This window comes from Agrobacterium sp. 5Ca50 (assembly GCF_055381905.1).
The window spans coordinates 3502501-3615970 of the sequence record NZ_AP026438.1; the positions used below are offsets into that span (position 1 = coordinate 3502501).

At 54.9% G+C, this 113470-nt stretch carries 106 protein-coding genes, 1 tRNA gene, 2 rRNA genes and 4 pseudogenes (2 of these 113 running past the window's edge); 66 read left to right on the top strand and 47 right to left on the bottom strand.

Annotated elements, in window-relative coordinates:
* The 3 genes from ACZ5FM_RS16775 to ACZ5FM_RS16785 form a co-directional block, all read left to right on the top strand.
* Nucleotides 1-1044: ribosomal RNA gene (locus ACZ5FM_RS16775) — 23S ribosomal RNA — on the top strand; it begins 1757 nt to the left of the window's first position.
* Between the two features lie 95 nt (nucleotides 1045-1139).
* Nucleotides 1140-1254, top strand: a 5S ribosomal RNA gene (gene rrf / locus ACZ5FM_RS16780).
* 375 nt (nucleotides 1255-1629) lie between these two features.
* Nucleotides 1630-1706, top strand: a tRNA-Met gene (locus ACZ5FM_RS16785).
* 340 nt (nucleotides 1707-2046) lie between these two features.
* Here the strand turns inward: ACZ5FM_RS16785 and ACZ5FM_RS16790 are convergent.
* From ACZ5FM_RS16790 to ACZ5FM_RS16805, 4 genes and pseudogenes are all read right to left on the bottom strand, one after another.
* Nucleotides 2047-2271 (bottom strand): annotated as a pseudogene (locus ACZ5FM_RS16790) (LysR family transcriptional regulator); the annotation flags it as partial.
* A gap of 798 nt (nucleotides 2272-3069) precedes the next feature.
* On the bottom strand, nucleotides 3070-4632 hold the full coding sequence (guaA, locus tag ACZ5FM_RS16795; RefSeq protein WP_464039281.1) for a glutamine-hydrolyzing GMP synthase: 1563 nt from the start codon (nucleotides 4630-4632) through the stop codon (nucleotides 3070-3072).
* 82 nt (nucleotides 4633-4714) lie between these two features.
* A complete protein-coding gene (locus tag ACZ5FM_RS16800; RefSeq protein WP_464039282.1) occupies nucleotides 4715-5353 on the bottom strand; it encodes a 5'-methylthioadenosine/S-adenosylhomocysteine nucleosidase in 639 nt (212 codons plus the stop codon).
* Between the two features lie 299 nt (nucleotides 5354-5652).
* The gene (locus ACZ5FM_RS16805) at nucleotides 5653-5820 is read right to left on the bottom strand and encodes a hypothetical protein (RefSeq protein WP_192486587.1); all 168 of its coding nucleotides are present in this window, start codon (nucleotides 5818-5820) and stop codon (nucleotides 5653-5655) included.
* Between the two features lie 182 nt (nucleotides 5821-6002).
* Between ACZ5FM_RS16805 and ACZ5FM_RS16810 the strand changes: the two are divergent.
* The 3 genes and pseudogenes from ACZ5FM_RS16810 to ACZ5FM_RS16820 all read left to right on the top strand — a co-directional run bounded on the left by ACZ5FM_RS16810 (nucleotide 6003) and on the right by ACZ5FM_RS16820 (nucleotide 8237).
* Nucleotides 6003-6349, top strand: a pseudogene (locus ACZ5FM_RS16810) (ArsC family reductase).
* An 11-nt stretch (nucleotides 6350-6360) separates the two neighbouring features.
* Nucleotides 6361-6837 carry a Cys-tRNA(Pro) deacylase gene (gene ybaK, locus ACZ5FM_RS16815; protein ID WP_464039283.1) on the top strand — a complete coding sequence of 159 codons (477 nt, stop codon included), beginning with the start codon at nucleotides 6361-6363 and terminating at the stop codon, nucleotides 6835-6837.
* 152 nt (nucleotides 6838-6989) lie between these two features.
* The gene (locus ACZ5FM_RS16820; RefSeq protein ID WP_464039284.1) at nucleotides 6990-8237 is read left to right on the top strand and encodes an aminopeptidase; all 1248 of its coding nucleotides are present in this window, start codon (nucleotides 6990-6992) and stop codon (nucleotides 8235-8237) included.
* Between the two features lie 3 nt (nucleotides 8238-8240).
* Here ACZ5FM_RS16820 and ACZ5FM_RS16825 read toward each other — a convergent pair whose 3' ends face one another.
* Complete coding sequence (locus ACZ5FM_RS16825; RefSeq protein WP_464039285.1) at nucleotides 8241-9104, bottom strand: EamA family transporter; 864 nt, start codon at nucleotides 9102-9104, stop codon at nucleotides 8241-8243.
* 542 nt (nucleotides 9105-9646) lie between these two features.
* On the opposite strand from ACZ5FM_RS16825, the gene ACZ5FM_RS16830 reads away from it, so the two are divergent.
* Nucleotides 9647-10354, top strand: coding sequence for a FadR/GntR family transcriptional regulator (locus tag ACZ5FM_RS16830; protein ID WP_250983267.1), 708 nt, complete (start codon nucleotides 9647-9649; stop codon nucleotides 10352-10354).
* A gap of 61 nt (nucleotides 10355-10415) precedes the next feature.
* A complete protein-coding gene (locus ACZ5FM_RS16835; RefSeq protein WP_192486594.1) occupies nucleotides 10416-11618 on the top strand; it encodes a mandelate racemase/muconate lactonizing enzyme family protein in 1203 nt (400 codons plus the stop codon).
* Nucleotides 11619-11667: 49 nt separating this feature from the next.
* Here the strand turns inward: ACZ5FM_RS16835 and xseA are convergent, their stop codons facing one another.
* Nucleotides 11668-13269 (bottom strand): exodeoxyribonuclease VII large subunit, encoded by a 1602-nt coding sequence (gene xseA / locus ACZ5FM_RS16840; RefSeq protein ID WP_464039286.1) that lies wholly within the window; start codon nucleotides 13267-13269, stop codon nucleotides 11668-11670.
* A gap of 189 nt (nucleotides 13270-13458) precedes the next feature.
* Here xseA and ACZ5FM_RS16845 point away from each other — a divergent pair, with 189 nt between their 5' ends.
* Nucleotides 13459-13689, top strand: a complete 231-nt coding sequence (locus tag ACZ5FM_RS16845; protein ID WP_250983269.1) for a hypothetical protein — start codon at nucleotides 13459-13461, stop codon at nucleotides 13687-13689.
* 29 nt (nucleotides 13690-13718) lie between these two features.
* On the opposite strand, the gene ACZ5FM_RS16850 is transcribed toward ACZ5FM_RS16845, so the two are convergent.
* Complete coding sequence (locus ACZ5FM_RS16850; RefSeq protein WP_464039287.1) at nucleotides 13719-15563, bottom strand: hypothetical protein; 1845 nt, start codon at nucleotides 15561-15563, stop codon at nucleotides 13719-13721.
* Between the two features lie 123 nt (nucleotides 15564-15686).
* On the opposite strand from ACZ5FM_RS16850, the gene ACZ5FM_RS16855 reads away from it, so the two are divergent.
* Both ACZ5FM_RS16855 and ACZ5FM_RS16860 read left to right on the top strand, forming a co-directional pair.
* Nucleotides 15687-16691, top strand: a complete 1005-nt coding sequence (locus ACZ5FM_RS16855) for a glycosyltransferase (protein WP_250983271.1) — start codon at nucleotides 15687-15689, stop codon at nucleotides 16689-16691.
* On the top strand, nucleotides 16688-17074 hold the full coding sequence (locus tag ACZ5FM_RS16860) for a GtrA family protein (protein ID WP_250983272.1): 387 nt from the start codon (nucleotides 16688-16690) through the stop codon (nucleotides 17072-17074). The genes ACZ5FM_RS16855 and ACZ5FM_RS16860 overlap by 4 nt, the downstream gene beginning before the upstream one ends.
* Nucleotides 17075-17099: 25 nt before the next feature.
* On the opposite strand, the gene ACZ5FM_RS16865 is transcribed toward ACZ5FM_RS16860, so the two are convergent.
* Entirely contained in the window at nucleotides 17100-18086 is a 987-nt protein-coding gene (locus ACZ5FM_RS16865; protein WP_250983273.1) for a Gfo/Idh/MocA family protein, read from the bottom strand.
* A gap of 184 nt (nucleotides 18087-18270) precedes the next feature.
* Here ACZ5FM_RS16865 and ACZ5FM_RS16870 point away from each other — a divergent pair, with 184 nt between their 5' ends.
* The 4 genes from ACZ5FM_RS16870 (at nucleotide 18271) to ACZ5FM_RS16885 (ending at nucleotide 21347) form a co-directional block, all read left to right on the top strand.
* The gene (locus ACZ5FM_RS16870) at nucleotides 18271-18831 is read left to right on the top strand and encodes an isochorismatase family protein (RefSeq protein ID WP_464039288.1); all 561 of its coding nucleotides are present in this window, start codon (nucleotides 18271-18273) and stop codon (nucleotides 18829-18831) included.
* Complete coding sequence (locus ACZ5FM_RS16875; protein ID WP_250983677.1) at nucleotides 18831-19835, top strand: GlxA family transcriptional regulator; 1005 nt, start codon at nucleotides 18831-18833, stop codon at nucleotides 19833-19835. The genes ACZ5FM_RS16870 and ACZ5FM_RS16875 overlap by 1 nt, the downstream gene beginning before the upstream one ends.
* A 118-nt stretch (nucleotides 19836-19953) precedes the next feature.
* A complete protein-coding gene (locus ACZ5FM_RS16880) occupies nucleotides 19954-20904 on the top strand; it encodes an aldo/keto reductase (protein WP_464039289.1) in 951 nt (316 codons plus the stop codon).
* Nucleotides 20904-21347, top strand: a complete 444-nt coding sequence (locus tag ACZ5FM_RS16885) for a GNAT family N-acetyltransferase (RefSeq protein ID WP_250983276.1) — start codon at nucleotides 20904-20906, stop codon at nucleotides 21345-21347. The genes ACZ5FM_RS16880 and ACZ5FM_RS16885 overlap by 1 nt, the downstream gene beginning before the upstream one ends.
* On the opposite strand, the gene ACZ5FM_RS16890 is transcribed toward ACZ5FM_RS16885, so the two are convergent.
* On the bottom strand, nucleotides 21348-22238 hold the full coding sequence (locus ACZ5FM_RS16890) for a LysR family transcriptional regulator (RefSeq protein ID WP_312946765.1): 891 nt from the start codon (nucleotides 22236-22238) through the stop codon (nucleotides 21348-21350).
* A 115-nt stretch (nucleotides 22239-22353) separates the two neighbouring features.
* On the opposite strand from ACZ5FM_RS16890, the gene ACZ5FM_RS16895 reads away from it, so the two are divergent.
* Nucleotides 22354-23355 carry an aldo/keto reductase gene (locus ACZ5FM_RS16895; protein WP_464039290.1) on the top strand — a complete coding sequence of 334 codons (1002 nt, stop codon included), beginning with the start codon at nucleotides 22354-22356 and terminating at the stop codon, nucleotides 23353-23355.
* 9 nt (nucleotides 23356-23364) lie between these two features.
* On the opposite strand, the gene ACZ5FM_RS16900 is transcribed toward ACZ5FM_RS16895, so the two are convergent.
* Nucleotides 23365-24114 (bottom strand): helix-turn-helix domain-containing protein, encoded by a 750-nt coding sequence (locus ACZ5FM_RS16900; protein WP_464040489.1) that lies wholly within the window; start codon nucleotides 24112-24114, stop codon nucleotides 23365-23367.
* A 280-nt stretch (nucleotides 24115-24394) separates the two neighbouring features.
* On the opposite strand from ACZ5FM_RS16900, the gene ACZ5FM_RS16905 reads away from it, so the two are divergent.
* Nucleotides 24395-25288 (top strand): DMT family transporter, encoded by an 894-nt coding sequence (locus ACZ5FM_RS16905; protein WP_464039291.1) that lies wholly within the window; start codon nucleotides 24395-24397, stop codon nucleotides 25286-25288.
* Nucleotides 25289-25367: 79 nt separating this feature from the next.
* Here the strand turns inward: ACZ5FM_RS16905 and pheT are convergent, their stop codons facing one another.
* The 6 genes from pheT to infC form a co-directional block, all read right to left on the bottom strand.
* Nucleotides 25368-27791 (bottom strand): phenylalanine--tRNA ligase subunit beta, encoded by a 2424-nt coding sequence (gene pheT / locus ACZ5FM_RS16910; protein WP_464039293.1) that lies wholly within the window; start codon nucleotides 27789-27791, stop codon nucleotides 25368-25370.
* Between the two features lie 12 nt (nucleotides 27792-27803).
* The gene (gene pheS, locus ACZ5FM_RS16915; protein ID WP_464039294.1) at nucleotides 27804-28886 is read right to left on the bottom strand and encodes a phenylalanine--tRNA ligase subunit alpha; all 1083 of its coding nucleotides are present in this window, start codon (nucleotides 28884-28886) and stop codon (nucleotides 27804-27806) included.
* Entirely contained in the window at nucleotides 28879-29757 is an 879-nt protein-coding gene (locus tag ACZ5FM_RS16920) for a serine/threonine protein phosphatase (RefSeq protein WP_464039295.1), read from the bottom strand. Before ACZ5FM_RS16920 ends, pheS begins: the two co-directional genes overlap by 8 nt.
* A 226-nt stretch (nucleotides 29758-29983) precedes the next feature.
* Nucleotides 29984-30388, bottom strand: a complete 405-nt coding sequence (rplT, locus tag ACZ5FM_RS16925) for a 50S ribosomal protein L20 (protein ID WP_192486609.1) — start codon at nucleotides 30386-30388, stop codon at nucleotides 29984-29986.
* A 40-nt stretch (nucleotides 30389-30428) separates the two neighbouring features.
* Entirely contained in the window at nucleotides 30429-30632 is a 204-nt protein-coding gene (gene rpmI, locus ACZ5FM_RS16930; protein ID WP_192486610.1) for a 50S ribosomal protein L35, read from the bottom strand.
* Nucleotides 30633-30791: 159 nt separating this feature from the next.
* Nucleotides 30792-31328, bottom strand: coding sequence for a translation initiation factor IF-3 (gene infC / locus ACZ5FM_RS16935; RefSeq protein ID WP_250983679.1), 537 nt, complete (start codon nucleotides 31326-31328; stop codon nucleotides 30792-30794).
* 181 nt (nucleotides 31329-31509) lie between these two features.
* Here infC and ACZ5FM_RS16940 point away from each other — a divergent pair, with 181 nt between their 5' ends.
* Entirely contained in the window at nucleotides 31510-32322 is an 813-nt protein-coding gene (locus ACZ5FM_RS16940) for an alpha/beta hydrolase (protein WP_312946751.1), read from the top strand.
* Between the two features lie 97 nt (nucleotides 32323-32419).
* A complete protein-coding gene (locus ACZ5FM_RS16945; protein ID WP_464039297.1) occupies nucleotides 32420-33034 on the top strand; it encodes a transglutaminase-like cysteine peptidase in 615 nt (204 codons plus the stop codon).
* 36 nt (nucleotides 33035-33070) lie between these two features.
* Here ACZ5FM_RS16945 and ACZ5FM_RS16950 read toward each other — a convergent pair whose 3' ends face one another.
* Nucleotides 33071-33664, bottom strand: a complete 594-nt coding sequence (locus ACZ5FM_RS16950) for a TetR/AcrR family transcriptional regulator (RefSeq protein ID WP_464039298.1) — start codon at nucleotides 33662-33664, stop codon at nucleotides 33071-33073.
* 205 nt (nucleotides 33665-33869) lie between these two features.
* Here ACZ5FM_RS16950 and ACZ5FM_RS16955 point away from each other — a divergent pair, with 205 nt between their 5' ends.
* A complete protein-coding gene (locus ACZ5FM_RS16955; protein ID WP_464039299.1) occupies nucleotides 33870-34268 on the top strand; it encodes a RidA family protein in 399 nt (132 codons plus the stop codon).
* Between the two features lie 247 nt (nucleotides 34269-34515).
* Nucleotides 34516-36141 (top strand): ABC-F family ATP-binding cassette domain-containing protein, encoded by a 1626-nt coding sequence (locus ACZ5FM_RS16960; protein ID WP_464039300.1) that lies wholly within the window; start codon nucleotides 34516-34518, stop codon nucleotides 36139-36141.
* Here ACZ5FM_RS16960 and mbfA read toward each other — a convergent pair.
* Complete coding sequence (gene mbfA / locus ACZ5FM_RS16965; RefSeq protein WP_464039301.1) at nucleotides 36081-37064, bottom strand: iron exporter MbfA; 984 nt, start codon at nucleotides 37062-37064, stop codon at nucleotides 36081-36083. The genes ACZ5FM_RS16960 and mbfA overlap by 61 nt on opposite strands.
* Nucleotides 37065-37214: 150 nt before the next feature.
* On the opposite strand from mbfA, the gene ACZ5FM_RS16970 reads away from it, so the two are divergent.
* The gene (locus ACZ5FM_RS16970; protein WP_464040490.1) at nucleotides 37215-37682 is read left to right on the top strand and encodes a group III truncated hemoglobin; all 468 of its coding nucleotides are present in this window, start codon (nucleotides 37215-37217) and stop codon (nucleotides 37680-37682) included.
* A gap of 55 nt (nucleotides 37683-37737) precedes the next feature.
* On the opposite strand, the gene ACZ5FM_RS16975 is transcribed toward ACZ5FM_RS16970, so the two are convergent.
* On the bottom strand, nucleotides 37738-40131 hold the full coding sequence (locus tag ACZ5FM_RS16975) for a phosphoketolase family protein (RefSeq protein WP_464039302.1): 2394 nt from the start codon (nucleotides 40129-40131) through the stop codon (nucleotides 37738-37740).
* 416 nt (nucleotides 40132-40547) lie between these two features.
* Here ACZ5FM_RS16975 and ACZ5FM_RS16980 point away from each other — a divergent pair, with 416 nt between their 5' ends.
* Nucleotides 40548-41651, top strand: a complete 1104-nt coding sequence (locus ACZ5FM_RS16980; protein ID WP_464039303.1) for a TRAP transporter substrate-binding protein — start codon at nucleotides 40548-40550, stop codon at nucleotides 41649-41651.
* Here the strand turns inward: ACZ5FM_RS16980 and ACZ5FM_RS16985 are convergent.
* Nucleotides 41615-42740 (bottom strand): annotated as a pseudogene (locus tag ACZ5FM_RS16985) (helix-turn-helix domain-containing protein). The gene ACZ5FM_RS16980 and the pseudogene ACZ5FM_RS16985 sit on opposite strands and share 37 nt — an antisense overlap.
* 183 nt (nucleotides 42741-42923) lie before the next feature.
* Here ACZ5FM_RS16985 and ACZ5FM_RS16990 point away from each other — a divergent pair.
* On the top strand, nucleotides 42924-43997 hold the full coding sequence (locus ACZ5FM_RS16990) for an alpha/beta hydrolase family protein (protein ID WP_464039304.1): 1074 nt from the start codon (nucleotides 42924-42926) through the stop codon (nucleotides 43995-43997).
* A gap of 44 nt (nucleotides 43998-44041) precedes the next feature.
* On the opposite strand, the gene ACZ5FM_RS16995 is transcribed toward ACZ5FM_RS16990, so the two are convergent.
* The 3 genes from ACZ5FM_RS16995 to ACZ5FM_RS17005 form a co-directional block, all read right to left on the bottom strand.
* A complete protein-coding gene (locus ACZ5FM_RS16995) occupies nucleotides 44042-44560 on the bottom strand; it encodes a GNAT family N-acetyltransferase (protein WP_464039305.1) in 519 nt (172 codons plus the stop codon).
* A 71-nt stretch (nucleotides 44561-44631) separates the two neighbouring features.
* Entirely contained in the window at nucleotides 44632-45201 is a 570-nt protein-coding gene (locus ACZ5FM_RS17000; RefSeq protein ID WP_312946851.1) for a helix-turn-helix domain-containing protein, read from the bottom strand.
* A 111-nt stretch (nucleotides 45202-45312) separates the two neighbouring features.
* Nucleotides 45313-45714 carry a ketosteroid isomerase-related protein gene (locus tag ACZ5FM_RS17005; protein WP_250983291.1) on the bottom strand — a complete coding sequence of 134 codons (402 nt, stop codon included), beginning with the start codon at nucleotides 45712-45714 and terminating at the stop codon, nucleotides 45313-45315.
* A 108-nt stretch (nucleotides 45715-45822) separates the two neighbouring features.
* On the opposite strand from ACZ5FM_RS17005, the gene ACZ5FM_RS17010 reads away from it, so the two are divergent.
* From ACZ5FM_RS17010 to lepA, 3 genes are all read left to right on the top strand, one after another.
* On the top strand, nucleotides 45823-46422 hold the full coding sequence (locus ACZ5FM_RS17010; protein WP_312946727.1) for a GNAT family N-acetyltransferase: 600 nt from the start codon (nucleotides 45823-45825) through the stop codon (nucleotides 46420-46422).
* Between the two features lie 3 nt (nucleotides 46423-46425).
* Entirely contained in the window at nucleotides 46426-47295 is an 870-nt protein-coding gene (locus ACZ5FM_RS17015; RefSeq protein WP_312946724.1) for a carbon-nitrogen hydrolase family protein, read from the top strand.
* Between the two features lie 61 nt (nucleotides 47296-47356).
* Nucleotides 47357-49195, top strand: coding sequence for a translation elongation factor 4 (lepA, locus tag ACZ5FM_RS17020; protein ID WP_250983681.1), 1839 nt, complete (start codon nucleotides 47357-47359; stop codon nucleotides 49193-49195).
* A gap of 135 nt (nucleotides 49196-49330) precedes the next feature.
* Here the strand turns inward: lepA and ACZ5FM_RS17025 are convergent, their stop codons facing one another.
* From ACZ5FM_RS17025 to ACZ5FM_RS17040, 4 genes are all read right to left on the bottom strand, one after another.
* Nucleotides 49331-49684: a hypothetical protein gene (locus tag ACZ5FM_RS17025; RefSeq protein WP_192486625.1), complete on the bottom strand. Its 354-nt coding sequence runs from the start codon at nucleotides 49682-49684 to the stop codon at nucleotides 49331-49333.
* 151 nt (nucleotides 49685-49835) lie between these two features.
* On the bottom strand, nucleotides 49836-50900 hold the full coding sequence (locus tag ACZ5FM_RS17030) for a glycoside hydrolase family 25 protein (protein ID WP_259147953.1): 1065 nt from the start codon (nucleotides 50898-50900) through the stop codon (nucleotides 49836-49838).
* Nucleotides 50901-51274: 374 nt separating this feature from the next.
* Nucleotides 51275-52030, bottom strand: coding sequence for a type 1 glutamine amidotransferase (locus tag ACZ5FM_RS17035; RefSeq protein ID WP_312946721.1), 756 nt, complete (start codon nucleotides 52028-52030; stop codon nucleotides 51275-51277).
* A 121-nt stretch (nucleotides 52031-52151) separates the two neighbouring features.
* Nucleotides 52152-52601 (bottom strand): DoxX family protein, encoded by a 450-nt coding sequence (locus tag ACZ5FM_RS17040; protein WP_312946718.1) that lies wholly within the window; start codon nucleotides 52599-52601, stop codon nucleotides 52152-52154.
* Between the two features lie 130 nt (nucleotides 52602-52731).
* Between ACZ5FM_RS17040 and ACZ5FM_RS17045 the strand changes: the two genes are divergently transcribed.
* Nucleotides 52732-53043, top strand: coding sequence for an Rdx family protein (locus tag ACZ5FM_RS17045; RefSeq protein ID WP_312946716.1), 312 nt, complete (start codon nucleotides 52732-52734; stop codon nucleotides 53041-53043).
* A 6-nt stretch (nucleotides 53044-53049) separates the two neighbouring features.
* Here the strand turns inward: ACZ5FM_RS17045 and hemW are convergent, their stop codons facing one another.
* From hemW to rph, 3 genes are read right to left on the bottom strand one after another with little or no spacing between them, the layout of a single operon-like run.
* On the bottom strand, nucleotides 53050-54255 hold the full coding sequence (gene hemW / locus ACZ5FM_RS17050; protein WP_464040491.1) for a radical SAM family heme chaperone HemW: 1206 nt from the start codon (nucleotides 54253-54255) through the stop codon (nucleotides 53050-53052).
* On the bottom strand, nucleotides 54255-54899 hold the full coding sequence (gene rdgB, locus ACZ5FM_RS17055; RefSeq protein ID WP_259147949.1) for an RdgB/HAM1 family non-canonical purine NTP pyrophosphatase: 645 nt from the start codon (nucleotides 54897-54899) through the stop codon (nucleotides 54255-54257). The genes hemW and rdgB overlap by 1 nt, the downstream gene beginning before the upstream one ends.
* Before the next feature lie 14 nt (nucleotides 54900-54913).
* Entirely contained in the window at nucleotides 54914-55630 is a 717-nt protein-coding gene (gene rph / locus ACZ5FM_RS17060) for a ribonuclease PH (RefSeq protein ID WP_192486631.1), read from the bottom strand.
* Between the two features lie 186 nt (nucleotides 55631-55816).
* Here rph and hrcA point away from each other — a divergent pair, with 186 nt between their 5' ends.
* Both hrcA and grpE read left to right on the top strand, forming a co-directional pair.
* Nucleotides 55817-56908 (top strand): heat-inducible transcriptional repressor HrcA, encoded by a 1092-nt coding sequence (gene hrcA / locus ACZ5FM_RS17065; RefSeq protein WP_464040492.1) that lies wholly within the window; start codon nucleotides 55817-55819, stop codon nucleotides 56906-56908.
* Nucleotides 56909-57027: 119 nt separating this feature from the next.
* On the top strand, nucleotides 57028-57678 hold the full coding sequence (grpE, locus tag ACZ5FM_RS17070; RefSeq protein ID WP_192486632.1) for a nucleotide exchange factor GrpE: 651 nt from the start codon (nucleotides 57028-57030) through the stop codon (nucleotides 57676-57678).
* A 60-nt stretch (nucleotides 57679-57738) separates the two neighbouring features.
* Here grpE and ACZ5FM_RS17075 read toward each other — a convergent pair whose 3' ends face one another.
* From ACZ5FM_RS17075 to lptC, 7 genes are all read right to left on the bottom strand, one after another.
* The gene (locus tag ACZ5FM_RS17075; protein ID WP_464039306.1) at nucleotides 57739-58884 is read right to left on the bottom strand and encodes a dienelactone hydrolase family protein; all 1146 of its coding nucleotides are present in this window, start codon (nucleotides 58882-58884) and stop codon (nucleotides 57739-57741) included.
* Nucleotides 58885-59017: 133 nt separating this feature from the next.
* Entirely contained in the window at nucleotides 59018-59479 is a 462-nt protein-coding gene (gene ptsN, locus ACZ5FM_RS17080) for a PTS IIA-like nitrogen regulatory protein PtsN (protein ID WP_192487797.1), read from the bottom strand.
* Between the two features lie 72 nt (nucleotides 59480-59551).
* Nucleotides 59552-60127, bottom strand: a complete 576-nt coding sequence (hpf, locus tag ACZ5FM_RS17085; protein WP_192486634.1) for a ribosome hibernation-promoting factor, HPF/YfiA family — start codon at nucleotides 60125-60127, stop codon at nucleotides 59552-59554.
* 250 nt (nucleotides 60128-60377) lie between these two features.
* Nucleotides 60378-61913: an RNA polymerase factor sigma-54 gene (gene rpoN / locus ACZ5FM_RS17090; protein ID WP_464039307.1), complete on the bottom strand. Its 1536-nt coding sequence runs from the start codon at nucleotides 61911-61913 to the stop codon at nucleotides 60378-60380.
* A 154-nt stretch (nucleotides 61914-62067) separates the two neighbouring features.
* Entirely contained in the window at nucleotides 62068-62853 is a 786-nt protein-coding gene (gene lptB, locus ACZ5FM_RS17095) for an LPS export ABC transporter ATP-binding protein (protein WP_192487798.1), read from the bottom strand.
* Between the two features lie 33 nt (nucleotides 62854-62886).
* Nucleotides 62887-63450 carry an LptA/OstA family protein gene (locus tag ACZ5FM_RS17100; RefSeq protein ID WP_192486636.1) on the bottom strand — a complete coding sequence of 188 codons (564 nt, stop codon included), beginning with the start codon at nucleotides 63448-63450 and terminating at the stop codon, nucleotides 62887-62889.
* A gap of 12 nt (nucleotides 63451-63462) precedes the next feature.
* Nucleotides 63463-64128 carry an LPS export ABC transporter periplasmic protein LptC gene (lptC, locus tag ACZ5FM_RS17105; protein ID WP_192486637.1) on the bottom strand — a complete coding sequence of 222 codons (666 nt, stop codon included), beginning with the start codon at nucleotides 64126-64128 and terminating at the stop codon, nucleotides 63463-63465.
* Between the two features lie 249 nt (nucleotides 64129-64377).
* On the opposite strand from lptC, the gene sppA reads away from it, so the two are divergent.
* The 19 genes from sppA to olsA all read left to right on the top strand — a co-directional run bounded on the left by sppA (nucleotide 64378) and on the right by olsA (nucleotide 84925).
* A complete protein-coding gene (sppA, locus tag ACZ5FM_RS17110; RefSeq protein ID WP_275640362.1) occupies nucleotides 64378-65331 on the top strand; it encodes a signal peptide peptidase SppA in 954 nt (317 codons plus the stop codon).
* A 26-nt stretch (nucleotides 65332-65357) separates the two neighbouring features.
* Complete coding sequence (locus ACZ5FM_RS17115; protein ID WP_192486639.1) at nucleotides 65358-65669, top strand: integration host factor subunit beta; 312 nt, start codon at nucleotides 65358-65360, stop codon at nucleotides 65667-65669.
* A gap of 70 nt (nucleotides 65670-65739) precedes the next feature.
* The gene (locus ACZ5FM_RS17120) at nucleotides 65740-66087 is read left to right on the top strand and encodes a DUF1049 domain-containing protein (protein WP_192486640.1); all 348 of its coding nucleotides are present in this window, start codon (nucleotides 65740-65742) and stop codon (nucleotides 66085-66087) included.
* 128 nt (nucleotides 66088-66215) lie between these two features.
* The gene (locus ACZ5FM_RS17125; RefSeq protein ID WP_464039308.1) at nucleotides 66216-67373 is read left to right on the top strand and encodes a class I SAM-dependent methyltransferase; all 1158 of its coding nucleotides are present in this window, start codon (nucleotides 66216-66218) and stop codon (nucleotides 67371-67373) included.
* Nucleotides 67370-68230, top strand: coding sequence for a TrmH family RNA methyltransferase (locus tag ACZ5FM_RS17130; protein WP_464039309.1), 861 nt, complete (start codon nucleotides 67370-67372; stop codon nucleotides 68228-68230). The genes ACZ5FM_RS17125 and ACZ5FM_RS17130 overlap by 4 nt, the downstream gene beginning before the upstream one ends.
* A complete protein-coding gene (gene lspA / locus ACZ5FM_RS17135) occupies nucleotides 68230-68730 on the top strand; it encodes a signal peptidase II (RefSeq protein ID WP_464039310.1) in 501 nt (166 codons plus the stop codon). Before ACZ5FM_RS17130 ends, lspA begins: the two co-directional genes overlap by 1 nt.
* Nucleotides 68731-68785: 55 nt before the next feature.
* A complete protein-coding gene (locus ACZ5FM_RS17140; protein WP_464039311.1) occupies nucleotides 68786-71032 on the top strand; it encodes a hybrid sensor histidine kinase/response regulator in 2247 nt (748 codons plus the stop codon).
* Between the two features lie 134 nt (nucleotides 71033-71166).
* Nucleotides 71167-72048, top strand: a complete 882-nt coding sequence (gene olsB, locus ACZ5FM_RS17145) for a l-ornithine N(alpha)-acyltransferase (protein ID WP_464039312.1) — start codon at nucleotides 71167-71169, stop codon at nucleotides 72046-72048.
* Between the two features lie 214 nt (nucleotides 72049-72262).
* Nucleotides 72263-74914 carry a DNA mismatch repair protein MutS gene (mutS, locus tag ACZ5FM_RS17150; protein ID WP_464040493.1) on the top strand — a complete coding sequence of 884 codons (2652 nt, stop codon included), beginning with the start codon at nucleotides 72263-72265 and terminating at the stop codon, nucleotides 74912-74914.
* A gap of 97 nt (nucleotides 74915-75011) precedes the next feature.
* Nucleotides 75012-77834 carry a [protein-PII] uridylyltransferase gene (locus tag ACZ5FM_RS17155; RefSeq protein ID WP_464039313.1) on the top strand — a complete coding sequence of 941 codons (2823 nt, stop codon included), beginning with the start codon at nucleotides 75012-75014 and terminating at the stop codon, nucleotides 77832-77834.
* Nucleotides 77831-79423: a murein biosynthesis integral membrane protein MurJ gene (gene murJ / locus ACZ5FM_RS17160; RefSeq protein ID WP_464039314.1), complete on the top strand. Its 1593-nt coding sequence runs from the start codon at nucleotides 77831-77833 to the stop codon at nucleotides 79421-79423. The genes ACZ5FM_RS17155 and murJ overlap by 4 nt, the downstream gene beginning before the upstream one ends.
* On the top strand, nucleotides 79420-79839 hold the full coding sequence (locus tag ACZ5FM_RS17165) for a VOC family protein (RefSeq protein ID WP_464039316.1): 420 nt from the start codon (nucleotides 79420-79422) through the stop codon (nucleotides 79837-79839). Before murJ ends, ACZ5FM_RS17165 begins: the two co-directional genes overlap by 4 nt.
* An 80-nt stretch (nucleotides 79840-79919) precedes the next feature.
* Nucleotides 79920-80984: a tryptophan--tRNA ligase gene (gene trpS, locus ACZ5FM_RS17170; RefSeq protein ID WP_259147938.1), complete on the top strand. Its 1065-nt coding sequence runs from the start codon at nucleotides 79920-79922 to the stop codon at nucleotides 80982-80984.
* A 123-nt stretch (nucleotides 80985-81107) separates the two neighbouring features.
* Nucleotides 81108-81599: a universal stress protein gene (locus ACZ5FM_RS17175; protein ID WP_192486650.1), complete on the top strand. Its 492-nt coding sequence runs from the start codon at nucleotides 81108-81110 to the stop codon at nucleotides 81597-81599.
* Between the two features lie 225 nt (nucleotides 81600-81824).
* Entirely contained in the window at nucleotides 81825-82388 is a 564-nt protein-coding gene (locus ACZ5FM_RS17180) for a NifU family protein (protein ID WP_192486651.1), read from the top strand.
* A 17-nt stretch (nucleotides 82389-82405) separates the two neighbouring features.
* Nucleotides 82406-83074: a tRNA (adenosine(37)-N6)-threonylcarbamoyltransferase complex dimerization subunit type 1 TsaB gene (gene tsaB, locus ACZ5FM_RS17185; RefSeq protein WP_464039317.1), complete on the top strand. Its 669-nt coding sequence runs from the start codon at nucleotides 82406-82408 to the stop codon at nucleotides 83072-83074.
* Nucleotides 83075-83114: 40 nt separating this feature from the next.
* Complete coding sequence (rimI, locus tag ACZ5FM_RS17190) at nucleotides 83115-83609, top strand: ribosomal protein S18-alanine N-acetyltransferase (protein WP_192486653.1); 495 nt, start codon at nucleotides 83115-83117, stop codon at nucleotides 83607-83609.
* 72 nt (nucleotides 83610-83681) lie between these two features.
* Nucleotides 83682-84110, top strand: a complete 429-nt coding sequence (locus ACZ5FM_RS17195) for a Fur family transcriptional regulator (protein ID WP_250983312.1) — start codon at nucleotides 83682-83684, stop codon at nucleotides 84108-84110.
* 23 nt (nucleotides 84111-84133) lie between these two features.
* Nucleotides 84134-84925: a lyso-ornithine lipid O-acyltransferase gene (olsA, locus tag ACZ5FM_RS17200; protein ID WP_464040494.1), complete on the top strand. Its 792-nt coding sequence runs from the start codon at nucleotides 84134-84136 to the stop codon at nucleotides 84923-84925.
* Nucleotides 84926-84928: 3 nt separating this feature from the next.
* On the opposite strand, the gene ACZ5FM_RS17205 is transcribed toward olsA, so the two are convergent.
* Nucleotides 84929-86053, bottom strand: coding sequence for a helix-turn-helix transcriptional regulator (locus ACZ5FM_RS17205; protein ID WP_464039318.1), 1125 nt, complete (start codon nucleotides 86051-86053; stop codon nucleotides 84929-84931).
* Between the two features lie 222 nt (nucleotides 86054-86275).
* On the opposite strand from ACZ5FM_RS17205, the gene miaB reads away from it, so the two are divergent.
* From miaB to trmB, 8 genes are all read left to right on the top strand, one after another.
* Entirely contained in the window at nucleotides 86276-87679 is a 1404-nt protein-coding gene (miaB, locus tag ACZ5FM_RS17210) for a tRNA (N6-isopentenyl adenosine(37)-C2)-methylthiotransferase MiaB (protein ID WP_464039320.1), read from the top strand.
* Nucleotides 87680-87717: 38 nt separating this feature from the next.
* Nucleotides 87718-88773: a PhoH family protein gene (locus ACZ5FM_RS17215; RefSeq protein WP_250983315.1), complete on the top strand. Its 1056-nt coding sequence runs from the start codon at nucleotides 87718-87720 to the stop codon at nucleotides 88771-88773.
* A 30-nt stretch (nucleotides 88774-88803) separates the two neighbouring features.
* Nucleotides 88804-89313, top strand: coding sequence for an rRNA maturation RNase YbeY (ybeY, locus tag ACZ5FM_RS17220; protein WP_259147929.1), 510 nt, complete (start codon nucleotides 88804-88806; stop codon nucleotides 89311-89313).
* A gap of 15 nt (nucleotides 89314-89328) precedes the next feature.
* The gene (locus tag ACZ5FM_RS17225) at nucleotides 89329-90462 is read left to right on the top strand and encodes a hemolysin family protein (protein ID WP_259147927.1); all 1134 of its coding nucleotides are present in this window, start codon (nucleotides 89329-89331) and stop codon (nucleotides 90460-90462) included.
* A gap of 339 nt (nucleotides 90463-90801) precedes the next feature.
* Entirely contained in the window at nucleotides 90802-92391 is a 1590-nt protein-coding gene (lnt, locus tag ACZ5FM_RS17230) for an apolipoprotein N-acyltransferase (RefSeq protein WP_464039321.1), read from the top strand.
* A gap of 244 nt (nucleotides 92392-92635) precedes the next feature.
* Nucleotides 92636-93052 (top strand): helix-turn-helix domain-containing protein, encoded by a 417-nt coding sequence (locus ACZ5FM_RS17235; protein WP_192486661.1) that lies wholly within the window; start codon nucleotides 92636-92638, stop codon nucleotides 93050-93052.
* Nucleotides 93053-93257: 205 nt separating this feature from the next.
* Nucleotides 93258-94496 (top strand): methionine adenosyltransferase, encoded by a 1239-nt coding sequence (metK, locus tag ACZ5FM_RS17240; protein ID WP_275640375.1) that lies wholly within the window; start codon nucleotides 93258-93260, stop codon nucleotides 94494-94496.
* Nucleotides 94497-94504: 8 nt separating this feature from the next.
* A complete protein-coding gene (trmB, locus tag ACZ5FM_RS17245; protein WP_464039322.1) occupies nucleotides 94505-95209 on the top strand; it encodes a tRNA (guanosine(46)-N7)-methyltransferase TrmB in 705 nt (234 codons plus the stop codon).
* Nucleotides 95210-95295: 86 nt separating this feature from the next.
* Here the strand turns inward: trmB and ACZ5FM_RS17250 are convergent, their stop codons facing one another.
* Together ACZ5FM_RS17250 and ACZ5FM_RS17255 are read right to left on the bottom strand one after the other, a co-directional pair.
* On the bottom strand, nucleotides 95296-96195 hold the full coding sequence (locus ACZ5FM_RS17250; RefSeq protein WP_464039323.1) for a ribokinase: 900 nt from the start codon (nucleotides 96193-96195) through the stop codon (nucleotides 95296-95298).
* Between the two features lie 46 nt (nucleotides 96196-96241).
* Nucleotides 96242-97432, bottom strand: a complete 1191-nt coding sequence (locus ACZ5FM_RS17255; RefSeq protein WP_250983321.1) for a DNA recombination protein RmuC — start codon at nucleotides 97430-97432, stop codon at nucleotides 96242-96244.
* A 195-nt stretch (nucleotides 97433-97627) separates the two neighbouring features.
* Between ACZ5FM_RS17255 and ACZ5FM_RS17260 the strand changes: the two genes are divergently transcribed.
* From ACZ5FM_RS17260 to truA, 4 genes are all read left to right on the top strand, one after another.
* Nucleotides 97628-99136 (top strand): globin-coupled sensor protein, encoded by a 1509-nt coding sequence (locus tag ACZ5FM_RS17260; RefSeq protein ID WP_259147914.1) that lies wholly within the window; start codon nucleotides 97628-97630, stop codon nucleotides 99134-99136.
* Between the two features lie 95 nt (nucleotides 99137-99231).
* Nucleotides 99232-99744: a peptide deformylase gene (gene def / locus ACZ5FM_RS17265; protein ID WP_250983323.1), complete on the top strand. Its 513-nt coding sequence runs from the start codon at nucleotides 99232-99234 to the stop codon at nucleotides 99742-99744.
* Nucleotides 99745-99810: 66 nt separating this feature from the next.
* Nucleotides 99811-100746: a methionyl-tRNA formyltransferase gene (gene fmt, locus ACZ5FM_RS17270; RefSeq protein WP_464039326.1), complete on the top strand. Its 936-nt coding sequence runs from the start codon at nucleotides 99811-99813 to the stop codon at nucleotides 100744-100746.
* The gene (truA, locus tag ACZ5FM_RS17275) at nucleotides 100746-101552 is read left to right on the top strand and encodes a tRNA pseudouridine(38-40) synthase TruA (RefSeq protein ID WP_464039328.1); all 807 of its coding nucleotides are present in this window, start codon (nucleotides 100746-100748) and stop codon (nucleotides 101550-101552) included. Before fmt ends, truA begins: the two co-directional genes overlap by 1 nt.
* 29 nt (nucleotides 101553-101581) lie before the next feature.
* Here truA and ACZ5FM_RS17280 read toward each other — a convergent pair whose 3' ends face one another.
* Genes ACZ5FM_RS17280 through dapD form a run of 3 tightly spaced genes read right to left on the bottom strand, consistent with a single transcriptional unit; the run spans nucleotide 101582 to nucleotide 104228 of the window.
* Nucleotides 101582-102178 carry a hypothetical protein gene (locus tag ACZ5FM_RS17280; protein ID WP_259147908.1) on the bottom strand — a complete coding sequence of 199 codons (597 nt, stop codon included), beginning with the start codon at nucleotides 102176-102178 and terminating at the stop codon, nucleotides 101582-101584.
* A complete protein-coding gene (gene dapE / locus ACZ5FM_RS17285; RefSeq protein ID WP_464039329.1) occupies nucleotides 102165-103358 on the bottom strand; it encodes a succinyl-diaminopimelate desuccinylase in 1194 nt (397 codons plus the stop codon). Before dapE ends, ACZ5FM_RS17280 begins: the two co-directional genes overlap by 14 nt.
* A gap of 15 nt (nucleotides 103359-103373) precedes the next feature.
* Complete coding sequence (gene dapD / locus ACZ5FM_RS17290; protein ID WP_192486672.1) at nucleotides 103374-104228, bottom strand: 2,3,4,5-tetrahydropyridine-2,6-dicarboxylate N-succinyltransferase; 855 nt, start codon at nucleotides 104226-104228, stop codon at nucleotides 103374-103376.
* Nucleotides 104229-104455: 227 nt separating this feature from the next.
* Between dapD and ACZ5FM_RS17295 the strand changes: the two genes are divergently transcribed.
* Together ACZ5FM_RS17295 and ACZ5FM_RS17300 are read left to right on the top strand one after the other, a co-directional pair.
* Complete coding sequence (locus ACZ5FM_RS17295; RefSeq protein ID WP_275640383.1) at nucleotides 104456-105325, top strand: LOG family protein; 870 nt, start codon at nucleotides 104456-104458, stop codon at nucleotides 105323-105325.
* 254 nt (nucleotides 105326-105579) lie between these two features.
* On the top strand, nucleotides 105580-107913 hold the full coding sequence (locus ACZ5FM_RS17300; protein ID WP_464040495.1) for a methyl-accepting chemotaxis protein: 2334 nt from the start codon (nucleotides 105580-105582) through the stop codon (nucleotides 107911-107913).
* Between the two features lie 99 nt (nucleotides 107914-108012).
* Here ACZ5FM_RS17300 and ACZ5FM_RS17305 read toward each other — a convergent pair whose 3' ends face one another.
* Entirely contained in the window at nucleotides 108013-108954 is a 942-nt protein-coding gene (locus ACZ5FM_RS17305; protein ID WP_250983329.1) for a nucleoside hydrolase, read from the bottom strand.
* A gap of 191 nt (nucleotides 108955-109145) precedes the next feature.
* Between ACZ5FM_RS17305 and ACZ5FM_RS17310 the strand changes: the two genes are divergently transcribed.
* Entirely contained in the window at nucleotides 109146-109571 is a 426-nt protein-coding gene (locus ACZ5FM_RS17310; RefSeq protein ID WP_259147898.1) for an Hsp20 family protein, read from the top strand.
* 130 nt (nucleotides 109572-109701) lie between these two features.
* Nucleotides 109702-109959 (top strand): BQ00720 family protein, encoded by a 258-nt coding sequence (locus ACZ5FM_RS17315; RefSeq protein WP_464039330.1) that lies wholly within the window; start codon nucleotides 109702-109704, stop codon nucleotides 109957-109959.
* 97 nt (nucleotides 109960-110056) lie between these two features.
* Here the strand turns inward: ACZ5FM_RS17315 and ACZ5FM_RS17320 are convergent.
* Nucleotides 110057-110652: pseudogene (locus tag ACZ5FM_RS17320) on the bottom strand (EF-hand domain-containing protein).
* A gap of 123 nt (nucleotides 110653-110775) precedes the next feature.
* Nucleotides 110776-111501: a pyrimidine 5'-nucleotidase gene (locus ACZ5FM_RS17325; RefSeq protein ID WP_192486679.1), complete on the bottom strand. Its 726-nt coding sequence runs from the start codon at nucleotides 111499-111501 to the stop codon at nucleotides 110776-110778.
* A 208-nt stretch (nucleotides 111502-111709) separates the two neighbouring features.
* Between ACZ5FM_RS17325 and ACZ5FM_RS17330 the strand changes: the two genes are divergently transcribed.
* A complete protein-coding gene (locus ACZ5FM_RS17330; RefSeq protein ID WP_464040496.1) occupies nucleotides 111710-112612 on the top strand; it encodes an EamA family transporter in 903 nt (300 codons plus the stop codon).
* Nucleotides 112613-112681: 69 nt separating this feature from the next.
* Here the strand turns inward: ACZ5FM_RS17330 and argB are convergent, their stop codons facing one another.
* Nucleotides 112682-113470 carry the 3' portion of an acetylglutamate kinase gene (gene argB, locus ACZ5FM_RS17335; RefSeq protein WP_192486680.1) on the bottom strand. 96 nt of this gene lie beyond the right edge of the window, so 789 of the gene's 885 nt are visible here — the last part of the coding sequence; its start codon lies beyond the right edge, outside the window — the gene reads right to left on this strand; it ends in the stop codon at nucleotides 112682-112684.

The window sequence follows — 113470 nt, forward strand, 5'->3', positions numbered from 1 at the left end:
CCCGGTGCTGGAAGGTTAAAGGGAGGGGTGCAAGCTCTGAACTGAAGCCCCAGTAAACGGCGGCCGTAACTATAACGGTCCTAAGGTAGCGAAATTCCTTGTCGGGTAAGTTCCGACCTGCACGAATGGCGTAACGACTTCCCCGCTGTCTCCAACATAGACTCAGTGAAATTGAATTCCCCGTGAAGATGCGGGGTTCCTGCGGTCAGACGGAAAGACCCCGTGCACCTTTACTATAGCTTTACACTGGCATTCGCCAAGGCATGTGTAGGATAGGTGGTAGGCTTTGAAGCAGGGACGCCAGTTCTTGTGGAGCCATCCTTGAAATACCACCCTTATCTTCGTGGATGTCTAACCGCGGTCCGTTATCCGGATCCGGGACAGTGTATGGTGGGTAGTTTGACTGGGGCGGTCGCCTCCGAAAGAGTAACGGAGGCGCGCGATGGTTAGCTCAGACCGGTCGGAAATCGGTCGTCGAGTGCAATGGCATAAGCTAGCCTGACTGCGAGACTGACAAGTCGAGCAGAGACGAAAGTCGGTCATAGTGATCCGGTGGTCCCGTGTGGAAGGGCCATCGCTCAACGGATAAAAGGTACGCCGGGGATAACAGGCTGATGACCCCCAAGAGTCCATATCGACGGGGTTGTTTGGCACCTCGATGTCGACTCATCGCATCCTGGGGCTGGAGCAGGTCCCAAGGGTATGGCTGTTCGCCATTTAAAGCGGTACGTGAGTTGGGTTCAGAACGTCGTGAGACAGTTCGGTCCCTATCTGCCGTGGGTGTAGGAATATTGACAGGATCTGTCCCTAGTACGAGAGGACCGGGATGGACGTATCTCTGGTGGATCTGTTGTCCTGCCAAGGGCATAGCAGAGTAGCTATATACGGAATGGATAACCGCTGAAGGCATCTAAGCGGGAAACCAACCTGAAAACGAGTATTCCCTATCAGAGCCGTGGAAGACGACCACGTTGATAGGACGGGTGTGGAAGTACAGTAATGTATGAAGCTTACCGTTACTAATAGCTCGATCGACTTCTTCGTTCTCATTGTTCATGTCCATCAAGACGTGTTAAATTAAAGTGAGCTTCAAGCTCTCCAGCTTCTCGAAAACAACGTAAGTTGTTGCGTTTTGCCGACCTGGTGGTTATTGCGGGGCGGCTGCACCCGTTCCCATTCCGAACACGGCCGTGAAACGCCCCAGCGCCAATGGTACTTCGTCTTAAGACGCGGGAGAGTAGGTCGCTGCCAGGTCTGCTAAACGCAACTCAAAGCTTACAAAACATCTTCTCATCACAAAAAGGGCCTCGATGCCCAACACGAGGCCGCTATCAAAGCGGCCTTTTGCGTTTAAGGCCAATTCTTGGACTCATGCCGTCCCGCATTCCGAAAAGCTAACTCTTTGAGGGCTGATAGATCGGGAAAACTGGCAAGTTCAGGAAACGCGAGACAAATTGCAACGCAATTTGCTCGGCACAGATCCGTCAATCGCTAGAGCGATCGACGTCGTCGCGACAAATCCTCTGGATTTGCGCTGGTTCGGACAAACTGCCATGCAGTTTACCGAGTACGGACAAACTGTTTTACAGTTTGCCGAGGGGTATTTTGCCTTTGGCAAAAACCTGGTAACGCGGGGTGGAGCAGCCCGGTAGCTCGTCAGGCTCATAACCTGAAGGCCGCAGGTTCAAATCCTGCCCCCGCAACCAATAAAACAAGCCCGCAGCAAGCGGGCTTTTTTGTTGCTAACGCGTCGAGGAGTTAACGCCTCCTCAGGGGCCCGCAAGGAGGCACAGCCGACGCAACGGGACAGAAAAATCCTAAATCCTGCCCCGCAACCAAATCACCAAAACATCCCCCAAAAAATCAAAATCTCAAAGCTAAAAGAAACCGCAGACCATTGCCGGCACCTACGCGCCCGCGAAAATAACCCTGCTCAAAGCACAACGACCAAGGCACACCAAAGCTGCCCAATGCGAAAGTCAAAGCCACGAAAAACCGCCGGCGACAAAACGCTCAATAACCAATGGTAGACGTCCCACCAGAAAATCATGGCCACGCTCGCACAACATGCTCGCTCAGAAAATCCAAATAGGCGCGTACCCGGCCAGACAATGGTCCCGAACCACCATAGACCCACCAGATAACCTCGGCATCACGTGGATTATAATCGTCCAGAACAGACACAAGTCTGCCCGCCTCAATATCCTCCTCCACATGAAAACCGCCAACACGCCCCAAGCCTAAACCATCAAGGCACAATCGCCGCATCGCCTTGACGAAATCATTGAAGGCACGCAGCGGAGACCGAACAACACGACGGCCGGCGCCGAAAGTCGGCGTAATGTGCTGCACCACTTCTTATGATCAGCCCGGCGCGAAAGGCAGGGCGGAATAGAGCTGATCGATCGACTTGCTTGCACCTCAGAGGGCGACAATGACCGCAATGTAAGCGCCGCCTCTCAACCAGGTCGCAGAATAACTCTGCGCGCGCGGCCTCCGGAGGCGAACTGGAAGGCGCAAACCTACGTCACGGGGCAAACCTCAATCACCTAAAAGCAAAAGTCGGACGGGCCACAGAGGCATAGGAACCGCTGCGCAACGAGCCAGCTCCTATGTCATAGTGGACGAACGAAACGCTCAGAGAGAGGCGTACAAATCGCAATGAAGCAAAAGCAGAAAGCAGGCGGCCAGCGTATCAGAATAGGTCCCGGTTTAATGGGGTAAAAAAAAATACAGCCGGAATCTAAAAGGCGGGAGCCACCTGCTTTGAAAAAGCACCGTTTGAAGATGGCAAGGAACGACACTTCAAAGAAGAAGTGTCGACTGGAGTGAATAGGGTGAGCCGAAAAAAAGGCGTCGAGCAACACGAAGTTAAAGAAAAATCTCCAGCGAAAAGAGAATAGGCGAGGAGAATGCGGCAGCACTAGACGGCCGGATTTCACTTCTGCTCCCGACAAGCCCATTCAGGAAAAATGCCCCCAGCGCCGGCCAGAGAAAAGCCGCCGATGGATATCTCCAGCGGCGGCCCTCAGTTACTTGGTTCAAGAAGCATCTGTCAAAAGACGAGCCTTATTCCCACTCGATCGTGCCAGGTGGCTTCGAAGTCACATCATAAACCACGCGATTGATGCCGCGGACTTCGTTGATTATACGTGTCGCGGCACGGCCAAGGAATTCCATATCGTAGTGATAGAAATCGGCTGTCATACCATCTACGGAGGTTACAGCGCGTAGGGCGCAGACAAATTCGTATGTGCGGCCATCGCCCATGACGCCAACGGTTTGAACCGGCAGCAAAACGGCAAACGCCTGCCAGATAGCATCGTAAAGGCCAGCCTTGCGGATTTCATCCAAATAGATGGCATCAGCTTCGCGCAGGATTTCGAGCTTCTCGCGGGTAATACCGCCCGGGCAACGAATGGCAAGACCAGGGCCTGGGAAAGGATGGCGGCCGATAAAGCTGTCCGGCAAGCCAAGTTCACGGCCGAGCACACGCACTTCGTCCTTGAACAGTTCGCGCAGCGGCTCAACCAACTGCATGTTCATACGCTCAGGCAGACCGCCGACATTGTGGTGCGACTTGATGGTCACGGATGGGCCGCCGGTAAAGGAGACGCTTTCGATAACGTCAGGGTAAAGAGTGCCCTGGCCGAGGAAATCGGCGCCGCCAAGTTTCTTGGCCTCATCCTCAAAGGTCTCAATGAACAGGCGACCAATAATCTTGCGCTTGGTCTCAGGATCGCTGACTCCTTCGAGCTCGCCGATAAAGCGATCAACAGCGTCAACGTGAATGAGATGCAGGTTGTAGTGTTCCTTGAACATGGCAACCACATTGGCTGCCTCGTCCTTGCGCATCAGGCCATGATCCACGAGGATACAGGTGAGCTGGTCACCAACGGCTTCATGGATGAGCAGCGCTGCGACAGAGCTGTCTACGCCGCCAGAGAGGGCACAGATAACACGCTTGTCGCCAACCTGGTCACGGATAGCCTGAACAGCTTTGGCACGGTAAGCCGACATCGACCAGTCGCCCTTGATGCCCGCAACCTTGTGAACAAAGTTGGAAATCAGTTTAGCGCCATCGGGCGTGTGCACGACTTCCGGGTGGAACTGAACGGCGTAATATTTCTTCTTTTCGTTGGCGATGAATGCAAACGGCGCATTGGATGAGGTAGCAACCACCTCAAAACCGTCTGGCAGAGCCGTTACGCGATCACCATGGCTCATCCACACCTGATGGCGAGAGCCAACAGACCAGACGCCGTCAAACAGGGCGCAGTCCTTGTCGATCTCGAGGAAGGCACGACCGAATTCGCGGTGATGCCCGCTTTCGACTTTGCCACCGAGCTGCATACACATGGTCTGCTGACCATAGCAGATACCAAAAACTGGAACGCCGCTATCGAACAGAACTGGTGCAGCGCGTGGGCTACCGTCTTCCAGTGTCGAGGCTGGGCTGCCGGAAAGGATAACCGCCTTGGGCTGCAGACGTTTGAAACCGTCCTCAGCTGATTGGAAGGGAACGATTTCGCAATACACGCCGGCTTCACGGACACGGCGCGCAATGAGCTGCGTGACCTGGCTACCGAAATCGATGATGAGAAGGCTGTCGGGATGTGCTGTGTTTTCCATGGCGAGCCTTTAAAGAAATCCGGCAGATTAGGCAACTGTCAGATGACCCCAAACAGCAGAATTTCTGCGGTGAGGCAATGGTTCAAAGGGCAATCTGGCCCTGTTCAACCGCTGATGTCAGTCGATCAATGGCCAGCGCCAGCTTCTCATCGATGATATCAAGATATTCCGTCCAGTCATCGACGTGGTGAAGCTCTGCCTTGCCATCGGAAATTCCCCGCAAACCTACCATTGGAATGCCAAAATACTGGCAGGCGCGCAACACGGCAAAACTCTCCATCTCCACCATATCCGCGTCGATCGTGTCATAGGCGGAACCGGATACGATGTTGCCTCCGGTCGATAGTCGAGCACCCTCAATTCCGGGAATGAAAAACGGCAGCTTTACTTCCGCCGGAAGGTCGAGAAATGGCGTGCGGCCCTTCTCAAAGCCCAAGGGGGATGCGTCCATGTCGCGGTAGGAAATGGATGTTGCCTGGTAAACACCTGTTTGCTCCAAACTGCGCGAGCCGGCAGAGCCAAGTGAAACAACAAGGTCAGGCAGCTCACCTTTGGTCTTGAGCAGAGACAGGGCGGCGGTCAGGGACACAGCAGCTTCGACCGGTCCAACGCCAATCATCAGTGGCGATATTCTTGCTTTGAGGTGTGGACCGTACTCCGCTTCTGCTGCCATGGCAAAAAGGATTGATTTCCCGGTAATATCAAGAAGTTGAAAATCCATAAGACTATACCTTTCGACGTGCTGAAAGGTCTTTTTTTAGCCGATGAATATGACGATGCCTAGCGCATGGTTTAGGCGCGGCGTATGACGGCGGCCTCATGCGATCCAAGTATATCGTTAACGAAAAATTTATACGGGAAATAAAGTGAAAATATATATCATTATATTTTCACTGCGTCACCTTGCGTGGTTTTAAGCAATATGGTGAGGATTCAAGTGTTTTTCAGGCTATACGCGCCGAATTTTTCTCAACAGGGCGAGACAGGTGTCCCGCCACGCAACAGGCTGTAAACTCGGAATTAAAGCTGCACCTTATCGAAAGCAGCAGCATCGATACCAAGGGCTTCAAGGTCGGATTGGGCTGGCTTGCGGTGAGCGCGAACAGCGGCAGAAACCGATGCAGCGGCACCAAAAATAGCGATCGTCTGGCCAATGAAATTACGCGAATTCTTTGCGATATTACGCATTTTACTCTCCGTTTTCTTGTACGCCCTAATAATGGTGCTTGAAGAGACTGTTTACAACCGATGATATAGCAGGCAAGCCATGCAGAAATGTTTGATCTCGCGCAAAAGCTGCTCGGGAAATTTGCACAGTCGCTAGAATTTGTTATGGATTGCATCTGTTTGATCAAGAATACGGGAAGCCGATGACAGTCACCATTTATGGCATCAAGAATTGCGACACGATGAAAAAGGCCCGCACGTGGCTGGAAGTGCACAACATCGATTATCGTTTTCACGACTACAAGGCGGAAGGCATTGACCGTGCGCACCTTGAAAACTGGTGTGGCAAGGCGGAATGGGAAACGGTGCTAAATCGCGCCGGCACGACCTTCAGAAGGCTGGACGATGCATCTAAGGCTGATTTGTCGAGAGATAAGGCGCCCTCATGCTCGAACAACCCTCGATGATCAAACGTCCGGTGCTCGAAAAGGACGGAACCGTAACAGTCGGTTTTAAGCCTGAAATTTACGAGCGCCTGTTTTCCGCTTGAAGTGAGAAATAATGTCCAAGACCACGCGAGCGACTAAGGCTCTCAGCCAGAACAAGATCACGTTTTCGACCGTCACCTATGACTATGACCCCGGGGCGGATCGCATCGGTCTGCAGGCGGCAGAGGCGATCGGTGAGCCTCCGCATCGCGTTCTCAAGACATTGATGGCTGAATTGGACGGCAAACCTCTATGCGTCGTAGTTCCGTCAGATAAGGAAGTCAGCATGAAAAAGCTGGCATTGGCCTTTGGTGGCAAGTCGGCCCAGATGATGAAGCCTGCGGAAGCGGAGCGCATCACCGGTTACCACGTCGGGGGTATCAGCCCGTTTGGACAGAAAAAGAAAGTGCCAACAGCAGTTGAGCAGCAGGCGATGACTGAGGCGTATGTCTACATCAATGGTGGTCAGCGTGGCCTTCAGGTGCGCCTGTCGCCACAAGATGCTGTCACAACACTCAATGCCATTGTCGCCCCGATTGTCGCGGAATAGTTATTCTCAAGACAGGGTGGTGTTGCGGGTCGACGGAGAGAGGTGATTGTTCGCCGCCTGAAATTTATCACGTTCATGGTTCCCAAGTCGGGCCGCAGGCTCTAAGAATCCAGCCCTGCGTTCCGTTCTGGTAACAAAGTTCGAGGTAAATCATGACACTCTCATCTTCGTCATCCATTGATCCTGTCAAACTTGAAAAGCTGGCCGAAGTGGCCGTCAAGGTGGGTCTGCAATTGCAGAAGGATCAGGATCTGGTCATCACGGCGCCGCTCGCTGCCCTGCCTCTGGTTCGGTTTTTGACCAAGCACGCCTATCTGGCTGGCAGCGGATTGGTGACGACATTCTATTCGGATGAGGAAACCACGCTGGCGCGCTATCGCCATGCCAGCGATGGCAATTTCGACAGAGCGTCCGGCTGGCTGTACGAAGGCATGGCAAAAGCCTATGCAAACGGCGCTGCACGCCTGGCTATTTCCGGCGACAATCCAATGCTGCTTTCGGCGGAAGATCCGGCAAAGGTTGCTCGCGCCAACAAGGCCAACTCCATGGCTTACAAACCTGCTTTGGAGAAGATTTCCAATTTTGATATCAACTGGAACATCATTTCCTACCCCAACCCTTCTTGGGCCAAGTTGGTATTTCCCGATGTGCCGGAAGACGAGGCGGTCAAGAAACTGGCCAATGCGATATTTGCGGCCTCGCGTGTTGACGTGGCTGATCCAGTCGCTGCGTGGGTTCAGCACAATGCCAACCTTGCCAAGCGTTCAAAGTGGTTGAATGGCGAACGTTTCGCCAGCCTGCACTTTACCGGCCCCGGTACGGATGTGACGATCGGCCTTGCTGATGGCCATGAATGGCACGGCGGTGCATCGACGGCAAAAAATGGCGTGACCTGCAATCCGAATATTCCGACCGAAGAAGTGTTCACCACACCGCATGCGCTGCGGGTCGATGGTTATGTCTCGAGTACCAAACCTTTGTCGCATCAGGGCACCTTGATCGACAACATCCAGGTGAAGTTTGAGGCTGGCCGTATCGTAGAGGCCAAGGCAAGCAAGGGTGAAGAGGTCCTGAACAAGGTACTGGATACAGACGAAGGTGCTCGCCGGTTGGGCGAGGTGGCGCTGGTGCCACATTCTTCGCCGATCTCGGCCAGCGGCATTCTGTTCTACAACACGCTGTTTGATGAAAATGCATCCTGCCACATTGCCCTTGGCCAATGCTATTCAAAGTGCTTCCTTGATGGTGCCTCGCTCAGCCAGGAGCAGATCAAGGCCCAAGGCGGGAATTCAAGCCTTATTCACATCGACTGGATGATCGGTTCCGACAAGGTCGATATCGATGGTGTTCGCGCAGACGGGACGAAGGTGCCCGTCATGCGCAAGGGCGAATGGGCCTGATCTTTATCGGGGCATCTGGCTGCGCTGACTTAACCAGACGCTGCCCAGCACCATTATGAAGCCGACAATTTGGACTGGCGCTAGGCTTTGACCAAGCGCCAGCCAGCCGAGCAATGTTGCGACCAGTGGGCTAAGAAAGCCAAGAGAAGCAGCGGCTGACGGTTCAATACGGGAGAGCCCGCGGAACCAGAGCAGATAGGTGAATGCTGCACCTATCAGGCCGAGATAGGCAATACCCAGAATATTTGCTGTGCTGGGCGTCGGCAGGGCTGGCTCCAGCAGCAGCGCCACTGGTACAAGCAAAATTCCACCGGCGGTCAATTGCCACGCTGTAAAGGTTAGACTGGAAACTGCCGGTTGCCAGCGACGCGTCAGAACCGTGCCAAACGCCATCGATACCGCACCTGCGATACCCGCAGCGACACCGATGGGATCAAGTGCGGCCTGAGGTGTCAAAACCAGCAGTGCCACGCCCGCTATGCCGATTAGGCCAGCAACAATCGCAAGAAAACGGATTGGCGTGCCAAGGAAGACGCGTGAAAGGGCAATTACGATCAAAGGCTGAACTGCGCCAACTGTAGCGGCGACACCGCCGGGCAATCGGTATGCTGAGACAAATAGCATGGCCCAGAAGAACGAGAAGTTGAGGCTTCCGAGAAGGAAGCTGCGCCCCCACCAGATACCGTTTGGCAGTTTTCTCACCAGCAACATTAAAAGCAGGCCAGCGGGGAGGGCGCGCAACATAGCAACTGTTGATGGGTAGCCGTGCGGCAAGAACGACGTGGTGACAAAATAGGTGCTACCCCAGATCGCTGGGGCAATGGCCGTCGCTGCAACATCGGTTGTGTATCGGAAATTTCGCATCATAAAACAATCTCTACATCAAGATAAATCAGGATTGATGTATTTTGTCTTGATGTCAAGATAATATTGGTGGCCAGTCACTTTGGAGTTTGGGCGGGGATGCTGAATGCTGGCCAAATGCGAACGCCTGACCGCGTTCGCAGAGCGCTGGCAGTGTAGCGGCTGAATTGACCTGAGCCACCTTCTGAGAAATCTGTATCTCTGCTGCATTCAGTCAGTTGCATTTAGCGTTGTCGAGGTAAGGTGGCCGAGGAAGAAAACTGATTGTGTCGTCCTGATCGTCGATTTGCTGGATCGGCGATATGACCGTGCGCTTGAACACGACAAGAACCTGCAACGGTCGTCCTGTGAGTTCGAGCAAGGCTAGACAATCTGGTTTTGCCGCCGATAGTGCATTGGGAATCCTGCTACTCGGCAATTCACTGCATAATTTTTTCCTAAATTAGGCTGCGATTTGGCGAATTATGCCGTAACGTGACCTTGCACATATCAACGAACTCTTGTACGCAATAATCCATAAACCTGTAGTACAGGTTGGAGGAGAAATGTTTACAGAGGTTTCGCAGGACCTTGGCCTTGTCAGTGGTGCTATCAGCGCCATCACCCGCCATATCAGAGAAAATGAATTGGCTCCGGGTGAAAAATTGCCAAGCGAAATGACGCTGTCGCAGCAGCTTGGTGTGTCGCGCACGGTTGTGCGTGAGGCATTCCGGTCGCTCTCCGCCATGCGGCTGATTGATATGAGTCCCGGCAAGCGTGCAACAGTTGCCACGCTTGATCATGGTGCAATGTCGCTGATGTTCGAACATGGCATTCATACCGAACAGATCACTATTCAGCAGATCTACGATGTTCGTCGTACCATAGAGGTGCGGACGGTTACGCTGGCTGCGCTACGCCGCACCGACAGCGAGGCGCTGGACATTCTGCACCATGCCAACCAGATGGAAGTCGATTTTGGCCACAATGAAAAGGTCATGGAACACGACCTCGCCTTCCATCTTGCCGTTGCAAAAGCCTCTAAAAATCCGGTGTTTGAGCTCATTCTGGGTGCGTTCCAGAATGTCACACGCCAGACATGGCCGATTGGCTGGAAAAGCCGCACATCGGACGAACAACGCCATGCGGCAGGCCAACTTCATATTGCCATCGGGCAGGCCATTGCCGCAGGTGATCCGCAAATCGCCGCGACATTGATGGCGAAACATTTCGACGAGAGCGTGCACGCACTCATCGCAGCAGGAATAGCATAATCTGTCTTATGTGGTTCAGGAGCAGCTGATTTTCCCTGAACCGCTTTCCAGGAGGAAATCCATGAAAATTACGAAACTTGAAACCGTCCGCGTCGCGGAACGGGCAAACCTTCTATGGGTATTGGTTCACACGGACGAAGGCATAACCGGTCTGGGTGAAACCTTCTACGGCGCTGAGACCGTTGAAGCCTATGTGCATGAATATATTGCACCACGAGTGATTGGGCGTAATCCTCTGGAGATCGACCTGTTGGCGCAGGATCTGGTGGGTTACCTCGGTTTCCGGTCTTCCGGTGCCGAAGTACGCGGAAACTCGGCTTTTGACATCGCGCTCTGGGATATTTTCGGCAAGGTGACAAACCAGCCGATTGCCCAGCTCCTTGGTGGTTTCAGCCGCAAGGAAATCCGGACCTACAACACCTGTGCAGGCACGGAATATATCAAAAAGGCGACCGGTCAGCAGACCGGCAATTACGGCCTGTCCGGCGGCAAGGAATATGACGATCTCAACGGCTTCCTGCACAATGCCGATGAGCTTGCGCATTCACTGCTGGAAGAAGGCATCACAGCCATGAAAATCTGGCCGTTTGACGCGGCCGCCGAAAAGACCCGTGGTCAGTATATCTCGATGCCGGATCTGAAAAGCGCACTGGTACCGTTTGAGAAAATCCGCAAGGCCGTTGGCGACAAAATGGACATCATGGTGGAGTTCCACTCCATGTGGCAACTTCTGCCCGCCATGCAGATTGCCAAGGCACTGGAGCCCTACAACACCTTCTGGCACGAAGACCCGATCAAAATGGACAGCCTGTCCAGCCTCGCACGTTACGCTGCCGTATCGCCGGCACCAATTTCGGCGTCTGAAACGCTCGGCTCTCGTTGGGCGTTCCGTGACCTTCTGGAAACCGGTGCCGCTGGCGTGATGATGCTGGATATCAGCTGGTGCGGTGGTATTTCAGAAGCCCGCAAGATCGCTTCCATGGCTGAAGCCTGGCACCTGCCGGTCGCGCCGCATGACTGCACCGGTCCGGTTGTGCTGTGCGCTTCTACCCACCTCTCGCTCAATGCGCCAAACGCATTGGTTCAAGAAAGTGTCCGTGCCTTCTACAAGACTTGGTACCGCGATCTGGTGACGGCGTTGCCTGAAGTGAAAAACGGCATGATCACTGTGCCACCCGGTGCCGGCCTCGGCATGGAACTGCACCCGGATCTCGAAAAGGCCTTCACCGTCAGCCGTCGTTTCTCGGATGCCAATTCGATCTAAACCGATCATTCATCGCGCAAAGTTGCCAGCCAGCTTTGCGCGATGACCTTTAGAACAGACTGCCCTGATCCGTCGGGGTGGATGATGCTGGCTTTGCTGGCTTCTTTTTAGGCGCCGACGTCTCCGTTGGAGATGCAGCCCCGGTCTCATCCGTGGTAACGGCTGACACACGACCATCGGCAAATTCCATTGACACAAACATGCCGCTGCTTACGGCTTCGGCGCGCGTTAATGTACGGTTTTCCTCATCGCGGATGACAGCATAACCGCGTTTCAGAACATTTTTATAAGACAGAGATTGTAGAATACGCTCATGTGCCGCCAGTCCTGAGCGGTTCTGTGCCATGCGGTGCAGAACCGCTGTATCGGCGCGCCGCGAAATACCCGTAACCCGTTCTTTTTGGCGTTCAACTTGCCCCAGCAGCCGCACAGGCAAGGTGCGTAGGGCGGAATCAAACGACGATACGCGAGCGGTAGCCTGCAACAGCCGACGTTCAACAATCCGATCAGACCGCTGCATACGCTCAGTAAGCGCCTGACGCTGCACTTGCAGGCGGTGAACCAGCATGTCCAACCGCAGGCCCGAGGCGATGCGTTCAAAGGCGCGTCGCTTGTTCAGCGTATTCAACTCAAGCCCGCGACCAAGTCCACTGGCAGCCTCGTCAAAACGACGACGGGGCAGGGCCAGAAGCTGGTCTAGCGAAGGCAATGCACGAACCAGCGCCCGCAGACCCTGGCGACGATTGTCCATTTGCCGTGTCGTTGAACCAGCAAGTCGTGCAGCAAGTCCAGCAAGCTGCGTTTGCAAATCTGCACGAACAGGAACCGCCATTTCGGCAGCACCGGTTGGTGTTGGTGCACGCACATCGGCTGCGTGGTCTATTAGCGTCCAGTCGGTTTCGTGGCCAACGGCAGATATCAGCGGAATATCGCTGTCAGCGGCTGCACGAACCACAATTTCGTCGTTGAAGCTCCATAGGTCTTCAAGGCTGCCGCCGCCGCGCGCAACGATCAGGACATCCGGTCTGGCAATAGCGCTGCCGGGGGCGATCGCATTAAAGCCCCTGATGGCATTTGCAATTTCCTCTCCCGAACCGTCACCTTGCACTTTCACCGGCCATACAATGACGTGAACCGGAAAACGATCGGCAATACGGTGAAGGATGTCGCGAATAACTGCTCCGGTGGGCGAAGTTACGACGCCTATAACCCTGGGCATGAACGGCAGCAGTTGTTTTCGCCCCTGATCAAACAGCCCTTCGGCAGCAAGCCGGCGGCGACGTTCTTCCAGAAGCGCCATCAACGCACCGGCGCCGGCCGGTTCCAGGTTTTCGATAACGATCTGGTACTTGGACGAGCCAGGGAATGTGGTGATCTTGCCCGTGGCAATCACTTCCATGCCTTCTTCCGGCCGGAACTTCAGCTTGCTGAAACTGCCTTTCCAGATCACTGCATCGATCCGCGCCTTGTCGTCCTTCAAGGAGAAGTACGCATGGCCCGAAGAATGTGGCCCACGATAACCGGAAATCTCACCGCGCACCCGCACATGATCAAACGCCGTCTCAACCGTCCGCTTGATGGAACCGGATAGTTCCGAAACGGAAAACTCGGTGAGATTGCTGCCAGAATCGCTCTCGAAAAAATTGCTCATTCCCGTTTCTAGCCAATGATGACCGGTTTGTGAACGTTTATGGAGAGATTGTAACGTGACGATTAATGACGGTGAAACCATAACCCTACAAAGGGCTGAAACCTGCTTGCTTCCATGACCTATCGCAATGTTTCTTTAGGATATGCGGGCCATTTTGAGGTCAGTTAAAGTCGCACAGGAGGCGGACAAATGATCTTCTTAACCGCCATGGTTTTGGGCATGACAGCCGTTATGCTTCGCTCGGCATTTTGCATCATCCTCATCTGTTTGATGATCGGTGGCACCTTCGCAGCTGCAGCTTTTGTCTCAGCCGGTCCTGTCGCCTTCTTGCCGTTGGTGATCGCTGTTGCCGGATACAATACCGGTATCATCAGCCTGCTTTGCGGCATGCTGCTGGTTCACAGACTGCGCGCCGCCTAACACTCAAGTCATCACCCAACAGGTCCGCCTCAGGGGCGAACCGTGTAAAGCTGCAGGCTGGACGTTTCATCCTTGGGCAGAGCCTCCAGATAATCCGGGACAACACCACGCGCCAGCGACGCGTACAGCCCATCCGGTGCCGCTTCGACAAGATTTTTCGTGCCTATATCACTGGGGCAGAAGGCAAGAATGCCAACATCTGCACCACGCAGGAAAGCCTCTGCTTCCGTGGGCGATGACAGGCCGATATGGATTTCTGCCAGCATGCCACCCTGATTGCGGTGATAAGGTGCGCTGAGCACCCTGTGATCGGTAAATCGAAGGATAGGTGCGCCGCTATCGACAGGGGCCGCGACAACGGTAGCTGGCAGGTGTGCCAATTGCGCGAAATCGCCTCTGCTCACGCAGGCTGTGTTACCTCCGACGTCAGCAACTGTGCGACCGCTAATCATATTCCACCCGGTAATCGACCAAGAGGCCGCCAGAGCCCAGATCAGCGGCGTGGAAATGGCAAACAGCAGAAGATAGCCGAAGCTTGCACTAGAAGACTGTTTTTGCATTGCTGCTTCGCGCAGGTTCGCAATCGTAACCGCGAGAACGGGGATGGAAATCAGATTTGCGAAAACTGCGACGCGAAGCTGAATCAATGAAATTACCCAGCAGATCAGAATCAGGAGAAACAGCACGGCGTGAGGAAGGGCCTTGTGACCGCTGGTGATTTGGTAAAGGCAGAGCCCCATAGCCAGTAAGCCCGGCGCATAAAATGCACCAAGTCCCTCCGGCTCGATCCGTGCCTGCGCGATGACACTGCGTGCCTCACCCACATTGTTGAGCCATAATTTGACCAGCAGCGGATCGAGGTTTGCAAGTGGGCTTTGCAGGCACTGCGGTGCCAGCACCGATGCTGTGCTGAGAATGGCAACGCCATTGATCGTCAGAAGTGCGAAGCGTTTTGTCCTGGAAAGAGCTGAGGCGGCGCTGGCGGAAAGGAAAAGTAGTGTTCCACCGATTGCGGACAGCCCGTAAAAGCCGAGAGAAAGGCTGTCGCAGGTTACCAGTGAATAGGATGACGATGGAACGGTTAGAAAGAACAGGGCTGATATCGTGAGCGTCAGGGAAAGGCCGAACGCCTTGGCAGCAGCGCGGAATGCTTCGCCAATGATGGCCCACGACAAGGCCACCGCAAGAGCCGTTGCTGCAATCAGCGGCGTTGTTTCTGCACCAATTGCGATGGCAAAGGCGGCACAAGCACCGGCCACCGCGTAGTTTGAGGCTCGAAATTTGGGGTCAAGCAGCATGGCGACAATCACCATCGTCAGCACAAGCTGCACATTGTGATGGTCAATCGCACCGGGATAGAAGCGACTGCTGCCGAAGGCGAGCAGGGCGGCCATCAGCAGGCTGATATGCATGGTGGCTTCTCCACCCATGCGACGACCGGCAAGAGCCGTTGCTGCAAAAAGCGGAAAAAGCAGCGAAAGTGGCCAGACAGCAAGTGCGACCCTCTCCGCACCTTCAGGCGATAGGAACAGGCCAAAAAAGCTGATCAAGGCGGCGATGGGCACATCGATGACGCGCGACCAGTGCATCAGCGTTCCGCCGGTGAGGCCAAGCCTATATTGCATCAGGTCAAACCATCCCTGACCGGCAAGCAGGTCGCGTACTTCCACCAGACGCATTGTGTCGTCATTATCGAGGCCGACATAATCCGTTGCCGTGAACAGGTTACCGAAGAAAATAATACCGGCCGTGATCAGGAAATAGGCCAGCACAATAAGCCAGAAACGCCCATTGGAGAGAGTGCTGCCGTTTGCCTCTGTCAGGTTGGACCTGCATGTTTCCCTCGAAAGTCCCGGCAGGGTCTCGTCTGTCATGCTGTTATTTTCCGTATGTGTTTACTAGTCTCTTCAACCTAGATTTAACCTTCTCAAGAAATAGTAAAACGGGCTGGTTCTTGTTCTCCGGCTGAAGATTTTCTGTTGTATTGAGTAGAAATCATGACCTTTGCGCCCAGCAGCGATGTAACCGTGGCCGTGTTATTGCCGTGCTATAATGAAGCGGCAACGATTGCCGGTGTCGTGAGAGGTTTTCGCGAGGCTCTGCCAAGTGCCCGCATCGTGGTCTATGACAACAACTCCACTGATGGGACGGCCCTGCAGGCTATGTTGGCGGGCGCGGAAGTTCTGCGTGAGCGCCGTCAGGGCAAAGGTCACGTCGTGCGCCGCATGTTCGCAGACATCGAAGCCGATATCTACGTTATGGCGGATGGAGACGGCACTTATTCTCCAGCAGATGCCGAAGAACTGATCCGCACATTGCTGACGGAACGCGCCGATATGGTCGTGGGTACACGACGTGGCGTCACGGCTGATGCGGGACGTCAGGGCCACGCTGCTGGCAATCGTATGTTCAATATCCTGTATCGCAGTATCTTTGGCACCGATTTTACCGATATTTTCTCCGGCTACCGGGCGTTTTCTCGACGTTTCGTAAAAAGCTTTCCGGCGGTGTCGGCAGGCTTTGAAATTGAAACCGAAATGTCGGTGCATGCATCGCGTCTCAAGTTACCGGTATGTGAGCTGGAGCTGGATTACGGTCGCCGCCCGGAAGGATCGCACTCCAAACTTTCCACCTATAAGGACGGTCTGCGCATTCTATGGATGTTCGCCATGCTGATGAAGGAGACCCGGCCTTTCGCGTTCTTCTCGATGACAAGCGCGGTAACGCTGTCGATCAGCATGGCCTTTATGACGCCGGTTCTGGCGGAGTATTTCGCCACAGGTCTGGTCTCGAAAATGCCGACCTGGGTTCTCTCCATGGCTCTGCTGATGATTTCGTTCCTGATATTTACAGCCGGTCTGGTTCTCGATTCCGTTGCGCGCTCGCGTAATGAACAGCTGCGCATCCATTATCTGAATCAGAAACAAATATCGTCCAAAGCCCTTGCCGAAACACCTGTCCCGCGCCAGAACGGCAACGACAAGGATGTGAGGGTGGCGTGAAAAAACTTTTCTGGTTTGTGATAGCGGGCGGCTCGGGTTTTGCCGTGGATGCCGGCGTAACGCTGTTGCTGATCGCCTACACGCCAGCTGGTCCCTTCATCGCCCGTATTTTTGCGATTGCCACCGCCATGCTGTTCACTTGGCTGGTCAATCGCCATGTCACCTTTGGCAAGTCGGATCGCCGTGTTTTGCATGAGGGCTTTTTATATGCCTTTGTTGGCATCGTCGCGGCCCTGATCAATTACGGCATTTACGCTCTTCTTTTGCTGCGCAATCCCGACCTGCAACCGTTCATCGCGCTGTTTCTGTCATCGCTGTCGGCAATGGCATTCAGCTACTTCGGTTACTCACGGTTCGTCTTTCGTCGCCGCGAAGGTGGCTGATTGCGCTAAAGGACACGGAAACGGCCTACACCGTTTCCCAACCATCCTTGTCAGCCGCGCGATAAATCGCATCGATAAAACGCTGGCTGTTTTTAGAGCTTTCGAGCGACACGACGTCTGCATCGCCGCCCTTTGCGGCCGCCGCAAAGGCTTCAATTTCGCATCGGTATTGGCGGCTGTCCTGAAAACGGAAAATCTGTGACAGGCCATGGCTCTGGTTGGTCAACTCGACCTCCTCGGCGCCGTAACGGTCGGCATTGAAGGGTGATTTTACCTCAATGAAACCTTCGGTGCCGTGGAACACCATGACCTGGCGGTTGGCCATCTGTGTCGAGACATAAAAGCTCAGTTCAAAATCACCGAAGTCAGCTTTGACGCTGGAATAGATATCGGTTCCGAAAACCGGGTCACGCTCCACCACGGCCTGCACGCGCTTCGGCTCCTTGCCGGTCGCGAAACGGGTGGTGATGGTGGGGTATACGCCGATATCGGGAAGGGCGCCGCCACCAAGTTCCGGAATATTGCGCATATTGCCCGGATCGCGATTGAAATAGCTAAATGCGCCCTGCACATGTTTCAGCGTGCCAATCGCGCCAGAGGAGAGCAGTTCGCGCACTTTCAGCCATACAGGAGCGTAGGTCACCATATAGGCTTCCGACACTAGCACCTTGTTGCGATCACGCGCGGCAATCAGGTTGTCGACCTCATCGGCCTTCAGGGCAATCGGCTTTTCGCACAATACATGTTTGCCAGCGTCAGCAGCCTTGATCGTCCATTCAACATGCTGGGAAGTGGGCAAAGGAATGTAGACGGCATCGATGACGTCGGAGGCCAGCATTTCCTCGTAGGAACCAAAGGCGTGTGGCACCGAAAAGCGGTCTGCCAATTGACGTGCTTTGGCAAGATCGCGGCTGGCAATCGCTGTGACAACGGCATTTTCCGCATCTTGAATGGCAGGAATAACCAGATCCCGGCCGATTTTCGCTGTCGACAGAATTCCAAAACGTAGCATGCTCATCTCCCTAGAATGTGGACAGCACCTTAGCATGCCATGATAGACAAGCAACCGAAGACGAAAGACCGGATATGTTGATCGCATTGATGGCTGGATATGTCCTGCATTTGGCGTGTAGCCGCCTTTTTACTTTTATAGAAATGCGAAAAACTGTATCCATTGAAAACTGGAGATACAGAAAATGTCCGATGAGAAAACAGCGCTTTTGGTGATCGATGTGCAGGAATCGTTCCGGCACACACCGTATTTCGAGGAAAGCGGTCTGAATACCTATCTTTCGGCACAGCAGAAACTGATCGATGGTGCAGACACTGCTGGTATTCCGGTCGTCCAGATTTTTCACGTTGACGGTGACCACGCATTTTCCGAAGAAAACGGATTTGTTCGCACGCTTGATGGCATTGAGATCAACCCCGCCGTGACGTTTCGCAAAAACCGCCATTCGGCATTTGTCGGCACGCAGCTTGACGCTTGGCTGAAAGAAAATCGCATCACGCGATTGATCGTTTCGGGTATTCGCACTGAGCAATGCTGCGAAACGACAACCCGCCATGGCTCCGATATTGGTTACAGCGTGGACTACGTAACCGAGGCAACGCTAACCTTCCCCATGACACATGCTTCCGGTGAAGTTTTTTCGCCCGAGCAGATTGCCAAACGCACCGAGTTGGTCCTCGCCGGACGTTTTGCGCGTATCGCCACGGTCGATGACGCTTTGGTAGGAACGAAAGCAACAGCATGATGAACACAAGCGGCGGCGCTTCAAAAACAATTATTTCTGTCTTTGTGGTTCTGCCGCCGCAAACTCTGCTGCTGGACGTCGCTGGCCCACTGGAGGTGCTGCGTTATGCCAATCAACAGCAAAACCACATTCATTTTGATTGCCATTTCATCGCGTCAGGCGAAACACAGTCCACCACCATTGGCCTGACCTTGGCGGGGCTTGAGACTCTGCCGAACGAGTTGCCTGATAATGCCATGGTGCTGATTTCAGGCAGTTCTTCTGTCACGCCGCCCGGTGCCGGTTCAGACAGTGATATCAGCCGGGAAAGGCGTGCTTTGGCCGATTGGCTGCGCAGCACCGTCAGAGACGATACCGTCATTATTTCCATCTGCTCCGGTGCATTGATCGCAGCGCAAGCTGGACTGTTCGACAAACACCAATGCACCACCCATACCGACTGTATAAGTGAATTGCGCCGTGTAGCACCTCTGGCGCAGGTGTTGGAAAACCGGCTGTTTGTCGAGGATGGTAAACGTTTCTCAAGTGCGGGAATTTCGACCGGCATCGATCTGCTGCTGCATATCGTGTCGGGTCTGACGACCCCCGTGGTCGCGGCGCGCATCGCGCAAACCATGGTCGTCTATCTCCGCCGCAGCGGTCACGATCCGCAGATTTCACCTTGGCTGAGCGGTCGCAACCATATTCATCCGTCAATCCATAAGGCGCAGGATGCCATTATGTCCGCACCCGCCGAAGAGTGGTCTTTACCGCAACTGGCGGGACGTTCTGGTCTCAGCCAGCGGCATCTCTCGCGGCTGTTTCGCGAACATACCGGCATGAGCGTGGTGGACTATGTCAACCTGATGCGGGTAAATCTGGCGCGCGATCTGATCAGCAATTCGCGACTGGACATGGAGAGCGTGGCGGAACGCTCCGGTTTTGCCTCGACACGTCATCTTCGCCGTGTGTGGTCTGAACATAATTCCCACTCACCCAGTCATTACCGTTCGCATCTGTCGTGAGATGTGACCGCAGCGATTCATCACGCGGGCAGGCAGTATCCCATCAGGGAAATTCAATGGTTATGTCTCCGCAGGATTGCTAGTTTGGCAAAAGCAGTTTTGAAAAGGAGTATTTGACGTGGAAAAACGCGCCCTTGGCCGCACCGGCCTATCCATCGCACCCATTGTTTTCGGTGGTAACGTGTTTGGCTGGACTGCCGACGAAAAGACCTCTTTCCAGCTTCTGGATGCTTTTTTTGACGCGGGTTTTAATGCCATCGACACGGCAGATGTCTATTCCGCCTGGGTTCCCGGCCATCAGGGTGGTGAGTCAGAAGCAATCATCGGCAACTGGTTGAAACAGAGTTCGGTAAAACGCGAAGATGCTGTCATCGTCACCAAAGTCGGCTTCGATAATAATGAGCGCAAGACAGGTCTGAGCGCCAAGTGGATAAACGAGGCTGTCGATGCATCGCTCAAGCGCCTGCAGACCGATTACATCGACCTTTATCTGGCCCACAAGCCGGATGAGGATGTACCGCTTGAGGAAACGCTTGGCGCATTTGCGCGGCTGAAAGAGCAGGGCAAGATCCGCGCAATCGGTTGCTCGAACTATAGTGCCGAACAGCTTCAGGCATCGCTGGATGTTGCTGCACGCAACAACCTGCCGCGTTACGATGTGCTGCAGCCGGAATATAACCTCTATAACCGTGCCGATTTTGAAGGCCCGCTGGCCGACCTCTGCGTGAAGGAAGATATCGGCGTCATCAACTATTACAGCCTTGCCGCTGGCTTCCTGACCGGGAAATACCGCGCCAAGGTCGATACGGAAGGTGCTGCACGCTCGTATCGGGTAGAAGGTTACGTCAATGACCGCGGACTGGCTGTCCTCGGTGCGATGGACACAGTGGCTGCCGAAACCGGTGCAAAGCTGGCAGATATCGCTCTTGCATGGTTGCTGCGCAAAAAGGCTGTGACAGCACCGATAGCCAGCGCCACAAGCCTGTCGCAGCTGGAGAGTTTCAAGCGGGCAACGGACCTGAAACTGACAGACGACATGATGACGCTTCTCGATAAGACAGGTGCATAATGAGCCTGCAAATTCGTGATGCCCAGCCACAGGATCAGGCCGACTGGCTAAAACTGTGGCGCGATTATCTCGCCTTTTACAATGTTGATCTTGCTGAAGAGGTAACGGCTCATACTTGGGCCCGGGTGATGGACCCGGTCTCTCGTCTGTCCATGCGTCTGGCGGTCCTGGATGGGCAGACGGTGGGATTTGCCATTCACCATTTTCATGACTCCACCTGGGTTAAGGCCCCGGATTGTTACCTGGAAGACCTGTTCATCGATGAGACCATTCGTGGCAAGGGTATCGGCCGCGCCCTGATTGATGATCTGATTGCCATCAGCAAGGAAAAGGGCTGGTCACGCCTCTATTGGCACACCGATGAAAACAATCAGCGCGCTCGCAAGCTTTATGACAGCTATGTCGAAAGCGATGGCCATATCCGCTACCGCCTCAAGTTCTGATCAGCCCTTGAAGCGGAAAAAATCGACGAAGGCCCTCAGCGCCGGCCGCATCTGCCGGCGCGAGGGGTAATAGATATAAAAACCGTCAAACGGTGCACACCAGTCCTCCAGCACACGCACCAAACGGCCAGCCCTTATGTGGTCTTCGACCCGTTGTTCGAACACGAAAGCAAGACCTGCACCGTCAATTGCCGCACGGCAAATGAGGTTTTGGTCCGAAAGGATCAGTTGCCCCTGCACATCAACGACCAGCGGTTTTCCGTCCTTTTCCAGCTCCCATCGATAAATCCGCCCACTTGAAAAACGACGGCTTATGCAGCGATGTTGCATCAGTTCGCGGGGATGTTGGGGAGCTGGATGTTGCTCGAAATAACCAGGTGACGCGACAATCGCGCCGCGCCACGGGCCACTGGCACGAACGGCAATCATGTCTGCTTCCAGATTTTCGCCCAGCCGGAATCCGGCATCAAAACCCTTGGCGACAATATCCTCAAAGCTGTCATGGGTGGCGACTTCAAGGGAAATGTCGGGATAAAGCTCCAGAAACTCGCTTAGCCGCGGCATCAGCAATTCTTCTGCTGCAAGGCGCGGCAAGGTCACGCGCAACGGTCCGGCCGGGCGACCACCCTGTTCGGCAAGCGTGCTGATGACTGTGTCTATATCGCTCAAGGCTGGTGCCAGTGTTTCAAGAAGCCGCCGGCCTTCTTCGGTCGGTGAAACGCTGCGGGTGGTGCGGTGAAGCAGCCGCAGGCCAAGGCTAGCCTCCAGTGCAGAGACCGCATGGCTGACCGCGGATGGCGCAATGCCCAGTTCAGCGGCCGCCTTGCGGAAGCTTTTTTCTTCTGCGACGGTGGCCAGAACGGCCAGTTGTGAAAGCTGAACACGATTCATTGTTCTATTATTTAGAACAACCCACGCGATTTTGCAGCGATTATTTTTATCCGCGCATCGTCATATGGTGTGTCTGTTCCTCAAAAAATATTTCCTTCCTGAAAGGACGGACAAAATGAAAAACAGAACTCTCGGAGAAGATCTTTCTGTCTCGGCGCTTGGCCTTGGCTGCATGGGCATGACCCACGCCTACAGTCCCTCAACAGATCACAGTGGTTCGATTGCCACGTTGCACCGGGCGGTGGAGCTTGGTGTCACCTTTTTCGATACGGCGGAAGTTTACGGTCCCTACGACAATGAAATCCTTGTCGGAAAGGCGCTGCAGCCCTACCGCGACAAGGTGGTGATTGCCACCAAGTTCGGTTTCAAGATCGATACCAGCAAACCGGCCGGCCGGATGATGGGGGGCACCGACAGCCGCCCTGAAAATGTCCACGCCGTGGCCGAAGCCTCTCTGAAACGTCTGGGCGTTGATGTCATCGACCTGTTTTACCAGCACCGTGTCGACCCCAATGTGCCGATTGAAGAGACGGTGGGCGCTATGGCTGAGCTGGTGAAGCAGGGTAAGGTCAAATATCTCGGTCTCTCTGAAGCCAGTGCCGATACCATCCGCAAGGCGCATGCCGAACATCCGATCACGGCATTGCAAAGCGAATATTCGCTCTGGACACGCGATGTCGAAGAAAATGGCGTGCTGGACACCTGCCGCGAGCTTGGTATCGGTTTTGTGCCGTTCAGCCCGCTTGGTCGTGGTGTACTGACCGGAGCGCTGAAAAAGCTGGATGGCCTGTCGGATAATGATTTCCGTCGTTCGCTTCCGCGTTTTCAGGCGGAGAATTTCGATGCCAACCTGGCGCTGGTTACACTGCTGGAAGAGATGGCAGAACAAAAGGGTGTAACAGCCGGTCAACTGGCTCTGGCCTGGGTCCTCGCGCAGGGTGATTTTATCGTGCCAATCCCCGGAACCACCAAGATTGCCAATCTGGAAAAGAACATTGCTGCGGCAGACGTTGTGTTGACCAAGGAAGAGGTCAAGGAGCTTGGCGATATGCTGTCTCCGGCAAAAGTTGCAGGCGGTCGTTATCCGCAGCAACTGGCTTCGATGGCAAGCCGCTGACAGGCGGCCTCAGGCGTGAGTGAGGACACCCTGGCGGTAGGCTGAAGGCGTGGTGCCGACAAGGGACTTGAACACCCGTGTCAAATGGCTCTGGCTGCTGAAACCACAGGCGGACGCGATCTGAGCAATCGGATCGCGTCCTGCCAAAAGCACTTTGGCCTGGGCGATGCGTCTGTGCATCACCCAGACATGTGGGGAAACCCCACAGCTGGCATGAAACATGCGCTGCAGATGAAATTCGCTGAGGCCGGCAATCCCTGCCAGATCATGCAGGGCCAGCGTCTGACCAAGATTGGCATCGATATAATCAATCAGCCGTCGCCGTACCGCTGGCGTCAGGCCACCCTTGATCGAAGGGAACTGCTTTCCGCCGTAACGCGGATCGGTAAACAGTTGAGTCAATGCGCTGGTCACGGCGGCATCTGCGGCCATCCTATCACTTTGCCGGGTTGCCTCTGCAATGCGCTGCAAAGCCTTTGCCATTTCAGGCGCATTGTCGAAGGTTGCCTCGGGCAACACCATCAATCTGGCGTCCTGATCAAACATTTCCGTATAGAAACGGCGCAGGTCGTCATCCTCTACGTAGAGATGCACAAACTCGAAGGTATCAGTGATTTCCCATTCCGACGAGGCGCCTTGCGGCATGACACACAAGGCCCCCGGCCAACCGTTCACACCGCCATTGTCCAACCGCCGCGTGCCGGTGCCGCCTTGCAGGTAAAGGCTGAATGTGTGTCCGTCAGTCCGCTCATATTTCATGCGGTCATGCGCATTGCGCCAGATTGCTGCCGAGCGCCCAAACGAAAGATCGATCGCACCAACCACATCTGCGGAAGGCGACGCCTTGAGAAAACTGAAAACGGATTGCGGTTGAGCCTGCATGATGAACCCTGACGATGAGGCCATTCTACCGAATAGTTTGGGTCCTGTCACAATCTACGCAACGGTTCAGGTAAGCCGAGATCATTTCACCGCAAGAATATGCAAGAATGCGGTTCACTGGCGGCGCATATCTTTCTCGCAATACCGCGAGGACCAAATGGCCAACATCATTCTATTTATTTCCACCGTCTTGATCTGGGGCACCACCTGGATCGCAATTGCCATGCAGGTCGGGCCGGTGCCGGTCCTGGTTTCGGTCTTTTACCGCTTTGCCACCGCAGCAGTTCTGTTTCTCATCGTCCTGATAGTGATGGGAAAACTGAAAATTCCGGCACTGAAAAATCAGCCCTTTATTCTGGCGCAGGCATTTTGCCTGTTCAGCCTCAACTTCATCTGTTTCTACAATGCCGCAAGCTACGTGCCATCGGGCCTGATCTCGGTGATCTTTTCGCTGGCGACGATCTACAACGCCATTAATGCTCGGCTGTTTTTCGGCGATGCGATTACCGGGCGCACGCTGGTGGCGGCCGCTCTTGGCGCATCGGGTCTGGTGTTGCTGTTTGGGCCTGACATCATCATCCACTACAATGTCGACACGTGGAAAGGTGTCAGCCTGTCGGCGCTCGGCACGCTGTTCTTTTCCCTCGGCAACATGGTGTCACGCCGCAACAGCGCGGCTGGCATTACACCGGCTACCTCTAATGCCTGGGGCATGACCTATGGGGCAATCATTCTGTTGGGTTTGATTGCGGTCACTGGAACGCCGGTCGTTGCGCCGCCCGACACCCGTTACCTGCTGGCCATGCTCTATCTCGCTGCCATTGGTTCCGTCGTTGGCTTTACCACCTATCTGATGCTGGTCGCGCGCATCGGATCGTCGCGGGCCGCTTATGCCACCGTGCTGTTTCCAGTGGTCGCGCTGTCGCTTTCGACGCTTTATGAAGGGTATCAGTGGACTTTGCTTGGCGGCATTGGCCTGCTGCTGACGCTGGCCGGCAATGTGGTGATCTTTGCAAAACAACCTGCACCCCGAAAAACGGTGGCGGCTTGAAACGTCTGCCGCAACAACAGCCAACCAAAACAAAAAGGCCCGCTTTCGCGGGCCTTGATCGTTTAAAATCAATGCTGTCTCAGGCGCGCAGCACGCCGCCGGTTGTCTTTTCGACATTGCCGACGATCTTGGCAGTCAGCGCTTCGAAATCCTCATCCGTCAGGGTCTTGTCGACCGGCTGGATCTGAACTTCGATTGCGATGGACTTTTTGTTCTCGCCAAGGGATGCACCTTCGAAAACATCGAACACGTTCACACCAGTCACCAGCTTGCGGTCGGCACTTGTTGCAGCCTTGATGATCGCACCGGCTTCCACCGACTTGTCGACCACAAAAGCAAAGTCGCGCTTAACAGCCTGAAATGGCGAAAGTTCAAGCGCCGGCTTCGTGCGGGTGGCCTTCTTCTTAGGCTCTGCCATGGCATCGAGATAAATCTCGAAACCGGCATAGACGCCCGCCACGTCGAGTTCACCGAGTGTTTTCGGATGGAATTCACCGAAATACCCAAGCACAATCTTCGGCCCCATCTTGATGGTGCCGGAACGGCCCGGATGGTACCAGTCCGGTCCACCGGCCTCGATCTGGACATTGGACATTGGCAATCCACAAGCTTCAATCACGGCCAGTGCATCGGCCTTTGCGTCATAGACGTCTACCGGCTTGCCGCCGGCCTTCGATGCGTTGGACCACATGCGGCCAGCGCCGGAAAGCGATGCTGTGCCGCGACGAACGCCGCCAGCAACACGACGCTGACCTTCCGGCGTGTCGTTTTCATAGGTGCCGGACACTTCGAAGATGGCAACGTCGCCATGACCCTTGTCGGCATTACGCTGAGCGGCGGTCAACAGACCTGGCAGCAGCGAAGGCCGCATATCGGACATGTCGGCCGCAATCGGGTTGGCAAGCTTCAGGGCAGGCGATCCGCCACCAAACAGCTTGGCCTGTGCTTCCGGAATGAACGACCATGTCACGGCTTCGAGCATGCCACGGCTGGCCAATGCGCGGCGCGCGGTGCGCGTGCGAATTTGCAGCGTCGTCAGGATACGGCCGTTGACGGCACCAAGGCTTTCCAGTGGCTGTGGCTTGATGTTGTCCACGCCATGGATACGCATGACCTCTTCAACCAGATCGGCTTTGCCTTCCACGTCTGGACGCCATGATGGAACTGAAACACTAACGCGCTCACCCGAACCTTCAATGCCAAAACCAAGCCCCTTGAGGATCTCAAGGCTTTCTTGCGTCGAAACGTCGAGACCGGTAAGGCGCTTGACCTCAGACAGCGGGAAGTCAACGAACTTGGGTTCAAAACCCTTGTAACCAACGATCTTGGCTTCACCCGCTGTGCCTCCGCACAGTTCCAAAACCAGTTCCGTGGTGCGCTCAAGGCCCGGAACCATATATTCCGGGTCGACACCGCGTTCGAAACGATAACGGGCATCGGTGATGATGCCGTGTGTACGACCGGTCTTGGCTATGTTGATCGGGTCCCACAGAGCCGATTCAATCAGCACGTCTGTAGTGTTCTCATCGCAGCCGGAATGTTCGCCGCCCATGATGCCACCGATGGATTCCAGACCATTGTCATCAGCGATGACAATGTTGGCGGGACCAAGCTTGTATTCTCGCTGGTCAAGCGCCAGGATAGTTTCACCTTCCTGAGCGCGACGGACCACCAGATTACCCTTGACCTTTGCAGCGTCAAACACGTGCATCGGACGGCCCTGATCGAAAGTCATGTAGTTGGTGATATCAACCAGCGCGTTGATCGGGCGCAGGCCAATCGCCATCAGGCGCTGCTGCATCCATTTTGGGCTGGGGCCATTTTTCACGCCACGGACGATGCGTAGGGAGAAGCCGGGGCAAAGGGCCGCGTCTTCCAGATCCAGCTTTACGTCGACCGGTGTCAGGCCCTCGACCTTGAAAGCCGGTGCCGGTTTTGTCTTCAGCGTGCCAAGGCCGGATGCGGCCAGATCGCGGGCAATACCGTAGATCGACGTGCAGTCCGGACGGTTTGGCGTCAGGTTGATTTCGATAACCGGGTCATCAAGACCGGCATAGGCTGCGAAGGATGTGCCGATTGGCGCATCTTCCGGTAGATCGATAATACCATTATGGTCGTCGGAGATGTTGAGTTCCTTTTCGGAGCACATCATGCCGTGGCTATCCACGCCGCGAATTTTGCCAACCGAAAGGGTCACATCGATACCCGGAACATAGGTGCCTGGACGTGCCAGTGCACCGACAAGACCGGCGCGCGCGTTTGGTGCACCGCAGACGATCTGAACCGGCTTGCCGTCATCGGAATCAACGCTCAATACCTTGAGGCGGTCTGCCTCTGGGTGTTTTTCAGCCGTCAGAACCTTGGCAATAACGAAGGGCTTGTAGGCCGCCTTGTCATCCACGTCTTCAACCTCAAGACCGATGGCTGTCAGGCGTTCGCAGATTTCATCAAGCGTGGCATCGGTTTCAAGATGCTCTTTCAGCCAGGAGAGTGTGAATTTCATCGTCTTTTCTCCTTACTGGCTCAAGCCGCCGAACAGGGTCGGGATGTCGAGAGGGCGGAAGCCATAGTGGTTCATCCAGCGAACGTCGGCGTTGAAGAAGTCACGCAGATCAGGCATGCCGTATTTCAGCATGGCAATGCGGTCGAGACCCATACCCCAGGCAAAGCCCTGATATTCGTCCGGATCCAGTCCGCCTGCCCGCAGTACATTGGGATGTACCATGCCGCAGCCGAGGATTTCCATCCAGTCCGTGCCTTCGCCGAACTTGACGATCGGGCCGGAGCGGTCGCACTGGATATCCACCTCGAAAGACGGCTCCGTGAACGGGAAGAATGACGGGCGGAAGCGCATCACAACGCTGTCGACTTCGAAGAAGGTCTTGCAGAACTCTTCCAAAATCCAGCGCAGATTGCTGACATTTGCCTTTTTGTCGATCACCAGGCCTTCGACCTGATGAAACATCGGCGAATGGGTGGCGTCAGAGTCCTGACGGTAGGTCTTGCCCGGAATGACGATGCGGATCGGCGGCTTTTGGGCCTCCATCGTACGCACCTGGACTGGCGAGGTATGCGTGCGCAGAACCTTGCGCTCGCCCTTGTCATTGGCAGGCAGGAAAAAGGTGTCGTGCATTTCGCGGGCCGGGTGGCCTTCCGGGAAATTCAGAGCCGTGAAGTTGTAATAGTCGGTTTCGATATCCGGACCTTCGGCAATCGAGAAACCCATATCGGCAAAAATCGCGGTGATCTCATCAACGATCTGGCTGATCGGATGGATGCGGCCGCGCTCGGCAGGGGACTGACGAACAGGCAGGCTGACATCGACTGTTTCAGCTTTCAGGCGGGCCGTGATGGCTGCATCTTTTAGTTCGCTCTTGCGTGCAGTGATAAAGTCGGTGACTTCATTCTTCAGCTGGTTGATGGCCGCGCCGCGTGTCTGGCGCTCTTCCGGTGTCATTGTGCCCAAGGTTTTGAGAAGTTCGGAAACCGAACCCTTCTTGCCCAGCGCCGAAACACGCACAGCTTCAATGCTTGCCTCATCACCGGCTGCGGCGATCTCCGACATCAATTGCGATTTCAAAGTATCAAGTTCAGTCATCTTTTCCTGCCTCGCCGGGATATGTTCCAGCGGCTTGCGGTTTCACAGCATTCTTCAGATAGTCGGTCGCCATGATAAAGCGTCGCAGATCACTACCCATCCGCACGCGCCCGATCAACCGGGCAAGCGGTAAAAATCGCGCAAGAACGGTCACCAGACGCTGCAATTCTTGAACGGTGGCGGCAGGGGCCTGCTTCCGCCACAGGCGGAAGGCTTCATCACAGGTTTTTTGTTGTTCGACGGAGCGGGTCGCAACGATCAGAAACAGCAGCCACAAATCGCGGGCCTGCGCAGATTCAAGCGGCATGACAGCTTCCGGCTCTTCTTCGAAATCCATGAAGCCGATGCGGCCGTCACGCAGGAAGAAATCGCGCACATGTGGGCGTCCATGGCACAGACCGGCGGCATGCAGTGCGCCAAGCGCTTCTGTTGCCTTGACCAACAGTGCGTCATTTTCTGCCGGAGAGGCGTTTTTCAAACCCTTGAGCATGACCTCGACGGTCGGGCCGACATCACCAAGAGCAATCGCGGTATCGGACGCATAGACAATCTCTGCAACAGGAAAGCCCTTTTCGGCAAAACGCTCCATCCGACGGATTTCCCGCGCCATCATGGCGGCAGGTTTGAGCAGTGGTGACGGCTTGAGGAACGAATAGGGCAGGAGCTTTGCCAGGAAAGCCTGCAGCGAAATCCACCAGGAGGAATTCTCCGTTCCCTGACGTTTGATCCAGACAGCACCGCTGTCAAGCTCAAGCCGCTGGATGCGCCGGTCACTGGCCAGCAGTGCCTGCATAAGGGCGGCAATATCCGTATCTTTCAGCGTGACGCGGAACCCACGTTTTTTCGTGTCTGTATCCGTTGCATTTAACATAAGCCTCCGATCGTCGCGTTATGCTGGCGATCCTCCCTGTTTCATGTGCAGAGCGGCGAGAGATGAACTGGATTAAGTTCCGTCGCTCCAAGCTGTCATTGGGCATCAGATCGAGAACCGCTGGGCGTTTTCGGTCCGATGCTCCGGACGCATGTCATCGAAATAAAAAACCCGCGCCGGATGAACCGGCGCGGGTTTAATAAGAACGAAGATGTTCAGCGCCGTATTAGTTTACAGCAGCTTCAAACTCGTTTTTCGTACCGGCTTCCTTGAGGTACTCGAGAGCCTTCTTGGAAGCGTCTACGAGTGCGCCGAACGTTGCCGGCTCATGGATTGCCAGGTCAGACAGAACCTTGCGGTCAACTTCGATGCCAGCCTTGTTCAGGCCGTCGATGAAGCGGCCGTAGGTCAGGCCGGATTCACGTACAGCAGCGTTGATGCGCTGGATCCAGAGAGCGCGGAAGTTGCGCTTCTTGACGCGGCGGTCACGTGTTGCATACTGTCTGGACTTGTCGACAGCAGCCTTAGCTGTACGGATGGTATTCTTGCGACGACCGTAAAAGCCCTTAGCGGCCTTGAGTGTCTTGGTGTGCTTGGCGCGGGAAGTAACGCCACGTTTTACGCGAGCCATATCATGATCTCCTTAAAGTGTCCAAATACGCGGAAAAGTCTTAGAGACCGTTCGGCAGATAGTTCTTGACGACTTTCTTGCCGTCAGGCTCGGCGAGAACCATGGTTCCGCGCGCGTCGCGAATGAACTTATTGGAACGCTTGATCATGCCGTGGCGCTTGCCAGCAGCGGCTGCAACGACTTTGCCGGTTGCGGTGATTTTGAACCGCTTCTTGGCAGCCGATTTAGTCTTCATCTTGGGCATTTTGCTACTCCGTTTTTTGTATCGAAACTGGCGGATGAGGCCTTGTTTCAAGCTATTCTGGAACGGCCTCGGCATGCCCTGCCGGACCGTTCGGACGCGCGCTTATAACCGCAGTCGGCCAAAAGCGCAACTCTTTATAAAAAGCCCTGTCAGGCTTTATTATTTGGGGGCGAGAACCATCATCATCTGACGGCCTTCGAGTTTCGGCTCGGCTTCCACCTTGGCAATCGCCAATGTGTCTTCCTTAACCTGCAAAAGAAGCTTCATGCCGAGTTCCTGGTGCGCCATTTCACGGCCACGGAACTTCAAGGTCACTTTCACCTTGTCGCCTTCTTCGAAGAAACGGCTGATAGCCTTCATCTTCACCTCATAGTCATGGGTGTCGATGTTGGGGCGCATCTTGATTTCTTTGACTTCGACAATCTTCTGCTTCTTGCGAGCTTCAGCGGCCTTTTTCTGGGTCGAGTACTTCAGTTTGCCGAGATCGAGAATCTTGCATACCGGCGGTTCGGCGTTCGGCGAAATCTCAACGAGATCGAGACCGGCCTCCTCTGCCAGTTTCAGGGCCTGATCCGTCGGCATCGGGCCGAGGTTTGTGCCTTCTTCATTGATGAGCTGAACGCGGGGAACCCGAATTTCCCGGTTGGAGCGCGGGCCCTCCTTGACGGGGGCATCGGCTTTGAAAGGTCTGCGAATGGTCGTATTCTCCTGAACTGTTTTCCGGATTGGCTGCGGCAATGACCTCCTGCCGAAGCAAATGGCGGAAATGTCGTGATTGCCGTGGCGAAGTCAATAGCATAAGTGCTGGAAAAAATCACCACTTGTCGCGGTTTTTGCGAATCTGCTCTACAAGACGTCAAAATCGAGGAGTGCAGGCATGCAAAACAGCGAAAATCCGGTTCAATACATCACTGTCGGTAACGATGATGATGCGCGCAATATAGGAATGATTGTTCGTCCTGCCAAGGCTGGTGCGACGGGTCCGACCCTTTTGTGGCTGGGTGGCTATCGTTCAGACATGTCCGGAACCAAAGCTGTCGAGCTTGACCGTTTTGCAAGTGAACATGGATTGGCCTGCATTCGGTTCGATTATTCCGGTCATGGCGTTTCCGGCGGGGATTTCACCAAGGGCACCATTTCGCGCTGGCTGGATGAGACGCTGGCCGTAATCGCAGATCAGAAACCGAAAAGCATCATTGCCATCGGTTCATCGATGGGCGGCTGGATCGCGTTGCGCCTGGTGCAGGAATTAAAGAAGCTCAAGACAGCAACGATAGACGGTCTGGTTTTGATCGCCCCGGCGCCGGATTTTACAGCCGAACTGATCGAGCCAAACCTGTCGGATGCAGAAAAAGCCTCGCTTGCAGAGCGTGGTTATTTCGAGGAGCCTTCCGAATACAGCCCTGAACCAAATATCTTTACCCGCGCGCTGATTGAGGATGGCCGCGAAAACCGGGTGCTCAAGGGCATGATCGAAACCGGTTGCCCGGTGCATATTCTGCAGGGTGGACAAGATCCTGATGTGCCTTACACCCATGCTCTAAGGTTGATGCAGTTTCTGCCGGCCGATGATGTGGTTTTGACCATGATACAGGATGGCGACCACCGGCTTTCACGCCCGCAGGATATCGAGCGTATGCTGCAGGCGGTAAAAGACATGGCGTTTTCGGCAAAACCGCAACGGTCTTAACCATATTCAACATCTCTCTGCCTTCAGCAATCGCTAATGATTGACTCAAAGCCGTCCCTCATTTTAACGTTTTGTTAAGAATGTAAGGGACGGTTTCATGATGAAAGCACCGCTGGCGCGTGCGCTGTTGATAGCAGCTGTCGCGGGATTATTCTCTGCGGCTTCCGTGCAGGCGGAAAACAAGGGCAGCCTGTCTATGGTGACAGGCGGTGTCACCTCGCAGCCAATTGGCCATTATGAGTTCTGTCAGAAATACGCAGCCGAGTGCAATGTGCGCAGCAAACTGACAGCTCCGCCACGTGTGACCGAATATGGCTGGAAGCTGGTGCACGAGATCAATGCGTCGGTCAACAACAGCATCATCGCCATGACAGATCAGGAAATCTATGGTCGCGATGAGGTCTGGGAATATCCGACCACGGCCGGTGACTGCGAAGATTATGTTCTTTTGAAAAGAAAGATGCTGATCGAGAACGGATTTTCCGTGTCCGACCTTCTGATCACCGTCGTTCGCAAGCCTGATGGCGAAGGACACGCTGTACTGACATTGCGCACCACTGAAGGTGACTTCATTCTCGACAACCTGTCGGATGAGGTAAAACTCTGGACAGACACACAATACACATACCTGAAGCGCCAGGCCTCGTTTAACTCTGGCCGTTGGGTTTCCATCGAAGATGGTCGCGACGTTCTGGTTGGTGCTCTGCGATAACTATCTCGAGTGAAGCCTGCCTGTGCAGGCTTCAGTTTATGTGTCGGCCAGCAATCCCGAGGCCAGATTCTGGAAAGCATCGACAGCTCTTGGAAATGCCTCTTCCGGATTTTGAGCGGCGGCAATCCACAGTGCTGAGTTCAGCACAGCGCCATTCAGCAGCCATGTCGCAGCCTTTGCATCGACTTTTTTCAGTGTTCCATCGTCAATCAGGCCCTGAACGGTTTTTTCAATCCGTTGCAGGCAAGCCGTCTGGTTGGGCCAATTTGCGGGGTCACCCAGAACCGCCGGACCATCCAGCAGCATGATGCGCTGGATTTCAGGCTCCAGGGCCATTTCGATATAAGCGTTACTTTCAGCGAGCAATGCGAGCCAGGGCGTCGCTGCACCCTCCTGCACGACGCGCAACCGTGCCAGCATCTCACCATCAATCTGATCGATGACGGCCCATAGAAGGCCCTTTTTGTCACCAAAATTGTGATAGAGCGCGCCACGGGTCAAACCGGCTTCGGCCGTCAGGTCGTCCATGGACGCGGCGGCATAACCCTTTGTTGCGAAAGCTTTTCGCGCTGCAGTGATAAGCTTGGCGCGGGTTTCTTCAACCATCTGGGCACGTGTTTTCGCAGCCATTCGGCTCTCCTGAAATTAACATACGGTCCGTATGCGTATTGACATACGCGATGTATGTTAACATATATTGGCATACGGGCCGTATATCAATGCTGCGTCCCGCTCACTAAGCAATGAAAAATCAACTCATTTATCCAAGAACGCCACTGCGTAAGGCAGACCCGCGTTCTGGAATTGGACGAGTGCGTTTTAAAAGGAGCACACAATGACCAAACGCGATGCTATTTTCCCTGCCAGCAGGCAAGAACTCTGTGAAATCAACGGTTACTCCGCAGCAATCCGATCCGGTGATCTGCTGTTTGTGTCCGGCCAGGTCGGCAGCCGTGAAGATGGATCTCCAGAACCGGATTTCGAAAAGCAGGTGCAGCTAGCTTTCGACAATCTCAAAGCGGTCCTGAAAGCAGCAAACAGCAGCTTTGATGATATTGTCGATGTCACGACATTTCACACCGACCCTGCCAACCAGTTCGAGGTGGTGATGGCAGCCAAAAACAAGGCATTTTCGGAAAAGCCATATCCGAACTGGACCGCTGTCGGTGTGAACTGGCTGGCCGGTTTCGACTTCGAAATCAAGGTCATTGCCCGCATTCCGCAATCGAACTGATTGTTTGTTCCCGGTGAAGCACGTGGGGTATTTGCGTGCTTTACCGGCCCATGCCCACCCGCCTTCATCACTAACAGCGACGGGATTTGTGCGGTAAGACTTGGCACACAAACCATTTTTCTTGAAGCCAAGGAAACTGGATCCTATTATATGGTCCAGTTTTAATGCTTACAGGATGTGTGCAACATGGATTTCAACCCAGCAACAACAGTCACAAATTTTGTTGTTCACGGGAAAGTCCTTGTTCATGTCAACTTCGATAACACTCTCCAATCTAAGCTGGTCGACGCCTGAGGGGCGCCCGCTTTTTTCCCACCTTACGCTTGCTTTCGAGGCAGAACGGACCGGCCTTGTCGGCCGCAACGGCGTCGGTAAATCGACACTTCTGAAACTGATAACCGGTGCACTGCAGCCGCTGGCGGGTGATATCTCGGTCTCTGGCAGCGTTGGCGCCATGAAGCAGATTGTGCAGATCGCAGCTGATGAAACCGTTGCGGATCTGTTTGGCGTGTCTGGTGCTCTCACCATTCTTCGCCGTGCTGAAAATGGCGAAGCGACAATGGAAGAACTGGCGGATGCCGATTGGACGCTGGAAGATCGCATGCGCGCGTCGCTTGATCTTCTGGGCCTTGCTGTCACGGCTGAAACCCTGCTTTCCAGCTTGTCCGGTGGGCAACGAACCCGTGCCGGCCTTGCGGCACTGATCTTCACGCAACCTGACTTTATCGTTCTGGACGAGCCTACCAACAACCTGGATCGTGAAGGTCGCCAAGCGGTCATCGATTTTGTGTCGACATGGCGCGGCGGTGTACTTGTCGTCAGCCATGACCGTGAATTGCTGGATACGATGGATTGCATCGTGGAATTGACGTCGCTTGGCGCAAATCGTTACGGTGGCAACTGGAGCGATTATCGTGAAGCCAAAGCCTTGGAGCTTGCCGCTATCGAGCAGGATATGTCCGAGGCCGAAAAGCAGCTTAACGACATTGCACGCAAAGCGCAGGCGAGATCAGAAGCCAAGGCACGCAAGGATAGCACGGGTAAGCAGAAAGCCGCCAAGGGTGATCAGCCACGTATCTTGCTTGGCGCCATGAAAGGGCGAAGCGAAAGTACCAGTGGAGGCTATGCGCGATTGACCGAGCGCCGCCAGACTGAAGCTACAGCAGCACTGGAAACGGCACGACGTCGTAGGGAAATCCTCCAGCCATTGGTGGTAACACTGGCGTCAACCGGTCTGCCAGCCAGCAAAATGGTCCTGCAGATGGAAAACGTCACAGCAGGCTATCAGCCTGAAGCACCCGTTCTGCGCGATGTCAGTTTTACCATCACCGGACCGGAGCGTATTGCCATCACAGGCAAAAATGGTGCGGGAAAATCTACCCTTCTGTCATTGGTTACAGGTGCGCTGAAACCGTGGGCCGGTCAGGTGCGTGTGTTCACCCCCTGGGCCATGCTCGACCAACAGGTCAGCCTGATGGATAGCGCGACCTCAATTCTTGATAACTTCCGCCGGCTGAACCCGAATTCCGATGACAATCAATGCAGGGCCGCACTGGCGAGATTCATGTTCCGTGCCGACGCTGCCCTGCAGATTGCCGGAAGTCTCAGTGGCGGTCAGCTTTTGCGGGCAGGGCTTGCCTGCACACTGGGTGGTTCATCGCCGCCACCCGTGCTGGTGTTGGATGAGCCGACGAACCATCTGGATGTGGAGGCGATCGAAGCCCTGGAAGCGGGATTGCGCGCCTATGACGGCGCGCTGCTGGTCGTCAGCCATGACGAGGTGTTTCTGGAGGCAATCGGTATAAACCGTTATCAGCCATTGCCGATGATTATACCGGCTGCCAACACCAGCGATCCACCCAGCACCACCTGAAAGACTGCCCGCATGAATGGCGTTTCCATAAAGCGGTTCTGGATGAAGGCAATTGCCCACAGTTCAACAAAGACCACGACGGCCGCTATGGCGGTGGCCGTCCAGAAATGTGGAATGAGATAGGGTAATGCGTGGCCAAGGCCGCCAACGGCGGTCATGATACCCGAGGCAAGGCCGCGTTTGAGCGGTGATCCTCGTCCGGAAAGTTTGCCATCATCATGGGCCGCTTCGGTAAAGCCCATGGAGATGCCGGCACCGACCGAGGCGGAAAGGCCAATGAGGAAGGTTTGCCAGGTATCCTGCGTGGCAAAGGCCGCCGCGAAAATCGGCGCAAGTGTCGAAACCGAACCATCCATCAAACCGGCAAGGCCAGGCTGCACATAGGTCAGCAGAAACTGGCGTTTTGCAGTTTCTTTTTCGGTCTCATCAACGCCGTCGGCCAGATGTTTGTTTTCCAGCATCTCGGCAATGTCCTGGTGTCCACGTTCCGCATCTGCCAGATCGCCAAGCAGTTTGCGGGTATCGGCGTCGGACACGCGGGCGACCGCCTGGTCATAAAAATTCGCCGCCTGCTGTTCCATGAGCTCGGCCTGCAGGCGGATTTTCTCAAGCGACAGGTTCTTGATCAGCCAGTCCGGTTTGCGGTCATAAAAACCGCTGACATGCTCACGGCGAATAAGCGGTATATTGTCGCCAAACCGGTGTATGTGCATGTCGATCAGCATATTGCGGTGCGTCTGCTCAACCTCGGCCATGTCGTCGAAAATTTTGGCTGATGCCGAGTAATCCTGCCTCAGAATGCTGGCATAGGCGCGGTAGATCCGGGCGTCGTCCTCTTCACTCGCAATGGCCAGTGCCAATATCTCCTGTTCGCTTAGCGAAGAAAAATCACGTTTTGAAGAGGCAAACAGCGAGCGCAACATGGGAATGTCCTAGTTTAGAATTATTCTAAATATATTCAATGTCGCGCTGGGAAGCAAGGGATGCAAAAGGTCGCATTGCGAAAATTGCCCATGAAGACCATATGAGGCTGGCAGAAAGACATGAGTGCAGAAAGAACCGCCGGAACCAGCATGAGAGATGATCTACAGGCAAGAGCCGCCCACAACGCTGGAATTCAGCGCCGTGCCGAGGATGAGATGGCGCGGATGGGGATCGATGCGGCTTTTATCGATCATCTCGTAGAGACCTTTTACGGTCGTGTTCTCGCTCACCCGGAGCTGGGGCCGGTGTTTGATGGCAGGCTGCACGGCCGCTGGCCTGAACATATGGCCAAGATGAAGAGTTTCTGGTCGGCCATCGCATTCAAGAATGGTGGTTATGCGGGAAAACCGGTGCAGGCGCATGTTGGTGTACAGGGCATGACGTCCGGTCTGTTTCCGCAATGGCTGGCGCTCTTTTCGGAAACGCTGAGTGACATCGCCCCCAGCCGTGAAGCACATGACTGGTTCATGGCAACGGCCGAGCGTATCGCCCGCAGCCTGACATTGTCACTGTTTTACAATCCGGCACTGGATGATCCTGCGATAAAACGGACCTGACAGGGCAAGGGGGGCACGCCCCTCGGCAGGGCGCGCCCAATCGGTTATTTTCTGACTATGGTTTGGGATAAGGCCATTTCCAGTTCTGGATTTCCGGCATGTCCTCGCCATGTTCACACACAAACATCTTGTGCTGCATCAGCTTTTCATGAAGCGCGGTCACGACATCTGCGGCCTTTTCCTTGAGAACCGGCAACCGGTTGATCGCCTCGATTGCCAGGTGATAGCGGTCCAGCTCATTCATCACGGCCATATCAAACGGAGTTGTGGTCGTTCCCTCTTCAATAAAACCACGCACGTGGAAGTTCGGGTGATTGGTGCGCTTATAGACCAGCCGGTGAATGAGATAGGGGTAGCCGTGATAGGCAAAGATCACCGGCCGATCTGTGGTGAATATCCGATCGAATTGCTCGTCGGATATGCCGTGCGGATGATGTTGCGGTGACTGCAGTGTCATCAGATCCACCACATTCACCACGCGAATGCGCAGGTGTGGCAATGCTTGCCTCAACAGATCAACCGCCGCCAGTGTTTCCATGGTCGGCACATCGCCGGCGCAAGCCATCACCACATCTGGTTCCAGCCCGTCCTCGGTGCCAGCCCATTCCCATGTGCCAAGCCCTGCTTCGCAATGACGCTCGGCCTCTTCCATGGCCAACCACTGCGGGGCAGGCTGTTTGCCCGCCACGATCACGTTCACCCGGTCCCATGTTTTCAGGCAATGGTCGCCAACCCACAGAAGGGTATTGGCATCCGGTGGCAGATAGACCCGCACAATCTCCGAGCTTTTGTTGGCAACAAGATCAACGAAGCCCGGATCCTGGTGGGAGAACCCATTATGATCCTGCCGCCAGACATGCGACGTCAGCAGATAATTGAGTGACGAAACCGGTTTTCTCCATTCCAGTTCACGCGAAACCTTCAGCCATTTTGCATGCTGATTGAACATGGAATCGACAATATGGATAAAGGCTTCGTAGCAAGAGAATAAACCGTGTCGGCCGGTGAGCAAATATCCTTCCAGCCACCCTTGGCACTGGTGTTCGCTCAATACCTCCATCACCCGGCCTTGCGGGGCGAGATTGTCGTCGGTTTCCAGCGTCTGCGCCATCCACACGCGGTCGGTGGCCTCAAACACACTGCCCAAACGGTTTGACGCCGTTTCGTCTGGCCCGAAGATACGAAAGTTCTTCTCACTTTCATTTAGCCGGATAACATCTCGCAGATAATCGCCGAGAACCTTGGTCGCTTGCCCCTCGGTTGCACCGGGTGTGGTGACGGAAACGGCATAGGTCCGGAAATCCGGCGTATGCAATTCCTTGCGCAATAATCCGCCATTGGCATGTGGGTTGGCGCCCATGCGTCGCTCACCCTGCGGTGCCAGCGCTTTCAGTTCCTCTTTCAGGGTGCCGTTTGTGTCAAACAGATCCTCCGGATTGTAGCTCCTCAACCAATCTTCAAGGATCTTGCGGTGCCCGGCATCCTGCCGGCAATTGGCCACCGGCACCTGATGCGAACGCCAATGGCCTTCGACGATCTTGCCGTCCACCATCTTGGGTCCGGTCCAGCCCTTGGGCGAACGCAGGATGATCATCGGCCAACGCGGACGCTCGGACGCGTCTTTTTGCGCCTTCTGTTTGATTGTCTTGATGCGATCGAAAATGACATCCAGCGTTGCCGCCATTTGCTGGTGCATGGCTTCCGGCTCATGCCCCTCGACAAAAAACGGCTCATAGCCATAGCCGGTAAACAGATGTGTCAGCTCTTCGTCGGGTAGGCGTGCCAGCACGGTCGGATTGGCAATTTTATAGCCATTCAGATGCAGGATTGGCAGCACGGTCCCATCAATTGCCGGGTTCAGGAACTTGTTGGAATGCCACGCGGTTGCCAGTGGTCCGGTTTCGGCCTCGCCGTCCCCCACCACGCAGGCAACGACCAGATCAGGATTGTCGAAGGCCGCACCATAGGCATGTACCAGCGCGTAACCCAACTCGCCGCCTTCATGGATCGAACCCGGTGTTTCCGGTGCCGCGTGGCTGGGAATGCCGCCAGGGAACGAGAACTGTTTGAACAGCTTCAGCATCCCGGCTTCATCCTCAGTAATTCCAGGATAGATTTCCGAATAGATCCCTTCGAGATAGGTGCTGGCTATCATGCCTGGCCCGCCGTGGCCCGGACCGCAGATATAGATGACGTTGCTGTCGCGCGCTTTGATGATCCGATTGAGATGAGCATAGATGAAATTGAGACCGGGGGTGGTGCCCCAGTGTCCCAGCAGGCGTGGTTTGACGTGTTCTGCGCGTAGAGGCTCTTTCAAAAGGGGATTGCCGAGAAGGTAAATCTGCCCGACGGACAGATAGTTAGCGGCGCGCCAGTAGCGATCGATCAGCGAAAGCTCATCTGCCGTCAATGTTTTTTCACCGGATACTGCTTTTGTTGCCTGCGTCATACGTGCTCCTCACTCTGGTGATGTTTTGGAGAGTTACGCACCGGTTGTGCGCAACAAAACGCTCCAGAAAATTCACTGCGACGCACCAGACTGGCCCCAAAAATCGAAACCCAATTTGTGGACTGGTGCAGTTCCATGCGTAGAAGATACTGGTTGGACCGGCTTCTCCTTGACGCAAGTCAAGTGGTGTTGCGGTTTGTCTATGATTAGCGACCGAAGGCTACAATCATATGGCGTAGTCTTGCAATCCTCGGCTGTCAAAATGCTGCCCGCGCAAGATTCGGAAAACCAGGGCCGCCTTTTGCGAAAGGATCGATTTTCCCACTTGAAGCAATCAAGAAGAAATGATTAGTAAACTGTGGGAGGCGTACCCGGCGGTTCGCCTTATGAAACTCTTCATAACAAGGCAAACCAACATGGATCGCAGATCTTTTATCCGCAATGCAGGCGCGGTTGGCGCCGGTGTCACGGCAACTGCATTGGCCGCTCCGGCCATCGCTCAAGAAAACCCGAAAATCACGTGGCGCATGACCTCATCCTTTACCAAGGGTCTGGATATTCTGTTTGGCGCGGGCCAGATTGTGGCTGACCATGTGAAGGAAGCAACCGGCGGTAACTTTACCATCCAACACTTTGCCGGCGGCGAGATCGTTCCAGCTTTGCAGGCTGCTGATGCGGTGACGGCCGGTACGGTCGAAATGGCGCATACCTGCTCCTATTATTACGTGGGCAAGGACCCGACCTTCGCGCTTGGCACGTCGGTTCCGTTCGGTCTCAATGCGCGCCAGACAAACGCTTGGTTCAATCAGGCTGGCGGTAATGAACTGCTGAACGAATTCCTAGCCCAGCACAACATTTACTCTATCCTGCTCGGCAACACCGGCGCGCAGATGGGTGGCTGGTTCCGCAAGGAGATCAACACCATCGATGATCTCAAGGGTCTTAAAATGCGTATCGCCGGTCTGACCGGTCAGGTCATGCAGAAGGTAGGCGTCACGCCGCAGCAGATCGCGGGCGGTGACGTTTACGCAGCGCTTGAAAAGGGCACGATCGACGCGACCGAATTCGTTGGGCCGTATGACGACCAGAAGCTCGGCTTCTACAAGGTCGCCAAGTATTATTACTACCCTGCCTGGTGGGAGGGCGGCCCGGCTGTTCATGCTTTCGTCAATCTCGAAAAGTTCAACGGCCTACCCGAAAACTACAAGCGCATCTTGAAGGACGCCTGCGCGGCCGGAAGCGCCAGCATGCTGGAGCGTTACGACGCGCGCAATCCGAAGGCATTGAAGGAACTGGTGGCACAGGGTGCCGTCCTGCGCCCGTTCAGTCAGGAAATCCTCGATGTTTGCCACAAGGCAGCACTGGAGACCTACGCTGAAATCTCTGCATCCAACCCAGCCTTCAAGAAGATCTATGACAGCCAGCAGGCTTTCAAGAAGGACGCCTATCTCTGGGCGCAGATCGCTGAATACACCTACGACACCTACATGATGATCCAGCAGCGCAACGGCACGCTGTAATCATCGACGGTAATTGTTATGCGGTCACCCGGTTTGGTCCGGGTGACCGTTTTTGTGGGTGGAGACCAGCTTCCACACCTCACGTTCGCGCCATGCTACTGGGCTCAGGCCAGTTATGCGGCGAAACTCGCGATTGAAGTTGGATTTGGTCTGGAAACCGGCATCCAGCATGATCGAGGTCACCGATTGCTCGGTTTCTTCCAAAAGACGGCAGGCTTCCCGGATACGCAGCTGATTGACGTATTGCGATACGTTCATATTGGCAGACCGGTTTATGGCATTGGAAATCTGTCGGCTGGGTAGGCCAAGTCGGCGCGACAGCCGTGTGAGATTGAGATTCTCATCGCGGTACAGCCTGTCCTTTTGCATGATATGCTCCAGCCGCTCCATCACTTCACGGTCTTCAGTCGAAGGTGGAATAGGCGTGTCGCTGAGCGCCTCTGTGCCAGCCTCCGGCTCGACCTTGCTGCCTTCTGCAACCGACGCCGTCAGACCGATCAAGAAAAGGCCTAGAAGATTGGCATTGCTGACGATGGCGGCGACATTGGCACCGCGTGTCCACTCGAAGTCCAGCAGCACTAGAAAGTCGAAGCAGGCAGACAGGCACAGCGCGCCCGCGGCGATGTAAAGCGCGCGGTGGGCAGGCACTACACTCGCAAAACGCGCCTCGTCCAAACCATCAGGGCCTGAACGACCCAATGCGATAATGGCAACCGCATAGCCGACGAACAGAGTAATCAGCGCAAAGTCGATCGCCAGCGGATAGACGAGCATCAGCAACAGAATGATCAGCGGAGAAACGACAATACCGGTCAGGGTAAAATTGCGGGTGGCAGGTTGGTCATTCATCAGGCTGCGGAAGCTGGCATAGACAAGGGGCGGCAGGCATCCGGCAATAATAGGCAAAACATAACGCACGTCCTCGACACCGTAACCCCAGCGCACTCCGACGGAAATCGATTGCAGCACACAAAGGCCGATCAGCGCCAGAAATGGCCGGTTCGCTTTTTTTTCACGGGCCCTGAACAATGTGATCAGGGTGAGACCGAGCAACAGGGCAACGACAAAGGGCAGGGGAATAAACAGCACGTTAAAGGCCTTGACGAACGAAGTTTATGCGCGAAGTGCAGCAGATGAGCCGATTGCTCCGGTTGAGTATTCAATGAATGGACCAGATCGCGTTCCGGTACGACCTTGATCATGATTAAGGACGCTAAATATCTGATTTTTGCCAGCATGAGCCATCGTTCATCCAACTCAACGAGGTTTTTCATGCGGTTTCAACTTCCCATCGCTGCCCTTTTTATGGCCTGCACGGCTGGCTCGGGTGCCTTTTCTGCAGAGCAGGTCGGTGTGCGCGACATCAATGTTTTTTCCCCACAGCGTAACAGCAATCTCGAGGTGACGGTGTGGTACCCGTCAGCGGGGGACGGCGAAAAAACACTGGTTAGCGATAACCGAATTTTTGAAGGTTCACAGGCTTTCAAGGATGCCACCATCAAAACTGGCCAGTTTCCGCTCGTCCTGTTGTCTCATGGCTCAGGTTCGAGAGTTGAAGGCATGGCATGGATTGCGGTGAAACTGGCTGAGGCAGGTTTCATCGTGGCTGGCACCAACCATCCCGGCACCACGAGCGGTTATTCTACACCACAGGACACACCAAAAATCTGGGAGCGTACGCAAGACCTCTCAAACCTAGTCACAAGCTTGACCACCGACAAGGCCTGGGTGTCTTCCATCAGCCAGAGCAGTGTAGGTGTCTTGGGTTTTTCGCTGGGTGGTGCGGCGGCCATGGAAATTTCCGGTTTGCGTGCCGATCTTGAGTCCTTTGTGCGTTATTGTGAAGACCATTCAGACATGATGGATTGCCGCTGGTTTGCCGGTGGGCGCGGTTATGTGAATGACGAAGCGGTATCCGTGCCGAAGCTTGATTTGCGCACCGTCGACAAGGGACGGTTTGAGCAATCCAACAGGGACCCGCGCACAAAGGCGGCGGTTCTTGTTGATCCCGCTCTGGCAACGGTCATCCAGCCCGAAAGCATCAAGGACGTGACGATCCCACTGACCTTCATCAATCTCGGCGATGAGGGCAAGGTTCCGGTTGCCGTCAAAGCGGATGAGTTGTCGCATCAGATCTCCTCGGCAAATTATGTTCGGCTCGGCGGTGCCGACCATTTCAGCTTTCTGCCGGTTTGCAAAAAGGACGCCAATGCTTTTCTTGAATCCATTGGTGAGTTGGACCCCATTTGCAGCGATGCCGGTCTGCGGGACCGTGCTGAAATTCATCAGGAACTCATTAAAACCATTGTCGATAGCTTCACCCGCACCCTGAAAAACGGCCATTGAACCAAATGTCAGTAAAACAAAACGCCGGGAAACCCGGCGTTTTATCACGCGATGCGTTTGTAAAAGATCGTCGTGCTGCAATACCGGCCATCGGGGAACAGAGCGTAATCGGGGATAACGCCTACCCGTTGCCAGCCGAACCGTGGATAGATTGCTTCAGCATCGCTACCGGTTGCCGTATCAAGAACGAGAAGCGTGCGCCCGCGTTTGGCAGCTTCTGCTTCCACCGCATCCATCAGCAGACGAGAAAGTCCTTGTCCGCGTTGCGAACGATGAATGAGCAGTTTCATCAGGTCACCACGATGCGGCTGGTTCGGTTTGGATGCCAGACCGATCTGAACGGTTCCGACAACAACGCCGTCAACCTCCGCGACGACATGGATGATATCACCGGTATCGACGCCGGCAGCCACATTCCGCCAGAAGTCTGCCCCGTCTCGCGGAGTGAAGGGCAGCATGAAACCAACCGATGCCCCGTCATTGACGCAGTCCGACAAAACCTCGCACAGGTCAGGCAGGGCGTTTAATGTATCTGCTGCATTTAGAATTCGGATCGTTGCCATAGGTCCTGCCGGTAAACGTAAATCGATGAGGGACTGTCGTTGAGAAATTTGTGCTGTGTTTTATCGGCGCGTCAGCGGGCTCGCCGGTCCAAAACGACGCAGTAGCGGGCGGGCTGCTCACCCGGATTGTGAAAAACGTGGCCTTCGCCAACCGGCATGAACAGGCAATCGCCCGGCGCAAGGAGATAGACGTCCTGTTGTGTCGTCATTTCCAGCGTGCCTTGCAGCAGCCAGACATGTTGGGTCATGCCATGCGAAGCAGAGTGCGGTGGAAAACTGACTTTTGCGCCAGCCGGAAACTCCACCTCAACAATATCGACATCCGAGCCGACGCGCGGCGGTGAAATGGCGCGGCGTACATATCCGGTTTCCGGATCCTGCCAGATTTTCTGTTCTGCCTTGCGGACAATTGGAGTGACTGTCTCGTCTTCAGCAAAAAAGCCTGACAGCGAAAGGCCAAGTGCGGCGCAAATCCGGGCCAGGAGCGAGGCGGTAGGGCTCGCCTCGCCGCGTTCAATACGCGAGATCATCGCCCGGCTGACGCCCGAAGCAAGACTGAGCTGGTCGAGCGTCATATCGTTTTCAGCACGCAACGTGCGGACCCGCTCGCCAATCGATTTTTCGAGAATGTCGTTTTCCATGTCCATGATCAGAGATTTGCATTCTCTTATAATGGAGTCAACGGGTATTATAGTGGAATATTCGAAAAGTGACGAACCTGCGTGAAAGCAGGTTCGTTGTTTTTGATAGTCTTATGCGCCGACCTGAGCGATCCAGTCATTCAGATTATAGTAGTTTGTTACCCGGCTAACTTTGCCGTCCTTTAATTCAAAAAAGGCACCCGCTGGAAGCACGTATTTCTGTCCATTGGCCTCTGGAAGACCTTCATCGGTCACCAGATATTCACCGTTGACGACAAATTCTGCAGACGCGCGCTTGCCGTCTTCGCTGGCCATAATCACCATGTCGGTCAGGGTTTCCTTGTAGCAACGGTTCATGTGATCCATGAACTTCGCAAATACCGCCTTGCCGGTCTGGCGCTCACCCTGATTGATGTCGTGAACCACGTTTTCGTCGAGCAGGGCCAGGAAAGCATCCATGTCCTGACGGTTGAAAGCATCGTAATAGGCGTGGATGGTGGCGGCTGCTGTCATCTTTATCTCCATCGGTCTGCAACACAACTTGGCTCACTTTGGTCGTCACGATATAACCGGGCGCAACCAAGGTGAAAATGCTGTATATCGGAAAGTATCTCAACTGACATGAAAGCACTCGAAATCAAATCCGCATCCGGTGCCGATATTGTACCTTATTTTGATGACCTCGCCCGCTTGCGTATCGGTGTTTTCCGGGAATTCCCATATCTGTATGACGGCACGATCGAGCATGAGCGGGAATATCTGGCCACCTATGCCAATTCGCAAGGTGCCGTTGTGGTGCTGGCACTGGATGACGGCAAAATAGTTGGCATGTCGACGGGAATTCCAATGGTGTCAGAAACCGATGAGGTGAAAAAACCTTTCATCGCAGCTGGTTATAATCCTGCTCGGATCTTTTATTTCGGTGAGAGCGTGCTTCTGCCACAATATCGCGGGCAGGGCGCTGGTGTTCGGTTTTTTGAAGAACGAGAGGCGCAGGCAAAACGGGTTGGCGGTTTTGACTATTGCACCTTCTGTGCGGTGGAACGTCCTGTGGATCATCCAAGACGGCCCGCAGACTACAAACCACTCAACAGTTTCTGGGAAAATCGCGGTTACGTCCACAAGCCGGAACTGAGCACCACATTCACCTGGCAGGATTTGGATGAGACGGCAAAAAGCCCAAAAACCCTTTCCTTCTGGATGCGAAAGATCGAGGCGTAATTCATGACCAGACTTGCCGCTTGCCAATACGCCATTGAACTCATCGAAAGCTGGGAAGATTACGTTGCACATTTAAGCGCTTTGGTACGACAAGCGGCAGAGACCGGTACCGAACTTGCGCTTTTGCCGGAATATTCCGCGCTGACACTGACTGGCCTGCTGCCGGCTGATGTCCGCTCCGATCTGCACAAGTCCATCGATGCGCTGCAGCCCCTGCTGCCGGCTTGGCTGGAATTGTGTGAAGAACTGGCGCGCAGTCATGGCATCGTGTTTCAGCCGGGCAGTGCGCCGGTCAAGGACCCAGATGGCAAATATCGCAACCGTGCCTGGCTGTTTGGACCGGACGGGCTGATCGGGTATCAGGACAAGCAGATCATGACCCGGTTTGAGCGGGAAAAATGGAACATTGCCGCCGGTGTCGAGGGGCTAAAAGCCTTTGATACAGCGGTTGGCAAACTCGGCATCCTGATTTGTTACGATAACGAATTCCCGATGCTTGGACGCAAGCTGGCGGAGCTGGGCGTAGAGCTAGTTCTGGCACCCAGCTGCACTGACACGCTGGCGGGTGCATTCCGGGTGCGCATCGGCGCGCAGGCCCGTGCGCTGGAAAATCAGTATGCCGTATTGTCCTCCCCAACAGCGGGTGAGGCACCTTGGTCACCAGCGGTTGATGAAAATCGTGGCCGCGCGGCTCTCTACGTTCCCTCTGACTACGGCATGCCGCCTTCGGGCATTGTGGCAGAAAGCGAAAGCGACAATGTAGTCGATAGCCATTGGCTGATCACCGACATCGATCTCGGCGCCGTCGCAAAACTGCGAACCGAGGGGCAGGTGGCCACCCGCCGTGACTGGCCGGAGCAATTTGACGTATGAAAGGTCCATATTTAGTGGCCTTTTAACGAATTCCCACTTTTCGACTATCGAAGCCCCTGCTATAGCCCGGGGCATGAGCACAAATCCGAACCGCATCCCGCTTGACCATATCCGCAACTTCTCGATCGTTGCCCATATCGACCATGGCAAATCGACATTGGCCGACCGGTTGATCCAGTCGACCGGTGGTCTTGCCGAACGCGATATGTCCGAGCAGGTGCTCGACAATATGGATATCGAGCGCGAACGCGGCATTACCATTAAGGCCCAGACCGTGCGTCTGCACTATAAGGCCAACAACGGTGAGACCTATGTTCTCAATCTAATCGACACCCCCGGCCACGTCGACTTTGCCTATGAAGTCTCGCGCTCTCTGTCTGCCTGCGAAGGCTCGCTACTGGTGGTGGATGCATCGCAGGGCGTAGAAGCCCAGACGCTGGCCAACGTCTATCAGGCGATCGATAACAACCACGAGCTCGTTACCGTTCTGAACAAGATCGATCTGCCCGCTGCCGAGCCGGATCGCATCAAGGAACAGATCGAGGAAGTCATTGGCATTGATGCTAGCCAAGCCGTTCTCATTTCGGCCAAGACCGGCCTTGGTATTCCAGACGTGCTGGAAGCCATCGTCCATCAGCTGCCTCCACCGAAGAGTGAGCTTGGTGAAAAGGGCCCGCTGAAGGCGCTTCTCGTCGATAGCTGGTACGACACCTATCTCGGCGTCATGGTTCTGGTGCGCGTGCTCGATGGCGTTTTGAGCAAGGGTCAAACCATCCGCATGATGGGCACGGATGCAAAATATCAGGTGGAGCGCGTCGGCGTTCTCACACCCAAGATGGTCGCTGTCGATAGCCTCGGCCCGGGCGAAATCGGTTTCATCACCGGCTCGATCAAGGAAGTGGCGGATACGCGCGTTGGCGATACCATCACTGAAGATAAGCGCCCGACTGAAAAGGCACTTCCGGGCTTCAAACCCGCGCAGCCAGTGGTTTTCTGCGGCCTGTTCCCCGTCGATGCGGCAGATTTCGAAGACCTGCGTGCCGCCATGGGCAAGTTGCGCCTCAACGATGCGTCGTTCTCGTTTGAAATGGAATCGTCCGCCGCTCTCGGTTTCGGTTTCCGCTGCGGTTTCCTTGGTCTTCTGCACCTTGAAATTATTCAGGAGCGCCTCGAACGTGAGTTCGATCTCGATCTGATCGCGACTGCACCTTCGGTGGTCTACCAGTTGACGATGACCGATGGCTCCGAGCGCGAGCTGCACAACCCGGCTGATATGCCGGATGTGGTGAAGATTGCCGAAATTCGTGAACCATGGATCAAGGCGACCATTCTGACGCCGGACGATTATCTTGGTGGCATTTTGAAGCTCTGTCAGGATCGCCGCGGCGTCCAGACCGAACTCACCTATGTCGGTAAGCGTGCGATGATTACCTATGAATTGCCGCTGAACGAAGTTGTGTTCGACTTCTACGACCGCTTGAAATCCATCTCCAAGGGATATGCGTCCTTCGATTACCATCTGGATGGTTATCGTGAAGGCAACCTCGTCAAGATGTCGATCATGGTCAATGGCGAACCGGTGGATGCGCTTTCTATGCTGGTGCACCGTACCGCTGCCGAAAAGCGCGGTCGCGACATGTGCGAAAAGCTGAAGGATCTTATCCCTCGCCACATGTTCAAGATCCCGATCCAGGCGGCTATTGGCGGAAACGTCATCGCCCGTGAAACGATTTCAGCCATGCGCAAGGACGTGACAGCCAAGTGCTATGGTGGTGACGCCACCCGTAAGCGCAAACTTCTGGACAAGCAGAAGGAAGGCAAAAAGCGCATGCGTCAGTTCGGCAAGGTTGATATTCCGCAGGAAGCGTTCATTGCTGCCCTGAAGATGAGCGACGACTAAGCGTTACACATTAAAATCCACAATAAAAAAGGGAGGCGAACGCCTCCCTTTTTTGTTCCGAATAGACAGTCTGTAAAAAGAAAACTGCCCGCCTCGAAAGACGGACAGCTCTCGCTCCTCCCGGTAACCGTTAGGTTATGGGGTGGTCGATGTGCCACCACCCGTTGCTGGGGCAGCAGGCGCAGCATTGTTGGCTGGCGGCTCAGCTGGCGTTGTTGGTGCCATAGGCTGAACTGCGGGAGCCTGCTCCGTTGCGGCTGGCGGTGTGGTCGTTGACGATGTTGTTGTTGGGTCCGTTGTTGGACCACCCATCTGCGACCAGATAAAGACACCCGCCAGAATGAGCACAATCAGAGCGCCGAACGGAACCCAAGATGATGATGAGCGTGCTGGCGGTGCCAGATTTGGATCAATATGCGGTGGCACATTTGGATTCAAATCCGGCCGTGGGCGAAGTTCAGGATTTCTGTCATTTGGATCATACGTCATGTTACTTCCTCCTTCTGGATCAAGAACGCGTGATCGGCAAAAGAGTTCCAGTTGCGGTCAACAAGGGTTAAAAACATGAGGAACGTTGGCCATAAATGACAAAAGCGCCGGGGCTATCCACGGCGCTTTTAGGTCTATCTTAATAGTAACCCTAGCGGCTGGCGGTGCGAGCCGGACCGGATCTGGCGACCCAGCGATGCCAGTCTTCGATGCTGCCGTTGAACACATTCAGATCGATCTTGCCGGACACGCCTTGTGACAGGCCCGAACCGGAATACTGCCAGAACACCCACTTGCGGCCCGGATAAACCTTGGAAGGATGCTGGGCAACGGCACGAAGCCAGAATGGATAGTTGAGGAATTCGCCGGACAGGTGATCCTTGTAGAAGTCAGGTGCGGTGTAGATAACCGGACGCTGGCCGTAATGGCGTTCCAGCATGTCCATAAACACCTGCATCTTTTCCAGAACCTTGGCGCGTGGAAGACGCATCTTGCAGCTGGACTCACCGTTGTATTCAACGTCAATCACCGGCGGCAGGGCATCCGGGTCCCGCGGCACGTTGCGAATGAACCATTCGGCCTGATGGCTGGCCGGGCGGCACCAGTAGAAGAAGTGGTAAGCACCGCGACGAATACCGGCTTCCTTGGCCAGCCTCCAATTGGTCTTGAACATCGGGTCAAGATGGTCGCCGCCATCGGTTGCTTTGATATAGGCAAAGTTTGCGCCTTGTGTGCGCAGCTTTTGCCAATCGATATTGGCCTGCCAGCGCGAAACGTCGACGCCGTGCACGGCGTAATGATTAGGCGTAACCTTGCCGAAATTGATCGGCTTAGCGTCACGGAACTGGCGGCTATAGATCCGAGAGCGTACCTGTGGGCCTGCCATGATCGCCGGGCTTGCTGCCATCGCCATCGTGACCGGGCGCTGGTCGGGAACCGGCATGCCAACGTTTGGCGCGACAACGGAAAATGCCTGAGGTTCTTCCGGCACGGGACCGCCCCATGCCAGCAGTTCCTGATGCTCATTAGAGCCGGAGGCCTGTGCGGCGCCAACTGTCGCCGAAGGAATGGGGCCGGATGTCGGAGTTACAGAGCTGGTGACTTCTCTGGACGGAGAGGAAACACCTGTCATGATGCTCTCTGGCCCAGAACTGGATGTACAGCCGGACAGTGTCAGGCAGGCAAGGAGCAATGCTGGCACAACAGATGAACGCATGGGAATCCGTACTCAAAACAAAACAGAAAATACGAGAAAAGCCTCCTCGCTAACGTTCTGCTAGGATTAAAGAACAATTATCAAGAAAGATTAAATTGCGTCCGACCAGAATGTGTTTATGGCCGTAAAACGGCTATTTTCCGAGGTTTCGGCGCTGCATTCAGCGGAAACCGAACTTGCCAACCATGATGATCTGTTAGGAAATGTGGCGAGACCACATGGTAAAAATCCATTCATTTTTAGAGACTTGAAATTCAGGCCCGCGAAATGTGGCAGGATTGATGAATGTGGGTAAACGCCGTTAAGGCCTTGTCAACCACACGCAAAGCTTGCTGAAAAAATGACAATAAGGCCGGAACCGCGGTTTTTGAGCGTTACGAGCCGGCGAGAACCGGTTGCTGATCCTGCTTTTGCGTGGTGTTGTCATTCTGCTCGATCAGCTTTACCCAGGCGCGGGCCAGGGCAAGTCCCGCCACGTCAGCCTGTGTACCGTTTTGTGCCTTCTGGTCGGCATAACCGGCCAGCCAGCCCGGTGAAATCGTTTCAATGCTGTCGGCAAAATTGCTGCGCCAACCCTCAACCACCGAGGTGTCTGCCTCGAAGTGAAACTGGGTACCGTAGGAGGCGCGGCCAATCCGGAAAGCCTGGTTGATTGCTGCGCCATTGGAGGCTAGCCGCACCGCATCCTGTGGCAATGTAAAGCTGTCATAGTGCCACTGGAAAATACGGAAGTTATCGCCAACACTGGAAAACACTGGATCCCGTCGGCCTTCTTCGTTGACCTCTATATTTTCCCAGCCAAATTCACGCGTCACCTTCAGCAGGTTTTCGCCGCCATGGGCACGCGCCAACAACTGGCTGCCGAGACAGATACCGAGAACCGGCTTATCCGCTTCGGTAAAGTCACGCATCAATTTAGCAAGTCTGGGCAGGTAGGGATATTTTTCGTCGTCCACGGCGCTTTGTTCCCCGCCGAACACCACAAGCGCATCGTGACTGTCTGCATTGTCAGGCACAGCCTCACCAAGATAAACGCTGATCACGTCAAGCTCGGCGTTAACCTCGGCCAGGGCGGCGCCCACTTGTCCGTGGGGTGTACCTGCCATGTTCTCAATGATTGCGACGCGCATGAAGTCTACCTGTAAGCAAATTTAGCGCGCTAAATTGACCATGCGACTGGTCGCTTGACAAGACCAAAGGCAGCACTGGCCGCCTTTGGTCGGGGCTATTTTTCTGTTTTCGTCAGAAAGATCAGAACACTTTTTTCAGCTTGGCATCCACGGAGTGGCAGTTGCCGCCACGCACTGCAAAGAACAGGAAGATAGCTGCCCACAGGATCGACTTCTCACTGCCCGCCAAGCCCTCGGCTTTGACGATGCCGTGGAAGTAAACGGTCACAAGCAAAACGATAGTTGCGGCAAAAGCCGCAGGACGCGTGAAAAGACCGATGGCGATCAGAATGCCGCCGAAAAACTCTGTCGCTGCCAGTAAGGGTGACCAGAACACGCCGGGGTAAAAACCAAGGCTTTCCACCATGCCAACGGCGCGAAAGGGGTCCATGATCTTGCCGTAGCCATGCGTCACAAGAAGAACACCGGCAGCAACACGCAGAATGGTTTCAACGATTTGGTGGGTGCTGTTATAGACGGGTGCGATAGCCGGAACGATGAGACGCTGCGATGATTGAATATTATTCGTCATAAGAAACTCCGTGAATTGAACATGGTGTTTTCTCTAAAGCTGTATGACGTGAAGACAATCAAGCATCGTGTCAAAACATGATTATTTTTGTTAATATTTCCGTGAACGAGATTTGATGATGGAGAAGCCCGTGAACGATACGACCGCCAAGCCCCGTGTTGCCATCGTCTATTGCACACAGTGCAATTGGCTGCTGCGGTCCGGCTGGATGGCGCAGGAATTGCTGCAAACCTTTGGTCAGGACCTCCACGAAGTTGCACTCGTTCCCTCGACCGGTGGCCGTTTTGAGATCACGGTAAATGACACTCTCATCTGGGAGCGCAAGCGAGATGGCGGGTTTCCCGGACCCAAAGATCTCAAGCAGCGTATTCGTGACGTGATCGATCCCGAACGTGATCTTGGCCATACGGATCGCAAGGCCAATGAGGGATTGGATACCTGAACTGCCTTAAGAGGCCAGGTCTGCAACCACGCTGTCGAGGATCAACATGCCTGACGGCGTGCAGCGAATGCGCGAATTGCCGAGACGTTCGACGAAACCATGCTGAATGAGGAAATCTTCGCGGTCCGGGTCCAGTTCGCGACCGGACAGCGACTGCCAGCGGACCAGATCGATCCCTTCGCGTAAGCGCAGGCCCATCAGCAGCAATTCGTCTGCCTGCTCGTCATAACCCAGCATTTCCTGATCGATCATGCCGTGGCCTTGCCGCTCAACCAGTTCAAGCCACGCTTCCGGGTTGCGCTCTGTGACGGTCGCCAGTTTCACCTTGCTTTGCGAAAGGCGTCCGTGCGCGCCGGGACCAATGCCAGCATAGTCACCATAACGCCAATAGGTCAGGTTATGGCGGCTTTCAGCGCCGGGGCGGGCATGATTGGAAACTTCATAGGCCGGCATGCCGTGACGGGCGGTAATCTCCTGCGTTGCCTCGTATAGCACGGCAGAATGCTCCCCATCCGGCACAATCAGTTTTCCGGCCTTGTGCAGCCCGTAAAAGGCTGTGCCTTCTTCGATTGTCAGCTGATAAAGCGACAGATGGTCCACCGCGTAGGAAATGGCTTCGGCCAGTTCTCTTTCCCACTCTTCAACCGTCTGATTGGGGCGGGCATAGATCAGGTCAAACGACATGCGTGGGAAAATCTCGCGCGCCAGCTTGATGGCCTTTAACGCATCCGCGACGTCATGCAGACGTCCCAGAAACTTCAGATCCCGATCGTTGAGAGCCTGAACGCCCATCGACACGCGATTGACGCCCGCGGCCCTGTAGCCGCGGAAGCGTTCAGCCTCGACGCTGGACGGGTTGGCTTCCATAGTGATTTCAATGCCGTCAGGCACATGCCAGTATTTGGCGATGCCATCAAGAATGGCGCCGACGGTCGCAGGCTCCATGAGGGATGGCGTGCCGCCACCCATAAAGATGCTGCTGACGACCTTAGGGCCACCAAGCGTGCGCATGGTCTGCATTTCCTTCAGAAACGCAGCTGTAAAACGCTCCTGATCGACCGGCTTGTGGCGGACATGACTATTGAAATCGCAGTAAGGACATTTGGCCGCGCAAAATGGCCAATGCACATATATTCCGAAACCGGGTTCCCCGGTATCAGGCAATAGAGTAGCACCGGGTGCAGATAGAGTACCGCTCCGGGCGCTGGTCATCATGCTTCGAGGCAGCTTTCAACAAAAAGCTTGAAGGCGCGGGCACGGTGCGAAAGTGCAGTCGCATCGCCTGGCTTCCAGCCATGTTTCTGTTCAGACGGCATTTCACCGAACGTCGTGTCAAAACCTTCCGGCTGGAACACCGGATCGTAACCGAAACCTGCCGTGCCGCGTGGCGGCCACACAACAGTTCCTTCGATCTCGCCACGGAACATTTCCGTGTGACCATCAGGCCAAGCAAGGCACAAAACACTGACGAAGCGGGCGGCACGATCCTTTGGATCCGTCACACCTTTGTCAGCAAGCGCCTTTTCAACCTTTTCCATGGCCATGGCGAAATCGCGCGTACCATCGGCGGTTTCTGCCCAATTGGCGGTGTAAACGCCGGGGGCGCCGTCGAGCGCATCAATCACCAGGCCGGAGTCGTCGGACAAAGCTGGAAGACCGGAAGCCTTTGCCGAGGCCAGCGCCTTGATCGCAGCATTTTCTTCGAAAGTCGTGCCGGTTTCATCCGGCTCTTCGAAGTTCAGTTCTGCCGCCGACTTTGCCGAAAAACCGAAAGGTCCGATCAGTTCGGCGATTTCTGCAATCTTGCCCTTGTTGTGGCTGGCAACGACGATGGTGCGGGTGTCGAGTTTACGCATGTCTTATCCAGATCTCAGGCGATTGCCTGCTTTTGCAGGGAAACCAGTTCAGCGCAGCCTGTCTTGGCAAGACCGAGCAGCGTCAGGAATTCCTGCTCGCTAAACGGTGCGCCTTCGGCAGTCCCCTGGATTTCAACGATACCGCCGGAACCGGTAATGACGAAGTTTGCGTCCGTTTCAGCAGACGAATCTTCAAGATAATCGAGATCGATAACTGGCTGGTTCGCGAAAATACCGCAGGAAATGGCAGCGATATGGTCTTTGAGAACCTTTTCGACCTTCAGCATGTTGCGGCTTTCCATCCACTTCAGGCAGTCATGAAGGGCAATCCATGCGCCGGTAATGGAAGCGGTACGGGTACCGCCGTCTGCCTGAATGACGTCGCAGTCGATGCTGATCTGGCGTTCGCCCAGCGCCTGCAGGTCAACGACAGCGCGCAAGGAACGGCCAATAAGGCGCTGGATTTCCTGTGTGCGTCCACCCTGCTTGCCGGATGCAGCTTCGCGCTTCATGCGTTCATGGGTAGAGCGCGGCAGCATGCCATATTCAGCAGTCACCCAGCCCTTGCCGCTGTTGCGCAGCCATGGTGGGGTCTTTTCTTCAAGGCTCGCAGTGCAAAGTACATGCGTATCGCCAAACTTGACGAGACAGGAGCCCTCGGCGTGCTTGGAAAAATTGCGCTCGAATGAAACCTTGCGCATCTGGTCTGTTTTTCTGCCTGACGGCCGCATGACGGACTCCTCTTGAATTGGTCGGAGCCTTCTAGTGCCTTTCCCAAGCAATTGGAAGGCTCTGGCCCATCTATCCCGGTTTTGCGCCGCAAAACCGATCTTGGGAAGTGGAATTTCCGTTTTGCCGAAGGTCGATCAGTGATTATAGTTGATGGTCTCAGGCAATCGACAGAGATGACGGTCAATATGGGTTTTTCCATTCCGATAGCACAGGATCAATTCGCGTCGCTCGACGAACGTTCGCGCGAAATCTTCCGCCGTATCGTGGAAAGTTATCTCGAGACGGGAGAGCCGCTCGGGTCGCGTAACCTGTCGCGGCTTTTGCCCATGTCGCTTTCACCTGCCTCCGTTCGCAATGTGATGAGCGATCTGGAGGAGCTCGGACTTATTTATTCGCCGCATATCAGTGCGGGCCGCCTGCCGACACATTCGGGCCTAAGGTTTTTTGTCGATGCCTTCATGCAGGTCGGAAACTTGTCTGATGACGAACGCGCCAATATCGATCGGAATATCGCGCCACTGTCCAATCGCGAACAACCCCTGCAGGGAATGATGACGCAGGCCAGCCAGACCCTGTCGGGCATGTCGCGGGGCGCTGGGCTAGTCATAACCACCAAAAACGATGTGGTCATCAAACATGTCGAGTTCATCCGGCTTGAGCCGTTCAAAGCACTCGCCATTCTGGTCGGTGAACACAATCAGGTGGAAAACCGTATCATTGATCTGCCGGCCGGCATCACATCTTCGCAGTTGACGGAGGCTGCCAATTTTATCAATGCCCACTTGTCCGGGCAGACACTGGATGAACTGCGAAGTGAACTGAATGCGCTGAAATTACAGGTGCAGACCGAACTTGGTACATTGGCGCAGGATCTGGTGGAACGTGGTCTGGCCGTTTGGGCCGGCGATAGCGAAGAGGGTAAACCCGGCCGTCTTATTGTTCGGGGACGCTCCAATCTGCTGGAAGGGCTTGGCAGCGAAGAAGATATGGATCGCCTGCGCCTGCTGTTTGACGATCTGGAGCGCAAGGACAATCTGATTGAAATTCTCGACCTGGCTGAAAGCGGGCCGGGGGTACGTATTTTTATCGGGGCGGAAAACAAGTTGTTTTCTCTGTCCGGTTCATCGCTGATCGTCGCGCCTTACCGTGATAATGACAATCGCATTGTTGGTGCTGTTGGCGTTATCGGGCCGACAAGGCTAAACTATTCCCGTATTGTGCCGATGGTCGATTATACGGCACAGTTGATGGGGCGGTTATCGCGAAAACCGCTATAGTTAGCTGCCATATTCCTCAACTGACAGTTCTTTGCGCACCGAATGGCGGCTAAGCCTTGATTTTTGCCCGTCAAACATCGATATCGGGCGCAACATCAAAATTTAATCTGGAGACCGTCATGACCGACGACACGAACAAGACCGGATCTGACGCAAAGCAAGCGGAAACGGCATATGAAGAAACTGTAGCGGACGCTACGGTTGATGAAAATTCCGCGCCTGTCGAAGAAACACCTGATCCTTCCGAGGCGCTAAAGGCGGAAAACAACGACCTGCGCGACAAGTTCCTGCGCCTTGCTGCTGAAATGGACAACCTGCGTCGCCGCACAGAACGCGATGTGAAGGATGCCAAGGCTTATTCGGTGGCTGGTTTTGCCCGCGATATGCTGGCCGTATCGGATAATCTTCGTCGCGCGCTCGAAGCAATTCCTGCCGAGCTGAAGGAAAATGCTGAAGCCGGCATTGCAGGTCTTATCGAAGGCGTTGAAATGACCGAGCGTTCGATGCTTTCGACCCTTGAACGCCACGGTGTCCGCAAGATCGAAGCGGAAGGTGAAAAGTTCGACCCGAACTTCCACCAGGCAATGTTTGAAATTCCAAACCCTGCGGTTCCCAACAATACAGTTGTTCAGGTCGTTCAGGCAGGCTTCACCATTGGTGACCGTGTTCTGCGTCCTGCCATGGTTGGTGTTGCCAAGGGTGGCCCAAAGGGTGAAGCCGCAGCAGGGGCTGAGCCAGGTACTGGCAGCCTGAATGAAAAAGATGCGTGATCTCTGATCACCAGCGTTTGAAACTTTTAAACCCCGGTCATCAACCGGGGTTTTTTAGTGTCAGGATCGGGAGAATCGCCGATCCAGCCAATCAAAGGCGTAGTCCTGCTGCTCGGCCTCGAAAACATGGGCGCCGGGCCAGATTTTGCTGTCCAGACAGTCTGCACGCTGCCATGCAGCCCATACACGCCCCATTTTTTGCAAGGCTTCAGTGACGGAGCTGACGGGAAAAAGCCTGTCTTCCTTGCCGGCAAAGACCAGCATGGGCCGCGGTGCCACAAGGCTTGCAACATCGGGATAATCCAGAAACTGGATAAGGCCCGGATGGGCCATGTGCCAAGCAGAACCACCACGCAGCTGGTTGTTACCCGGCACCATCAGACTCTTTGCTGTGGCCATCCAGTTCACCGCCACCGTCGCGGTGATAGTGTCGGTCAGAGCTGCAGCCTGCCAGGCGCGGAATGCGCCCATGGAAAACCCTGCTGATGCGATCTGTTGTTTGTTGACCTCTGGCATGCTGGCTAAAAACTCTGCGGCGCGGGTGTCCTCAAGCGCCATCAGACCGGCAAGGGAACTCCCCATATTGGCAAAATTGGCCGCCAGCGCCTGCTGTCCATCATACGTCAACGGCCCGCGATCACCCCAGCCGAGTGCGTCGACTGCCAGCACGACATAACCGCGGCGTGCCAACTCGTCACCGGGAAACCTTCCTGAAAAATGTCTATCTGCCCACCCTTGTGCGGAGTGCAGCTTATCTGGACCATCCCAAGGCGAAATTAGTTTTTCTTTGCCGATATCGAATTTGGAACCATGGTCATGGTAGAAAACAGTTGCCGGAAATGGTCCCTTGCCCTGGGGTAACAAGAGCAAGCCAATAACCCGGCTGTCGCGCGTGAGGTTGAACGCAATCTTCCGGGCAATAAAATCACCACGGTCGATTTCATCGACAATTTCGGGATCAAAACCAGTTCTGTCTGGTGTCTGCCAAGTGAGTTCCCAGATCTTTGCTCGAGCTCGAGCCTTCCAGTCCTCGAGATCGCTGACCTCAGGCGTCCATGCCATTGAATAGGTCAGTCGCTGTTTCAGTCGCTCACTGAAAACCGGCAGGTGGTCTCCGGTTACACCGGTCATTTGCACATCAGGCATCTGGTCGAGGTCAAATGAACAGTCATCACCAACGCTGGCCCCACGCTTTTCCGGCTCCATGCATCCTCCGTCATCAGCGCTCACGTCTGATGACGGTTGATTTACCGCATGGAATGAAAAATCGGAATTGATTTTAAGGGGGATTATTAAAGCAGGTCGCTGTTGATAGACTGCTGCACGCCGTCGTGCAGCCTCAAGCGGCGTTGGCCTGCTCTTGGTTCAGGAAGGCATATATTGCCGTGTCCGAATCGGTTGCACGCAGCTTGGCAACTAGATCCTGGTCGCGCAGAACGCGGGCAATGCGTGAGAGGGCTTTCAGGTGGTCAGCACCTGCACCTTCAGGCGCCAGCAGCAAAAACACCAGATCAACAGGCTGGTCGTCCAGCGCCTCGAAATCCACGGGGCTTTCCAGACGTGCAAATACACCGACGATCGATGAAATGCTTTCGAGTTTGCCGTGCGGAATGGCAATGCCATGTCCAACACCGGTGGAACCAAGCCGTTCCCGTTGCAGAATGACGTCAAATACCTCGCGTTCCGGAACACCTGTAATCCGGGATGCCTTTGCAGCAAGTTCCTGGAGAAGCTGTTTCTTGGAATTTACCTTGAGGGCGGGGATAATCGCATCTTGTTGCAGCAGGTCTGCCAATGCCATTTCGTCTTCCTTTGTATCACCGGAGTGATTGGCGGGCGTGGTGACCACGTCCGCCAAACGTATTCCGACTGTTCAACCCTTTATCGCGGCTGCATCAATCCAGCCGATATTACCGTCGTGACGACGATAAACGATATTGAGGTATTCGGTTCCCGGGCTGCGGAAAAGCAGGACCGGTTCGTCTGTCATATCAAGTGCCATCACAGCATTTGCCACAGACATGGTTTTAATCTGTTTCGAGCTTTCCGCGACAATTGTTGGCGCGTAATCGTCCGGCACTTCATCATCTTCATCCGGAACGGCGTCCATAACCGTATAAGGAATTTCCTCGAAGGAAGGGACGTGCCCACCAGCATGGTGGTCTCTCAGTTTGCGCTTGTAGCGTCGAAGCCTCTTTTCGATTCGGGCCGCTGCTGCGTCGAAGCTGCCTTGCGGCTCGTTTGCTTCTCCCGCAGCATGAAGAACCACTCCGGTGTCCAGATGCAGCTTGCAGTCGCACGAAAAATGGGACGTCGATTTCTGAACAGTAACTTGAGCAGAATACCCCCCATCGAAATATTTCGTAACCGCCAAGCCGACCGCATCCTCGATCCTTTGACGGAACGATTCACCTATCTCCATATGCTTACCAGATACACGCACACTCATGGAATTTTCCTTTTTGTAGTGATTTGCGAATACCAGCTTACGTCAAGCCACGCGCTCATCCAAGCGATTCCAGACCTCTTTGGCCTTGCTGCGGCGTTCTGCCTTTCGATTAAGGGAGTTTGTTCGTCTCGATCATCCCGTAAAGGTGCGCGCTTCTACTCTTGGGGCAATCAGGAGTCAATGCTACCAAAGGCGGCTGGAGGCATATATTTACGGTTCGTTAATGTGCTGTCGGTGGCAAACGGCGCCCTTAGCCCAGTTTTGCAAGGGCTTTCTTCTCCCGCCGGCGCTGCACAGACGAGGGAATGTTCATCGCTTCACGATATTTCGCGACTGTTCTGCGAGCCAATTCGACCCCGCCTTGCTTCAGATTGTCCACAATGTCATCATCGGAGAGAACGGCATCGGGCGTCTCCTGAGAGATCATCACTTTTATGCGATGACGCACAGCTTCGGCCGAATGGCTGTCGCCTCCTTCCACGGCACCAATGGAAACCGTGAAGAAATATTTCAGCTCGAACATGCCGCGCGGTGTCAGCATATATTTTTTTGACGTGACGCGGCTGACGGTCGATTCATGCATTTTGATCGCATCCGCCACGGTCTTGAGATTGAGAGGGCGAAGGTGGTCAACACCATGCATCAGGAACGCATCCTGCTGCCTGACAATTTCGCTGGCAACCTTCATAATTGTCTTGGCGCGTTGGTCGAGGCTTCTTGTCAACCAGTTTGCATTTTGAAGGCATTCGGACAAAAATCCTTCGTCCTCGCCCTTACGGGCGGGCAGGCGCGAAATCTGCGCATAGTAGGACTGATTGACCAGAACGCGCGGCAATGCGTCGGGATTGAGTTCCACAAGCCACGTTCCATCAGGTGTTTCCCGAACGATCACGTCAGGCACGATCGTTTCTGAAACAGAGGCTTCAAAGCCTGAGCCGGGACGCGGGTTGAGTGCACGAATTTCGCCTAGCATGTCGAGGAGGTCTTCCTCATCCACACCGCAGAGCTTTTTCAGGGTTACAAAATCTCGCTTTGCTAGCAGCTCCAGATTGCCGACGAGCGCCTGCATGGCGGGGTCAAACCTGTCTTTTTGTCGAAGCTGTATCGCCAGGCACTCACTTAAAGAACGGGCGAAAATCCCGGGGGGATCGAGCGTTTGCAAGGCGGCAACGATGCGTTCGATATCCTGCGCATCCTTGCCCAGACGCTCGGCTGTCTCGGACACGGTATCGGCGTGGATGTAGCCGGTCTCATCCAACTGATCCACAAGGATTTCGGCAATTACCCGAGAAGTGGCATCCTGCAAAATGAACGGCACTTGCTGGTTGATGTAATCCCGCAAATTGGTTTTTGCCGCGACGAAGTCGTCAAGGTCATAAGCCTCGCCGCTATCATTGCCTGGCATTGATTTCCATTGATCGGCCAGTTCAGGGGCAGCCGCCTTGCGCTGGTTGCCGTCATCCGGAAATACGTTTTCGAAACTGGTATCGAGCTGCTCACCAAGCCCGGTGCTGCGTTCATTGTACCACTCATCCTGATCCGCAACATGTGTGTGTGAAGGCTCGAAATCCGGCTCGGCTACACCAAAACTGTCTTCGGGGGTGTCACTGCTCACGCCTTCATCACCTGCTGCAAATTCAAGCAGCGGGTTCTTTTCGACTTCCTGCGCAATAAATTGTTCCAACTCGCCATAGGTCATCTGAAGCAATTGGATTGATTGCATCAGCTGTGGCGTCATGACGAGCGATTGGCTTTGACGCAGAAAAAGGCTGGCGGATAATGCCATGACGGACGCGAAACTCCCCTTCAACGCCTTCCTGACCGCTTTTTTTAAGGTTGGCGGTGAATGAAATAGCACTTGGCCCAAAAGTTGCTTTTTTATGAGATTTGGTCAAGCACAACAGGAGCGTCTAAAGCAAGATTCTTTCGCGAATGAGCGATTACAGGCTAAAATTATCTCCGAGATAAAGCCTGCGCACATCGGGATTGTTCACGATATCGGTCGCGCGACCGTGGGTGAGAACCTCACCGGCATGAATAATGTAAGCCCGGTCAATCAGTCCAAGCGTCTCACGCACATTGTGATCGGTGATGAGAACGCCAATGCCACGTGCCGTCAAATGTCGCACAAGGTTCTGGATGTCACTCACAGAAATAGGATCGACACCGGCAAATGGTTCGTCGAGCAGCATGAAGGTTGGGTCTGTGGCAAGCGCACGTGCAATTTCAAGACGTCGGCGTTCACCACCCGACAATGCAACTGCCGGCGACTTGCGCAGATGCGCAATGTGGAACTCTTCCAACAGTTCGTTGAGCTTAGTATCGCGTTTCTTGCGATCCTTCTCGTGCACTTCCAGAACGGCAAGAATATTATCCTCGACCGTCAGGCCGCGGAAAATCGAGGCTTCCTGTGGCAGGTAGCCAACGCCAAGGCGGGCGCGGCGGTACATCGGCATTCCCGTCACGTCATTGCCATTGATGGCTATACGCCCGGAATCAACCGGCACAAGGCCAGTGATCATGTAAAAACAGGTTGTCTTGCCCGCACCGTTGGGTCCAAGCAGGCCCACGGCCTCGCCACGGCGCACCACAAGGGAAACCCCATTCACTACCCGGCGGGTGTTGTAGGTTTTCGACAGGCTGTGCGCGATCAGTGTGCCTTCGTAACGGCTTTTATCCCCTGAGAGATTGAGGGGGTTGCCGGGCGTGGCTTTGTCGGAGAACAGGCGAGATAGAGAAGGAATTTTCACGAGCAATTCTTATGGCTGTTTTTTCTGTGATTTCGGGTCGAGCAAAATGCGAACCGGCCCACCACAGCTATCCAGCTTTGCCTGTCCGGTGTTCATAAACACCGTCAGCTTACAGCCGGTGAAAACGTTTTTGCCTTCAGATAGCACCACCTGCTTGCCCGACAGGATAAAGGTCTGGGCTGCCATGTCGAACTCGCCATGATCGGCCGTTGCTTCCTGTGTGCCGGAATTCAGGTACACCGTGTTATCGACGAAAATCTTTTCGATATCGGCATTACCGCTGGTGAGCGACGATCCTTCACCCTTGTAAAGCACGGTCATCTTGCCGGCCTTCAAGGTTGTAGTTCCCTGAACCACTTTCACATTGCCTGTGAAGTAGGCTTTGCGCTCCTGGTCCTGAATTTCCAACTGATCGCTTTCAATGGCAATCGGTTGGTCGTTGGAGAGCTTCAGCCCCTCCATCTGGCTCGTTGTGTTTTGCGCGGAGGCAGTTCCTGCCAGCGTCAAAACCGCAGCCGAGCCGGACAGCAGCGCGAGGATTGGGAAAATCGAACAACGTAAGGATCGTGACATCGGGTCGGGCTTTCAATTTTCAGCTTGTTGTATGGTCGATGCAGCGAGCCGTGCCCGAACCTGCCCCGAAAAAATTATTGTTCTGCCATTATCTGCGATCTGCATGCTTTGTGCAACAATCGAACCATCTTTGGTAGTAATGTCTACCGCTTCACTCGTTTGCATCTTGCCAGCACGCAAATCAACATCTGCAGATTGGAATTTTGCCTTGATGCCGTTGGTCATATTGATCTCGAACGGCGCAGTCATTTGCATCTTGTTGGTGTTGCGGTCAAACACGCCGCCGCTTGCTGTTACCTTAGCCACAATATCGTTCATGGGAACGGCGGCAAGCACATTTTCAAGTGTCATCAAATTTGGGCTGGCAATGTCCTGCAAGGCACGATCGGCGGTCATCGAATAGGCGATACCATCATCATTTCGACCCGCAACAGCCGGTTTTTCCATGACGATCTTGCCGTTTTCAATCGTCGCGCTCTCTACCGATACGTCAGCTGGCCACCAGGCCTTGATCAGCGACACACCAATAAAAACCATGGAAATCAGCAGTGCAGCAGCCGGAAGAATGATTTTCAGCCGGCGAACGCGCGAAGAATGTCGCATAGCAGTGCCATAGGCTGCGCCACCATCGGTGGGCACAGACGCAAGTGCTGGCGATTCGCGTAGCTTGTCGAGCATTCCTTAGATGTCCCGGGTAAAAGCGGACAGGATACCATAAATCCGGGTCGGCCTTTGTGTTTCAACGTTTGTCTTTGGCATGTGCGAAAGGTTCTGCCAATATGGTTTTTTATGCGTGCCATACAAGTAGGGCGTGATTTTTACCGAAAACAGGCTTTTTTATTTGTTTCCCGTGAGCGGCAATATAAAACCGGCTGTAACGCAAATAGTGTTAAGCCTTCGCTAGACCTCATCAAGGGACGTGAAAAAATGGATCGCATGGCAATCGCTGACAGGCGGCAATTACGCCGTAAGTTGACATTCTGGCGTGTTGCAGCGGTACTTCTTCTTATAGCAGCCTGCTTTACCGCATATCGCATGGTTTACACTCCAAGCTCAAAATCCGGCTCGGCGCATGTTGCCCGTGTTGAGATTTCCGGTTTGATTCGTGACGATACGGAACTGCTGGAACGGCTGGACAAGATTGCCAAGAGCGACAATGCCAAGGCGCTTATCGTTTCCATTTCCTCGCCCGGCGGCACGACCTATGGCGGCGAACGCATCTTCAAGGCAATTCGCGCCGTGTCTGACAAGAAGCCGGTTGTCGCTGACGTCCGCACTCTTGCAGCATCTGCTGGTTACATGATCGCCAGTGCCGGTGACGTTATCGTAGCTGGTGAAACATCGATCACCGGTTCCATCGGCGTTATTTTCCAGTATCCACAGGTAGGCCCACTTCTTGATAAGCTCGGCGTGTCCTTGCAGGAAATCAAATCGACGCCGTTGAAGGCAGAGCCGTCACCGTTCCATGAGCCGCCTGAAGAGGCGAAAACCATGATCCGAAGCATGATCATGGATACCTATGACTGGTTTGTTGATCTGGTTGCCGATCGTCGCAAACTGTCCCGCGAGGAGGTTCTGAAACTCGCAGATGGCTCGATCTTTACCGGTCGGCAGGCGCTGGCCGTGAAGCTTGTGGACCGTTTGGGTGGCGATGAAGAGATTCGCGCTTACCTTAAAGAACGTGGTATAGACGAAAATCTGCCGGTCGCTGACTGGCGCGCGCCGTCATCATCCACGCCATTTTCACTTCTCGGGTTGGCAAAAGTTGCCAGAATGCTCGGATATGAGGATTTTCTGCCACTTGCAGGGGCCGCAAGCGAGGCAACCGACAAGTTGTTTCTTGACGGTCTCGTTTCGGTTTGGCAGGTTGAGCCACACTAAAAAGCCAATTCTTTCAGGGGGCAGTCGTGATTAAGTCTGAACTGGTGCAGATTGTTGCTGCGCGTAATCCGCACCTTTATCACCGTGACGTGGAAAACATCGTCAACGCGGTTCTTGACGAAATCACGGATGCTCTGGCGGGTGGAAACCGCGTTGAACTGCGTGGCTTCGGCGCCTTTTCGGTTAAAAACCGTCCTTCTCGTTCCGGACGCAACCCACGTACAGGTGAATCGGTTTTCGTTGAAGAAAAGTGGGTTCCTTTCTTTAAAACCGGCAAGGAACTGCGTGAGCGCCTGAACCCTGGTATGGGCGATGTCGAAGACGACGACGAAGATTGAGTTTGTGAGGATGCCGCTGGGTGGTTTCATCCTTTGCGCATCATGATGAAAAGCATGAACGGAGTACCCCATGTCGAAAAAGATCATCAACCTTCTGGTTCTGGTTCCGCTGGGTATCGTGCTGATCGTCCTGTCCGTTGCCAATCGCCAGTCGGTTACGCTGGCGCTTAATCCGTTCCGGCCGGAAGACAGCGTTTTGTCTTTCTCCGCACCGTTTTTTGTTTTCCTGTTTCTCGCCGTTATTTTCGGTATTCTCGTAGGCTCGGCGGCAACCTGGGTCACACAGGGCAAACATCGCAAGCGTGCGCGTGTTGAGGCGAAGGAAGCCAATCGTTGGCATGCCGAAGCGGACCGCCAGAAGGCTGTCGCCGCCCGCGCAACCGTCGTTCATTCAGACGCCCAGCTGCCAGCCAAGTGAACGCTGGCGCGAATTAACGCCTTTTCTATCGCTGTTTTTCGTGCAATCGCGCTCAGGCCTTTGCCACGCGTCACACTGATGCTATTGGCTTTGGCAAGACAAAATAGCCTGAAATGGGAAAACTTCCGTTGAAGAAAAAAGATAACCGGTCCGGTGGCAAGAACTTTGCCGGACAGGATAAAAAACAATCCCGCCCGGTCCGCCCGGAAAAATCCGCATCCTCCAGGGAGCGCGGGCAAACGCAGCGCCGCCAGGAGGACACTCGGCCTGCCAGACCCGCGGTGTTGTCAAAAGACAAGATTGCTCAAAAGGACGTTGCTGCTGCATCCGCGGCACCCATCCCGCAGCGTAGCCTGATGAACCGCACCGGTGAACGCCCTGTAGAACAGGTGCCGGTCATTCTGGAATCGACCGGTGCCGGTGATTTCCACCTGATCGATAGCGGTAATGGCCTGAAGCTTGAGCAATATGGTGAATACCGTATCGTCAGACCGGAAGCGCAAGCGCTGTGGCGGCCAAATCTTGACCCGCGTGTCTGGGAAAATGTCGACGCTGTCTTTACCGGCGACACCGACGAAGACGGTATGGGACGCTGGCGTTTCCCGAAGGCGGCTCTTGGTGAAACCTGGCCGCTGTCGCTGCTGGGCGTCGATTTTCTCGGACGGTTCACGGCATTTCGCCATGTTGGCGTGTTCCCGGAGCAAATCGTGCATTGGCAGTGGTTGAAACATGCCGTTGAAAATGCAGGCCGTCCGGTCAAGGTTCTGAACCTCTTCGGTTATACCGGCGTTGCCTCCCTTGTTGCCGCCGCTGCTGGCGCAGAAGTAACCCACGTCGATGCGTCAAAAAAGGCGATCAACTGGGCAAAGGAAAACCAGGCACTTGCCGGACTTGAAAAAGCGCCAATCCGCTGGATTTGCGAAGATGCCATGAAGTTCATTCAGCGCGAAGAGCGCCGTGGCAGCACCTACGATATCATTCTGACGGACCCGCCGAAGTTCGGTCGTGGTACCAATGGTGAGGTGTGGCAGCTTTTCGACCACCTGCCGCTGATGCTGGATATCTGCCGTGAAATCCTGTCACCAAAGGCACTGGGCCTTGTTCTCACGGCCTATTCGATCCGCGCCAGTTTCTATTCCACCCATGAGCTGCTGATGGATATTATGCGCGGGGCCGGTGGAACGATTGCGTCTGGCGAACTCGTTATTCGTGAAGCGGGGCTTGATGGCAAAACGCCGGGTCGTGCCCTGTCTACATCCCTATTTAGCCGGTGGGAGCCGAAATGAGTAAGGACTATCAAGCCGGAACACCACGGCGCGTCGGCCAGGTGAAGGAAGTCACCAGCCTGACCAATCCCATCGTCAAGGATATCAAGGCTCTGACCCAGAAAAAAGGCCGCGAAGAGAGCGGTACCTTCATGGCTGAAGGCCTGAAGCTGGTCATCGACGCATTGGAGTTGGGCTGGACAATACGCACGCTGGTCTATGCCAAGGCTGCCAAGGGCAAGCCTCTGGTGGAAAAGGTCGCGACAAAAACCGTTGCGTCAGGCGGACTGGTTCTGGAAGTCAGCGAGAAGGTCATTTCTTCGATCACCCGTCGCGATAATCCACAAATGGTCGTTGGTATCTTCGAGCAGAAATGGCGCCCGCTGCGCGATATTCAGCCATTGGAAAGCCAGACCTTCGTAGCGCTCGACAGAGTGCGCGATCCCGGCAATCTCGGAACGATTATCCGCACCGCTGACGCGGCCGGCGCCTCCGGCGTTATCCTGATTGGCGATTGCACGGATCCGTTTTCGCTGGAAACGGTGCGTGCAACCATGGGCTCCGTGTTTGCTGTTCCTGTTACCAGGGCCAGCGTCGACGAATTCCTGCAATGGAAAAAGCAGTCCGGCGTCAATCTTGTCGCCACGCATCTGGCCGGCTCGGTCGACTACCGAACCATTGCGTACAAGGGCAAGCCGGTTGTGCTGATGATGGGCAACGAACAGTCCGGTCTGCCAGAGGAACTTGCCTCCAAGGCGGATCGTCTTGCGCGTATTCCCCAGCAAGGTAGGGCGGATTCACTCAACCTTGCCGTGGCAACAGCCGTGATGCTTTTTGAAGCGCGGCGACATCTGCTTGATCTGGAGCTGCGCACGTAATGGTAAAAACAGGCATGTTTTCCCGATTGGTCCCGGCTTTGGCGCTCATCGTCTCATTGCTGGTGATCGACCAGATCGTCAAAACACTGGTCGAGCTTTATCTGCCTCTGCAGGAAATGGTGCCTGTTATTCCGATGCTGGCGCTCTACAGGACCTACAATCTGGGCGTTGCATTCTCCATGCTGTCGGACATGGACGGTTGGTTCATCGTGACCATGCGTCTGGTCATTGTGGTTTTTGTCATCTGGATGTGGAAAAAAACGCCCAAGGACCGCAGTTTTGCGCATCTGGGTTTCGCACTGATCATTGCCGGCGCGCTCGGCAATATCTTCGACCGTTTTCTGTATGGCCACGTCATCGACTACATCCTGTTTCACACGCAAACATGGTCATTTGCCGTGTTTAACCTTGCCGACAGCTTCATCAGCATCGGGGCGGCCTGCGTCATTCTGGATGAAGTTTTGCAGATGAAAACGGCCAAAGACGCGCAGAAAGATTAAACTTTTATCGTTTAGGCAAAGCCAATCAAAACCGCTGACATGGTAGAGATTGGGTATGAGCGACCCTGCACATCTTCGCAAGCAAATTTCCGGCGTCTTTGAGGATGCGTCTGCCCTGCAAGGCAAGGCGGACGGCAAATACCCTGCGCAGACCGCGACCCCTGCGGATCAGCTCTCCGTTGACCCGTCGGGTCAGCAGAGCAGAGCGCCGTTCATCTGGCTTGCCGCGGGTGCTGCCGTTGTTTCCGCCCTGCCTTTTGTGTGGAGCGGGCTTGCCGGCTGGTCTCTTTCGCTCGCTTCTCTGGCTACACTGGGCGCTGTTGCGGTTCCGGTTTTCCGCGGGCTGAATCACTCTGTCAAAACCTCAAGTGACAGCCCGGATGAACAGGTAGTCGGATCCTTCTTGCCAGCCATCCATGATGTCATGGGTGATATCGCGGTTCTGCGTGGCATGGACCGCCGTATCATCGAGGCCAATGATACGTTTCGGGAAATGACTGGCTGCAATGCACCTGATGGCATGAGCTGCGAGGAAATTGGCGTTGCATTCCGTCCCGGCGGCAAGGCGCATTGTTACGACGTGGAAATTGCCACACCCTACGGACAGCGCATTTTCACCTGGCAGGATGCCGTTGTGCGTCTGGGGCAAAGTAACCGTCTGGTTATCCAGTCCGTGGCACGCGACGTGACGGATGAACGTCGGGCCTTGATGATGCGCGAGGAAGCACGGCAAAAAGCCGAAAAGGAAAGTGCTGTCAAAAGCAGGCTTTTGGCCACTGTCGCCCATGAAATTCGCCTGCCTCTCAGCGGTATTCTCGGCATGAACCACTTGTTGTCGCAGACAAAGCTCAATGATGAGCAGCGTAACTACCTTGATGGCACCCGCCAGTCCGGGCAGGCACTGGTGCAATTGGTGGAAGATCTGCTTGATTTTTCGACCATGGAAGCTGGCCGTTTTCGCCTGAATCCGCGTGCGGAAAATCTCCGTCGGCTCATTGAAAGCATCGTCGAAATGCTTGCCCATCGCGCCCACGAAAAAGGCATTGAGATTGCGTCGACGGTGGCGGCCGATGTGCCGGAATATCTGGATTTTGATCCGGCAAGATTGCGCCAGGTGCTGTTTAATCTGATCGGAAATGCGGTCAAATTCACCACCTCAGGTGGGGTGTTGATCCGCACTTTGATGGATGGAGACGATCTTCTTCTCTCGATATCCGATACGGGTCCGGGCATGACCAAAACGGAACAGGCGCGGATTTTCGGAGAATTTGAACAGGCCGGTTCTGCCCGCCAACGCAGTGCGGGAACGGGACTTGGATTGGCAATTTCTGCACGTATCGTGCGTGAATTTGGTGGCTCCTTGAGCGTTGAAAGCGCCAAGGGCAAGGGCAGTGTCTTCATCCTGCGTTTTCGGGCCGTTGCCGATGCCGCGGGCGAGGATGATGAAGCCCGCCGCACGATGCTGACCAAAAGCAATGTGTTGGTTCTATCGCCGGAGGGGATGACAGCAATGGCCGCCAAGGCGTCCATCCATTCCTTGGGCGGGCGGTGCCGTGTTGTATCCGATATGGCAGGCATAGAGGCGCTTGATCTCGATAGCGCGCGGGAGGACGAGGCGATCAGCGACATCATTGTCGACCATCGCTGTGCCACCCTGTTCGATGATATTGTCAAACGCTGGCCTTGCCTGTCGGAAAAACCAGTGCGCCGCATCCTGATGGTTAATCCCGAGGAGCGTGCAACCCAACTTCAGGGCGGTTACGACGCCTGGCTCATCCGTCCATTGCGGGAAAAATCACTCGCGGATGTGTTGAGTGGGCGTCTTCGTGGCATGGAGCGTCGTGATGCCATCAATGACAACCAGCCCGGTTTCGGCGGTGCTGATATCGAACATCCGGCCGGCCGCAAGCCGATGGTTCTGGTGGCAGAAGATGATCCGGTCAACGCGCGTATTCTGCGCGCTGTTTTGGAAAAATCCGGCCACGATGTGCAATTGGTGACGGATTTTCCAGCGCTGCTTGCCGCCGCAGTCCCCGGTGCCGCCATTCGTCCGGACCTGATTATTTCAGACCTCAATATGCCAGGCGGCGAAGCCCTGGATGTTCTTCCGCATATTTGCCGGGAATATGCGCTTTGGCCGCGCGTACCGGTTATCGTTTTAAGCGCCGACACGTCGGCTGAAACGCGCAAATCCGTATTGGACGCAGGCGTGAGTACGGTTCTGGCAAAACCGGCCGATCCCAAGCAACTGCTGGAGGAAATCCACGCCCTGTTGCCGCAGATGGAAAGCATGGTGCAGTAGGTACCAACCTTAAGTGGATTTCCCTGTCACAATTGACAGATGCTCCTTTTCGCCGCAGGGCTGTGTTGTCACTATTCTGTCGTCAATAAGTGATTTATGACAACCGAACTCAATCGGTGGCGGAGCGATTCTCCATGGTCACAGAAATACTGAACCGCGATATTTCCGAACAGGGCGCGTCGGTCGCTCAGGTCATCGGCAAACCGCAACGTGACAGCGGTCTTCTGGGCCGTATCGGTACATTGGAAACCCGCCTTGCGGTCAATGAACGCGAAGTTGATGCGGCCCAATCCGTCCGTTACCGGGTGTTTGTCGAGGAGATGAAGGCAAGCCTTCCGTCCGACGCCATGCGGCGCAAACGCGACGTCGATGCCTACGACGCTATCTGTGATCATCTTCTGGTGCTCGACCGCGCCATCGAAGGCGATACGGAAGACCAGATCGTCGGCACATACCGCTTGCTGCGGCAGGAAACGGCTCTGGCGCATGGTGGTTTTTATTCCGCTTCGGAATTCCAGATCGGTGATCTCCTGGAGCGCCACCCCGACAAGCAGTTCATGGAACTGGGTCGGTCGTGCGTGCTGCCGGAATACCGCACCAAGCGCACAGTTGAATTGTTGTGGCAAGGAAATTGGGCTTATGCCCTGCGCCACAGAATGGACGGCATGTTCGGTTGCGCATCCTTCCCGGGTGTCAGCCCGGAAAGCCATGCGCTTGCGCTGTCATTCCTGCATCACCACAACGCGGCAAAGGGCGAATGGGCAGTCAGTGCACGTCCTGAACTTTACCGTGACATGGACCTCATGCCGGTTGAAGCCGTCCATGCCCGCCGTGCTGTTTCGTCCATGCCGCCATTGGTCAAGGGCTACATGCGCCTTGGTGCAATGTTTGGTTCCGGTGCCGTTGTTGACCACGCCTTCAACACAACGGATGTGCTGGTCGTGCTTCCGGTGTCGGCAATCGCCGGTCGTTACGTCAATTATTATGGCGCAGATGCCGGCCGTTTCGCCAGCTGACCTGTATTGATGGGTGCTTACCGCGCTCGAATAAAGGCTCGTCGCACCAGCTTCCTGTGGGAAGCGGTGCCGCCCATGTTGTGTTGCAAGGGGCAAAACCGCTAGTTTGGCCGTTCGTTTCCCGCAACAGACCAGATTGTCGACTAAGCCATTGACGGACGTTCATTCCCACGCCTCGCTGATATCAGAAGAAAGCCGTGCATCGGCAACGCCGATGATGGAGCAGTATATTGAGATAAAATCGAACAATCCAGGTTCACTGCTGTTCTATCGCATGGGCGATTTTTACGAATTGTTTTTTGACGATGCCGTGGCGGCATCGCGGGCGCTTGGCATTACGCTGACCAAACGCGGCCAGCATCTGGGACAGGATATTCCGATGTGCGGCGTGCCCGTGCATGCAGCGGATGATTATCTTCAGAAACTGATTACCCGCGGTTTCCGGGTTGCCGTTTGTGAACAGGTTGAAGATCCGGCCGAAGCCAAAAAGCGTGGTTCGAAATCCGTCGTCCGACGCGACGTGGTGCGTCTTGTTACACCCGGTACACTCACCGAAGAAAAATTGCTCGTTGCAACCGAGTCCAACTACCTGATGGCGCTGACCCGCATTCGTGGCGGTGCCGAAGTGCAGTTCGCACTGGCTTGGATCGATATTTCAACGGGCGTTTTCCGCCTTTCAGAGACGAACCTGACACGGCTTCTCGCCGATATCTGGCGTATTGACCCGCGCGAACTGATCGTTGCCGATACGTTGTTTCACGATGCCGAACTGAAGCCGGTATTTGATGTGCTCGGCCGTGTTGCCGTCCCGCAGCCTGCTGTTTTGTTCGACAGCGCAACGGCAGAAGGCCGTATTGCCCGTTATTTTGGCGTCACGACGTTGGATGGGTTTGGCAGTTTTTCGCGTGTGGAACTGGCTGCAGCGGCTGCGGCCGTTGCGTATGTCGAAAAAACGCAGATTTCAGAGCGACCACCTTTGGGCGCGCCGGAGCGCGAAAGTGCAGCATCAACCCTATTTATCGATCCTGCCACCCGCGCCAATCTGGAACTCGCAAAAACGCTTTCCGGTGACCGCGAAGGCGCATTGCTGAGTGCTATCAACCGCACCGTTACCGGCGGAGGCGCCAGACTTCTGGCCGAGCGCCTTCTGTCCCCTCTGACGGACCCGGACAAGATCAACGCGCGGCTCGATTCGGTCTCATGGCTGATCGATGATAACGCAATGGCAGAGCGGCTGCGTGAAGCCCTGAAACATGTGCCGGATATGCCGCGCGCCTTGTCGCGTCTGGCACTGGAACGCGGCGGCCCACGTGATCTCGGCGCCATCCGCCAAGGCCTTTCGATCGCATCCAGCATTGCCTCGCTACTTGAGGAAGGTCTGTTGCCGGAAGAACTGGCTGGCGCGCTCTCGGCCCTCAAATCTCTGCCAAACGGCTTGGAGGCCATGCTCGGCTCCATGCTAGCCGACGAAATGCCGCTGTTGAAAAGAGACGGTGGTTTTCTGCGCGACGGTGCCAACCCGGAACTGGACGAAGTCCGAGCACTGCGTGACCAGTCACGGCGGGTGGTGGCTGGTTTGCAGCTGAAATATGCCGAGGAAACCGGCATCAAATCGTTGAAGATCAAACACAACAATGTGCTTGGTTATTTCATTGAGGTGACGGCCGGTAATGCCGACGTCATGATGGCGACCGATGAGGCAAAGGCCCGGTTTATCCATCGTCAAACCATGGCCGGTGCCATGCGCTTTACCACCACAGAACTGGCGGATCTGGAAAGCCGCATTGCCAATGCAGCAGCCCAGGCCTTGACCATGGAGCTTGAGGCATTCGAGCAGATGACATTGGCGGTGGTTTCAGAAGCTGAAGCCATCAAGGCTGGCGCGCTGGCGCTGGCGGTTATCGATGTCGCGGCTGGTCTGGCCTATCTGGCGGTTGAGCAGGCCTACTGCCGTCCGGTCGTTGATGGCTCGATGACATTTGCAATCAAGGGCGGACGCCACCCGGTGGTCGAACAGGCGCTGCGACGCCAGTCTGTCGGTCCGTTCATCGCCAATAATTGTGATCTTTCTGCGCAGAACGGCGACAAGAATGGTGCAATCTGGTTGCTGACAGGCCCGAACATGGGCGGTAAATCGACCTTCCTGCGCCAGAACGCTTTGATAGCCATCATGGCACAGGCAGGGTCTTTCGTACCGGCCGAGACTGCTCATATCGGTATCGTCGACCGTCTGTTTTCGCGGGTTGGCGCATCCGATGATCTGGCTCGCGGCCGTTCGACCTTCATGGTTGAGATGGTGGAGACCGCTGCGATTCTCAATCAGGCGACCGAACGCTCCTTGGTTATTCTTGATGAAATCGGTCGTGGCACAGCGACATTTGATGGTCTTTCCATCGCATGGGCAGCCGTTGAGCATCTGCATGAAATCAATGCCTGCCGCGGTCTGTTTGCCACGCATTTCCATGAACTGACCGTGTTGTCGGAAAAACTTGGCCGACTGTCCAACGCTACCATGCGCGTCAAGGAATGGGACGGCGAGGTTATTTTCCTGCACGAAGTCGGCCCCGGTGCGGCAGACCGCTCCTACGGTATTCAGGTGGCGCGACTGGCTGGCTTGCCAGCCTCGGTGGTGGATCGTGCGCGCGATGTGTTGACACGACTTGAAGATGCCGATCGCAAGAATCCGGCAAGCCAGTTGATCGATGACCTGCCACTGTTCCAGATGGCCGTGCGTCGTGAGGACACCCGTAAAACCAGCGCTTCCAAGGTAGAGGAAGCGGTCAAGGCCCTCAATCCCGATGAGATGACGCCTCGTGAGGCTCTGGACGCGCTTTATGCGCTCAAGAAACAACTTGGCAATGCTTGAGCGCTAAATTGCCTGTCCATGACGCCCCAAAATCGCTATAGGCCTTTGCCATTACGGCAGGCTATGGCGACCCTTAAGCAGAATGGATGCAGGCTTTATGGCCCACAAGGAAATCGATTACTCCGAAATCCTCGACGTCGAGGCTTTTCAGAAGGAATGCGACGCAGTGTTTGCCGGAAGCGGCAAACCGCTTCTGGATGCACGTTCGCAACTATTGCCAATCTTCCGCAAGGCAAGCAACGATGGACGGAAAACGGCACGCCAGATTCTGGATGCGGACGGTGGGGGACTGGATTGTGCACGCCGTATATCCTGGTTGCAGGACCGTCTGATCGAGGTGTTGTACCATCTGGCGGTCAGTTACGTTTATCCACGCGATGCTGCTGAAATTACCGTGACCGCCGTCGGCGGTTATGGCCGTGATACGCTGGCGCCTGGCTCCGACATCGACCTTCTGTTTCTTCTGCCACCCAAAAATTCGCAGGATATGCAAAAGGCAGTCGAGTTTGTTCTCTACATTCTCTGGGATCTGGGCTTCAAGGTTGGCCATGCCACCCGCACGGTTGAGGAATGTATCCGCCTTTCAAAATCCGACATGACCATCCGCACCGCCATTCTGGAAATGCGCTACATCTGCGGCAAGATGGCATTGTCCGACGATCTGCAAAAACGCTTTGACGCCGAAGTGATCACCGGTACCGGGCCGGAATTTATTGCCGCCAAGCTGGCTGAGCGCGACCAGCGCCACCGCAAGGCAGGTGACACGCGTTATCTTGTCGAGCCAAACGTCAAGGAAGGCAAGGGCGGTCTGCGCGACCTGCACACGCTGTTCTGGATCGCCAAATATTATTACCACGTACGCGACGCCGCTGAACTCGTAAAACTCGGCGTGCTCTCACGCCGCGAATTGAAGCTGTTCGAAAAAGCAGATGATTTTCTCTGGGCCGTTCGCTGCCAGATGCACTTTCTCACCAATAAAGCAGAAGAGCGGCTGTCTTTTGATATACAGCGGGAAATTGCCGCCGCGCTTGGCTATCAGCCGCGTCCCGGCCTGTCCGCCGTTGAACGTTTCATGAAGCACTATTTTCTTGTCGCAAAGGACGTGGGCGATCTGACGCGCATCGTCTGCGCGGCGCTGGAAGACCGGCAGGCCAAGGCTGTTCCCGGCCTCACCGGTGTTCTGAACCGGTTTACCAACCGCGTGCGTAAGATTGCTGGCAGCGTGGAATTTGTAGAAGACCGCGGTCGTATTGCACTGGCCGATCCCGATGTCTTCAAGCGCGATCCCGTCAACATCATTCGTCTGTTCCACATTGCCGACATCAATGATCTGGAACTGCATCCGGATGCACTGCGTGTTCTCACTCGCTCATTGTCGCTGATCGATAACAAGGTGCGGGAAAATGACGAGGCCAACCGTCTTTTCCTGTCGATCCTGACATCGCGGCGCGACCCCGCTTTGATGCTGCGACGCATGAACGAGGCGGGTGTTCTCGGCAAATTCATTCCGGAATTTGGCAAGATCGTCGCGATGATGCAGTTCAACATGTATCACCACTACACTGTTGATGAGCATCTTATCCGCTCTGTTGCGGTTCTCTCAGAAATCGAAAAGGGCCAGGCCATCGATACGCATCCGCTGGTCAACCAGTTGATGCCGATGATCGAAGACCGCGAAGCGCTTTACGTTGCTGTGATGCTGCATGACGTTGCCAAGGGCCGGCAGGAAGATCACTCGATTGCTGGTGCACGTGTCGCCCGTAAATTCTGCCAACGTTTCCGTTTGAACGTGAAGCAGACGGAAACTGTGACCTGGCTTATCGAGCAGCACCTGCTGATGTCGATGGTCGCGCAGACACGCGACCTGCATGACCGCAAGACCATTGCCGATTTTGCCGACAAGGTACAGTCGATGGAACGGCTGAAAATGCTGCTGATCCTGACGGTCTGCGATATTCGTGCCGTAGGTCCTGATGTCTGGAACGGCTGGAAAGGCCAGCTTCTGCGCACACTCTATTACGAAACAGAACTGCTGCTATCTGGCGGTTTTTCTGAAGTTTCCCGTAAAGAACGCGCAAAGGTTGCTCGCGAAAAACTCTATGACGCGCTTACCGACTGGGGCCAGAAGGCACGTCGCAAATATACCGGTCTGCATTATGAACCCTATCTTCTGTCGGTCGATCTGGATGACCAGATACGCCACACAAAGTTCTTGAGGGCGGCTGACAAGGAAGAAAAAGCGCTTGCCACCATGGTGCGCACCCACTCCTTCCACGCCATTACCGAAATCACCATTTTGGCGCCTGACCATCCGCGTCTTCTATCGGTGATTGCCGGTGCCTGCGCCGCTGCTGGTGCCAACATTGCTGATGCGCAGATTTTCACGACCTCTGACGGTCGCGCGCTCGACACCATTCTCATCAATCGTGAATTCCCGATCGATGAAGACGAGATGCGCCGTGGCGCCAATATCTGCAAGCTGATCGAAGAAGTGCTGTCGGGCACCAAACGTTTGCCGGAAGTGATTGCGACCCGCACCAAGTCGAAGAAAAAGAACCGGACCTTCAACATTCCGCCGTCGGTCATCATTTCCAACGGTCTGTCGAACAAGTTCACGGTTGTTGAAGTTGAGTGCCTTGACCGTACGGGTCTGCTGGCCGACATCACCGCGACCATAGCCGATCTGTCGCTCGATATCGCCTCGGCACGCATCACGACTTTCGGTGAAAAGGTCATCGATACTTTCTATGTCACCGATCTTACCGGCCAGAAGGTGATGAATGACAACCGTCAGTCCACAATTGTGGCGCGTTTGAAAAACATCATGGCCGACCCCGAGGATTTGCAGGCCGCAACCGGTGAGGCGGCCACTGTTTCCTCAGCGGAAGCCGCAAACAATCGCATGAAAGCACAGGCATGAGCCTTCTCAAAAAATTTGCAACGGTTGGCGCCGGCACGCTAGGCAGCCGAGTGTTTGGTTTCATGCGTGAAATGCTGATGGCTGCGGCACTTGGTACGGGACCGGTGGCGGATGCGTTCAACGCCGCATTCCGGTTTCCCAACACGTTCCGACGCCTGTTTGCCGAAGGTGCGTTTAATTCGGCCTTCGTGCCGCTGTTTGCCAAGGAAATCGAAGCAAGCGGCATGGAGGGTGCACGACGGTTTTCCGAAGAAGTTTTCGGCGTTCTGTTTACTGTGCTGATGGCGCTGACAATCGCCATGGAGCTGGCCATGCCGCTTCTGGTGCGCACCATCATTGCACCGGGCTTTGTTGAGGATCCCGTCAAGTTCGATAACACCGTGCAGCTTGCCACCATCATGTTCCCCTATCTGGCCTGCATGTCGCTGGCCGCGATGATGGGGGGCATGCTGAACTCACTGCACCGTTATTTCGCAGCCGCCATAGCACCGGTTTTCCTCAATATTATCCTGATCGGTGTCCTCGGTTGGGCATGGTATGGTGGTCATGATCCGCTGGAAGTGGGTTTTGGCCTGTCCTGGGGTGTGATGGTTGCCGGTGTCGTGCAGCTTGCCATCGTCTGGGTAGCGGTTCGCAATGCCGGCATGCGCATCGGCTTCCGGCGTCCGCGTTTGACAAAAAACGTTAGCCGGCTATTGATATTGGCATTGCCTGCGGCAATTACTGGCGGCATCACGCAGATCAACCTGCTGATTAATACGGCGATCGCGTCTGGCGGCGAGGGGACTATTGCTTCGCTTGCCTATGCCGATCGCGTTTATCAACTGCCGCTTGGCGTCGTCGGCATTGCCGTTGCCACCGTATTGCTGCCGGAACTGTCACGCGCCCTGCGTGGCGGCCAGCATGTTGAAGCGGCGACGTTGCAGAACCGATCCGTCGAGTTTGTCCTGTTTTTGACACTGCCTGCCGCAGCAGCCCTGCTTGTTATGGCAGAGCCGATTGTTCAGTTGCTGTACCAGCGTGGTAACTTCTCAGCCGATGCGACGGTCAAGGTCGCTGAAATTCTCGGTATCTACGGACTTGGCCTTCCGGCATTCGTTCTGATCAAAGCCTTCATTCCCGGATTTTTTGCGCGGGAAGACACCAGAACGCCAATGATGTTTGCTGGCATTTCCGTTGTAGTAAACGTGTCGCTGGCACTTTATCTGTTTCCGCGTTTTGATGGCGCTGGCATTGCCACTGCGGAAATCGTGGCTGGTTGGGTCAATGCCGCCATGTTGTTTGCAATGCTGGTAAAGCGTGGCCATTGGCAGATTGATACGCCGCTTCTGACCCGTATCCCGCGCCTGCTCTTTGCGTCAGCGGTTATGGCGACATTAATCTGGTTTGCCATGGGCTGGCTGCATCCCTGGTTGTCCAATGGGCATTTCGCTGTGCGGGCTGGCACCATTGCCGGTTTGATTGTCGTTGCCATGGTGGTTTATTTTGCGTTGGCTTTTGCCACCGGTGGAGCGCAGCTTTCCATGGTCAGACGCAATCTCAAACGGGGCGGTGCAAAAAATACTCCCGCCAAGGATGAAACAGCATGAGTGCCGATTTTGCGCAAAACCGCCGCATTGCGTTGGTTACGTTAGTTGTTGACACCTATGATCGGGCCAAAACATTTTACTGCGAGACACTCGGTTTCGAGTGCCTTGCTGATGAACCGCTGCCGGATGGCAAACGCTGGCTGGTGGTGAAGCCGAAAGGGGCGGATGGTTGTGGTCTGTTGCTGGCCGAGGCGGACGGTAATGAACAAATGCTGGCCATTGGCAATCAGACCGGCGGTCGTGTCGGTTTCTTTTTGAACACGGATGACTTCGCACGTGACCATGCCGCCATGCTGGCCAAGGGTGTGCATTTCCTGGAACAGCCGCGTCATGAGATCTATGGTTCAGTTGCCGTGTTCGAAGACCTTTACGGCAATCGCTGGGATCTTTTGGAACCCAGTCATTCACCCACTTGATTGCGCGGTGTTGCGGGTGCATAAGCGCCCGCGAAATCTAACCAAGGAGCAAGGCCCTCCACAAGCCTTCGAGGACACTCATGAGCGAATTCAAGAAACTGGTTTTTTCGGGCGTTCAGCCAACCGGTAATCTGCATCTTGGCAACTATCTCGGCGCAATTCGCAAGTTCGTGGCGCTGCAGGAAGACAGTGACTGCATCTACTGCGTTGTTGACCTGCATGCCATCACGGCACAGCTGGTGCATGAAGATCTGCGGGCGCAGACACGGTCTATCGCTGCCGCATTCATCGCAGCCGGTATCGATCCGGTAAAACACATCGTGTTTAACCAATCGGCCGTGCCACAGCACGCCGAACTGGCTTGGGTGTTCAACTGCGTGGCGCGCATCGGCTGGATGGAGCGCATGACGCAGTTCAAGGACAAGTCCGGCAAGAATGCCGAGCAGGTGTCGCTTGGCCTTCTGGCATATCCAAGCCTCATGGCGGCTGACATTCTCGTTTATCGCGCAACCCATGTACCTGTTGGCGATGACCAGAAACAGCATCTGGAACTGGCGCGTGACATTGCCCAGAAGTTCAATATCGACTTTGGTGGCCAGATCAAAAGTGCCGGCCTTGGGCTGGATATCGTGGTTGGCGAAGAGCCGGTGCACGCTTATTTCCCAATGGTTGAACCCCTGATCGGTGGTCCTGCGCCGCGTGTCATGTCGCTCAAGGACGGTTCAAAGAAGATGTCCAAGTCCGACCCGTCGGACCTGTCGCGCATCAACCTGATGGATGATGTGGATGCCATTTCGAAGAAAATTCGCAAGGCAAAGACAGATCCGGATGCCTTGCCGAGCGAAACCGAGGGGTTGAAAGGCCGCCCGGAGGCAGAAAATCTGGTCGGTATTTTTGCGGCTCTGGCTGATAAATCCAAGGCAGAGGTGTTGCAGGAGTTTGGAGGACAGCAGTTCTCGGCCTTCAAGCCTGCACTGATTGATCTGGCTGTGAATGTTCTGGCGCCGATCAATCTTGAAATGCGCCGTCTGCTTGACGACACCAACCACATCGACGCCATTCTGAGAGATGGCTCTGAACGGGCTGGCGTGATTGCGGAAAAAACCATGAATGAAGTCCGCGATATCGTTGGCTTTCTCAGGTGATAACTTGCCGCCCGCAGTCTGTGCGGGCGGCTTGTCAGCTTGGCAAATTTCTATAAGCTCCGCCTCAATCGTATCAAAGGCGAGTTTCATCGTCTGGAATTTCAGAAACAGGGAGCACGCTCTATGGTTTCAAAACGGCTGTCTCGACTTGAAGGTCATCGCCGTAAATTTCTGGCGGTCATCGACGGGACGCCCGAATGCGAAAGGGCCGTTCATTATGCGGGTCGCCGTGCCAAGAACTCCAATGGCGGCCTTGTTTTGCTTTATGTAATTCCGGATGGCGATTTCCAGCAGTGGCTGGGTGTCGAGCAGATCATGCGGGCAGAGGCACAGGAAGAGGCAGAAGCCTCGATGGCCAAAACGGCGCAGAAAGTACGTGAGACCGTCGGTATAGAGCCGGAAGTGGTCATTCGTGAAGGTGCCGCCGCCGAACAGATCCATGGTTTGATTGAAGAAGACCGGGATATTGCCATTCTGGTCCTCGCTGCCGGTTCAACCAAGGAAGGCCCAGGTCCGCTGGTCTCGTCCATAGCGGGCAGGGGGGCTGCATTCCCCATTCCTGTTACCGTATTGCCAGATACGCTGAGCGACGAGGAAATTGACGCACTTTGCTGAGCGTCCGCCAAGCGGCAAGGCGCGTGCGATAAAATAAACAGCGCAAGCACCATCTATTGGTGATGTGCGGTTCAACATGCTTTAAACGCACAAATTGACTTTCTTTGCCGAAAGCTCATTTGTTGAATGTAATTCTCATGTCCGGGCTTGAAGAATGAGCCTGTCCGGCGTATTTTTGAACTATTCTAAATTCAGGGGCGCCGATCGCTCCGAAGGAGACATGTGATGTTCATTCAGACCGAAGCCACTCCAAATCCGGCTACGCTGAAGTTTCTTCCCGGACGCGTTGTGCTGGAAACCGGCACGGCAGAATTCCTGAACGCAGAGCAGGCGCAGGCGTCTCCGCTCGCGCAGACACTGTTTGAAATTCCAAGTGTAACCGGTGTGTATTTCGGTTTCGATTTCATCACCGTGACCAAGGAAGGTGCTGAATGGCACCATCTGAAGCCTGCGATCCTGGGCTCGATCATGGAACATTTCATGTCGGGTCGTCCGATTCTGGGCGAAGCACGCACCGCCGAGTTTTCTGACGAAGAAGACGAGTTTTTCGATGAAGGCGATGAAACCATCGTTGCTACCATCAAGGAACTGCTGGACAGCCGCGTTCGTCCTGCTGTGGCGCAGGATGGTGGCGACATCACCTTTCGTGGTTTCCGGGATGGCACCGTGTTCCTCAACATGAAGGGCGCATGCTCGGGCTGCCCATCTTCTACCGCAACATTGAAACACGGCGTTCAGAACTTGCTCAAGCACTTCGTTCCTGAAGTGCAGGCTGTCGAATCCGTTTAATACAAAGGCAAAATGGCATGATCGTTCTGGCGCTTGATACATCGGGAGGCGACTGCGCCGCCTGTGTTTATGACAGCGCCAGCGATGCCGTTCTTGGCAGAGTGTGCGAAACCATCGGCAAAGGCCACGCCGAGCGGTTGATGGGAATCGTCGATAAGGCACTCGAAGCAGCCAATCTTGACCTGAAAGCCGTGCAGCGGATTGCTGTCACTATTGGTCCTGGTTCCTTCACGGGCATTCGTGTCGGTGTTTCAGCCGCGCGTGGTTTTGCCTTGTCCCTTGGCATTGAGGCTGTCGGCCTAACCACGCTTGAGGTGATGGCCAAGGATTGGCAGGATCAGCACGGACAGAAACCTGTCACCATTGCTCTGGATGCGCGTCGTGGCGAGGTTTATATCCAGTCCTTTGCGGCCGATGGCTCGTCTGTCACGAATGCGGAACTGCTGCCATTGGATGACGCGATTTCCCTGTTCTCACGCCTGGGTGGTGAGGTTTTCGGGTCGGCTGCAATTCTTCTGAACGGCGAATCGAATGCCGTTGAGCCTGACCGGTTCGAAATTACAGCCGTCGCACGCCTTGGTGCTGCCAAGCCGCAAGGCGGACCTCGCCCGGCTCCGCTCTACTTGCGTGGCCCCGATGCCAGACCGCAAACGGGATTTGCGCTGGAACGACGTGCCCATGCCTGATAATCGGGCATGATATGTATTTATGCGGTGATTCCCTGCGATGATCGATCAGTATTTGACACTAAAGCCACAGTTCGAAATTGTACCTTTGGTACAAGACGATAGCCATGCCATAGCCGAGTTGCACAAGCTGCGGTTCTCGCGGCCATGGAGTGAAGACGAGTTTGGCAATCTTCTCGTGCAATCCAATTGCTATGGTTTCGTAGCACGCCAGACCAACGCGTTTTTCAGCAAGCCACTGTCCGGTTTTGTGCTGGCCCGTGAGGCAGGTGGCGAAGCAGAAATTCTGACCATTGCCGTGCAGGAAAAATTGGGCCGTGCGGGTCTTGGCTGGCGTCTGATGCAGGCGGCGGTGCGTGAGGCCGCAGGCCGTGGCGCCGATTCCATGTTCCTCGAAGTTGATACCAGCAATGCCGCAGGTCTTGGGCTTTACCGCAAGCTGGGCTTTCAGCAGGTCGCGGAACGTAAGGCCTATTATACAGCCCCGGACGGTACACAGTCGACGGCGCTTGTCATGCGGCGCGATCTTCGCTAGTTGCGTTTATGACCATTTTCTATATCCGGCCTTCTTCGTGAGGGCGGGGCGTTGATATGAAGGCCTTACAACGTGACAGATCTGAACAAAACGCTTGAAGAGCTATGCGCCGAACGTGGCATGCGCATGACCGATCAGCGTCGGGTCATTGCCCGCGTTTTACAAGAATCGGAAGATCATCCTGATGTGGAAGAGCTGTATCGACGATCGTCTGAGGTTGATCCACGCATTTCCATCTCGACCGTTTATCGTACTGTAAAGCTTTTCGAAGATGCCGGTATCATCGAACGTCATGATTTTCGTGATGGTCGCTCCCGTTACGAAACCGTGCCAGAAGAACATCACGATCATCTGATCGATCTCAAGAACGGCGTGGTGATTGAATTCCGCTCCGCGGAAATCGAGGCTCTGCAGGAAAAGATCGCCCGCGAGCACGGGTTCAAATTAGTGGACCACCGCCTTGAGCTTTATGGTGTTCCGCTAAAACCTGAAGATCACTGAGCGGTGCGAGTAGTCACGTTATGATGCTGTGGCTGCGGATAATCTATCTCGTTTTCGTTCTGACGTTGTTGACCCTGATTATGCTGCCATTTCAGCTTTTGGGTCTGGCATTCGATTTGAAAATTCGCCGTTGGCTGCCGCGTTTCTGGCATCGTGTTGCCTGCCACACCCTTGGCCTGAAAATCGCCGTCCATGGAACACCGGATAAAAACCGCCCGTTGATGCTGGCGGTTAATCATGCTTCCTGGAAGGACATCATGATCCTTGGCAGCATTACCGATGTAGTTTTTATCGCCAAGACTGAGGTACGCGACTGGCCGGTTTTCGGCGTGTTGGCACGTCTACAGAAAAGCATTTTTGTCACCCGCGAGCAGAAACGCAGCACGGGCACGCAGGTGAACGAGATCGCAGAAAGGATGGCGCGCGGCGAGGTTGTTGTGCTGTTTCCCGAGGGAACGACATCGGACGGCAACCGACTTCTTGAGGTAAAGTCATCGCTGTTTGGCGCCGCATCCACCGCCGTGGAGCAGGTGCCGGGTGGCATTGTCTATGTGCAACCGGTGGCAATAGCCTATACCGGTGTCCATGGAATGGCGATGGGACGTTACCACCGTCCGCTCGTCGCATGGCCGGGATCTCTAACCCTTTTGCCGCATCTGATGGGCGTCTTGAGATCAGGCGCGCTCGAAGTTGATGTCACGTTTGGCGATAGCGTTGCTTTCAAGCGTGGTGACAACCGCAAACATTTGGCGGTCAGTGTTACAGCAGCGATCCGCCGCATGTTGCAGCAAAGTCTTCGTGGATATTGGCGGTAGTCGCTACACTTCAGAAAGCACTGCGTTGTCCGACAGTTGCGGTTGAATGGCGGCAAGGCTGCCGGCAGCACGCACGAAATCGATCTGGCGCGCAAATCCGGTCTTTTGCAGCAGATGTTTAACGTGTGTACGCACTGTCTCCTTGGCGGTCCCTGTCTGCGAAGCGATTTTCTCCAAGCTCTTTCCTTCGGAAAGCTGGGCTGCAATCCGTGCTTCAGTGGGTGACAGATCATATAGACCTTTCAGCCACTCCGCATTTAGGGTGATATCCCCGATGGGACGAGCCAGAATAAGCAATGTTCCGCCAGCCCCGATAATATCCTGCGCCTGCATGCAGGCCGGAATGACGTGCAGGATGCCTGTTGGTAGTCTGTTTTCGGAGCGAACGGCAATCGAACGAACCGACCGCTGCTGCACAATGGTGCCTTCAAGCGCCTGCCGTAAAAGGCCATCCGCGCGTTTGTCATAAAGGGCCAAACGGCCGAAGGCTGCCGGAAGGAACATCTGGCCTGCCAGCCTATCAAACGAGGCATTGGTGGCGATGACCTTTGAATTCCGGGACAGAACTGCGGCCGGAATGCCAAGCAATTGCAGCGTCGCCATTGCTGTCATCGTTTGTTTCATCCTCAATCGGCCAGCGAGAGCCACGGCTCGCCCGAGGTGGGGGCGAATAGTGTTGAGGAAATCAAGCTCTGGACCTGCGAAACGACCTTCTGCAAACCGCCGATCGACCGAAAACACCGCGATGTCGTCGCCAGAGCCTTTTATGACCGTCGCGGCAGTAAATGCGATATCTCTTGGCGACAGAAAGTCACGAAAAATCGCCAGGCTCTGTATCTCGTCTTCTTCGAAAAAGTCTTTGTCCACGACAAATGCAGGGTAGCTTTTTTCGAGAAGACGCTGAAGACGCACGTTCCGGTCCGCCCACCCGCCGGCAATATACTCTTCCATGATGGTTTTAGTCGCCTGGGGTGCATCCCAGGTCAATTGTCCGTCGGTCAGGATAAACAGCGAACCGCCACGTCCTTTGACCTTGTCTGACAGGCTGTCGATAACAGAAGGCCAAAGTTCTGGAAGAAGCCCTGCCGCATAGATTTGACTGACAATATCGTGGTGAATTTCACTCATGTAAAACTGTAGTGTTTGAGATCAATACTTCAACATAGCGTTCAAGCTTATATAAGCAGTAAAAATCACAAGAATTACAGACGGAAAATCGCAAAAATTTAGCAGTTATCAATTGGCTTTAATCTGTCGACGCGGCTGCTCTTAGCAGGCGCTTTAAGACGAAAATAGCCTGCAGCATATTTTTCTGTTTAATATGGTCCTGAAAATGACTAGGTAACCGCCATGACACAGCAAACGACAGCAATCGCCGAAACAGATCAATCGCTCCGTGACGGTAGCAACAGCCGCAAGGTTTTCATCAAGACTTACGGCTGTCAGATGAATGCTTACGATTCCGTTCGCATGAGCGATGCTCTTGCGAAGGACGGTTATGTGCCCACAGAGGACATGGCTGAGGCTGATCTCGTTTTGCTCAATACCTGTCATATCCGCGAGAAGGCCGCTGAAAAGGTCTATTCCGCGCTTGGTCGCCTGCGTGACATGAAGAAGTCGCGTCAGGAAGAGGGCCGCGAATTCATGATTGGCGTCGCCGGCTGTGTTGCACAGGCTGAAGGCGAAGAAATTCTGCGCCGTGCGCCGGCCGTTGACGTGGTGATTGGCCCGCAGACCTATCATCGCCTGCCGGCCGCTCTGAAACGGGTGCGCGATGGCGAGCGTGTGATCGAGACCGATTACGCGGTTGAAGACAAATTTGAACATCTGCCTGTCGCCGATAAGGCGAAGATCCGCACGCGTGGTGTCACTGCGTTCCTTACCGTTCAGGAAGGTTGCGACAAGTTCTGTACTTTCTGCGTGGTGCCTTATACCCGTGGTTCTGAAGTATCACGTCCCGTTTCGCAGATCGTCGACGAGGCAATGAAGCTGGTTGACGGTGGTGTTCGCGAGTTGACGCTGCTTGGCCAGAACGTCAATGCGTGGAAGGGAACCGGCCCTAAGGGTGAAGAGTGGGGCCTGGCACAGCTTCTTTACCGTCTGGCGGAAATCCCTGGTTTGGCGCGTCTTCGTTACACGACCAGCCATCCGCGCGACATGGATGACTGTCTTATCGATGCGCACAGCAATCTGCGCATCCTCATGCCTTACCTTCACTTGCCGGTGCAGTCCGGCTCGGACCGTATTCTCAAAGCCATGAACCGTCGCCACACCGGCGCGGAGTATATTCGGCTGATCGAGCGCATTCGTGGCGCACGTCCCGACATCGCCATGTCCGGTGATTTTATCGTTGGTTTCCCCGGCGAGACGGATGCGGACTTCGAAGACACGTTGAAGATTGTCGAAACAGTTAGATATGCACAGGCTTTTTCGTTCAAATATTCCACACGTCCGGGAACGCCGGGAGCGGATCTGACGGATCAGGTTGCGGAAGACGTAAAGTCGGAACGCCTTGAAAGACTTCAGAATTTGCTTCTGAAACAGCAGAATGAATTTGCCACATCGCTCGTTGGCAAGACCATGGATATCCTGCTGGAGAAGCCGGGACGCATGCCGGGACAGCTTATTGGCCGTTCTCCGTGGCTTCAGTCTGTGAATCTTGATGCAAAAACATCGCAAATCGGTGACATTGTAAATGTACGAATCACCGCGACGGGTCCAAACAGCTTGTTTGCCGAGGTGGCAGAGCGTTAAGATGGAGCCGGAGCTTACTGGGACGGGAGCCTGACCGCTTGAACGCACACGAATTGGTATCACCTTCATCGCGCCAGCCACGTTCAGCCGCGACCGACGCCAATCACTTCGTCCTCACGTTCGAGAATAACAGGATCGCTGGGGAGCTGTTCGGGCAGTACGATCAGAATCTGAAATTGCTGGAACAGCGCCTCAATATCGACGCGAGGCCGCGAGGCAATTCGGTTGCCATTACCGGCGATGTTGTGGCCACCAATCAGGCCCGCCGTGTGCTTGATCTGCTATATGAGAGCCTGCTGAAAGGCCGCTCTGTTGAACTTTCTGACGTTGAAGGCGTAATCCGAATGGTCCTAGCTGCTGACGACCAACTGACACTGCCGACGATGGAGGGCAAGGTTAAGCTTTCCATGGCGCAGATTTCCACTCGCAAAAAGACTATTTCTGCCCGCACGCCGACGCAGGATGTCTACATGCGGGCGCTGGAGCAGTCCGAACTGGTTTTCGGCGTTGGTCCAGCCGGTACCGGTAAGACCTATCTGGCGGTTGCCCATGCGGCACAGCTGCTTGAGCGTGGTGCGGTGGACCGCATCATTCTGTCTCGTCCAGCCGTTGAAGCGGGTGAACGTCTTGGCTTCCTTCCTGGCGACATGAAGGAAAAAGTCGATCCGTATCTTCGCCCGCTCTATGACGCGCTTTACGACATGATGCCGGGTGACAAGGTGGAACGTGCCATCCAAGCTGGCGTGATCGAAATCGCTCCGCTCGCCTTCATGCGTGGCCGCACGCTTGCCAACGCTGCCGTCATTCTCGACGAAGCGCAAAACACCACATCGATGCAGATGAAGATGTTCCTGACGCGCCTTGGTGAAAACGGCCGCATGATTGTAACCGGTGACCCGAGCCAGGTCGATTTGCCACGCGGGGTGAAGTCTGGCCTTGTTGAAGCGCTGCAGATTTTGAACGGCGTGGAAGGTGTTTCCGTGGTCCGCTTCAAGGATGTGGACGTTGTGCGTCATCCGATGGTTGCCCGTATTGTGCGTGCATACGAGGCGCAGACGGCGGTTCCAGATGAAAGTCTGAACACGGACAGATAAAATCTGGAGACGGAAAAGCGAAATACTGAAATGACAGCACTGGATATCCAGATCAGCGTCGAAGACGATGCCTGGCCCTCAGAAGACGTTTTACTCGCGCTTTGTGAAAAGGTGCTGGGCGCTGCCGCCCAGTTTCTTGCAAAGGAAGAGAAACAGCCCTTCCCGAAAATGGCTCCAGAGATTTCTCTCGTCTTTACCAACGATGCCGAAATCCGCGAAATCAACGCTGAATGGCGGGATAAGGACAAGGCAACCAATGTCCTTTCCTTCCCGGCTTTTCCGCTTGAACCGGGTGGTATGCCGGGTCCCATGCTTGGCGATATCGTCATTGCGCGCGAAACGGTAGAGCGCGAAGCTGTTGATTTGGAAAAGACTTTTGATGATCATCTGACACATCTTATGGTGCATGGATTTCTGCATCTGTTCGGGTATGATCATATGGAAACCGAGGAAGCGGAAGAAATGGAGTTGCTTGAGACTCGCATTTTGGCTTCGCTTGGACTATCTGATCCCTATGCGGGACAGGATCCGCTGTCATAATTATAGTCTGGAGCCATGAACGAACATTCGACAAGACCCTCTGAGCAGGGCAAGGAAACGGGAGAGCAGTCCTCATCGGAAGAGGGCAGTAGTCCGTTACGACAGGACTCGATACAGAAAACCAAAGGGACACTCTGGTCCCGTCTCTCACGCCTTTTGAGGCCGCTGCAAGGTGAGCGCCTGCGTGAGGATCTGGCTGATGCGCTGATGACCGATGCGGATGTCGCCACAGCCTTTGCGCCCGAAGAACGGGCAATGCTCAACAATATCTTACGTTTTCGCGAAGTGCGCGTCGAAGACATCATGATCCCGCGAACGGATATTGATGCCATCGACCAGACCATGACAATCGGCGAAGCGATGATCCTTTTTGAGGAAACCGGGCGTTCGCGTATGCCGGTCTACCTTGAAACCCTCGATGATGCCCGTGGCATGATCCACATTCGCGATTTGCTCGCCTATATCGGCAAGCAAGCGCGCAACAAACGTCGGGTCGGTACGCGGCCAGCGCAGGCTGAGGGTGTGAAGGCGCCAAAGACGCCACGCGCTGATTTTGATCTCGCCCGTGTTGATCTCACAAAGACGGTGCAGGAAGCAGGCCTTGTCCGCAAAATCCTGTTCGTACCGTCCTCCATGCTGGCGGCCAATCTGTTGCAGAGCATGCAGCAGCAGCGCACGCAGCTTGCTCTTGTCATCGACGAATATGGTGGCGCCGACGGTCTTGTCAGCCACGAAGACATCGTCGAAATGGTTGTCGGTGATATCGACGACGAACATGACAACGAAGAGGCCATGTTCACCCGTCTTGCGGACGGTGCTGTTGTGGCGGATGCCCGTGCGGAACTTTCTGAGTTGCAGCATGCAATCGGTCCTGACTTCGACGTGGCGGAACATCTGGAAGAAGTGGATACGCTTGGCGGCCTTATATTCTTCCTGCTCGGTCGTATTCCGGTTGCCGGTGAAACCGTTCATGCCGTTGCTGGCTTCGAGTTTGAAATTCTCGATGCCGACAGTCGCCGCGTAAAACGTGTTCGCATCACGCGGCACGATGCAAGCGGAGAAGACAACGACGGAGATAAGCCAATTGCTGCTCTGATCGCTGCATCCTCGCTTTCGCGTCAGGCTTCCGGACAGGCTGAAACGCCATAAATTTTCAGCAGGCGGTGGCAAATGATTGCATGGTGTCGCCGCCTGTTCTGTAACCCCAAGTAAACGATGTCGGTTTTGCAGTGTGGCGGCAAGAAGTGCTGCCTTATATTGCGCCGAAACCATATTATGTCCGCAGGACAACAGACCATTTTAGAATTTCAATATTGCTGTCTAACGGATGTATTTGTGCCTCTGATGCCAATTGGTTTATCTGACAAGATACAGCGTATTTGATTCGATCACACCCATTCCGATGTGACGGATAAAATGCAACATCGAAGGCTCGCAGGATTTCGGTCGGGGCATCCTGCTAATTCTAGTCAACGGAATGGAGACCACATGGAGCGGCTTGCAGGTAGGGTCATGCTCATGGGGGGCTTCTGGCGAGCTGTTCTGGCCATTGCGGCCGGTGCTTTCGGCGCTCTGGCGCTTCCGCCGGTCGGCTTTTTTGCAGCCCTTTTTATCTCCTTCACGCTGCTTGTTTGGCTGATGGACGGTTCCGTCGGTTCTGCCAACGGTGGCAGCACCAGCCGCTGGTGGTCATCGGTGCGGATCGGCTGGCTGTTCGGTTTTGGTTACTTTGTTGCCGGCCTGTGGTGGCTTGGTAACGCGCTTCTGCTGGAAGCGGATGAATTCGCCTGGGCTCTACCTTTGGCAATCCTGGGCCTGCCAGCCGTTCTGGCGCTGTTTTATGGTCTCGCGACGGGCCTTGCCCATATCTTCTGGTCAGAAGGTTTTGGGCGTATCGCCGCACTGGCTGCCGCCTTCGGCCTTGCCGAGTGGTTGAGAAGTTTTGTTGCCACCGGTTTTCCCTGGAACGCCATCGGTTACGGCGCCATGCCCATTCCGATCATGATGCAGTCCTCGCATGCCATCGGCCTTTTTGGGGTCAGCATGTTGGCGGTCTTCGTATTTTCCACACCCGCGTTGTTGGGTACGCGACGCGGAGCGGCGCAAGGAATTGCTATCGCCATCCTGCTTGTCGCCGCGCATCTGGGGTATGGTGCATATCGCATTTACACCGCGCCTGCGCGAACAGAGGACGGCCTGACAGTTCGTATCGTCCAACCTGCCATCGACCAATCGCGCAAGCTTGAAAACACCGACAGGGCGGCAATTTTCGAAGAACACCTTAGCCTGACGGCAACGCCAGCTGCAGCCGGTAAAAAGCGGCCCGACATTATCATCTGGCCTGAAACTTCCGTACCGTTCATTCTGACCCAGAACCCGGATGCACTGGTCAGAATTGCCGATGTACTGGAAGACGGCCAGATTCTTTTGACTGGAGCGGTGCGGTTCGAAGAAGCTGCACCGGGAATGCCTCCACGCTTCTATAATTCGATCTACATGATTGATAGTCAGGGCCAGATTCTGGGAGCAGCCGACAAGGTGCATCTGGTGCCATTCGGCGAATATGTGCCGTTTGAGAATATCCTCACCCGATTTGGCATCGAGAATATCGTCAATCTTCCTGGCGGTTTCTCTGCAGCAGCAAATCGTAGTGTGCTGACGTTGCCGAGTGGCCAAAGCTTCTATCCGTTGATCTGCTACGAAGCCATTTTCCCGAATGAACTGGCCAGTGGATTGGCGGGCGCTTCCCTGCTTCTCAACATCACCAATGACGGCTGGTTTGGCCAGACACCAGGGCCGTCGCAGCACTTTTTGCAGGCCCGTTTACGGGCGGTCGAAAACGGCGTCAGCATGATTCGTGCTGCAAATAACGGTATTTCGGCTGTAATTGACCCAATGGGACAAATTGTCGCAGGGCTTGCGAGCGGTCAAAAAGGAATTTTTGACGCTACCCTGAGTAGTGCTGATCTTCAATCTGTACGTCAGGGTGTTCGCAAGGATCACTTTTGGTTGATCTTTGGAGTACTGCTTATAATAGCAATAGTTTCGCGCTTTGGTTTAGTTTTTAAGGAGAATTGACCAAAATTCCCTAAAAAGGCATAGTGATATTGCATATAGCTACAACGCAGATGGTATATGGTGGGGAACTTTGGGTCTACCGTTTCGTTGAAGATGTCGCTGGCAGCTTGTTCCATGCTTCGGATGACATGTTTTTGACGTGTTTAAGATGCGGACAATGCTGCGGCAATGCGAAGTACCCGCAGTGACCAGCTAGGCTGGCCATTTTGCAATTACGCAACGTATCGATGTCAGGACATTGACTATGACCGAGAATAAAAAGAAGCCAAATCCCATCGACATTCATGTTGGTAGCCGGATCAGATTGCGCCGAACAATGCTTGGTATGAGCCAGGAAAAGTTGGGTGAAAGTCTCGGTATCACCTTTCAGCAGATTCAGAAGTACGAAAAAGGCACCAACCGCGTTGGCGCCAGCCGTCTTCAGAACATTGCTGGTATCCTCAATGTACCTGTTTCCTTTTTCTTCGAAGACGCGCCGGGCGATCAGCCAGGTTCGGCGACTGGCGCAGAAGCGTCCAGCTCGAACTACGTTGTTGATTTTCTGTCCTCCTCAGAAGGTCTGCAGCTCAACCGCGCTTTCGTGAAGATTTCTGATCCGAAGGTTCGTCGTCGTATCGTGGATCTGGTCAAGGCGCTCTCCGCTGAGGGCGAGGCCGAATAAGCATCCGACAAACTGTGATTGGTTATGATTGCCGCCGTGATTGAAAGATCGCGGTGGCTTTTTGCTGTCTACAGTTTGGTGGAGTTTCATGGCAAAATTCGACAGAATTGCTGACATAAAGATATATTTATGTCGTTGTGTCCTTGTTTTTTTGACGTGAAATGACTAACACACGCAGAGGCCATTTCTTTGAGGGGAATCCCGTATGCGTGCCAACTACCTTTTCACCAGCGAGTCCGTGGCCGAAGGTCATCCGGATAAGGTGTGTGATCGTATTTCGGATGAAATCGTCGATCTCGTTTATCGTGAAGCTGTAAAGTGCAAAGTCGACCCTTGGGGCGTTCGTATCGCATGCGAAACCCTGGCCACGACAAATCGGGTGGTTATCGCTGGTGAAGTTCGCCTGCCGCCAAGCCTGATGAAGAAGGATAAAGCCGGTAACGACGTTATCAATCCTGCCAAGTTCAAGGCCGCTGCACGCCGCGCTATCAAAGACATTGGTTACGAGCAGGATGGCTTTCACTGGAAGACCGCCAAGATTGACGTGCTGTTGCACTCGCAGTCCGCTGACATCGCACAGGGCGTTGACAATGCTGCCGACAAGCAGGGCGATGAAGGTGCTGGCGACCAAGGTATCATGTTCGGTTACGCCTGCCGCGAAACACCGGAACTGATGCCGGCTCCGATCTATTATTCCCACCTGATCCTGCAGTTGCTGGCGACAGCCCGTAAAAAGGGTGATGGCGACGCTGCGAAACTCGGTCCGGATGCCAAGAGCCAGGTGACAGTCCGTTACGTAGACGGCAAACCTGCCGAGGTTGCTTCGATCGTTCTGTCTACCCAGCACCTCGATGAAAGCTGGGACTCCAAGAAGGTACGTTCCGTTGTCGAACCTTACATTCGCGAAGCGCTCGGTACGCTTAAGATCGCTGACGATTGCCAGTGGTACATCAACCCGACCGGTAAATTTGTCATCGGTGGCCCGGATGGCGATGCTGGCCTGACCGGCCGCAAAATCATCGTGGACACCTATGGTGGTGCGGCACCTCACGGCGGCGGCGCATTCTCCGGCAAGGACACCACCAAGGTTGACCGTTCAGCTGCTTACGCGGCGCGCTACATCGCCAAGAACGTTGTTGCAGCTGGCCTCTCCGACAAGTGCACGATCCAGCTTTCCTACGCAATTGGCATTGCCCAGCCTCTGTCCGTTTATGTCGATCTGCATGGTACCGGCAAGGTCACGGAAGATCAGGTTGAGGCGGGTATCCGCAAGGTTATCGACCTGTCCCCAACCGGTATTCGTCGCCACCTTGACCTGAACAAGCCTATTTATGCTAAGACCGCGTCCTATGGACATTTCGGACGCAAGTCCGGACGTGACGGTTCGTTCTCCTGGGAGAAGCTTGATTTGGTCAAGCCGCTCAAGGAAGCATTGAAGGCTTAAAGCAAGGTATGACAGACGATAGCGAGCGGCGCGCACGCGCAACCGAGGCATTTTTCGGCAGACGCAAGGGTAAACCCCTGCGTGACCGGCAAAGCGATGATATCGCAACATTGTTGCCGGAGCTGAAAATAGACCTCAATGCTGCGCCGCCTGCATCGCTTGTTTCGCTGTACCCAAACGCAGTCGACCAGCTGCGGTTGGAAATCGGCTTTGGTGGCGGTGAGCATCTGGTTCACCGCGCGCAGGAAGAGCCAACGACCGGCTTCATCGGCGTTGAACCATTCGTAAACTCGATGGCAAAACTGCTCCGGCAGGTTGGCGACCGCGGCATTGAAAATATCCGCCTTTATGATGACGATGCCACGCAGCTTCTCGACTGGTTGCCAGAGGCCTCGATCGATCAGATTGATCTGCTTTATGCCGATCCATGGCCGAAGAAAAAGCACTGGAAACGTCGCTTTGTTTCCGCAGTCAATCTCAGCCGCTTCCATCGTGTGTTGAAGCCGGGCGGAACTTTCTGTTTCGCATCCGATATCGACACCTATGTGAACTGGACGCTGACCCACTGCCGCGACCATGGCGGCTTTGAATGGACCGCAAAGTCTGCTGAGGACTGGAAGACCCCTTACGCCGGATGGCCAGGAACCCGGTACGAATCCAAGGCCAAACGTGAGGGCCGAACATCCGCCTATCTGACGTTTATTCGCGTCTGAGGTATCTCGTTCAAAATGAATTCAATGAAAAAGCCGGGTTTTGACCCGGCCTTTTCATTTTAATCCTATGGGCGAGCAATTTGCCCTCAGACCTGCTGATCGACCTCGCTGGCCAGCGGAATAGACGGCTGGGCTCCATGTTTGGTGCAAGCCAGTGATCCGGCTGCGGCTGCACGCTTCAGCGCCGTCGCAAAATCCAGACCTTTGTCGAGGCTGGCTGCCAGATAACCGCAGAATGTATCGCCGGCCCCCACCGTATCAACCGGCTCGATCTTCAGACCGGCAGCTTTGTGCAACTGGCCATCCCGCATGGCGACAACGCCATCAGCACCCAGCGTTATGATGATGGTTTGGCCGGTACGAGCATGCATATCCTGCATGGCCTGTTGGCGCTCTTCGCCAGAAATGCCCTGCTTGCCAATTAGCAGTTCAAACTCGGTTTCATTGGCGATAATGATGTCGGCCAATGCAGAAATGCGAGCAGCGTCCTGCGTCAATGGTGCCGTATTGATGATGCTGGTGACGCCCTTCTGTTTGGCGCCAGCCAAGGCAGCTTCAATGGCCTCGACGGGAATTTCAAATTGCAGCATCAGGATATCGCCGGACGTCATGCCGTCGAGCGCGTTGCTCGCATCGTCAGGCGTGATCGTACCGTTTGCCGCAGGAATGACGGCAATCATGTTCTCTCCGCCTTCGCCGACCAGAATGACAGCTGTGCCGGTCGCGCCCGGCGATGTCTTGACGGTGGTAAGATCAACGCCGGCGTCACTGAGAAGCTCCAGTGCAGAGCCTGCAAAGGTGTCATCGCCTGCAGCGCCGGCCATGCGGACATTTGCTCCGGCCCGTCTTGCTGCCAGCGCCTGATTGGCACCCTTGCCGCCTGCTGCCGTTGCAAAGGTTTGCCCGGTTACGGTTTCACCCGGTTTGGGCAGGCGTTGTGCAGTGGCAACGAGGTCCATGTTGATGGAGCCGAATACAGTAATCATGATATGTCCAATTGATGTTCAATGGCGCCGACTTTGCCCGACAGGGTCACTCGTCGTCAACCACCCGGAACTTGAGGCTGCCTATTCGGCTCTCCAGTGATTGTGGAGAAGGCGCTTGAGGCTGCTCCGGTGTATCGCCGCCAAAATCCAGAGCCTCGATCTTGTTGCCGCGCTTCGTCAGCTTGTCTGCGGAGGTCATGATCTGGTCCACATCCTTCTGTGCAGCCAGAAAATGCCCTTGCAGTTTGCGGGTACGATCGTCCAGCCGGTTCAGATCATCCATCAAAAGCGCGACCTCGCCTTGAATGAGATGTGCCTGCTCGCGCATGCGCTGGTCTTTCAGCACGGACTGGATAACCTGTACCGACAGCATCAGCAGCGATGGTGAAACGATAACAACCCGCATGCGGTGTGCTTTTTGCACAATGGCTTCGAAATGCTGGTGAATATCGGCAAAAATCGATTCCGATGGCACGAACAGAAACGCCGTATCCTGTGTTTCACCTGCCAGCAGGTATTTTTCCGCGATATCGCGGATATGCACTTCCATGTCACGCCGGAATTGCTGGGCCGCAAGCTTGCGCACTTCAGGCGAAGTTTCCTCTCGCATGGAATTCCAGGCTTCCAGCGGAAACTTGGCATCGATGACCAGCGGGGGCGCGTTGTTCGGCATTCGCACCGTACAGTCGGGGCGGGAACCATTCGACAGTGTCGGTTGCAACGCATAGGCATTGGAAGGCATGGCGTCGGCAATGATCGTTTCCATGCGCGCCTGTCCAAAAGCGCCACGCGTCTGTTTGTTGGACAGAATGGCTTGAAGGCCAACAACGTCACGCGCCAGGGTCTGGATATTGCTCTGTGCGGCATCGATCACTGCAAGCCGTTCTTGAAGCTTGCTGAGATTGTCGTGTGTCGATTTTGTCTGTTCGGTCAGCGTGGCACCAAGTCGTTGCGACATGCCGTCGAGCCGCTGATTAAGGTGTTGGCTCATTTCAGACTGCTTGTTGGAAAGTGTTTCCGTCAGTGCCGAGATACGCCCATGCAACTCCGCCTGAGTGCGCAACAGCGTACTCACTTCGCCGCGGGCATCGTCGTTGCGCCTTGAAAACCGCATTGATACGAACAACGGCAACGCAATGGAAAGCAGCAGCAAACAAATGATGATTGCGCCTGCCGAAACCTGCATGCCGCCAATGGTCAGGATCGTAATGCCGAGTGCGGGAAAATCGATGCTCATGGCCGAACCTACCCGGATTCAGTTTGATTCGGAAGATCAAAACGAGAACACGCGCCACTGTCTGCTTTATGTCTGATATAAAAGAGTTCTAAATTTAGCAAATTCGAAAGAAATATTGGTGTAACCAAGGGTTAACCATGTTTCCGGACGGGTTTAGCCGGGATCGTGGCCTTATCGGGGTTAAGGGGACCGTGCATGACAAACAACGACAGCAAACAGGTGCTCGCCAAGCGGCTCGATTTTATTGGTCTGGACATTGAGGCGCGCAAGAGGCTGAAAGATCTTGAGCCGGTGATTGCGGCTAATGTCGGATCTGCGCTGGATACGTTCTACACCAAGGTGCGATCGACGCCCGAGACGGCGGCATTTTTCCGCAACGAAAATCACATTCAGGGTGCGAAAAAACGTCAGGTCGAGCATTGGGGTGTTGTTGGTGCCGCAGCCTATGATGAAAAATACGTTGAAGGTGTGCAGGCGGTTGGCCAGGCGCATGCCCGTATCGGTCTTGAACCCCGCTGGTACATGGGTGGTTACGCCCTGCTGATGGAACAATTGATCCATGCGGTTGTCAGAGAGCGTTGGCCATCCCGATTTGGCAAACGCAAGTCCAAGGGACTGGCGGAAGACGTTTCGGCAATCGTCAAGGCTTCGGTGCTGGATATGGACTATTCCATTTCCATCTACCTCGAGATTCTTGACGCACAGCGCAAGCAACTCGAAGAAGAGCGCCAGCGCAATCTGCGCGAACAGCAACAGGCGCTTGCGTCACTCACCAATCTTCTGTCTGCTCTTTCCAAGGGCGATCTGGAGACGCGTCTGACAGAAAAATTGCCTGATAATTTCGAAAAGATCGGCAATGACTATAATGTCTCGGTTGAAACCCTGAATGACACCATCGCGGCGGTGCGCCACACGGCAGAAGAAATTCTGAATGTCGCCACCAGTATTGCCAATGCAACGGAAAATCTTTCGCAGCGCACAGAGCAACAGGCCGCGGGACTGGAGGAAAGCACCGCTGCACTGCACGAATTGACCCAAAGCGTGGCAGTCACCGCAAATGGTGCACAGAAGGCTGCCTCAGCCGTCGGCGCAGCTCTGAGTGATGCACAAACCTCTGGCGAGGTGGTCACCAGCGCTGTCAAGGCGATGGGAGATATCGCCCATTCCTCTAGCGAAATTTCGAAAATCATCGGTGTGATCGACGAGATTGCGTTTCAGACAAACCTGCTTGCACTGAATGCCGGGGTTGAAGCCGCTCGGGCCGGTGAGGCGGGGCGCGGATTTGCTGTGGTGGCGCAGGAGGTGCGTGAACTGGCGCAACGCTGTGCCAACGCCGCGAGAGAAATCAAAGCCCTGATCTCCCAGAGCACCAGTCAGGTGCAGTCCGGCGTCGGCCTAGTCAACAATGCCGGTGATGCCCTGCGCATGATCACCGACAGGATTGGCGACATTGATCGCATCGTATCCCAAATTGCAACGGCTGCGGAGGATCAGTCAGGCGGCTTACGCGAAGTGAACTCCGCCATCGGCGCCATGGACACCATCACCCAGCAAAATGCTGCAATGGTTGAGCAGACCTCGGCCGAAACCGTCACGCTTCGTCACCAGGTCGAGCAGCTTGTCGGTGCACTCAACAAGTTCAAAACGAGAGACACACATCGCCAGTCCAATGCGGGTTGGGAAACCGCGCGCCGGGCGGGCTGAGCTTATCGGCTGACTGCTTAGTGCATGATTTATCGTGGTGAGACGATGATGTGTTTTTTCATTTCCTCTGGCAATCAGATGGGTTATGGGAAGCCATGACCATCAAACCACTTATCATTCTTCCAGATCCCTTGCTGAGACAGGTTTCAACACCAGTCGAACAGGTTGATTCACAAATCATCCAGCTTGCCGATGACATGCTGGAAACCATGTATGATGCGCCCGGTATTGGCCTTGCTGCCATCCAGATCGGTGTCGCTCGCCGTATGCTGGTGATCGACGTGTCCCGTGAGGATGAAGAAAAAGCGCCGATTGTTTTCATCAATCCGGAAATCGTCAAAACCACCGATGAACTGTCGACCTATGAAGAAGGCTGCCTTTCCATTCCCGATTATTATGCGGAAGTGGAGCGCCCTGCCGGATTGACCGTCAATTACGTCGACCGCACTGGTAAGCAGCAGACCCTTGAAGCCGATGGTCTGCTCGCAACCTGCCTGCAGCATGAAATCGACCATTTGAACGGCGTGTTGTTCATCGACCACATTTCGCGTCTGAAGCGCGATATGGTCATCAAGAAATTCACCAAGATCGCCAAGGCGAAAGCCTGATCCTGCCTGTGCCGGTCATTGAACCGGCAGGGTTTTCTCCGGGCCGCAAAACTCAGGGAGGCGTCCGTGTCTCTTCGCATCATCTTTATGGGAACACCGGATTTTTCGGTGGCAACCTTGCGGGCTCTCGTGGAGGCTGGCCATCAGGTGGTGGCCGTTTACAGCCAGCCACCGCGTCCCGGTGGGCGGCGTGGTCTGGACCTTCAAAAATCCCCTGTGCATCAGGCCGCTGAATTGCTCGGTATTCCGGTGTTCACTCCCGTCAATTTTAAGGCCGAGGAAGACCGGCAACAATTCCGCTCGTTTGATGCGGATGTTGCTGTGGTGGTTGCCTACGGGCTGTTGTTGCCGGAAGCCATTCTGACCGGTACCCGGCTTGGCTGCTACAATGGCCATGCCTCGCTTCTTCCGCGCTGGCGTGGCGCGGCACCTATTCAGCGTGCCATCATGGCTGGTGACAAGGAAACAGGCATGATGGTCATGAAAATGGACAAGGGGCTGGACACCGGCCCTGTTGCCTTGACCGTCAAGGTGCCGATCGGCGAAAACATGACGGCCGGGCAGCTGCATGACGCGTTGATGTTTGCCGGTGCACGCGCGATGGCGCAGGCTATGAACAAGCTGGAAGCCGACGACTTGCCGCTGCAAGAGCAGGCACAGGATGGCGTTCTCTACGCATCCAAGATCGACAAGGCTGAGGCGCGTATCGATTTTGCACGGCCGGCCCGTGATGTGCATAACCACATCCGCGGCTTGGCGCCCTTCCCAGGTGCCTGGTTTGAAACCGAAATTTCCGGCAAGCTGGAACGCGTAAAGGTTCTTGAAACAACACTTGAAAACGGCAATGGTGTTGCCGGCACCGTGCTGGACAATCAGTTGCTGGTTGCCTGTGCAGAGGGGGCAATCCGTCTTCAGCGTCTGCAGAAGGCCGGAGGCAAACCGCTTGCCGCAGCCGATTTCCTGCGCGGAACGGCGTTGCCTGAAGGCACGAGGCTGATCTGATGCCACGTTACCGTATGACCGTTGAATATGACGGTACGGCTTTTGTCGGTTGGCAAAGGCAGCAAAACGATCGTTCCGTTCAGTCTGCCATTGAAGACGCTATTTTGTCTTTAACGGGCGAAACCGTGTCGATCCGTGGCTCTGGCCGTACCGATTCTGGCGTCCATGCCATGGGACAGGTCATTCATGCGGATCTGTCGCGGGAGTGGGAGCCCTATAAGCTCAGAAATGCCTTGAACGCCCATATTGCTATGGCTGGCGACATGGTCTCCATATTGGATGTCATGTCGGTGACCGAAGATTTTGACGCGCGTTTTTCGGCGGTTCGTCGGCATTATCTGTACCGCATCATATCGCGCAAATCGCGGCTTGCGCTGGAGCATAAACGCGCCTGGTGGGTGTCGAAGGATCTCGACCATGACGCCATGCATGCGGCGGCCCAGACACTGGTCGGTCGACATGACTTTACGACATTCCGGTCTGCACACTGTCAGGCCAACAGCCCGGTGCGCACACTTGACCGGCTGGATGTGACGCGGAACGGTAACATCATCGAAATTCGCGCCTCGGCGCAGAGCTTTCTGCACAACCAGATACGGTCTTTCGCCGGGACCTTGAAGCTGGCAGGTGAAGGCACCATGACCCCGCAGGATGTACGCGCAGCCCTTGAGGCACGAGACAGAAAAGCCTGTGGGCCCGTGGCGCCGCCCGAAGGGCTGTATTTCATGCAGGTGGATTATCCTGATGTTATTTTACCGCGAAAAGAGCGTGCGGAAATAACCAGTGACGGCGACGATCTCTCGTAACCCGCCTTGTGGCGCATCGCGCGACACGGTTATCCGGGGTAGACACCCAGAAAGCGCTGCAGCACTTCCGATAGCAACATGCCGGGAATAAGCAGGGTCATGACAGCTGTCGAGACCAATAGCGGCTGTCTACCGAGGATGAGGCTAAGGATGCGCGAAAACGTCCAGACGAGCGTCAACAGCAGCGCAAACCACAACAGCGCTACAAAGCCCTGCATGCCCGGCACAGCCACGGCAATCAGCACCAGTGCGGCAGAAGCATAGGCAAAGGGCAGGTTCAGCCAGTTGACGACGGTGACCACGGCGGGAAACTTGCCGCGCACATCGGACATCAACATCAAGCCGCCAATCAAAACCAGTGGCACCACCCAGCAGATAGCTTCAACCAGTGCCAGTCTGAGGTAATAGGAAGGGCCGGACATGCTCTCCAGAACCTGCTCGACCTTGAAGGCCCGCTGCCACCAGAACCAGGACAGCAAAAGTGCGGGCAGGCTCCAGATCGCCGAAAAGAACGAACGCATCATGCCGCGATCCGTAAGGTCGAGATAACTCTGACCTTTCGGGTCGCCACAGAACATCAGCCAGAGGCCATGCATGTAAGAGCGCACTTCGCTAATCGGCGGCATTGGCAAACCAGCGTTCGATAAAGGTTTCGTAGATAAGGGTCAGCGTTTCCAGATCGGCAACAGCCACCCGCTCGTCAACCATATGCATGGTCTGGCCGACCAGACCGAATTCCACCACAGGGCAATAATCCTTGATGAAACGGGCATCCGACGTGCCCCCGGTCGTGGAAAGTTTTGGCTCGTTGCCAGTCACTTCGGCAACTGCACCGGAAAGCGACGATATCAGTGCGTTGTTGCGGGTTAGGAAGACGTGGCTTGGACGGTCAGCCCAAACGATATCGTATTTGGCGGGCGTTCTGTCCGGGCGCAGCGCGCCATTGGCCGCTGCGGCATCCAGACGACGTACGATTTCAGCCTTCACGCTGTCGGCGGTCCAGGTATCGTTGAAACGAATGTTGAACGACGCGGTCGCCTTGGCCGGAATGACGTTGGTCGCCGGGTTGCCGGTGTCGATTGTGGTGACTTCCAGATTGGACGCCTGGAAATTTTCCGTGCCGTGGTCGAATGGTGGGTCCATCAGGGCATGCGTCAACTGCAAAAGACCGCGAAGCGGATTGTCGGCCAGATGCGGGTAGGCAGCGTGACCCTGAACACCATGTACGGTGACACGGCCGGACAGCGATCCGCGACGACCGATCTTGATCATGTCGCCGAGCCTGTCAGGATTGGTTGGTTCACCCACCAGGCAGGCATCCCAGGTTTCACCCTTGGCCGCCGCCCATTCCAGAAGTTTGGAGGTGCCGTTGATGGACGGACCTTCCTCGTCACCGGTGATCAGGAAAGAGACGGAACCCTTCGGAGCGCCGTTCTTTTCGATATAACGGGCAATCGCCGCCGCAAAGCAGGCAATCCCGCCCTTCATGTCCACTGCACCGCGTCCATACATTTCACCACCGGCAATTTCGGCGGAAAAAGGCGGATGGCTCCATGCAGCTTCATCGCCAACCGGCACAACGTCGGTATGACCCGCAAACATCAGGTGCGGGCCATCGGTGCCAATGCGGGCGTAAAGGTTTTCCACGTCCGGCGTTCCCGCCTCCGTCGCTGTCATGCGCTCCACTTTGAAACCAAGTGGTGTCAGCAAGTTGTCGAGCAATGATAGCGCGCCGCCTTCTGCCGGTGTCACGGACGGGCAACGGATAAGGGCGGCGAGATTGGAAACGGGATCGGTCACGGACATGTCTTGCACTTTCACTCAGTCACGCAGCAGTTCATTGATGCCGGTCTTGGAACGGGTCTTTTCATCGACGCGCTTCACGATCACAGCGCAGTACAGGCTTGGGCCCGGCTCACCGTTCGGGAATGGCTTGCCCGGCATCGTGCCGGAGACCACGACCGAGTATGGCGGAATTTCACCATAGGTGATTTCGCCGGTGGCGCGGTCAACGATGCGAGTGGACTTGCCGATGTAAACGCCCATGCCAAGCACGGCGCCTTCACGTACGATACAGCCTTCAACCACTTCGGAACGTGCGCCGATAAAGCAATTGTCCTCGATGATGGTCGGGCCGGCCTGCAGCGGCTCGAGAACACCACCGATACCAACGCCGCCGGACAGGTGAACATTCTTGCCGATCTGCGCGCAGGAGCCGACGGTTGCCCATGTGTCGACCATGGTGCCTTCATCGACATAAGCGCCGAGGTTGACGAAGGATGGCATCAGCACGACATTCTTGGCCACATAGGCAGAGTGGCGCACGACAGCGTTGGGAACAGCGCGGAAACCGGCTTCACGAAACTGGCTTTCACCCCAGTTTTCAAACTTCGATGGTACCTTGTCCCACCAGACGGAGGCGCCCGGACCACCCTTGATGATGCCCATGTCATTGAGGCGGAAAGACAAAAGCACGGCCTTCTTAAGCCACTGGTTAACTTTCCAAGAACCGTCAGCCTGCTTTTCAGCAACACGCGCTTTGCCACCATCCAGAAGATTGAGGGAGGTTTCGACCGCATCACGAATTTCACCGCGTGTCGAAATCGTAACGGTGTCGCGATTGTCGAATGCGGTTTCAATGATGCGCTCAAGCGAAGCGAGATCGGTGCTGCTCATGAGAATTCCTTAAACTTCGTTGACTATCGTTGCGGACGGGAGAGCCCGGGCAATGTTCGGAAATGCTCTACAGCATTGGTCCGGGAATCGGAATGAATTTTTGATCTGTCGGGCAGATGGCTTCAAAAAAACGGAATGGACTTTACCATGTGTGGTGACATGCAGGGTGATCGCTGATTTGAGAATGGCGTCAACGCTGTTGGCGTGAGTGAAGGAAAGGCAATGCAATGGCAAAAATAAAGAACGGCAAGCTGCATCGGAAGGACGGTGTTTGGGATCCTTTGAAAAGCAGTTCGACGGATCGCGATCAGGCGGAAGTCATTCCGAAAACCGCACAATCGGCGTCACCGTCCTACCGCCTTGCCTTTGTCGACACGGATTTCCTGTGCAGTGAAGAATTGCGTCCGGTCCGCCTACAGCTTGAGCTTCTCAAGACAGAAATGGTGCTGACCGAGCGCGGCATCAAATCCACCGTTGTGATGTTTGGCGGTGCCCGAATTCCGGCACCTGGCATGCCCGCCTGGGCTGCCAAGAATGATATCCAGAAGACCAATCTTGAAGCGGCCTCAGTCTATTACGATGAAGCCCGTAAATTTGCTCGCCTGTGCGCCGAAGAGGCCGCAAAATACGATCACCGTGAATATGTCGTGGTGACAGGCGGCGGTCCGGGCGTCATGGAAGCCGGCAATCGTGGCGCTTCGGAAGTTGGCGCACCGTCGATCGGTCTGAATATTCTGTTGCCGCATGAGCAGGCACCCAATGAATATGTCACACCGGATTTGAGCTTCAATTTCCACTATTTCGCCATCCGCAAGATGCACTTCCTGATGCGCGCCAAGGCCGTGGTTATTTTCCCCGGCGGTTTCGGCACGCTGGATGAACTGTTTGAATGCGTGACTTTGATCCAGACCAAGCGCATGGCCCGTATTCCGGTTGTGCTGTTTGGCGAGAAGTTCTGGCACTCTATCATCAACTTCCAGGGGCTGGCCGATTTCGGCACCATTGCTCCGGAAGATATGGAATTGCTGCATTTTGCCGAAACGGCAGAACAGGCATGGGATATCGTGGCGTCGTTTTATGAGCCAGATACAGTTTAACTTTTGCCAATTACTTGATGAGTGAAAGTACAACCCAAGGATAAACGGTCTCCATCTAGGGATGTGGACCGTTTATTTTTTTTGAGCTTCGGACTCTATTTATAATAATTTTAGGAAACATCGAATAAATTGCAATTGTCGAGATTAATGCGACCCGTCTGCACTGAACAGACCCTCCATGATGGAGACATCCCCCCCATTCGTTACCCATTGTGCCGGTTTGCCAAAACTCGCGCGTTTTATTTGAGGCAATGATGTTCAATATCAAGATCAGGTCGCTTTCGACCAAGCTGATTCTTGCTACAGGCGGTGCCATTGCGACGGTTCTCGTTGCATCCAATTCATTTCTTATCCTTCAGACCAGCGAACGTGTGCACGCGCTGACGATGGAGCAGGCCAACACGGAAGCGCGCGCGATCGCCAACACCATCTCCGCAGATGTCGGAGAAATGGCAAGTGCGGCGCGGTCCATGGCTGGCGTTATCGGACGTGCCCATGAGGGCAAGTCGATGGACCGCCCCGGTATCGTCAACATCCTCAAAGCCAATGTGGAACAGAACGCATTTGCGTTCGGCAGCTGGTTCTGCGAACAGATCGGCCTGTTCGATGGCCAGACGACGGAACTGGCGGGCAAGACCGAACTTGGCATGAACGCCAATGGCGCATTTGCACCTTACTGGTCGAAAACCCAGACCAACGAGATTCAGTTCTCAACCTTCAACAATGACTACGCCGCCGAATGGTATTCGTTGGCGGCAAAAACCGGCAAAGGTGCCATTACCCAGCCATATCTGGCAGAAGGAACCCAGGTTCCGACAACCATGACCTCACTTGCCTATCCGGTTTTGTCCGGCGGCAAGATGATTGGTGTGGCGGGCGTCGATATCTCGCTGGCATCGCTCTCGACCAAGCTGCAGGCCATCCATCCATTCGGAACTGGTCGAGTGACTCTGGTATCGCAGGGCGGACAATGGTTGGTGCCTCCGTCCGCTGATCTCAATATGAAGGCCTATGCCGATGATGGCGCAGATACTGTGAAGGCTGCGATTTCCAATAGCACTGGCGGGCTGATCGAAAATCTCGGCATGGATACCGACACGCCGTTCAACCGGCTGGTCTATCCATTTGCCGTTCCGGGCCTCAATGCGACCTGGGTCGTGCTTGTCGATATTCCGCATAGCGCACTCAATGCGCCGGTCAATGAGCAGACCTTCCTGATGGTGATCGGCGCGCTGGTTATTCTGGCGGCGGTTATCACGACGCTTTATTTCGCCGTGCGCTTCTTCGTGCGCAATCCGCTTGCAGCCCTGGTAAGGGATGTGAAGACGCTGGAGAATGGCCAGTACGACCACACGGTGTCCGGACAGCAGAGACTGGATGAGACCGGTGAGGTGGCTAAAGCGCTGGAAGGTTTCCGTGTCAAACTGGCAGATTCCTTGCGCATTCAGCAGGACGCCGATCATCAGCGCAGCGCCGCCGAGGTTGAGCGCAACCGGTCTGAAGCCGAGCGCAATGAAAACGGCCGCATCCAGATGCATATCGTTTCAGCACTTGGCAGCGGTCTTAATGAACTTTCAATGGGCAATCTCGCCTTCCGCATTACGGATGACTTCCCGGGCGAATACGCAAAGCTCAAGACCGATTTCAATTCCGCTCTGACCAGCCTTGAAGACACGATGATGACTGTCAACGCAACCGTGTTCAGCATCGGCAATGGTACCGGTGAAATCACCCGTGCTGCCAGCGACCTGTCACACCGTACGGAACAGCAGGCGGCAAGCCTTGAAGAAACGGCCGCAGCACTGAACGAGCTGACTGCTCAGGTCAACTCCAGTGCCGAAAATGCCCAACGTGCGGCTGAGACCGTCAATCACGCCTGTGATGATGCTGGAAAGTCCGGTGACGTCGTCAAGCAGGCCGTCAATTCCATGAACGGCATTGCCCAGTCCTCGCAGGAAATTTCCCGGATTATCGGCGTTATCGATGAGATTGCGTTCCAGACCAATCTGCTGGCACTGAATGCCGGTGTTGAAGCGGCGCGTGCCGGTGAGGCCGGCAAGGGTTTTGCGGTTGTTGCGCAGGAAGTGCGTGAATTGGCGCAGCGTTCCGCAACCGCGGCCAAGGAAATCAAGGCACTCATCAACACCTCGTCCACGCAGGTGCATGAGGGTGTTGATCTCGTCGGTCGTGCTGGCGAAACAATGGACCGTATTGCCGTGCAGGTTATGGAGATTAACGGATTGATCCGACAGATCTCGGCTTCTGCCAGCGAACAGGCCGTCGGTCTGAAGGAGATCAACTCTGCGGTCAACCAGATGGATCAGGTGACCCAGCAGAACGCTGCGATGGTCGAAGAAACGACTGCTGCCAGCGTGACGTTGAATGGCGAAGCCGACACGCTGAAAACGCTGGTGGCGAAGTTTGCGGTGTCCGGTAACGCCGGCCATCCATTGCACTCTGTCGCCAGCACCATGCGCTCTGCTGCCGCGCCTGCACCGTCACATCAGGTGAAAAGAGCGCCAGCGCGTCCCGCGCCGCGCGTGTCGGGTGCCAATGCGCTGGCGGAAGCAGATTGGACTGAGTTCTGAGCCAAGCCTGACCAGACAAGCCAAGGTTTGCCAAACAAAAAAGCCACCGGCGCAATCCGGTGGCTTTTTCATGGGTGTATTGGTGATTTCAGCACCGCATTAGAGGCGGGCGAAACGCTCGGTCAGAAGCGCAAAGAAACCGTCTGCATCAACGCCACCCATCACACGGGCATTGCGCTTGCGATCAGTCACGTGCCACCAATCAACGACTGTTGCGCCAATGGTCAGTTCCGAGCTGACTTCGATCTCGACATTGCAATCACGACCGGTGAACAGTTCCGGCTTGATCAGGTAGGCAATAACCGAAGGATCGTGCAGTGGGCCGCCGTCCGAGCCATATTTCTCGACATCGAAACGTTCGAAAAATTCCAGCATGCCAACCATGGCCAGCGCCGGGCGTGTGCCGATGTCACGAATTTTCGCGACGCGTTCCTTTGTTGTCAGCAACTTGTGTGTCACATCAAGTGGCATCATGACGATCGGAATACCGGAACGGAACACGATGTCGGCCGCCTGTGGGTCGACATAGATGTTGAATTCTGCAGCTGGCGTGATGTTGCCGCCTTCAAAATAGCCGCCGCCCATCATCACCAGTTCCTTGACGCGCGGAGCGATCTCAGGTGCCTTGTTGAGGGCCGTGGCAATGTTGGTCAGGGCGCCCAGTGTGCACAATGTGACTGTGCCAGCCGGTTCGCGCAGCAGCGTCTCGATGATGAAATCAACGGCATGCTGGTCCTGCACCGCCATGGTCGGTTCATCGAAGTCAGCGCCATCGAGGCCCGTACTGCCGTGGACGTGTTCGGCGGTAATCGGTTCACGCACCAGCGGGCGCTCTGCGCCTTCGTAAACCGGAACGTCGGTGCGATTGCACAATTCGCAGATAATGCGGACATTACGGCTGGTCAGACGCAATGGCACGTTGCCGGCAACGGCTGTCAGGCCCAGAACTTCAAGCTCCGGGCTCGCCAGTGCCAGCATGATGGCAGCTGCATCGTCTTGGCCGGGATCTGTGTCGATAATGATTTTTCTGCGTTCGGTCATGGTGCGCCTGCAATTGAGTGAGGTGGTTCTTTTCGACCGTTCCGAAGTGGATTGTCAAGTTGGCTGGACAGAAGCCGCGGATGTGTCCACCACACGGCCTTGCAGGGCAGGATTTCTCTTCCCATATGGAGGTCTGCGAGTGCCGATTGACGGGTTCGCAAAACGTCGCTTGGGTAAAACAAGGACAGAAGATGAGCCGTATGACGCCTTTTGGTAGCCCGGTGGTGCTGGGTTTCGATGCTATCGAAAAGACCCTTGAACGCATGATCAAGGGCAATGACGGCTATCCCCCCTACAATATAGAGAGATTGCATGGCGAAGACGGAAAACATGATGTCTTGCGCATAACTATCGCTGTTGCCGGCTTTTCCGAAGAAGAGCTTGATGTCACAACAGTCGAAAATCAACTCATAATCCGTGGGCGCCAGCAAGAACAGGAAAAACGCGACTTTCTCTATCGCGGTATTGCCGCCCGGCAATTCCAGCGCGTTTTTGTTCTGGCTGAGGGCATGAAAGTGGGTGAAGCGCGTCTGCGCAATGGCCTGCTTTCCATTGATCTCGTCCGTCCGGAAATTTCCCATATGGTGAAGAAAATTAACATTTCCGTTTCACAGTAGGACGCAACGCACCGTCTGCTGAATAAGGGCACTGAGTGCGACAGGTCTTGGCGGAACCGTAGGGACGTTCATGAGAACGTAAGGTTCCGAAGGGCGCTGGTGACAGCGTTCGCAAATGTGGAGGCATAAAATGCTTTTGAAGGATGCGCATTCGCGCCTTACGCAGACACAGCTTGCTCATATCGGGGCAGGTGAGGTTGGTTACATCAGACGCATGCGCGCTGAAGAAATCAGCCGTTGTTTTCCTGAAGCGCCTGATGTCGACCCGCAGCTTGACCTTTGGGCATTGTTCGGTGCCGATGGTACACCGATCCTGCTGACTGACAATCGTTCCAGCACCTTCTTCAAGGCTGCCGAAGACCACCTCAAGACCGTAAGTCTTCACTGATCGATTTGTCACACGGAGCTGCGTGTGCAGCTGAGTGGACCGTAAGGCCCGCCAGGCAAGAAACCGGGCGGGCATTATTTTTTGAGATCATGTCCGTTCAGGGGAATGGACGATCTGGCATGTCGTCAATGCTGATGACACCATCCTTGTTGCGATCCAGCCGTTCAAACAGTTTTGCACTGGCTTCAGTAACCTCGGCCTTGCTGAGCTGACCGTTCTCGTCCTTGTCCGCCATACGGATCAGCATGAAACCGGCACCCTTGCCGCCGTGACGACCTTCACCCCAGCCTTTAGCGCCATGACGACTTCGCCGTGACGGCGGTCATCATTCTTGGCGTGCTCTTCATGCTTTTTATCTTTGGGAGCATCGGCATTTGCGCGTTCCGGGCGCGGGTTATTGGCACGGAATTCCTCGAACTTCGCCTTGCGGTATTCGCGCATTTCCTTTGGCGTGATCGAGCCATCCTTGTCCTTGTCGACTTCGATAAACAGGGCTTCCTGTCTCGCGTCGAATTCCGCCTTGGAAATTTTACCATCCTTGTCGGTGTCGGCTACTTTGAGCAAATGAATGAACAGCGCCTCACGCGGCATCGGCGGGTGCCGATCCCTTGGTGCGGCAAAACTGGCCACTGTTGTGCTGCCAAGAACAAGTGCTGCACCAAGAGCGGTGAGGGTGATCTTTTTTGTAGTCATCGCTAGTACCTTTCCTTTGGTGTCCCTGAGGAAAAAGTAATGGCGCATGACGCTCCACACCACTTAAACATCCGTAATGTGGGTGACGATTTTGTAATGTTAAAGCAGGCTTATCTGCCTTTTTTAAACCGGATTTTTCATTCCTGTCAGATGGGTCAGGAACGATGTAAGATCATCGGTGATGTAATCGATGTGGGCATCGGTTTCGCCAGGAATTTCCCACCGCTCCATGACGATGCCTTCCAGATTGCGCGGCACCAGCAACACGGTCTTCATGCCGAGCGCCTTTGGCGCTGACAGATTGCGTGGCAAGTCCTCAAACATCGCGGCCTTATTTGTTTCGAGCTTGGTCAGGGCTGCAAACTTTTCATAGGTCGCGCTGGCAGGTTTTGGTAGGTAGCCTGCGGCAACAATATCGAAAATATCTTCGAACTGATCGAGAATACCCAGTGCCCCTGCGGCGGCTTGGGCGTGTTTTACGCTGCCATTGGTCAGAATGAACTTGCGGCCCGGAAGCGCCTTGATTGCCTCACCCAGCTCCGGATGTGGCAGAAGCGGCGAATAGTCGATGGCATGTGCCTTCTCGAGGAAGTCATTGGGATCAATGCCATAATGGATCATCAACCCCTGCAGGGTGGTGCCGTGCTCGTGATAATACCGTTTTTGCAAAGCCCTGGCCTCGTCGGCCTCCAATTGCAACAGCTCTGACACGTAGGCGGTCATGTTGCGATCAATCTGCTCGAACAGATTGATGTGGTGCGGGTACAGAGTGTTATCGAGGTCAAACACCCAGTCGCGTACGTGGTCGAAATCAGAGTTCTGAGGGAGATTGTGTGGCTTTGCTGTCATAGCTTTCTTATGCACCCTCGCAACGGCAAAGAAAATCGAAAAGGTGACGGCTTGCACCGCTTTCCGGGCTTGGGGCCTGCAAGTGCCGCATGATAAAGCACCATACGTCCTTCAGGACGCTCAAAGGATGCTCTAACCTATGGAAGCTTCGCACCGAGCTTTCCGGAAATCCTGCCCGATTTTCGAGCCGATGCTGTCGTCAAACATCATGGAACTCTGGATACCCATCACTATCGCTGCTGCCTTCATGCAGAACCTGCGCTCGGCATTGCAGAAGCATTTGCAGGGCTCGCTCGGAACACGCGGTGCGAGCTTTGTGCGGTTCGGCTACGGCTTTCCGATTGCCATAGCCTATGTGCTATTTCTGTATTTCGCAGCCGCGCAGACATTCCCCAGCTTTCATGCGGCCTTTTTTGCTTGGGCAGTGATCGGTGGACTGGCGCAAATCTTCGCCACGATGCTGCTGGTGCATCTGTTCTCGCTGAGGAATTTCGCGGTCGGTACCGCCTACTCGAAGACCGAGCCGGTGCAGGCAGCCCTGTTCGGTTTTATACTGTTGGGTGAAAAGCTGACGACGGGTACCATCGCGGCAATCTTTGTCGGTGTTATCGGCGTAATGACAATTTCCATGGCGCGCATGCCGCTTTCCTGGCGTAACACACTGACGGCCCTGACCAGCCGGACAGCCCTGATCGGCATCGCGTCTGGCGGTGTTTTTGGTATTTCAGCGGTTGCCTATCGCAGCGCGTCGCTGTCCCTGGAAGGGGCGGGGCCGATCATGTCGGCCGCTGTCACGCTCGCCTGCGTCACCACTTTTCAGACGGCCTTCATGCTGGTCTGGATGGCATGGAAAGATAAACGGGAAATCGTGCAGGTCCTTCTCACATGGCGTTCATCCGCGCTGGTCGGCATAGCTGGCGTCGTGGGCTCGGCGTGCTGGTTTACGGCCATGACCTTGCAGCAGGTGGCCTATGTAAGGGCGCTTGGCCAGATCGAATTGGTTTTCACCTTCATGGCGTCATGGTTCCTGTTTCGCGAACGGATAAATGCCATGGAATTTGCAGGATGCCTGCTGATTGTCAGCGGTATCTTGGGTCTATTGTTCTGGTAAAAAAAGCCCGGCCGGAAAGTGCAAAAAACTTTCCGGCCGGGCATGTAAAACGGCGATTAAATCCGATGATCAGGGAACGATCAGCGTGCCGGCACCTTCGGTGAAGATTTCCAGCAGAACCGAGTGGGCGGTCTTGCCATTGAGAATGACAACGCCCTGAACACCGGCCTTGATCGCATCAATGCAGGTCTCGACCTTGGGGATCATACCACCGGAAATCGTACCGTCCTTGATCAGCGCGCGGGCCTGCGACACAGTCAGTTCCTTGATGAGTTCCTTGTTCTTGTCCAGAACGCCTTCAACGTCGGTGAGGAAAAGCAGGCGTGTGGCGTGCAGCGCACCAGCGATAGCACCGGCAAAGGTATCGGCGTTGATGTTGTAGGTCGCGCCATCGCGGCCCGGTGCAACAGGTGCGATAACCGGGATCATCTCGGACTTGGCAAGCAGGTCCAGAAGCGTGCGGTCTACTTCAACAACTTCGCCGACAAAGCCGAGATCGAGAACGCGCTCTATGTTGCTGTCCGGGTCGATAACCGTCTTTTTGGCCTTTTCAGCAAACACCATGTTGCCGTCCTTGCCGCACAGACCGATAGCCCATTCGCCGGTCTGGTTGATCAGGGCAACGATTTCCTTGTTGATCGAACCGGCCAGAACCATTTCAACGATTTCGACGGTCTTGGCGTCGGTAACGCGCAGACCATTTTCAAACTTCGATTCAATGCCCATCTTGGCCAGCATCGCGCCGATCTGCGGACCGCCGCCATGCACGACGATAGGGTTGATACCGGACTGCTTGAGAAGTGCGATGTCTTCGGCGAAGGCCTTGCCCAGTGCAGGATCGCCCATGGCATGGCCGCC

What these genes read in the sequence shown, in the direction of transcription:
- guaA (WP_464039281.1), bottom strand. Translation starts at nt 4,632, where the DNA reads ATGGAAAACACAGCACATCCCGACAGCCTTCTCATCATCGATTTCGGT.
- ACZ5FM_RS16800 (WP_464039282.1), bottom strand. Translation starts at nt 5,353, where the DNA reads ATGGATTTTCAACTTCTTGATATTACCGGGAAATCAATCCTTTTTGCC.
- ACZ5FM_RS16805 (WP_192486587.1), bottom strand. Translation starts at nt 5,820, where the DNA reads ATGCGTAATATCGCAAAGAATTCGCGTAATTTCATTGGCCAGACGATC.
- ybaK (WP_464039283.1), top strand. Translation starts at nt 6,361, where the DNA reads ATGTCCAAGACCACGCGAGCGACTAAGGCTCTCAGCCAGAACAAGATC.
- ACZ5FM_RS16820 (WP_464039284.1), top strand. Translation starts at nt 6,990, where the DNA reads ATGACACTCTCATCTTCGTCATCCATTGATCCTGTCAAACTTGAAAAG.
- ACZ5FM_RS16825 (WP_464039285.1), bottom strand. Translation starts at nt 9,104, where the DNA reads ATGATGCGAAATTTCCGATACACAACCGATGTTGCAGCGACGGCCATT.
- ACZ5FM_RS16830 (WP_250983267.1), top strand. Translation starts at nt 9,647, where the DNA reads ATGTTTACAGAGGTTTCGCAGGACCTTGGCCTTGTCAGTGGTGCTATC.
- ACZ5FM_RS16835 (WP_192486594.1), top strand. Translation starts at nt 10,416, where the DNA reads ATGAAAATTACGAAACTTGAAACCGTCCGCGTCGCGGAACGGGCAAAC.
- xseA (WP_464039286.1), bottom strand. Translation starts at nt 13,269, where the DNA reads ATGAGCAATTTTTTCGAGAGCGATTCTGGCAGCAATCTCACCGAGTTT.
- ACZ5FM_RS16845 (WP_250983269.1), top strand. Translation starts at nt 13,459, where the DNA reads ATGATCTTCTTAACCGCCATGGTTTTGGGCATGACAGCCGTTATGCTT.
- ACZ5FM_RS16850 (WP_464039287.1), bottom strand. Translation starts at nt 15,563, where the DNA reads ATGACAGACGAGACCCTGCCGGGACTTTCGAGGGAAACATGCAGGTCC.
- ACZ5FM_RS16855 (WP_250983271.1), top strand. Translation starts at nt 15,687, where the DNA reads ATGACCTTTGCGCCCAGCAGCGATGTAACCGTGGCCGTGTTATTGCCG.
- ACZ5FM_RS16865 (WP_250983273.1), bottom strand. Translation starts at nt 18,086, where the DNA reads ATGCTACGTTTTGGAATTCTGTCGACAGCGAAAATCGGCCGGGATCTG.
- ACZ5FM_RS16870 (WP_464039288.1), top strand. Translation starts at nt 18,271, where the DNA reads ATGTCCGATGAGAAAACAGCGCTTTTGGTGATCGATGTGCAGGAATCG.
- ACZ5FM_RS16875 (WP_250983677.1), top strand. Translation starts at nt 18,831, where the DNA reads ATGAACACAAGCGGCGGCGCTTCAAAAACAATTATTTCTGTCTTTGTG.
- ACZ5FM_RS16885 (WP_250983276.1), top strand. Translation starts at nt 20,904, where the DNA reads ATGAGCCTGCAAATTCGTGATGCCCAGCCACAGGATCAGGCCGACTGG.
- ACZ5FM_RS16890 (WP_312946765.1), bottom strand. Translation starts at nt 22,238, where the DNA reads ATGAATCGTGTTCAGCTTTCACAACTGGCCGTTCTGGCCACCGTCGCA.
- ACZ5FM_RS16895 (WP_464039290.1), top strand. Translation starts at nt 22,354, where the DNA reads ATGAAAAACAGAACTCTCGGAGAAGATCTTTCTGTCTCGGCGCTTGGC.
- ACZ5FM_RS16900 (WP_464040489.1), bottom strand. Translation starts at nt 24,114, where the DNA reads ATGAAATATGAGCGGACTGACGGACACACATTCAGCCTTTACCTGCAA.
- ACZ5FM_RS16905 (WP_464039291.1), top strand. Translation starts at nt 24,395, where the DNA reads ATGGCCAACATCATTCTATTTATTTCCACCGTCTTGATCTGGGGCACC.
- pheT (WP_464039293.1), bottom strand. Translation starts at nt 27,791, where the DNA reads ATGAAATTCACACTCTCCTGGCTGAAAGAGCATCTTGAAACCGATGCC.
- pheS (WP_464039294.1), bottom strand. Translation starts at nt 28,886, where the DNA reads ATGACTGAACTTGATACTTTGAAATCGCAATTGATGTCGGAGATCGCC.
- ACZ5FM_RS16920 (WP_464039295.1), bottom strand. Translation starts at nt 29,757, where the DNA reads ATGTTAAATGCAACGGATACAGACACGAAAAAACGTGGGTTCCGCGTC.
- rplT (WP_192486609.1), bottom strand. Translation starts at nt 30,388, where the DNA reads ATGGCTCGCGTAAAACGTGGCGTTACTTCCCGCGCCAAGCACACCAAG.
- rpmI (WP_192486610.1), bottom strand. Translation starts at nt 30,632, where the DNA reads ATGCCCAAGATGAAGACTAAATCGGCTGCCAAGAAGCGGTTCAAAATC.
- ACZ5FM_RS16940 (WP_312946751.1), top strand. Translation starts at nt 31,510, where the DNA reads ATGCAAAACAGCGAAAATCCGGTTCAATACATCACTGTCGGTAACGAT.
- ACZ5FM_RS16945 (WP_464039297.1), top strand. Translation starts at nt 32,420, where the DNA reads ATGATGAAAGCACCGCTGGCGCGTGCGCTGTTGATAGCAGCTGTCGCG.
- ACZ5FM_RS16950 (WP_464039298.1), bottom strand. Translation starts at nt 33,664, where the DNA reads ATGGCTGCGAAAACACGTGCCCAGATGGTTGAAGAAACCCGCGCCAAG.
- ACZ5FM_RS16955 (WP_464039299.1), top strand. Translation starts at nt 33,870, where the DNA reads ATGACCAAACGCGATGCTATTTTCCCTGCCAGCAGGCAAGAACTCTGT.
- ACZ5FM_RS16960 (WP_464039300.1), top strand. Translation starts at nt 34,516, where the DNA reads ATGTCAACTTCGATAACACTCTCCAATCTAAGCTGGTCGACGCCTGAG.
- mbfA (WP_464039301.1), bottom strand. Translation starts at nt 37,064, where the DNA reads ATGTTGCGCTCGCTGTTTGCCTCTTCAAAACGTGATTTTTCTTCGCTA.
- ACZ5FM_RS16970 (WP_464040490.1), top strand. Translation starts at nt 37,215, where the DNA reads ATGAGAGATGATCTACAGGCAAGAGCCGCCCACAACGCTGGAATTCAG.
- ACZ5FM_RS16975 (WP_464039302.1), bottom strand. Translation starts at nt 40,131, where the DNA reads ATGACGCAGGCAACAAAAGCAGTATCCGGTGAAAAAACATTGACGGCA.
- ACZ5FM_RS16980 (WP_464039303.1), top strand. Translation starts at nt 40,548, where the DNA reads ATGGATCGCAGATCTTTTATCCGCAATGCAGGCGCGGTTGGCGCCGGT.
- ACZ5FM_RS16990 (WP_464039304.1), top strand. Translation starts at nt 42,924, where the DNA reads ATGCGGTTTCAACTTCCCATCGCTGCCCTTTTTATGGCCTGCACGGCT.
- ACZ5FM_RS16995 (WP_464039305.1), bottom strand. Translation starts at nt 44,560, where the DNA reads ATGGCAACGATCCGAATTCTAAATGCAGCAGATACATTAAACGCCCTG.
- ACZ5FM_RS17000 (WP_312946851.1), bottom strand. Translation starts at nt 45,201, where the DNA reads ATGGAAAACGACATTCTCGAAAAATCGATTGGCGAGCGGGTCCGCACG.
- ACZ5FM_RS17005 (WP_250983291.1), bottom strand. Translation starts at nt 45,714, where the DNA reads ATGACAGCAGCCGCCACCATCCACGCCTATTACGATGCTTTCAACCGT.
- ACZ5FM_RS17010 (WP_312946727.1), top strand. Translation starts at nt 45,823, where the DNA reads ATGAAAGCACTCGAAATCAAATCCGCATCCGGTGCCGATATTGTACCT.
- ACZ5FM_RS17015 (WP_312946724.1), top strand. Translation starts at nt 46,426, where the DNA reads ATGACCAGACTTGCCGCTTGCCAATACGCCATTGAACTCATCGAAAGC.
- ACZ5FM_RS17025 (WP_192486625.1), bottom strand. Translation starts at nt 49,684, where the DNA reads ATGACGTATGATCCAAATGACAGAAATCCTGAACTTCGCCCACGGCCG.
- ACZ5FM_RS17030 (WP_259147953.1), bottom strand. Translation starts at nt 50,900, where the DNA reads ATGCGTTCATCTGTTGTGCCAGCATTGCTCCTTGCCTGCCTGACACTG.
- ACZ5FM_RS17035 (WP_312946721.1), bottom strand. Translation starts at nt 52,030, where the DNA reads ATGCGCGTCGCAATCATTGAGAACATGGCAGGTACACCCCACGGACAA.
- ACZ5FM_RS17040 (WP_312946718.1), bottom strand. Translation starts at nt 52,601, where the DNA reads ATGACGAATAATATTCAATCATCGCAGCGTCTCATCGTTCCGGCTATC.
- hemW (WP_464040491.1), bottom strand. Translation starts at nt 54,255, where the DNA reads ATGACCAGCGCCCGGAGCGGTACTCTATCTGCACCCGGTGCTACTCTA.
- rdgB (WP_259147949.1), bottom strand. Translation starts at nt 54,899, where the DNA reads ATGCGTAAACTCGACACCCGCACCATCGTCGTTGCCAGCCACAACAAG.
- rph (WP_192486631.1), bottom strand. Translation starts at nt 55,630, where the DNA reads ATGCGGCCGTCAGGCAGAAAAACAGACCAGATGCGCAAGGTTTCATTC.
- hrcA (WP_464040492.1), top strand. Translation starts at nt 55,817, where the DNA reads ATGGGTTTTTCCATTCCGATAGCACAGGATCAATTCGCGTCGCTCGAC.
- grpE (WP_192486632.1), top strand. Translation starts at nt 57,028, where the DNA reads ATGACCGACGACACGAACAAGACCGGATCTGACGCAAAGCAAGCGGAA.
- ACZ5FM_RS17075 (WP_464039306.1), bottom strand. Translation starts at nt 58,884, where the DNA reads ATGGAGCCGGAAAAGCGTGGGGCCAGCGTTGGTGATGACTGTTCATTT.
- ptsN (WP_192487797.1), bottom strand. Translation starts at nt 59,479, where the DNA reads ATGGCATTGGCAGACCTGCTGCAACAAGATGCGATTATCCCCGCCCTC.
- hpf (WP_192486634.1), bottom strand. Translation starts at nt 60,127, where the DNA reads ATGAGTGTGCGTGTATCTGGTAAGCATATGGAGATAGGTGAATCGTTC.
- rpoN (WP_464039307.1), bottom strand. Translation starts at nt 61,913, where the DNA reads ATGGCATTATCCGCCAGCCTTTTTCTGCGTCAAAGCCAATCGCTCGTC.
- ACZ5FM_RS17100 (WP_192486636.1), bottom strand. Translation starts at nt 63,450, where the DNA reads ATGTCACGATCCTTACGTTGTTCGATTTTCCCAATCCTCGCGCTGCTG.
- lptC (WP_192486637.1), bottom strand. Translation starts at nt 64,128, where the DNA reads ATGCTCGACAAGCTACGCGAATCGCCAGCACTTGCGTCTGTGCCCACC.
- sppA (WP_275640362.1), top strand. Translation starts at nt 64,378, where the DNA reads ATGGATCGCATGGCAATCGCTGACAGGCGGCAATTACGCCGTAAGTTG.
- ACZ5FM_RS17120 (WP_192486640.1), top strand. Translation starts at nt 65,740, where the DNA reads ATGTCGAAAAAGATCATCAACCTTCTGGTTCTGGTTCCGCTGGGTATC.
- ACZ5FM_RS17130 (WP_464039309.1), top strand. Translation starts at nt 67,370, where the DNA reads ATGAGTAAGGACTATCAAGCCGGAACACCACGGCGCGTCGGCCAGGTG.
- lspA (WP_464039310.1), top strand. Translation starts at nt 68,230, where the DNA reads ATGGTAAAAACAGGCATGTTTTCCCGATTGGTCCCGGCTTTGGCGCTC.
- ACZ5FM_RS17140 (WP_464039311.1), top strand. Translation starts at nt 68,786, where the DNA reads ATGAGCGACCCTGCACATCTTCGCAAGCAAATTTCCGGCGTCTTTGAG.
- olsB (WP_464039312.1), top strand. Translation starts at nt 71,167, where the DNA reads ATGGTCACAGAAATACTGAACCGCGATATTTCCGAACAGGGCGCGTCG.
- mutS (WP_464040493.1), top strand. Translation starts at nt 72,263, where the DNA reads ATGATGGAGCAGTATATTGAGATAAAATCGAACAATCCAGGTTCACTG.
- ACZ5FM_RS17155 (WP_464039313.1), top strand. Translation starts at nt 75,012, where the DNA reads ATGGCCCACAAGGAAATCGATTACTCCGAAATCCTCGACGTCGAGGCT.
- murJ (WP_464039314.1), top strand. Translation starts at nt 77,831, where the DNA reads ATGAGCCTTCTCAAAAAATTTGCAACGGTTGGCGCCGGCACGCTAGGC.
- ACZ5FM_RS17165 (WP_464039316.1), top strand. Translation starts at nt 79,420, where the DNA reads ATGAGTGCCGATTTTGCGCAAAACCGCCGCATTGCGTTGGTTACGTTA.
- trpS (WP_259147938.1), top strand. Translation starts at nt 79,920, where the DNA reads ATGAGCGAATTCAAGAAACTGGTTTTTTCGGGCGTTCAGCCAACCGGT.
- ACZ5FM_RS17175 (WP_192486650.1), top strand. Translation starts at nt 81,108, where the DNA reads ATGGTTTCAAAACGGCTGTCTCGACTTGAAGGTCATCGCCGTAAATTT.
- ACZ5FM_RS17180 (WP_192486651.1), top strand. Translation starts at nt 81,825, where the DNA reads ATGTTCATTCAGACCGAAGCCACTCCAAATCCGGCTACGCTGAAGTTT.
- tsaB (WP_464039317.1), top strand. Translation starts at nt 82,406, where the DNA reads ATGATCGTTCTGGCGCTTGATACATCGGGAGGCGACTGCGCCGCCTGT.
- rimI (WP_192486653.1), top strand. Translation starts at nt 83,115, where the DNA reads ATGATCGATCAGTATTTGACACTAAAGCCACAGTTCGAAATTGTACCT.
- olsA (WP_464040494.1), top strand. Translation starts at nt 84,134, where the DNA reads ATGCTGTGGCTGCGGATAATCTATCTCGTTTTCGTTCTGACGTTGTTG.
- ACZ5FM_RS17205 (WP_464039318.1), bottom strand. Translation starts at nt 86,053, where the DNA reads ATGAGTGAAATTCACCACGATATTGTCAGTCAAATCTATGCGGCAGGG.
- miaB (WP_464039320.1), top strand. Translation starts at nt 86,276, where the DNA reads ATGACACAGCAAACGACAGCAATCGCCGAAACAGATCAATCGCTCCGT.
- ybeY (WP_259147929.1), top strand. Translation starts at nt 88,804, where the DNA reads ATGACAGCACTGGATATCCAGATCAGCGTCGAAGACGATGCCTGGCCC.
- ACZ5FM_RS17225 (WP_259147927.1), top strand. Translation starts at nt 89,329, where the DNA reads ATGAACGAACATTCGACAAGACCCTCTGAGCAGGGCAAGGAAACGGGA.
- lnt (WP_464039321.1), top strand. Translation starts at nt 90,802, where the DNA reads ATGGAGCGGCTTGCAGGTAGGGTCATGCTCATGGGGGGCTTCTGGCGA.
- ACZ5FM_RS17235 (WP_192486661.1), top strand. Translation starts at nt 92,636, where the DNA reads ATGACCGAGAATAAAAAGAAGCCAAATCCCATCGACATTCATGTTGGT.
- metK (WP_275640375.1), top strand. Translation starts at nt 93,258, where the DNA reads ATGCGTGCCAACTACCTTTTCACCAGCGAGTCCGTGGCCGAAGGTCAT.
- trmB (WP_464039322.1), top strand. Translation starts at nt 94,505, where the DNA reads ATGACAGACGATAGCGAGCGGCGCGCACGCGCAACCGAGGCATTTTTC.
- ACZ5FM_RS17250 (WP_464039323.1), bottom strand. Translation starts at nt 96,195, where the DNA reads ATGATTACTGTATTCGGCTCCATCAACATGGACCTCGTTGCCACTGCA.
- ACZ5FM_RS17255 (WP_250983321.1), bottom strand. Translation starts at nt 97,432, where the DNA reads ATGAGCATCGATTTTCCCGCACTCGGCATTACGATCCTGACCATTGGC.
- ACZ5FM_RS17260 (WP_259147914.1), top strand. Translation starts at nt 97,628, where the DNA reads ATGACAAACAACGACAGCAAACAGGTGCTCGCCAAGCGGCTCGATTTT.
- def (WP_250983323.1), top strand. Translation starts at nt 99,232, where the DNA reads ATGACCATCAAACCACTTATCATTCTTCCAGATCCCTTGCTGAGACAG.
- truA (WP_464039328.1), top strand. Translation starts at nt 100,746, where the DNA reads ATGCCACGTTACCGTATGACCGTTGAATATGACGGTACGGCTTTTGTC.
- ACZ5FM_RS17280 (WP_259147908.1), bottom strand. Translation starts at nt 102,178, where the DNA reads ATGCCGCCGATTAGCGAAGTGCGCTCTTACATGCATGGCCTCTGGCTG.
- dapE (WP_464039329.1), bottom strand. Translation starts at nt 103,358, where the DNA reads ATGTCCGTGACCGATCCCGTTTCCAATCTCGCCGCCCTTATCCGTTGC.
- dapD (WP_192486672.1), bottom strand. Translation starts at nt 104,228, where the DNA reads ATGAGCAGCACCGATCTCGCTTCGCTTGAGCGCATCATTGAAACCGCA.
- ACZ5FM_RS17295 (WP_275640383.1), top strand. Translation starts at nt 104,456, where the DNA reads ATGGCAAAAATAAAGAACGGCAAGCTGCATCGGAAGGACGGTGTTTGG.
- ACZ5FM_RS17300 (WP_464040495.1), top strand. Translation starts at nt 105,580, where the DNA reads ATGTTCAATATCAAGATCAGGTCGCTTTCGACCAAGCTGATTCTTGCT.
- ACZ5FM_RS17305 (WP_250983329.1), bottom strand. Translation starts at nt 108,954, where the DNA reads ATGACCGAACGCAGAAAAATCATTATCGACACAGATCCCGGCCAAGAC.
- ACZ5FM_RS17310 (WP_259147898.1), top strand. Translation starts at nt 109,146, where the DNA reads ATGAGCCGTATGACGCCTTTTGGTAGCCCGGTGGTGCTGGGTTTCGAT.
- ACZ5FM_RS17315 (WP_464039330.1), top strand. Translation starts at nt 109,702, where the DNA reads ATGCTTTTGAAGGATGCGCATTCGCGCCTTACGCAGACACAGCTTGCT.
- ACZ5FM_RS17325 (WP_192486679.1), bottom strand. Translation starts at nt 111,501, where the DNA reads ATGACAGCAAAGCCACACAATCTCCCTCAGAACTCTGATTTCGACCAC.
- ACZ5FM_RS17330 (WP_464040496.1), top strand. Translation starts at nt 111,710, where the DNA reads ATGGAACTCTGGATACCCATCACTATCGCTGCTGCCTTCATGCAGAAC.